The sequence below is a fragment of the Fibrisoma limi BUZ 3 genome (genome assembly GCF_000296815.2).
GTDB lineage: Bacteria > Bacteroidota > Bacteroidia > Cytophagales > Spirosomataceae > Fibrisoma > Fibrisoma limi.
Genome location: NZ_CAIT01000007.1, coordinates 402744 through 518086 on the forward strand (window position 1 = coordinate 402744; position 115343 = coordinate 518086).

General features: G+C 52.4%; 84 protein-coding genes and 3 pseudogenes (1 of these 87 only partly in view). 39 read left to right on the forward strand and 48 right to left on the reverse strand.

The genetic code is table 11. The features are described from left to right. The first annotated feature begins 18 nt into the window (after positions 1–18). On the forward strand, positions 19–1017 hold the full coding sequence (locus BN8_RS17915) for a type I glyceraldehyde-3-phosphate dehydrogenase (RefSeq protein WP_009283332.1): 999 nt from the start codon (positions 19–21) through the stop codon (positions 1015–1017). Between the two features lie 62 nt (positions 1018–1079). On the opposite strand, the gene BN8_RS17920 is transcribed toward BN8_RS17915, so the two are convergent. Further along, positions 1080–2486, reverse strand: coding sequence for an alpha/beta hydrolase family protein (locus BN8_RS17920; RefSeq protein ID WP_009283333.1), 1407 nt, complete (start codon positions 2484–2486; stop codon positions 1080–1082). Between the two features lie 477 nt (positions 2487–2963). On the opposite strand from BN8_RS17920, the gene BN8_RS17925 reads away from it, so the two are divergent. Beyond that, a complete protein-coding gene (locus BN8_RS17925; protein WP_009283334.1) occupies positions 2964–5822 on the forward strand; it encodes an outer membrane beta-barrel family protein in 2859 nt (952 codons plus the stop codon). A gap of 25 nt (positions 5823–5847) precedes the next feature. Then, positions 5848–6597 (forward strand): GLPGLI family protein, encoded by a 750-nt coding sequence (locus BN8_RS17930; RefSeq protein WP_009283335.1) that lies wholly within the window; start codon positions 5848–5850, stop codon positions 6595–6597. A gap of 367 nt (positions 6598–6964) precedes the next feature. On the opposite strand, the gene BN8_RS17935 is transcribed toward BN8_RS17930, so the two are convergent. The 4 genes from BN8_RS17935 to BN8_RS17950 form a co-directional block, all read right to left on the reverse strand. Continuing rightward, entirely contained in the window at positions 6965–9475 is a 2511-nt protein-coding gene (locus tag BN8_RS17935; RefSeq protein ID WP_009283336.1) for a glutaminase family protein, read from the reverse strand. A gap of 139 nt (positions 9476–9614) precedes the next feature. Beyond that, positions 9615–13064 carry a ThuA domain-containing protein gene (locus BN8_RS17940; protein ID WP_040006222.1) on the reverse strand — a complete coding sequence of 1150 codons (3450 nt, stop codon included), beginning with the start codon at positions 13062–13064 and terminating at the stop codon, positions 9615–9617. 159 nt (positions 13065–13223) lie between these two features. Continuing rightward, the gene (locus BN8_RS17945; protein ID WP_009283338.1) at positions 13224–14036 is read right to left on the reverse strand and encodes an META domain-containing protein; all 813 of its coding nucleotides are present in this window, start codon (positions 14034–14036) and stop codon (positions 13224–13226) included. Between the two features lie 49 nt (positions 14037–14085). Continuing rightward, the gene (locus tag BN8_RS17950) at positions 14086–14406 is read right to left on the reverse strand and encodes a DMT family transporter (protein WP_009283339.1); all 321 of its coding nucleotides are present in this window, start codon (positions 14404–14406) and stop codon (positions 14086–14088) included. Between the two features lie 179 nt (positions 14407–14585). Between BN8_RS17950 and BN8_RS17955 the strand changes: the two genes are divergently transcribed. Together BN8_RS17955 and BN8_RS32945 are read left to right on the forward strand one after the other, a co-directional pair. Next, positions 14586–15098, forward strand: a complete 513-nt coding sequence (locus BN8_RS17955) for a hypothetical protein (RefSeq protein ID WP_009283340.1) — start codon at positions 14586–14588, stop codon at positions 15096–15098. Between the two features lie 3 nt (positions 15099–15101). Beyond that, the gene (locus BN8_RS32945) at positions 15102–15311 is read left to right on the forward strand and encodes a hypothetical protein (RefSeq protein ID WP_009283341.1); all 210 of its coding nucleotides are present in this window, start codon (positions 15102–15104) and stop codon (positions 15309–15311) included. A gap of 115 nt (positions 15312–15426) precedes the next feature. Here the strand turns inward: BN8_RS32945 and BN8_RS17960 are convergent, their stop codons facing one another. Continuing rightward, the gene (locus BN8_RS17960) at positions 15427–16275 is read right to left on the reverse strand and encodes a ThuA domain-containing protein (protein WP_009283342.1); all 849 of its coding nucleotides are present in this window, start codon (positions 16273–16275) and stop codon (positions 15427–15429) included. Positions 16276–16828: 553 nt separating this feature from the next. Between BN8_RS17960 and BN8_RS17965 the strand changes: the two genes are divergently transcribed. The 4 genes from BN8_RS17965 (at position 16829) to BN8_RS17985 (ending at position 21136) form a co-directional block, all read left to right on the forward strand. Next, a complete protein-coding gene (locus tag BN8_RS17965; protein WP_040006223.1) occupies positions 16829–17314 on the forward strand; it encodes a hypothetical protein in 486 nt (161 codons plus the stop codon). Between the two features lie 324 nt (positions 17315–17638). Next, positions 17639–19027 (forward strand): hypothetical protein, encoded by a 1389-nt coding sequence (locus BN8_RS17970; protein WP_009283343.1) that lies wholly within the window; start codon positions 17639–17641, stop codon positions 19025–19027. A 1273-nt stretch (positions 19028–20300) separates the two neighbouring features. Next, complete coding sequence (locus BN8_RS17980) at positions 20301–20564, forward strand: hypothetical protein (protein WP_009283344.1); 264 nt, start codon at positions 20301–20303, stop codon at positions 20562–20564. Positions 20565–20701: 137 nt separating this feature from the next. Then, a complete protein-coding gene (locus tag BN8_RS17985; protein ID WP_040006225.1) occupies positions 20702–21136 on the forward strand; it encodes a VOC family protein in 435 nt (144 codons plus the stop codon). 289 nt (positions 21137–21425) lie between these two features. Here BN8_RS17985 and BN8_RS17990 read toward each other — a convergent pair whose 3' ends face one another. The 4 genes from BN8_RS17990 to BN8_RS18005 form a co-directional block, all read right to left on the reverse strand. Continuing rightward, positions 21426–22772: an MFS transporter gene (locus BN8_RS17990; protein ID WP_009283346.1), complete on the reverse strand. Its 1347-nt coding sequence runs from the start codon at positions 22770–22772 to the stop codon at positions 21426–21428. Between the two features lie 102 nt (positions 22773–22874). Further along, the gene (locus BN8_RS17995; RefSeq protein ID WP_009283347.1) at positions 22875–23660 is read right to left on the reverse strand and encodes an SDR family NAD(P)-dependent oxidoreductase; all 786 of its coding nucleotides are present in this window, start codon (positions 23658–23660) and stop codon (positions 22875–22877) included. 81 nt (positions 23661–23741) lie between these two features. Then, the gene (locus BN8_RS18000; RefSeq protein ID WP_009283348.1) at positions 23742–24848 is read right to left on the reverse strand and encodes a sugar phosphate isomerase/epimerase family protein; all 1107 of its coding nucleotides are present in this window, start codon (positions 24846–24848) and stop codon (positions 23742–23744) included. A 24-nt stretch (positions 24849–24872) separates the two neighbouring features. Then, on the reverse strand, positions 24873–27461 hold the full coding sequence (locus tag BN8_RS18005) for a PVC-type heme-binding CxxCH protein (protein WP_009283349.1): 2589 nt from the start codon (positions 27459–27461) through the stop codon (positions 24873–24875). Positions 27462–27735: 274 nt separating this feature from the next. Between BN8_RS18005 and BN8_RS18010 the strand changes: the two genes are divergently transcribed. The 6 genes from BN8_RS18010 (at position 27736) to BN8_RS18035 (ending at position 33113) form a co-directional block, all read left to right on the forward strand. Further along, positions 27736–28923, forward strand: coding sequence for an ATP-binding protein (locus tag BN8_RS18010; RefSeq protein ID WP_009283350.1), 1188 nt, complete (start codon positions 27736–27738; stop codon positions 28921–28923). A gap of 219 nt (positions 28924–29142) precedes the next feature. After that, complete coding sequence (locus BN8_RS18015) at positions 29143–29898, forward strand: SDR family NAD(P)-dependent oxidoreductase (RefSeq protein WP_009283352.1); 756 nt, start codon at positions 29143–29145, stop codon at positions 29896–29898. 28 nt (positions 29899–29926) lie between these two features. Beyond that, positions 29927–30907 (forward strand): helix-turn-helix domain-containing protein, encoded by a 981-nt coding sequence (locus BN8_RS31910; RefSeq protein WP_009283353.1) that lies wholly within the window; start codon positions 29927–29929, stop codon positions 30905–30907. A 72-nt stretch (positions 30908–30979) separates the two neighbouring features. Next, complete coding sequence (locus BN8_RS18025) at positions 30980–31963, forward strand: NAD-dependent epimerase/dehydratase family protein (protein WP_009283354.1); 984 nt, start codon at positions 30980–30982, stop codon at positions 31961–31963. A gap of 27 nt (positions 31964–31990) precedes the next feature. Beyond that, positions 31991–32443 (forward strand): DUF2147 domain-containing protein, encoded by a 453-nt coding sequence (locus tag BN8_RS18030; protein ID WP_009283355.1) that lies wholly within the window; start codon positions 31991–31993, stop codon positions 32441–32443. 139 nt (positions 32444–32582) lie between these two features. Continuing rightward, positions 32583–33113, forward strand: coding sequence for a hypothetical protein (locus BN8_RS18035; protein WP_040006307.1), 531 nt, complete (start codon positions 32583–32585; stop codon positions 33111–33113). Here BN8_RS18035 and BN8_RS18040 read toward each other — a convergent pair. Then, a complete protein-coding gene (locus BN8_RS18040) occupies positions 33106–33639 on the reverse strand; it encodes a DinB family protein (RefSeq protein WP_009283357.1) in 534 nt (177 codons plus the stop codon). The two genes, BN8_RS18035 and BN8_RS18040, sit on opposite strands and share 8 nt — an antisense overlap. A gap of 114 nt (positions 33640–33753) precedes the next feature. Between BN8_RS18040 and BN8_RS18045 the strand changes: the two genes are divergently transcribed. After that, the gene (locus BN8_RS18045; protein ID WP_009283358.1) at positions 33754–34740 is read left to right on the forward strand and encodes an alpha/beta fold hydrolase; all 987 of its coding nucleotides are present in this window, start codon (positions 33754–33756) and stop codon (positions 34738–34740) included. A gap of 191 nt (positions 34741–34931) precedes the next feature. Further along, positions 34932–35117: a hypothetical protein gene (locus BN8_RS18050; protein ID WP_040006226.1), complete on the forward strand. Its 186-nt coding sequence runs from the start codon at positions 34932–34934 to the stop codon at positions 35115–35117. A 136-nt stretch (positions 35118–35253) separates the two neighbouring features. Here BN8_RS18050 and BN8_RS18055 read toward each other — a convergent pair whose 3' ends face one another. From BN8_RS18055 to BN8_RS18070, 4 genes are all read right to left on the reverse strand, one after another. Then, positions 35254–36684 carry a TolC family protein gene (locus BN8_RS18055; protein WP_040006227.1) on the reverse strand — a complete coding sequence of 477 codons (1431 nt, stop codon included), beginning with the start codon at positions 36682–36684 and terminating at the stop codon, positions 35254–35256. Then, the gene (locus BN8_RS18060; protein WP_009283361.1) at positions 36677–39880 is read right to left on the reverse strand and encodes an efflux RND transporter permease subunit; all 3204 of its coding nucleotides are present in this window, start codon (positions 39878–39880) and stop codon (positions 36677–36679) included. Before BN8_RS18060 ends, BN8_RS18055 begins: the two co-directional genes overlap by 8 nt. A 25-nt stretch (positions 39881–39905) precedes the next feature. Next, positions 39906–40973 (reverse strand): efflux RND transporter periplasmic adaptor subunit, encoded by a 1068-nt coding sequence (locus BN8_RS18065; protein WP_229368109.1) that lies wholly within the window; start codon positions 40971–40973, stop codon positions 39906–39908. Between the two features lie 78 nt (positions 40974–41051). Beyond that, positions 41052–41354, reverse strand: coding sequence for a hypothetical protein (locus tag BN8_RS18070; RefSeq protein WP_040006229.1), 303 nt, complete (start codon positions 41352–41354; stop codon positions 41052–41054). 391 nt (positions 41355–41745) lie between these two features. On the opposite strand from BN8_RS18070, the gene BN8_RS18075 reads away from it, so the two are divergent. Beyond that, on the forward strand, positions 41746–43416 hold the full coding sequence (locus BN8_RS18075; RefSeq protein ID WP_009283364.1) for an amidase family protein: 1671 nt from the start codon (positions 41746–41748) through the stop codon (positions 43414–43416). Positions 43417–43528: 112 nt separating this feature from the next. Here BN8_RS18075 and BN8_RS18080 read toward each other — a convergent pair whose 3' ends face one another. The 4 genes from BN8_RS18080 to BN8_RS18095 form a co-directional block, all read right to left on the reverse strand. After that, positions 43529–44026 carry a hypothetical protein gene (locus BN8_RS18080; RefSeq protein ID WP_144051766.1) on the reverse strand — a complete coding sequence of 166 codons (498 nt, stop codon included), beginning with the start codon at positions 44024–44026 and terminating at the stop codon, positions 43529–43531. A 121-nt stretch (positions 44027–44147) separates the two neighbouring features. Further along, complete coding sequence (locus BN8_RS18085; RefSeq protein ID WP_009283365.1) at positions 44148–45503, reverse strand: HAMP domain-containing sensor histidine kinase; 1356 nt, start codon at positions 45501–45503, stop codon at positions 44148–44150. A 135-nt stretch (positions 45504–45638) separates the two neighbouring features. Next, positions 45639–46310 (reverse strand): response regulator, encoded by a 672-nt coding sequence (locus BN8_RS18090; RefSeq protein ID WP_009283366.1) that lies wholly within the window; start codon positions 46308–46310, stop codon positions 45639–45641. Between the two features lie 288 nt (positions 46311–46598). Further along, a complete protein-coding gene (locus tag BN8_RS18095; protein WP_009283367.1) occupies positions 46599–48269 on the reverse strand; it encodes an ArnT family glycosyltransferase in 1671 nt (556 codons plus the stop codon). Positions 48270–48871: 602 nt separating this feature from the next. Here BN8_RS18095 and BN8_RS18100 point away from each other — a divergent pair. After that, positions 48872–49750 (forward strand): MBL fold metallo-hydrolase, encoded by an 879-nt coding sequence (locus BN8_RS18100; protein WP_009283371.1) that lies wholly within the window; start codon positions 48872–48874, stop codon positions 49748–49750. Positions 49751–49775: 25 nt separating this feature from the next. On the opposite strand, the gene BN8_RS18105 is transcribed toward BN8_RS18100, so the two are convergent. The 3 genes from BN8_RS18105 to BN8_RS18115 all read right to left on the reverse strand — a co-directional run bounded on the left by BN8_RS18105 (position 49776) and on the right by BN8_RS18115 (position 54747). After that, positions 49776–52025 carry a sensor histidine kinase gene (locus tag BN8_RS18105; RefSeq protein ID WP_051041099.1) on the reverse strand — a complete coding sequence of 750 codons (2250 nt, stop codon included), beginning with the start codon at positions 52023–52025 and terminating at the stop codon, positions 49776–49778. A gap of 197 nt (positions 52026–52222) precedes the next feature. Then, positions 52223–53854: an ABC-F family ATP-binding cassette domain-containing protein gene (locus BN8_RS18110; protein WP_009283373.1), complete on the reverse strand. Its 1632-nt coding sequence runs from the start codon at positions 53852–53854 to the stop codon at positions 52223–52225. A 101-nt stretch (positions 53855–53955) separates the two neighbouring features. After that, positions 53956–54747, reverse strand: a complete 792-nt coding sequence (locus BN8_RS18115; RefSeq protein WP_009283374.1) for a LytR/AlgR family response regulator transcription factor — start codon at positions 54745–54747, stop codon at positions 53956–53958. Between the two features lie 756 nt (positions 54748–55503). Between BN8_RS18115 and BN8_RS18120 the strand changes: the two genes are divergently transcribed. After that, positions 55504–56667: a sensor histidine kinase gene (locus BN8_RS18120; RefSeq protein ID WP_040006231.1), complete on the forward strand. Its 1164-nt coding sequence runs from the start codon at positions 55504–55506 to the stop codon at positions 56665–56667. Beyond that, positions 56633–57040, forward strand: coding sequence for a response regulator (locus BN8_RS18125; protein WP_009283376.1), 408 nt, complete (start codon positions 56633–56635; stop codon positions 57038–57040). Before BN8_RS18120 ends, BN8_RS18125 begins: the two co-directional genes overlap by 35 nt. A 65-nt stretch (positions 57041–57105) precedes the next feature. Here BN8_RS18125 and alaS read toward each other — a convergent pair whose 3' ends face one another. Beyond that, a complete protein-coding gene (alaS, locus tag BN8_RS18130; RefSeq protein WP_009283377.1) occupies positions 57106–59763 on the reverse strand; it encodes an alanine--tRNA ligase in 2658 nt (885 codons plus the stop codon). Between the two features lie 26 nt (positions 59764–59789). Here alaS and BN8_RS18135 point away from each other — a divergent pair, with 26 nt between their 5' ends. Then, a complete protein-coding gene (locus BN8_RS18135; RefSeq protein ID WP_229368111.1) occupies positions 59790–60347 on the forward strand; it encodes a MerR family transcriptional regulator in 558 nt (185 codons plus the stop codon). On the opposite strand, the gene BN8_RS18140 is transcribed toward BN8_RS18135, so the two are convergent. Continuing rightward, complete coding sequence (locus BN8_RS18140) at positions 60262–60912, reverse strand: nitroreductase family protein (protein WP_009283378.1); 651 nt, start codon at positions 60910–60912, stop codon at positions 60262–60264. The genes BN8_RS18135 and BN8_RS18140 overlap by 86 nt on opposite strands. A gap of 84 nt (positions 60913–60996) precedes the next feature. On the opposite strand from BN8_RS18140, the gene BN8_RS18145 reads away from it, so the two are divergent. Then, positions 60997–61689: a glycosyltransferase family 2 protein gene (locus BN8_RS18145; RefSeq protein ID WP_009283379.1), complete on the forward strand. Its 693-nt coding sequence runs from the start codon at positions 60997–60999 to the stop codon at positions 61687–61689. A gap of 144 nt (positions 61690–61833) precedes the next feature. On the opposite strand, the gene BN8_RS18150 is transcribed toward BN8_RS18145, so the two are convergent. From BN8_RS18150 to BN8_RS18165, 4 genes are all read right to left on the reverse strand, one after another. Next, positions 61834–63642, reverse strand: coding sequence for a cytochrome-c peroxidase (locus BN8_RS18150; RefSeq protein ID WP_009283380.1), 1809 nt, complete (start codon positions 63640–63642; stop codon positions 61834–61836). A gap of 67 nt (positions 63643–63709) precedes the next feature. Continuing rightward, entirely contained in the window at positions 63710–65188 is a 1479-nt protein-coding gene (locus BN8_RS18155) for a hypothetical protein (RefSeq protein WP_009283381.1), read from the reverse strand. A gap of 114 nt (positions 65189–65302) precedes the next feature. Then, on the reverse strand, positions 65303–67126 hold the full coding sequence (locus tag BN8_RS18160; protein WP_040006314.1) for a cytochrome c peroxidase: 1824 nt from the start codon (positions 67124–67126) through the stop codon (positions 65303–65305). Between the two features lie 84 nt (positions 67127–67210). Continuing rightward, positions 67211–68680 carry a hypothetical protein gene (locus BN8_RS18165; RefSeq protein ID WP_009283383.1) on the reverse strand — a complete coding sequence of 490 codons (1470 nt, stop codon included), beginning with the start codon at positions 68678–68680 and terminating at the stop codon, positions 67211–67213. A 202-nt stretch (positions 68681–68882) separates the two neighbouring features. On the opposite strand from BN8_RS18165, the gene dprA reads away from it, so the two are divergent. Further along, positions 68883–69992 (forward strand): DNA-processing protein DprA, encoded by a 1110-nt coding sequence (gene dprA, locus BN8_RS18170; RefSeq protein ID WP_009283384.1) that lies wholly within the window; start codon positions 68883–68885, stop codon positions 69990–69992. On the opposite strand, the gene eutC is transcribed toward dprA, so the two are convergent. Continuing rightward, positions 69925–70725, reverse strand: coding sequence for an ethanolamine ammonia-lyase subunit EutC (gene eutC / locus BN8_RS18175; RefSeq protein WP_009283385.1), 801 nt, complete (start codon positions 70723–70725; stop codon positions 69925–69927). The two genes, dprA and eutC, sit on opposite strands and share 68 nt — an antisense overlap. 141 nt (positions 70726–70866) lie before the next feature. Here eutC and BN8_RS32950 point away from each other — a divergent pair, with 141 nt between their 5' ends. Then, the gene (locus BN8_RS32950; RefSeq protein ID WP_009283386.1) at positions 70867–71028 is read left to right on the forward strand and encodes a lmo0937 family membrane protein; all 162 of its coding nucleotides are present in this window, start codon (positions 70867–70869) and stop codon (positions 71026–71028) included. Positions 71029–71091: 63 nt separating this feature from the next. On the opposite strand, the gene BN8_RS18180 is transcribed toward BN8_RS32950, so the two are convergent. From BN8_RS18180 to fmt, 3 genes are all read right to left on the reverse strand, one after another. Further along, positions 71092–71583 (reverse strand): dihydrofolate reductase, encoded by a 492-nt coding sequence (locus BN8_RS18180; RefSeq protein WP_040006316.1) that lies wholly within the window; start codon positions 71581–71583, stop codon positions 71092–71094. A 5-nt stretch (positions 71584–71588) separates the two neighbouring features. Continuing rightward, a complete protein-coding gene (locus BN8_RS18185) occupies positions 71589–72593 on the reverse strand; it encodes a polysaccharide deacetylase family protein (protein WP_009283389.1) in 1005 nt (334 codons plus the stop codon). A gap of 99 nt (positions 72594–72692) precedes the next feature. Then, positions 72693–73628 (reverse strand): methionyl-tRNA formyltransferase, encoded by a 936-nt coding sequence (gene fmt, locus BN8_RS18190; protein ID WP_009283390.1) that lies wholly within the window; start codon positions 73626–73628, stop codon positions 72693–72695. A gap of 422 nt (positions 73629–74050) precedes the next feature. Here fmt and greA point away from each other — a divergent pair, with 422 nt between their 5' ends. The 3 genes from greA to BN8_RS18205 all read left to right on the forward strand — a co-directional run bounded on the left by greA (position 74051) and on the right by BN8_RS18205 (position 78856). Then, a complete protein-coding gene (gene greA, locus BN8_RS18195) occupies positions 74051–74524 on the forward strand; it encodes a transcription elongation factor GreA (protein WP_009283391.1) in 474 nt (157 codons plus the stop codon). A 77-nt stretch (positions 74525–74601) separates the two neighbouring features. After that, complete coding sequence (locus BN8_RS18200) at positions 74602–74991, forward strand: HIT family protein (RefSeq protein ID WP_009283392.1); 390 nt, start codon at positions 74602–74604, stop codon at positions 74989–74991. Positions 74992–75154: 163 nt separating this feature from the next. Then, positions 75155–78856 carry a M12 family metallo-peptidase gene (locus tag BN8_RS18205; protein ID WP_009283393.1) on the forward strand — a complete coding sequence of 1234 codons (3702 nt, stop codon included), beginning with the start codon at positions 75155–75157 and terminating at the stop codon, positions 78854–78856. Positions 78857–78872: 16 nt separating this feature from the next. On the opposite strand, the gene BN8_RS18210 is transcribed toward BN8_RS18205, so the two are convergent. The 3 genes from BN8_RS18210 to BN8_RS18220 form a co-directional block, all read right to left on the reverse strand. Then, positions 78873–79877 carry an NAD(P)H-dependent glycerol-3-phosphate dehydrogenase gene (locus BN8_RS18210; RefSeq protein WP_040006318.1) on the reverse strand — a complete coding sequence of 335 codons (1005 nt, stop codon included), beginning with the start codon at positions 79875–79877 and terminating at the stop codon, positions 78873–78875. Between the two features lie 394 nt (positions 79878–80271). Further along, positions 80272–81699, reverse strand: coding sequence for an efflux RND transporter periplasmic adaptor subunit (locus BN8_RS18215; RefSeq protein WP_009283395.1), 1428 nt, complete (start codon positions 81697–81699; stop codon positions 80272–80274). A 75-nt stretch (positions 81700–81774) separates the two neighbouring features. Continuing rightward, a complete protein-coding gene (locus BN8_RS18220; protein ID WP_040006233.1) occupies positions 81775–83247 on the reverse strand; it encodes a TolC family protein in 1473 nt (490 codons plus the stop codon). A gap of 83 nt (positions 83248–83330) precedes the next feature. On the opposite strand from BN8_RS18220, the gene BN8_RS18225 reads away from it, so the two are divergent. After that, the gene (locus tag BN8_RS18225; protein ID WP_009283397.1) at positions 83331–84122 is read left to right on the forward strand and encodes an aminotransferase class IV; all 792 of its coding nucleotides are present in this window, start codon (positions 83331–83333) and stop codon (positions 84120–84122) included. On the opposite strand, the gene BN8_RS18230 is transcribed toward BN8_RS18225, so the two are convergent. Then, positions 84112–84807, reverse strand: coding sequence for an ABC transporter ATP-binding protein (locus BN8_RS18230; protein ID WP_009283398.1), 696 nt, complete (start codon positions 84805–84807; stop codon positions 84112–84114). The genes BN8_RS18225 and BN8_RS18230 overlap by 11 nt on opposite strands. Positions 84808–85049: 242 nt before the next feature. Here BN8_RS18230 and BN8_RS18235 point away from each other — a divergent pair, with 242 nt between their 5' ends. From BN8_RS18235 to BN8_RS18245, 3 genes are all read left to right on the forward strand, one after another. Next, entirely contained in the window at positions 85050–85748 is a 699-nt protein-coding gene (locus BN8_RS18235; protein WP_009283399.1) for a head GIN domain-containing protein, read from the forward strand. Between the two features lie 104 nt (positions 85749–85852). Next, positions 85853–86980 (forward strand): 5-(carboxyamino)imidazole ribonucleotide synthase, encoded by a 1128-nt coding sequence (locus BN8_RS18240; RefSeq protein ID WP_083882517.1) that lies wholly within the window; start codon positions 85853–85855, stop codon positions 86978–86980. Between the two features lie 186 nt (positions 86981–87166). Next, a complete protein-coding gene (locus BN8_RS18245) occupies positions 87167–88381 on the forward strand; it encodes a S8 family peptidase (protein ID WP_009283401.1) in 1215 nt (404 codons plus the stop codon). Between the two features lie 51 nt (positions 88382–88432). Here BN8_RS18245 and BN8_RS18250 read toward each other — a convergent pair. From BN8_RS18250 to BN8_RS18260, 3 genes and pseudogenes are all read right to left on the reverse strand, one after another. Beyond that, a pseudogene (locus tag BN8_RS18250) lies at positions 88433–90152 on the reverse strand (GMC oxidoreductase). 30 nt (positions 90153–90182) lie between these two features. Beyond that, positions 90183–90722: a gluconate 2-dehydrogenase subunit 3 family protein gene (locus tag BN8_RS18255; RefSeq protein WP_009283403.1), complete on the reverse strand. Its 540-nt coding sequence runs from the start codon at positions 90720–90722 to the stop codon at positions 90183–90185. A gap of 174 nt (positions 90723–90896) precedes the next feature. Then, positions 90897–91793, reverse strand: coding sequence for an SDR family oxidoreductase (locus BN8_RS18260; protein WP_009283404.1), 897 nt, complete (start codon positions 91791–91793; stop codon positions 90897–90899). A 149-nt stretch (positions 91794–91942) separates the two neighbouring features. Between BN8_RS18260 and BN8_RS18265 the strand changes: the two genes are divergently transcribed. Continuing rightward, positions 91943–92773 carry a helix-turn-helix domain-containing protein gene (locus BN8_RS18265; protein ID WP_009283405.1) on the forward strand — a complete coding sequence of 277 codons (831 nt, stop codon included), beginning with the start codon at positions 91943–91945 and terminating at the stop codon, positions 92771–92773. A gap of 68 nt (positions 92774–92841) precedes the next feature. Here the strand turns inward: BN8_RS18265 and BN8_RS18270 are convergent, their stop codons facing one another. After that, the gene (locus tag BN8_RS18270; protein ID WP_009283406.1) at positions 92842–93693 is read right to left on the reverse strand and encodes a fumarylacetoacetate hydrolase family protein; all 852 of its coding nucleotides are present in this window, start codon (positions 93691–93693) and stop codon (positions 92842–92844) included. A 129-nt stretch (positions 93694–93822) separates the two neighbouring features. Here BN8_RS18270 and recO point away from each other — a divergent pair, with 129 nt between their 5' ends. After that, entirely contained in the window at positions 93823–94515 is a 693-nt protein-coding gene (recO, locus tag BN8_RS18275) for a DNA repair protein RecO (RefSeq protein ID WP_009283407.1), read from the forward strand. A 56-nt stretch (positions 94516–94571) separates the two neighbouring features. On the opposite strand, the gene BN8_RS31915 is transcribed toward recO, so the two are convergent. After that, complete coding sequence (locus BN8_RS31915) at positions 94572–98213, reverse strand: choice-of-anchor I family protein (protein WP_009283408.1); 3642 nt, start codon at positions 98211–98213, stop codon at positions 94572–94574. A gap of 173 nt (positions 98214–98386) precedes the next feature. Beyond that, positions 98387–99118 (reverse strand): LPS export ABC transporter ATP-binding protein, encoded by a 732-nt coding sequence (gene lptB / locus BN8_RS18285; protein ID WP_009283409.1) that lies wholly within the window; start codon positions 99116–99118, stop codon positions 98387–98389. A gap of 264 nt (positions 99119–99382) precedes the next feature. Between lptB and BN8_RS33650 the strand changes: the two genes are divergently transcribed. After that, positions 99383–99631, forward strand: coding sequence for a transposase (locus BN8_RS33650; protein WP_229368116.1), 249 nt, complete (start codon positions 99383–99385; stop codon positions 99629–99631). Positions 99632–100327: 696 nt separating this feature from the next. Here the strand turns inward: BN8_RS33650 and BN8_RS33655 are convergent. Continuing rightward, positions 100328–100567: pseudogene (locus BN8_RS33655) on the reverse strand (transposase); the annotation flags it as partial. 259 nt (positions 100568–100826) lie between these two features. Here BN8_RS33655 and BN8_RS33810 point away from each other — a divergent pair. Next, positions 100827–100976, forward strand: a pseudogene (locus BN8_RS33810) (hypothetical protein); the annotation flags it as partial. Here the strand turns inward: BN8_RS33810 and BN8_RS18300 are convergent. Both BN8_RS18300 and BN8_RS18305 read right to left on the reverse strand, forming a co-directional pair. Then, positions 100977–102173, reverse strand: a complete 1197-nt coding sequence (locus tag BN8_RS18300) for a hypothetical protein (protein ID WP_144051768.1) — start codon at positions 102171–102173, stop codon at positions 100977–100979. Between the two features lie 538 nt (positions 102174–102711). Next, entirely contained in the window at positions 102712–106674 is a 3963-nt protein-coding gene (locus tag BN8_RS18305) for a hybrid sensor histidine kinase/response regulator transcription factor (RefSeq protein WP_009283412.1), read from the reverse strand. A 661-nt stretch (positions 106675–107335) separates the two neighbouring features. Between BN8_RS18305 and BN8_RS18310 the strand changes: the two genes are divergently transcribed. Both BN8_RS18310 and BN8_RS18315 read left to right on the forward strand, forming a co-directional pair. Continuing rightward, a complete protein-coding gene (locus BN8_RS18310) occupies positions 107336–110374 on the forward strand; it encodes a cellulose binding domain-containing protein (protein WP_009283413.1) in 3039 nt (1012 codons plus the stop codon). 84 nt (positions 110375–110458) lie between these two features. After that, the gene (locus BN8_RS18315) at positions 110459–111661 is read left to right on the forward strand and encodes a DUF418 domain-containing protein (RefSeq protein WP_040006235.1); all 1203 of its coding nucleotides are present in this window, start codon (positions 110459–110461) and stop codon (positions 111659–111661) included. A gap of 216 nt (positions 111662–111877) precedes the next feature. Here BN8_RS18315 and BN8_RS18320 read toward each other — a convergent pair whose 3' ends face one another. Genes BN8_RS18320 through BN8_RS18330 form a run of 3 tightly spaced genes read right to left on the reverse strand, consistent with a single transcriptional unit; the run spans position 111878 to position 114478 of the window. Then, positions 111878–112168, reverse strand: coding sequence for a hypothetical protein (locus BN8_RS18320; protein ID WP_144051769.1), 291 nt, complete (start codon positions 112166–112168; stop codon positions 111878–111880). A 28-nt stretch (positions 112169–112196) separates the two neighbouring features. After that, on the reverse strand, positions 112197–113600 hold the full coding sequence (gene lpdA / locus BN8_RS18325) for a dihydrolipoyl dehydrogenase (RefSeq protein ID WP_009283415.1): 1404 nt from the start codon (positions 113598–113600) through the stop codon (positions 112197–112199). A 20-nt stretch (positions 113601–113620) separates the two neighbouring features. Continuing rightward, positions 113621–114478: an AraC family transcriptional regulator gene (locus tag BN8_RS18330; protein WP_009283416.1), complete on the reverse strand. Its 858-nt coding sequence runs from the start codon at positions 114476–114478 to the stop codon at positions 113621–113623. 321 nt (positions 114479–114799) lie between these two features. Here BN8_RS18330 and BN8_RS18335 point away from each other — a divergent pair, with 321 nt between their 5' ends. Beyond that, a protein-coding gene (locus BN8_RS18335; RefSeq protein ID WP_009283417.1) for a sigma 54-interacting transcriptional regulator crosses the window boundary here: on the forward strand, positions 114800–115343 show its 5' portion. Its footprint extends 1946 nt past the window's final position; the window shows 544 of its 2490 coding nt (coding positions 1–544); it begins with the start codon at positions 114800–114802; its stop codon lies beyond the right edge, outside the window.

Below are 115343 nucleotides of genomic sequence, written 5' to 3' on the forward strand. Positions count from 1 at the left end.
AAGCTAACTCATCTGCTCATGAGCAACATTGCCATCTTTGGTTTCGGTCGTATTGGCCGGACCTGCCTGCGCGTGGCCCTGCAGGACAATCTTTTCACCCCCGTTGCCATCGCCGACATTAAGGACGAAGCTAACCTCGCGGCTCTTTTTCAGGTCGACACCAACTACGGCCGCTTTCCGGAACTGACTACGGGTACAACAGGCCACCTGACCATCGGCGACCGCGACATTCCGTATTTCAACTCGGCTAAGGAGATTCCGGACTGGGGGGCAATGAACGTCGACCTGGTCATCGACTGTACAGGCCGGGCTACGACCCGCGCCGGGGCTCAGCTCCACCTCGACCGGGGTGCCAAACGCGTGCTGGTCAGCGCCCCAAGCAAGACCCTCGACGACTGCGACGCGGTATTGCTCAAGGGAATTAACCTCGATACGTTCGATCCGGACAACCACAAGATCATCAGCATGGCCAGTTGCACAACCAACGCGCTGGCGGCCGTGGTGAAAGTTATCATTGAAAACTTCGGGATTCGGTTTGGGTTGTTTTCGACGGTTCACGCGTACACGAACTCACAGTCGCTCACCGACCAGCCGATGAAGGACCGGCGCGACTCCTGGGCTGCGGCCGAAAACATCATCCCTTCGTCGTCGGGAGCGGCCAAAGCCCTGCGGTTCATCTGGAAAGACCTGCAAATCACGGGCAAGGCGTACCGCGTTCCGGTTCGGACGGGCAGTATTGCCGAGTTGAACCTGCTTACGGAAAAACCCTGCACGGTCGAGGAAGTGAACGACGCCTTCCGCAAAGCTGCGTCCGAAGAACCGCTGAAAGGCGTGATGGGCGTGCTGGAAGACGAATGGGCATCGTGCCGGATCGTGGCAGACCCGCATACGTCCATCGTTGACCTCCCGCTAACTGCCAAACAAGGCGAACTGCTGTCGGTAGCTGCCTGGTACGATAACGAATGGGGCTACGCTACCCGACTGGCCGAAGTAGCGGCTTATCTGGCGTCGAAATAGGATCGCATAAACCCCTCACCGAGCGTCGGCCCGGCCCAACGCTCGGTGAGGGGGAACACACGTTACTTCACCACCTCTTTCAGCCAGGTCGTCATGATCTCCAGCGCTTTGGGTGAGAAGGTTTCTTCAATCTGAGCATATTCAGTGCCTGCACCGGTTCTGGCCGTCTGAAACAGGTGATTCAAGCCCGGCATCATCACGATTTTGTATTGTTTATTACCGGCTCGCTTCAGGTTCATGTCAAAACTATTGAGGTTATCAGTTGCATCGACCTGGTAATCCTTTTCGCCGTTCATAGCCAGCACCGGGATGGTCAGCTTTGACAACGTTGGAGCCGGATCGTAGCGGAGAAAATGCCGGAACCAGGGCGTACTAAACTGCATCAGCATCGGTGTCAGCGCCTGTTCGTTATCCATACCCAGTGCCCGTACCCGGTCGTCGGGTTGCTGTTTTCGCCAGTTCCGGTACACCTGACGCAACGTATCGACGGGAATGACCTGATCAATCGGCTGCGCCACAATCCGGTCGATCAGCGTACCGAAAAACTGGTCGGAAGCGGCCAGTTCCTCCCCACTGACACCGGCCAGCCGCGCACCGGCCGACAGTTGTTTTTTCAGCAGATCCGCTCCTTTGACGCCAACCCCGGCCAGCGACACAATATAGGCCACATCCGGCGACTGAACGGCCACCAACGGCGCAATCATACCACCTTCGCTGTGTCCGATCAGGCCAATGCGTTTTTTGTCGATGTCGGGGCGAGTTTTCAGGTAGGCAATAGCAGCCAGTACGTCATTGGTAAAGTCGGCGGAGGTAGCCGCAGCAAAATTACCCGTTGTCTGCCCAAAGCCCCGGTCGTCGACCCGCAGCACGGCAAATCCATTCCGGGTGAGGTGATCGGCAATCACAAGAAACGGTTTGTGACCCAGCAACGTCTCATCGCGGTCCTGCGGCCCGGAGCCAGTAATCAGCACCACGGCGGGGAAGGTCTTCCCCGTAGCCGGGCGTGTCAGCGTGGCACCGTAGCGAATCGATTGGTCGGCATTCTGGAACGTAATACTGTCGCTGCGGTACGGAAACGGGGGCTTGGGTAGTTGGGGACGACTCATGGCCATAACCTGCTCTACCCGCTTCAGCGTGATGGGCTGGGGCGGCACTCCACGCTGCAGCCATACGCCGTCAAGGCCCTGTTTATCGGCCGTGAACTTCCCACGAAACGTACCACCTATCATAGCCGACGTAGCAACCACACTATCGGTCGTGATGCGCAGGTCGCTGACGGGAATGTTATTCGCTCCCTGATCGGGGCTTTCAAAGCGAGCTGTCGGGCGGTTAGTAAGCGAATCGGTCTGAATACGCAGCAGCAATCGAATGGGGCCTAACTGACCCTGCCACAAGCTTTTCTTTGGAAGCTCCTGGCCGTAGCTAATCGTCAGCAGGGTTAATAAAACGGCGGCAATAATGTAGCGCATGTATAAGGAAGGTTTACGTTGGAAAATACTGCATAAACGCTCCAACTGCCAAACCAATCCTCCTTTTTTGGGCAACTTTAGCCCCCTGCGGTAGCTGATTATCTATTAATCCTTGAAAAATGTCAAAAAAAAAGCCTTACAGTATGCAACGTTCGCGCCTGGGCAGGAGTCTTTTGTCTATTGAAAGTCACTCTATGAGAAAGTGTTTTCTTTTCTCCCCTATCTGTTTCAATAAAATTTTGGCATCCCCACATCATTGATCAATGAGTGGGGGTGCTATTTTATACACCTACGTTCAATTGCGCTATTGAATGGCCAATTAAAAACTGGTTCCTAATTCTTTTATATTTAATTTTCTTATACATTTACACCCATCAGGACAGCTATTTGTTAAATTACTATAAATTTAGTTGATCACGTAACTTCCTCTGTTTTAATTGTTACTTTTGACTAATTCAACACCACTTCCTTTCCCGTATGAAAAACTTTTTCTGTATTGTTCTCTTATGGACAATAGCTACGCTCACGTGGGCACAAACACCGGCCACACGGGTTACCGTACAAGGCCGGGTCGTTGATACGGCTTCCGCTCCTATCCCCTTCTCTACTGTATTCCTGTTGAACCCTAAAGACTCTTCCATGGTCAGCTTTGGCCGTGCGAATGACAACGGCGCGTTTACGATCAGGAACGTTAAACAAGGCACTTACCTGTTTAAAATCTCTTCCGTCGGCTTCTTCGATCACAACCAGCAATTGAAAACCTCCGACAAGACTGTTGAGGACCTGGGCACGATCAAGCTTAAGCCAATTACGAAAGAGCTTATTGAGGTAGTGGTCAAAACAGCCAAAGCGCCGTTAACCATTCGGGGCGATACGGTCGAATACAACGCCAGTTCGTTTAAAGTCCCGCCGGGTTCGACGGTCGAAGACCTGCTGCGAAAGCTGCCCGGCGTTCAGGTCGATCAGGACGGTAGTATCCGTGCGCAGGGGCAGGAAGTCAAGAAGGTGCTGGTTGACGGTAAAGCCTTTTTCGGCAACGACCCAAAAATGGCTACGAAGAACCTACAGGCCCAGGCCATCACCAAAGTGCAGGTCTTCAACGACAAAACCGAGCAGGCTAAACTGACGGGCGTGGAAGATGGGAAGAAAGAAAAAACACTGAACCTCGAACTGAAAGAAGAATACAAGAAAGGAGGGTTTGGAAAAGTCACCGCCGGTGCCGGACCAGCCAGCCGTGTGGATGGCAGCGACATCCCGATGCGCACTGAAATCAAAGGCAACTACAACAAGTTCGACGCCAAGCAGCAGTTTTCAATAATCGGGCTGGGGAATAATACGAACCAGACGGGGCTATCGTGGGACGATTACCAGGATTTCCGGGGCAGTAACTCGTTTAACTGGAACGATAATGCCGACTTCGGTTTCAGCGGCAGCAACCGGTTTATTTACTTCGGGAATGACGACGACGAAACCCTGGGAATTCCAATAGGTGGCAGCCAGGGCCGGGGTTTTACCAACAACGCAGCCGGTGGGTTGAACTATAACTACGATACCAAGAAAACCAAGCTGAGCACAAGCTACTACTACAGCCAGACCCAGTTGTCGTTGAACTCGCAGCGCAACCGCCGGACCCTGCTCGAAAACGGTGGTCAGTTCCGCACCGAAGAAGTTACAAACCAGTTTAATTTCAGCGGCAACCATCGCGTTAGCCTCCGTTTCGAAAAGCAGCTCGATTCGACCAATACGCTGGTTGTGCTGAACAACAGCCGCCTGAACAACGGCAATGCCAACCTGTTTACGCGGCAGGACCTCTACCGGAACAGCGTCGACATCTCGACCCGAAACACGACCAATACCGGCAATACCCTCCAGCAGTTCGGCTCCGCTACGTCGTTGATTTATCGGCACAAGTTCAAGAAAAAAGGGCGCAGCTTTGCCGCCAGCGGTACGTATCAGATCAATACGAACGATGCCGACCGGCTTCTGAATGCCCGAAATGAGTTTTTGCAGGCGACGAGCGCCAACGACGTACTGCGTATCATCAACCAGGAACAGGGTACCGTCAGCCAGCGCAGTCAGTACAAAGCCAGTTTGCTGTTTGTTGAGCCCTTTGCCAAGAAGTATTTCTGGGAGACCTTCTACAATTTTAACCTGCGTTACGATGAGGTTGACTACGACGTATTCAACGTAGGCGATGCTTCCCGGACGCGAAACGACTCCCTGAGCCGGTATTATAAAAACAACTATCTGTTCAATCGGATCGGTAGCAGTGTCCGCTATTCGTTTAAAGGCATGAACATCTCAGCAGGGGTGGCCGGACAGCAGTTTACCCTCGACGGACGGTTTGCAGCCGATCAGACGGCGGCTACGTTCAACCGGATCAACCGGTCGTTCACAAACGTAGTACCGAACATATCGCTGAACTACGACATGAAGAACAACCGCTACCTTTTTGCGGGCTATGATGTCGGCGTTCAGATGCCGTCGTCGCGGGATCTGCAACCGATTATCGACAACAGCAATCCGCTGTACGTTCGGGAGGGTAACCCGGATCTGCTGCCGCAACTGGGTCATAACCTGAACGGCGGCTTCAGCTACTTTAACCCGGGCAGTTTCACGAACCTGTTCTTCAACCTGTATGGTACGTATTACGTCAACCAGATTGTGTACAGCCAGACTATTGATCCACAGACATTAATCACCACCACCCGTCCGGAAAACATTTCCGGTGGCCGGAACCTTGGTTCGTACATTGGATTTGGTTTCCCGCTTAAAAAGACCAAAGCGACCCTGAACCTGAACACGAACTTCAACTTCGGTCGTAATCTGACCCGGATCAACGACGTACTGAACGAAACCAACAACCGGAACTACAACTTCCGGACCCGACTTGAGCTGACGCCTAAAGATTGGCTGACGTTCTACGCCAATGCCGACTGGGGTATCATCAACACGCGCTACTCGCTGAATACATCCCAGAACCAGCGGATTTATAACACCAACTACAACGGCGATCTGAACCTGAAGTTTCCGGGCGATTTCTATCTGAATACGAGCATGAACTACCGGATCTTCAAAAACGAACGGTTAGGCTTCAATCAGCAGGTACCGATCTGGAACGCGTCGGCGTATAAGATTCTGGGCAAAGCGAAAAAAGCCGAGATTCGCCTGACGGCCTTCGACCTGCTGAACCGCAACGTGATCGTGTCGCAATATGCGGGTCAGAACTACGTACAGGATGAGCGGACACGGACGCTGGCACGCTATTTTATGCTGAGCTTTACGTACAACATGCGTGGGGTTCAGGCGAAAATGCGGAAGAACGGGTATTTTTAAGTAACGAACCTTTACTCCTATCAAAATGAAACTATTCATCAAGCTTCTTTGCCTCTGCCTGATCATCAACGTATCGGCACTGGCGCAGAAAACCGAAGGCATCGTTTCGTACGACCGGAAGTCGTACTGGACCAAAATCATTGCCCGGCTGACATTTTTGAGCCAGGAACAGAAAGACCGGGCCGCTCAGACCTGGAAAAACGAGGATGAAGACAAAGAAAAAATGAAGCTCCTCTTCACCCCGACCGAGAGCGTTTATACGTACCTGAACGATCAGGGACAAACCGAGGATGGCAACTACTCCTGGCGAAACCGGGACCTGCTGTTGTACCGTAATTACGACAAGGAGCGAAAGACTGAAATCGAGGAAATGCTGGGTAAAACCTACATCGTTGACGATTCGCTCCGAACACCTACCTGGCGGATTCTGGACCAGATCAAAGAGGTAGCCGGGCACATCTGCATGAAGGCTGAAACCGAAGACCCCATCAAAAAACATAAAGTTACGGCCTGGTTTGCGCAGGACATTCCCGTATCGGCCGGGCCTGAGCGGTACTCCGGGTTGCCGGGCCTGATTCTGGAACTGGATATCAACGGCGGGGATGTTATTATCGAAGCCACCAAAGTGGAGTTTAAGCCCGTGGCTGCGGAGATAAAGCTGCCTAAACTAAAAGGTAAAAAGATTACGAGTGCGGATTACGACAAGATGATTCAGCAGCACATCGCCGAAAGCATCACTGCCCACCGAAATCCGTACTGGGCGATCCGGTATTGATCGTTTAAAAGGCCAACGCTAAGTTGAGAAGTGATGAAGTAGGTCTGACGGTACGTCTGACCGTTGGTAAGCAGTCTTCAGAAAACCAACGGTCAGACGTACCGTCAGACCGAATTACATTGATAAGAGGAAAATCCGGGGAACCGGTATTGATCGTTTACTTATAGCCTGACAATGCCGTAGGCATGGCTTGTTAATAGACGAGCGTTTCAATACGGAAAGCAAGTAGCGCCGAAGGTGCGACCTAACAGGGTCGCACCTTCGGCGCTTTTGACTAATTCGTTAGCTTAGTACTATTAACAGGCCATGCCTACGGCATTTTGGCAATCGCTACAATAGGCAATTGAGCCGTTTACACTAGTATGCACTACTTGCCTGCTTTGCCTGCGTTCATCTTCTCTTCCAGCAGTTTGATGAAATAACCGCCCACTACCGACCGCGCCTGGAAACCAACCTGCTTGCCGTTGGTCGTTTCGTGCCAGTCGCTGAGGGGAACGCGGGTCGGCGTCTGATCGGCGTAGCGGTACAGCGGTTGAATGAACGCGTTGAAATCCTGCTGCGTATCCGCCAGGGTCGCTGTCCAGATAATCCAGTCCGATTTAGTGTATGTTTTTCGGCTGTCCAGCGGCAGTCCATACGTCTGCTGCTTGGTCAGGTAGTATTTCACTTCTTTATCAGCTACCTCATCGGGGAAGACATTCAGCTTGAGCAGCTTGTCCCACACCAGGTTATACTTCTGGCTCCACGTACCTTTGTTCTCGAAGGTCAACGTATAGTGATCTCCGTCTCTGGCCAGGTCCATCCACTTCCGGGCCAGGTCGCGGGCGAGTTTCAGGTTTTCGGTCTCTTTGGCTTTGTCGCCCATCTTTCCGGCCAGGTAGCCGTAGCTGGCAATACCCATGATGGCCTTGATCGACAGGTTCGCGTTACGGGCGATGTGGCCGGCGAAATCGTCGGTACAGAGCTGGTTGGCCGGATCAAAACCGTCTTTCTTGAGGTAGTCAACCCAGGTCGTCAGTGCGTTCCAGTGCTGTTTAGCGTAGTTCGCATTACCCTCTACGTCGGCGATGGCCGCGGTCAGAATCAGCATGTTGCCGCACTCTTCAACCGGCATATCTTCGCCGTAGGTCTGCCCATTCGCCAGCGGATACGTCCCGACATCGTGGGCCGCGAAGGGTTTGGTCCATTTCCCACTTTCCGAATAGTAGAAAATCGGCTCCATCATGCCCTTCAGCAACGTCGGATTATAGAGCAGAAACAACGGTGCCGATGGATACGTCACGTCGACGGTACCGATGGAGCCATTGCTGAAATTTTCCTTCGACAAGAACAGGACTTCTCCTTTTGGTCCCTCAACGGTTTTGTGGGCGGCAATGGCCTGCCGATACGCCAGTTGACAAAGATCCGCGTAGGCCTTGCCCCCGGCCTTCTGCGCATCGCTGTACAGTTGCTGATCGAACTGACGGCACTGGCTCATCAGCCGACTATAGTCCCGCTCGGCTTCCGACAGCATGCGTTCGGTGGTCATCTTCGGGTCGCGACGCCACCAGCCGCGCAGGTTCTGGCCGAAATACTGTACAGCGTACACGTCGTCGTAGCCAATAATCGCGTGGGCAGTTTTAGGCGTTTGCCCTACCGAACCCAGTGACTGTGCTACGGCCATCGTCCGGCTGTCGGCAACGGCCGCCGACATTTTACCGTCCGCTACGGTCCCACTGGTCGCGAACGCCCCTAGCAGTGCGGCAGGCTCGCCAATGCCCGACTTTGCCGACGATGGAGCCGCCAGCAGCGCATAACCCCAGTCGATCCGAACATCGTCCCCTTTACGGCCTAGAACCGGCTGCTGCGGGTTGCCCAGCGACATGGCCGTCAGTCCGGTTGCGGTCAGCCGTTTGCCGACTACTTCCTGCATGGACGTATTGACAGCCAGCAGACCCGAAGCGGCTGTGAACACCTGTACATCGTGGGCCTTCCCGTCGGTGCTCTGGGCCGAATACGTAATGTACGAGGCCGGACGAGTCATTACGTTCAGGTCGTTCATCAACAAAGGCGTCGTGAACGTAACGGTCAGGGCAACGGGACCGGCTGCAAACTGATACTCGGTCTGGGTAGCGCGAACGCTGACGCTTTTCTGCTCGGCCAATGGAATTTCTGCTCCTATTTTCACGAGCTGTTCGTCCACCAGACCTACGTCGATAAACCCACCCCCCTGCGGGTTTTTGCAGTGAACAGCCAGCAGGTTTTCGCCGGTTTTCAGTGTCGCTTTTGCGGCCGGTTCGATGGTATAGGTTTTATAGCCCGAAATAAAACACGGACCGCAATCAAACGCTTTCACACCGTTGAGATACACCTCTACGTCGTCGTCGTGGCTCATGTACAGTTTCAGGTCCTCGAACTGATCGGTGCTGAGCGAAACCGTGCGCCGGTACCAGATGTCTTTGGTTTTCCACATTGTTTTGGGCGTCAGCGGATTGCTGCCTGCTCCGTCGCCGAAGGGAGCCTGACCGGTTTGCCAGTCGGCTGAGGGCGTAAAGCCGGGGCGCTCCCAGCCCTGGGCGGGTGCCTGGAAGGTAAACGTAGTCGGGTACCCACCCGACAGGGCCGTGGGCACAACGGTCTTCAGGGTGGTCATGGGGGCACCCATGAAGCGGTAGGCGCGGCCATCGACCCGAACCAGGCCGTCGAGCGGGTGCGGCTTGCCGGTCCAGTGGCGGGTAGGCGCATCGGTCAGTTTGTCGGTCGTGGCCCAGATACTGGTGTAGGGATCGATCGTTACGAGCGGATAGGCCGGCGGACGTTGAGCAACTGCCCAATAGGCTGAAAACAGCAGGGCTAAAGAAAACAGAGGTATACGAGCTACTTTATGAAGCATGAGCATAAGAGGGTAAGTAGTCAGAAAAGGCAGCTCAGGCGGGAATTTACCGACCCAATCAGGCTATCTATCAAGCAAACGGGCCGCCGGAAGCGATGCTGACATCATTCCGGCGACCCGTTTGCGGTATTGTTTTTCGACTGAACTACATGGGTTGATTCTGGAATTGAATCTTGTCCAGCGCGAACAATGGTTTCTGTTTAGCCTCAGGGTTGACAAAAACGAAATACAGTTTCTGTGTTCCCTGCGCCTGCTGACGGAACGGCACACTCACCGGCCCTGTAGCACCTTTCTTTACCTCGGCTTCTCCAAGTAGTGTACCATCCGGAGCGCCCAGACGAACCTCCAGTTTACCTCCGGTGTGGCGCTCTTCGTTGCAAATTGCGTTGGCCGTTATTCCCTGAATACCCGTCAGATCGAGGTCGTTGAAGGACACGTACCCACCCGAGGCCGTACCAATCACGATCTCATTCTTATCGTTGCCCGGCATTGTAACTTTCCGTACATCGCGGCTACCGTCGTATTCGCTGGCTTTCAGTTTCGGGCTCCGCAGCGCTACGGTCGTTGACCCCGTCAGCGGGCCAATTACTGAGCTGCCTTTGTCGGTGTAGCTGGCCGAGAAAATGTACGAACCTTCTTTTTCCTTCGCCTTTGCTACGTACGTACCCTTCACCGGCTGTTTGTCGATCTGCTTTTTATCAGCCAGCGACAAAATGTACCGCACCATTTCTTTCGCTTCGTCCTCCTTCAACTGCGGGTGAGCGCTCATGGCCTGTTCGCCCCAGACACCGCCACCGCCTTTGATTACCTTCTTGGACAGTTGATCAACCATCGTTGCCCGACGCTCTTTGGCGTATTTCTGCGCCACTGATACGTAAGCCGGTCCGATTGACTTCTGGTCGATGCTGTGGCAGGCTTTGCAGTCACTGAGTTCGATCAGGCGCCGGCCGGTCGAGAAGCCCGTGTTGACCTGGTGTCCCTGAGCCAGCATCGTCTTGTCGAAGCCTTCGAGGTAATCGACCGTCACGACTACGTCTTCCGGATTGATCTTACCAGCCGCCAGCGAACCGTCTTCCTTATCGGCTACCTTCACTTCGTACTCAACCGGCTTGTTGTCGAAGAAGAACGTCTTGTTGCCTTTCAGCGCCACCTCCACTTTCGGCGCGTCGTTACCAACCTTGATTTCCATCGACCGGGTCGATACGTTCCCCTGCGCGTCGGTCACTTTCAGCGTTGGGTTGTACACGCCCGGCTTGTTGAACGTAATGGTCGGATTTGCCTGGGTGCTCTTGGGCATACCCGGTCCGAAGGTCCACTCGTATTTGAGCGCATCGCCGTCGTAATCGATTGTGCCTTTGCTGTCAAACTTCACCGTGAGCGGAACTGCCCCCACAACTTTGTTGGCACTAGCAGCCGCAACCGGCGTGCGGTTACCGGCGTTGTAGGTGATGTGTACCAGGCGGGCGTCGTCGTTCTGCGCAAACCAGTTGGTACCGTATTCGAGCATGTACAACGAGCCGTCTTTCGCAAACTGCATATCCATCGGGTGATCGAACTTCGTGCCCGACATAAAGCGCTCCATCTTCACGAAGTCGCCGTCCTTGTTCATCGTTACGGGGTTGATCCAGCCACGCATCCACTCGTAGGCAAATAGCTTACCGTCGTAGTGCTTCGGGAACTTCACCGGCGAATCCTCATAATCGTCGTAGTAGTACACCTGACCGGCCATCGCGTTCCGACCTCCTTTACCGACAATCGGACCGAACTCCGGCGAATCGGCATACGGGTAGTAGATAAACGCTTTCTGCGCCGGGGGCAACTGCTTCAACCCGGTATTGAAAGCCGAATAGTTGATTGGCTTCTCCGGATCATTGAGCGGTCCCGACGTGCTGTCGGCGAAGTTGTACTGACGGTACGGCCGGTTATCGGCCACGAACAGTGGCCAGCCGAAGTAGCCTGCCTTACGAGCCTGGTTGATCTCGTCATGCCCACGCGGACCGCGCTTTTCGAGGTTTTCGCCGGCATCCGGACCTACTTCACCCCAGTAGAGGAAGCCGGTACGCTGGTCAACCGCAATCCGGTACGGGTTCCGGTTACCCATCACGTAAATTTCCGGACGGGCGTTGGCTGTTCCTTTCGGGAACAGGTTGCCCTCTGGAATGTCGTACCCACCTTCGGGACGTGGCTTGATCCGGAGGATTTTCCCCCGCAGATCGTTCGTGTTGCTGGACGACAGCAGGGCGTTAAACTTCTTGCGGCTCGGACGGTCGTCGCTCGGCGAGAAACCCTGCGAGAAGAACGGGTTGGTGTTATCGCCGGTCGACAGGTACAGATTTCCCTGACGGTCCCAGGCAATCGAGCCCCCCGTATGGCAGCAGTCGTCCCTGTCGTACGTCCGGTTTTCGGTTACGGTCAGCAGCAACTGCTCGGTATTGAGTTGCAGTTCGTCTTTGGCGTCGTCCCACTTCACCCGCACCAGCCGGTTGTTCGAATCGGGCTTAACCGCCGAATAGTACAGGTACACCCATTTGTTTTCACTGAATTTTGGGTCGATGTTCATCCCCATCAGGCCGTACTCCCGATCAAAGTGAACCGGTACGTTGGCAACTACCTTACTGGCCTTGGTTTTCGTGTTGTACATCTTTACGGCCCCTTTCCGCTCGGTGAACAGAATTTTACCGTTGTCGAGTACAACCAGTTCCGTAGGTTCGTCCAGCTTCTCCATCAGCACATGCTTCGTGAAGCGGTTCTCTTCCGGAAACGGCTGCGTTTTGGCCTGGCCGTATTTCAGGTCCGTTGCCATTACCGATTTTAGACCACCCAGGAGGTGCTTGAGGTAAACCGGATTAACGAACGTTTCGTCGGGGTGACCAAAGTTGGTATAGAACGCCTTACCACCGTCGTAGTCGTGATACCACGACATCGGGTGATCATCGCCCATCTTGCCGTCCTTATACGTTTTCTCGTCGATCTTGACCAGTACGTTTACGTCTTTGTTGAAGTTCTTGAAATCGTAGAACTCGTCTTTGATCTTCCACCGCTCCGGAAAACCGAACATCGACGTGTGCTTGTTATTCACGACGTAGGCTTCGCCCTCCTGTACGTTGGGGTTGCCCGGGTGACTGGCAAACTGCCCGCCGGCCAGCTTGTTGTACCACGGCCAGTCGTATTCGGTATCAGCAGCCGCGTGAATGCCGACATAGCCTCCACCCGCCTGAATGTACCGCTCGAAGGCCGCCTGCTGGGCATCATCCAGTACGTCGCCGGTGGTGCTCAGCCAGATCACCGCTCCGTATTTTCTGAGGTTATCTTCCGTAAACTTGGATGCATCTTCGGTGGTGTCGACGGCAAAGCCATTTTCCTGGCCAAGTTTCATGATCGCCCGCTTGCCTGCCGGGATGGATGAGTGACGAAAGCCTTTCGTTTTCGAAAAGACCAGCACCCGGTTCAGCGCCATCGGTTTGTCGGATGAAACGGCATTCGTTTTGGTCGCGGCCGAGCGCTTCGCCGTCGTTTGTGCCCAGGCCGGTAGCGTGGACATGGCCAACGCACCCGCCAGTAAGAGAGGACGGGTGAGAAGCTTATGTTGTTTCATGAGAGAGAGGGGTTATGCTTACAGGTTGCAAAGAAAAAACGTTGACTTATTTCGATGCGCGATTGGCGTTTATCAAGAAACAAATGTATAAAAAAAGCCAATGTATCAGTACGATAATTAGGTTAAAAAACCGATTTGCTCCTGAATATACTTTCCCCGCTAATCAACTTTTTTAAAGACCAGGACCGGCTGGCTATTACTGAGTAAAGTTAGTTGCCCGTCGGCCACCCGATACGCCATCGGCTGGTTGAGTGCTTTCAGGAATTCGCCCTCCAGTTGTCCGGCCTCACCCAGACACGCCATGCGGGTGGTTGCCAACGGTCCGAACTGAATTTGTCTCGAATCAGCCTGCACGCGGCCATTCAGGCGGTTGCAGCCCGTCGTGCCCGAAACGCGGCCTTCGGTAAGCATGATTTCCAGCCGGGGCAGCTCGTTACGGGGTCCACCCGGTTTGATGCTGCGCCCCTGCAACGTAGTCAGCACCCAGATGTCGTTCAGCAGGGCCATCTGCCGTAAAGAGACCCCGCACCCCGTATACGTTTTGCCCTTCAGGTTCACCTGTACGCGGTAATCCATTCGCTGCCCGGACATGGTGTCGACGCAGCTATCCGGCGCAAACAGGACCTTGAGCCGCCCGGATTCCACCTCGGCATCGAACGTAATGACGCCATCTGAATCGACGTTTCGTTGCGGCAGGGAGGCATTTATCGAGTCGCCGTTCATCGCCTTGAACCGCATAACGCCTTTGCCGGAGTTGACGGCCAGCGACCAGAACGGTTCGTTGCCCATCGCGATAAATTCATCACCAGCCCTGAGGTAACGGCTCCAGTCGGGAAACTGGCGTTCAGATTGCCCCGACGATTGCATAGCCTGAGTTGATGGCCTGGCCGCTGACGGTGTCGATGTAGACGGGTTGTTGGTGCGTTGGCAGGCTGCCGCCAACAGTAGAGCACCGAGAAGTAGTGTACGCATGGTTGTGTAGGAAGTGCATACTCCTACGACCAGTTAGCGCCTGAAAAGTTTAATGAGCCGACACCGCTTTCAGGCCGATCACCGAGCCGATGAGTAACGCGATGAAAAACAGCCGCCAGAAGTCCGCAGGCTCCCGGAAGAAAACCATTCCGACCAGCACCGTCCCTACGGCACCAATACCCGTCCAGACGGCGTAGGCCGTACCCAGTGGGATTGTTACTGAGGCTTTGTTGAGGAAGTAAAAACTGAGAACGGCGCACACCAGAAAACCACCCGCCCAGCCGAGGTGACGGAAATTATCGGACAACTTCAGGCAGGTCGTAAAACCGACTTCAAACAGCCCCGCGAGAATAAGGAGAAACCAGGCCATACACTTCCCCAACCGGAAAATTGGTCAGTTGGTTTTTCTCTGCAACAGAACCTAATTACCGTACTACACGCACTTTACAGAAATTAATGTAACTGATTCTATAGAATAAACATAAATACCTTGCAACGTTTTTCGCCCAAAACCGCTCTTAGCGATTAGTTAGTCCAAACTCAATCTGTATGAAACAACTATTACATTCGGCGTTATTACTTCTCCTGTTTAACACCGTAGGTCAGGCACAGGACATGTTCTTTAAGGAAGGCCAAGCAACGTACCAAACCAACGCCAGGGGGCACTGGATGGCTGGTGGGGGCCTTACTTTCATTGGGGTAACCGGAAAGGCAGGACGTTTTGTAGCCGATCACCTATGGGTAGGGGGCGAATTAGAACATCTGTCCTTCTTCGGAACCCGGTATGAGGCCGGTGTTTTTGCTCGATATTACAAAGGGAAGGGCATGCTCAACGGGATTTTAGGTACAGGGGTTACCTACGGACAATTTAAGGGGTGGACATTCGACGGTCCGCTGCCACCGGCCTACCGCAGTGTAAAACTGAATGCGCTGCTAGGGCTTGAACTCCGGCTAACTGAACGCGTTAGCTTTGAGGGTGTAGCCAAAATCGGCTGGCTAACTGCTGCACAATGTGTACAGTTCAGCCCGCAAGGCTCTTTAAACGTATACCTGGGGAGGTAAGTTATGCACCACGTCGGCCTGCTATGTTTGTGCTTATTGTCTACCAGCACCCAGCTTTGTGCGCAGCAATACGTGGGCGTTGGCATACGTAGCGGTTTCGCCAACTTCTTTCCGGCCAAATACAGTTCCGAAAACCTCGGGTACGCGTTACCCAATCCTGCCAGTCTGCCTGTTGCCTATAAAATGCGTGTTTGGGTAATGCGGGCATCCTAAACTGATGATTACATCTTTTCCTTAATAGCAACGGTCAGATTTAACGCTGGCTAAAGTTACCGGAATGAGTTACGATTATGGGCTTTTAGCAGTAAGTCCTTACGCATAAATCATACTATTTCGGGTCCAGGTTTTTCGCTAAATCCGCTTCCGACACAACGGACTCGACTCCGCCCGGCGGTACGTCGAGGTGGCAGATCCACCGGCAGGCGTTCAGGATCAGCTTTCGGAGGTTGTCGTTGGCCCAGTTGCGGTGGAAATGCAGGGCTGTATTGCCAAAACTACGTCCGCCGTCGGGTCGCTCGTACACCCACGACACCGTCTCGGGCCGCCCCGGAAACGCCCGACTCGCGGCCGTATTCCGTACCGAATCGGGAGGTGTTGCGGTCAGGATGGGTTTAACGTCCGGCCGGAAGCGCAGGAAGAAATAACACTCGTCGTAGACGCTGAACGGCTTAACACCCTGCGTAATCGGGTGCCTGGGTATGGTTTTGAAGTCAGACGTCCAGAAACCATGCGCCGAGTACGTATCTTCCTTAAAGCCGCCCAGGATGTTGAGCAGCGGATCGCCGTTACCGGCCGGTAATGTCACCCCATAATGCAGAGCCGCCACACCCGCCCCTCGTCGGGCGGCTTCCAGCAGTTGGCGTTTGCAATTGGGCGTAAGCACCAGGTGCGTCATCTTGCCGTCCATGAACAGTAGAATTCCATCGGCATTGGGCACCAGGGTCGAGTCGCTGGGCCAGCCGTTCAGGCAGACTGTTACGTCCAGATCAGGTGCCCTGGCAAACCATTGTTTGATGAGTATCGCCCCTGCGTTATACTCGTGTTCACCCGCCTTATGGCTGGGCGTTCCGGCAATAACCACCAGCTTCTTTTTGGGCGGTTGTGGTACTGATGCCTGACCGATCTGGGAGCCGACCAACAAGCAGCCAGTAAAGATGAGAAACAGCAGTCGGTTCATGTCTCGCTACGTTTGACAGAGGTTTACTAAGCAGGACTCGCTTAGCCCATTCTCTTACGTTAAAGCTACCAATGCGATTTTTCTAGCCATCTGGTTGCAAAAGATAACGCAGATCGGTATGCTTGTGCAATTGAGATCGTTACGCTCTTCGCTGTAGCAGAAGAAAAGCTTTGTCAACACACTTGAGCGCTGGTGTATGGCAGAATTCTACGGAACTATTGTAAATTGACTGTCAACGGTTTGGCATCAAGTAGTTCTGCAAAATCGCGCACTTTACATTGTTGGGTGCAGGTCTATAAAAGTACTTGATTGCCTAACGTCTCGGCGACAGGCCGCACGTCTCGACAGGGCAGCTTTAGGCTTGCCTTTCCAGGTTGCGGCTAACAGGACGAACATCTTGGGTAGTCAGCTCTGTAAGTCAGCCGGGTTACGTCTGACAACACAAATGTCTCGTTAGGACAAACTTAAAGAAATAGTATTACCTTTTTGAAATCATTAATTCACCTACCAATCAGGTTTGTAAAAAATAGCTAACAAACTCAAAATTTATAACATGACATTTAAGGATATTTTAGCTATTGTAATTTTGATTTCATTTGCTGCCTATTCTACATGGAAAGGCATGCAAACGGTGGCTTCAGTAGCAATTGCTGGATTCATACTTATAATTTACAAAAGCCAAATATTAATTTTAAGAAATCTAATTATGAATTTGGTTAAAAGCACAAAACAAGCAAAAATTGGTAGTTTTGAATTGCAAATTGGAGATAAAACTATTGAAAGTAGTAGATTCCAAAACTTTAGCACCTTAACACAGATTTTCTTAACTACTATGAGTACCGAAGAAATTGGAGTATTAGCAGAAATAGCAAAAACTGATAAGTTTGAGCCAAAAGAAGCATTAAAAATTAAGTTAAGAGCGCTTAGAGACAAAGGGCTGATTAATCACAACAACACTTCAATGGAAAATGCCAACGAAGTGTGGATAACAGAAACTGGTAGAAATCTAATAAATGAAATCTTGAACGTCACCAGATAGTTTTATAAAAAAGCAGAGAAAGCTTACCTGAGACAGGTTGCACGTCCAAAAGGCAGACGTTCAGCCCAACAAGGGAAAGGGTGTAAAGGTATCAAGTACGTTTGTTTAGGTGAGTAGTTCGCTGAGCCATCAGCCCTTTCGGGCGTTGGGTGGACAGTCCATGTAAGCGAGTATTAATTAAATTATGATTAGTTCATACAAATTATAGTTAAGTAATATTGCATACACGTATTTTATAAGTGATTGGAAGAGAGCATTAATTCAAGTGTTGTAATAAGAGATAACTGGATTAAAGATTTTAAATTTAGTACAACTGACTGAGTAATGAGCATTACGAAACTTCACATTAGAAAAGCTATTGATTCAGCAGAGATCAATTTACATCAATTATGGGGCCTACTGTGTGACTTAAAAAGCAATAAAATTCATGAGAATAATTTTGGAAACAGGCTCATTTCTTTTCAAGAGAACCTTGCATCAACAATTTTTGATCTACAAATAGTTAGAGATAAGATTATCAAAGAAGAAAAGTTACTTATTGATAATAAAAATAGATTTAATTATAATTGGTTTAAAGGAAAAATGAAACTTTTATCTAATTTTAAAAAGGCTATAGATTATGTAATAAATATTTCAAGAGCTTTTGGAGATAGTTATGCCTTTTTCTTTTATCAATTTGATTTAAAGCTCTTAGCGAAGCATTTGTCACATCAGCGGATTACAAACTATACAACAAGTATAGGGAGGAGAGGAGAGTTAGAATTGATTAAAAAAATTAAACATGTAGACGGAAATTTTCTTCTTTTTCACGATATAACTAACATACTTAGATATGGTGATTGTAGTTTTATCGATTTGAGAACAATGAAAATTGCTCAGATTGGAGAGTTAAAAACTTCAATTAAAGAGGAAAATGTTCTCAACCTTGAATTATTAATAGTCGACAGGGAGGTTCTAAAAAACAGAGGAAAGCCTTTACATAACCCTAATTCTAATAAAACTAGAAAAGACAGGCAATTGCTTGGGATTATAAACTTACTTATCAATGAAATTGATCCTAATAGCACAAATATTAGTTTAGATAACAAATCTTACTCTAAAGAGATAGAGCTTTTGTTGAAGAATGCTAGAACAAAAAGATATAATTTTGTTAAAGTAAGTGATGGTTTAGCTTTCGTATGTATAAAGTATAAAAAAACTACTCTTTATAATAGAATTTTCACAAAAAACAACTCAAAGGACGAGTTGGAAAGACATAAGCAAAGATTGTTTGATACTGCATTAAGCTTAATGAAACCACCACCTGCACATAATTCTCTAGTTATTGGGCAACTCCTCTATGAATCAGATTTAAGTAGCAAGAACTTATCAGGAACAATTCCACTATTTTGGCAACCCATAGATACTAATTTATTAAAGGATATATACTTTACTACTTGCATGGTTTCGTCTATATTTAATCCTATACATCTTATAGAAAAGGTTGAATCTATGGGATACAAAGTAGATAGTAAATACATAAATAATGGCCGGTATAAGGAAGAATTGCAGAAGAGTATTCAGCACTTTGACTCGTTCATTCCTCATGTAATCGATCACTTATTAACAGAAAATTTTGTTTTTGAAAGTTTAAGAGAATCCGAGAAATTTGCTAGTGAAAATAATTTAATATCAATGACAATCAAGCCACAGCGTCATGTGAATCCTGATTAAGGAGTATAATTCGTAAGCACCGCTAATAAATGTCTACTTACTATATTATTGAAGCTATAATGCCGTAGTTTAATTTTGATAAATGTTATGAACATATTACAGACGATATGCAACGATTCGAGAATGAGCAATCATTGCTAGTAAGTAACGTACTTGGTGACAGGTTAATGCCCCGTGGACCACACGTTAAAACTGGCGCATCACGTTTTGTTCGACAGGCCTATAACCGGTAGACAGAACGTGTAAAAGCGTTTCAGCCGACAGCGGAACGTACCGTGAGTAGGAGGCTTTTCCAGCCTCGGCCTCTCGTGACTTGTTCGGTTGTATGCTTGGTAGTGAGCTCTGCTTGGTCCACTTACCTCTGACAGGAAAGTGGCTGACTAGGCCATAGCGGTACCCAACACGAACAAGGGTGAAAAGGTCAAAGCGATGTACATTTCGTTCAGTAGCGTTGCGGCCGTCAGTCCTTGTTGGCGTTGGGTACGAGTTCAAAATGTGCTTGGGTAACTAACAGCGTCCCTGAGACAAGTTAAACGCCCCGATTAAAAAACTCGGCTTGTTAGGCAGATTGTGTTTCTGCGAGCGACGAACTAACCACTTTACCTATAGCATTAGTCATTCTATCATGAGCCGATATACTACCATAAGCCGAAAACTAATTGTCTGGGTTCGCAACATCATGTTGCTCTTCCTTGTGAGCCAGCTTGTTTATTTTGCTTACCAAAAGTTTTACCTTAAAACCGACGTTAGGTGGAGTTCATCTATTATTGCTCCCGTGGTGCCTCTCATTCTACTGCAACTTGCTCTTAACAAACAGTCTGGCAAGGCATAACGTTTTCCGCTCTGCGTGGGGTCGTCTCCAGCGACAGGATGCTCGCCCCCGAAGGCCGGGTTTTCAGCCCAACCGCACCGTGTTCAAGAGCGAACGAACCCAGAAGAACTATTAAATTGCCCTTTTGAACGATGCCTGATAATCAATGGGGTGTAATTTAACAGTACATACAAATGAGGGTGTAAAGATTGAAGCAGTTCGTGTTCAGTAAGTAGTGCCCTCATCCATCAACCCTCATGGTCGTTGGGTGAAATGTCAAAAAGTGTTTGTTTGCCAGTTTACCGGCTACAATGCGGACGTTTCGCTTAAGCAGAAGCGGTTGACAATTTACACATTTCGGAGCGTACAGGGCATATTTGCATTTTCAGATTGCAGGCGGCAGAGCGAATACCAGGCAAGGAACGTAACAACAGTCAGATTTTTCTTAACGTAAACCTCAGTATGCTTTCAAGTAAAGATTACTCTAAAATGACACTGGACGAATTAGTGGCCGAAGAGAAAAAACTGAAATCACAAAAAATCAAAATTCCGATTGCTTTGATCGCAGGCTTTTTAGTTGGTCTTGCTGTCTGGTCGGCTACACATAATGGTGGTTTTGTCCTTACTGTTGTTTTATTAGTTATTCCTTTTCTGATAGGTTCCCGCTATTCAAAAACGCTGAAAAGCCTCCAGGCTGAAATAAGCCGCAGGGACTCTGTTCGCTAGCTCGTGATATATCCACTGGCGTTGGGGGGAAAGTTCAAGCTATCCAAAAGCTGTTCATCAGCGTTTTAGCAACAGGCCAATCGCCCCGATTAGTAAGGTCTGACAGGGCTATGATTTCAAAAGTAAACTTAAGCAGTATGACACAGGTAACACTTAACCCCCATCTTTTCTTCGGTGGAAACTGTCGGGAAGCGATGGAGTTTTATAAGCGTATTTTTGGCGGAGATTTGGTTTTGGCTCCTTTTGGTGATGGTCCGCCCGATGCCCATAAAGACCCTAAAGCCAATAGTGAAGACGTGAAGTCAAAGATTATGTATGCCAAATTAAGTGGTGCGATTACTCTTTTGGCCAGTGACAATCCTCATAACACCGATACCAAAAATACGGGGCAGTTCAGTCTGTCTTTGGCAGGTTCTGACGAAACCACTTTAAGAGAATACTTTGAGAAACTTTCTGAAATGGGCGAGGTCACAGCACCGCTCATCAAGCAGTTTTGGGGTGATACGTTTGGCATGGTAACCGATCAATATGGCGTAAACTGGATGGTTACCATTACAACAAATAATCCCTGAAACTAACGTGGGCTATCAATGAAGCATAAACCAAAGGCTTATTAATCAATAATTTGAGCATTTGTTTTTTGTCATCCCGACGCCAGGAGGGATCTCCGGGCGAAGTTGGATTCCCTCCGGCACCCAAAGATCCCTCCTGGCGTCGGGATGACAAAAAAGCTCATTGAAAGCTACGGGATTATCTATAACTCACGTTAAAATTCAACACTCGCCAATCCAGGCACTGTTTCAAGCAGCCTGCAAGTTCATTAACCCTTGGTGCTGTTGGTCAACAACTCCTCCCCTATTCTTACACCGCCGACGGGGGCACACCTGCAACCAGATTTGCTTCGCGCTCGGCTTTGGTAATCACCCGCTCGATCTTCCCCACGATGAAAATATACGAGCAGGCACCAATTAAACTAACCGCGCCGATGAACAGCAGCGCGGGTTTGAAATCCCCGTCTTTAGCCAGGTAGCCGATCACGATCGGGACCACAATCGACGCCAGGTTACCCATGAAGTTGAACACCCCGCCCGTCAGGCCGATCAGGTTTTTGGGAGACAGCAGCGAGACAAATACCCACGAGATCAGGGCCAGGCCAGAGCCGAAGAACGCCAGGGCCATGAAGAAAATAATTTCGCCGGTGTCGTTGGTGTAATTCGCTCCGACAATGCTGACTGACAATAGCATCCCAAAGATGATCGGCGTCTTACGCGCTACGCCGACGGATGTTCCCCGCTTGACGAGCGCATCGGAAATAAAACCCGACAGCAACAAACCCGCACAGGCCGCTAAGAACGGAACCGACGCCAGGTAGCCAAACTTCTTCAGGTCAAATCCGCGGTACTTTTCGAGATAGGTTGGAAACCAGGTCAGGAAGAACCAGAGCGTGGCATTCACCGCAAACTGACCAATGTACACGCCCCAAAGCGTTCGACTGGAAAATACCTGTTTCAGATTGCTCCACTGCCATACGGAAACCTGCGCGTGACTCCGCTTTTTGCCGCTGACCAATCCGCCCCCTTTTTCGATGTAGTCAATCTCGGCTTCGTTTACCCCTGGGTGATCGAGTGGGTCGCGGTAGAAAAAATACCAGATAAGCCCCCACAGAATGCCAACCAGCCCCGTAATGACGAACAGTCCCTGCCAGCCTACACTGTCGCGCAGGATGATCAGCACCGGCGTCAGGAAAGCCAGCCCGATGAATTGCCCTGATACGTACAGGGAAATTGCCCCGGCCCGTTCGTGGTCGGGAAACCAGCTCGTCACAATGCGGTTGTTGATGGGGTATGAGGGTGCCTCAAAGGCCCCGGTTGCCATGCGCAGGCCAAAGAGCGAGAAGAAGCCCCGGGCAAAGCCCTGAAATACGGTAGCGATAGACCAGGTAATCAGGCAGAAAGCATAGAGGACGCGCGGCCCGTAGCGGTCAGCAATCAGTCCACCCGGAATTTGAAGAAACGCGTAACTCCAGCCAAAGGCAGACAGGATATAGCCCAGCTCCACCGGCGACAGTCCCAGATCGTCTTTGAGCGCCGTAGCGGCCACCGCCAGATTGGTGCGGTCGAGGTAGTTGATCACCACATTGACGAACACGAGGGCCACCATGGCGTAGCGAACGCGGGTTTGTCGGGCTTTGGGTGTTACCGGTTGCATGAGTAAGGGTTTTAGTGGGTTATGGTTCGTCGTTTATGGTTTGTGCCGGGCCGCCGGGCGGTTGCTTCAGCCAGTTTAACTACAAACCACAATCTAATTTCATCATCGCGCCGTCCAGCCGCCGTCGACAGTCAGCATGGAGCCGACCATGTACGTGGCGGCATCGCTGGCCAGGAAAATGGCCGCGCCCTGAATCTCGCGGAGTTCGCCCCAGCGGCCCAGCGCCGTAGCGCCTACCACGAATTTCTTACCTTCTTCTGTATCGGCAATCGGTACGTTCATGTCGGTCAGGAACGGCCCCGGGCAAATCGCGTTGACGGTGATGTTGAACGGTGCCAGTTCCAGCGCCAGAGCCCGGGTCATCTGCACTACGGCTCCTTTACTGGCAGTATAGGGGGTTCGGTTCGCCAGCCCCACCAGCCCCAGCGTACTGGCCAGATTGATGATGCTGCCTCTCCCCTGCTGCTTCATGTACGGCGTTACGGCCCGGCTGCACAGCCACGTACCGTTCACGTTCACCTGCATCACCTGGTTGAAGTCGCCGAGACTCAGTTCATCGATGGGACCGCGAATGTTGATACCCGCGCTGTTGATCAGCACATCAATACGGCCGAACGTATCCATCGCCACCTTGGCCATTGCTTCGGTCTGTTCCTGATTGGTGATGTCAGTCGGAACGGAGATTGCTTTGATGCCATATACCTGACTCAGCTCCTCGGCGGCCTGCGCCCCTTCGCCGGCGGTGCGGTTGACAATCATCAGGTTTGCCCCCGCCGACGCCAGACCAGCGGCCATGGCCAGTCCTAATCCTTTTGAGCCACCCGTAACGATGGCCGTTTTTCCACTTAGATCAAATTGCTTAATACCTGGAAGTAGCTCTTTATTCATGTTGAGTTGGGGGTTTGTGGTTCGTGGTTTGTAGGTGTTCCGCTCGGTTTAACTACAAACTATGAACCACAAACTAACTAGTCAGACAAGTCCTAATCTGTTTTTACTGTAGTCAAGGCAGGCGACGATGTTCTCTTCCTCAGCCGCCAGTTTTTTTTCGGTGTCGAGTTGCGCGACTCTCGGCAGGCCGGCTTTGTATTTGTGTTCCTTCACCATTCGCAGCGTTCGGGCCAGTTCCGTGCCGGGCAGTTCGCCGAACGTAGCCCAGTAGTCGTTCTTCAGACAGGGGATTTCCAGCGGGTCGCGGGTGATCATCTCCAGGCTGAACGTAACGGCCGGATTGTGCTTCTTGCAGAGCGCAATCATGGTCGGCAGGTCCAGTATACCCTGCCCCAGCGGCACTTCCGAGAGTAAGAAGCCGTCCGCGTATTCGTCCACCGCCATGTCTTTTACGTGGGTACTGACTACGTAGGGAACCAGCGTCTGCACCACCGCCATCGGGTCTTCGAGGAGGGCGATGCTGTTGCCAAAATCCAACGTTACGCCGATCCATTCGCTGTTGATCTGCTTCAGTACGTCGACCAATTCGGGAGCCCGCCAGTCTTTGTGGTTTTCGATGCCGAGCCGGACTTTGTGTTTACGTAGTACCGGTTCGGCCAGCCGCAGCGACACCAGCGCATTTTTCCGCATGTCCTGGAAGGCCTGGGCGGAGTGATACGTTTCATAGCGTCGGCCCGACGAACAAACCGTTCGGAGTATCTGCGCCCCCGCTTCACGGGCGTTGGCAACGTCCTGCTCAAACTTCGCGACATCACCAGCGTTTTTGGGCAGACCAATTGACCCTTCCAGGTAAAGCCCCAGTTTCTCCCGCTTGTCGCGAACCGATTTGGCGAAATCCGCTGACCAGCCATTGACGACAACCTGTATGCCACCCGCTCCAATCTGGCTACAATGGTTCAGCATATCGACGGCGTTGGCAAAACCGGGGTACTTCTGGCTGTTCGCTTTGGAGTTCCAGCGATTGCCATAGGAGTGCACCACAACGCCCATGCGGGTGTCTTTCAGGAACCGGGGCATATCGGGCAATGAAAGCAGCACGGCTCCGGCCGTAGCTTTGTGCAGAAAGTCGCGCCGGTCTATCCGGTTGCTGACCGGCCTTGATTCCGGCTCATGCCGTTGATTAGTCATGGGTTTAGGAAGTCAGACTGACTGTTACTTTGCCTCCTCGGCTCTGGCCTGAAGGATATACTTGTTCAATTCGGTGGCTGTCCAGGGCATCACCCGCCCCTGCGACGTTACGCGGGTCATACCGACGGTTCGCCGGCTAACGGGCCCTGCGTTATTGCCCCATTCGTTGCGGATATACATCAGAATCGCCGTCAGCGTTGCGTCGTCCATGGTTGAATGGGCAGGCATCACCGGCAATACCTCGGGCGCGTTGTACACCTTACCCGCTACGTCGACGGGGCCTTCCATGCCATGCAGCAGAATGAGCGCCAACCGTTTTTCGTCGCCCAGCACCCAGTCGGAACCGATGAGTGGCGGAGCGAAACGGTTTACTCCGGCTCCATCCGTACCGTGGCACCCCGAGCAGGTGCTCAGATAGTGTTGCCGCCCCAAGGCGAACAGCTTCTGTTCGTCGTCGTTCAACAGGCTCTTTCTGGTCGTACCGGCCCTGGCGGCTACGTGTCCGGGCCATTCAAAAACGGCAGCCAGCGAAGCCAGTCTTGCCGGATCGACTTTACCGGCCGAACGAGTCAGGATGGCGGGCGCAACAGCCAGCTTAACCGGCTTCATTTTTTTGTCACTGCCCCCGATGGAAAGGCCGGTCAGTACGGCTTTTTCCTGCCAGCCCAGCGTTTGTTTATTGGCATCGAGCCTGGTCAGGAGCGAACCCAGCTCGGCGGCATCCCGCTTGCGGATGATGGACGTAGCCAGCATCTCCACAAAAATCTCTTTATAGGGTTCCTGCTTTTGCCAGTCCGGTGCCGTCATCAGGCGCTGTAGAAAGGCGTATTCCTGATGCTGAAGACTACTCAACGCGGCATCACGGATCAGTGGCATGGAGCCGTAGCGCTCCACAATTCCGGCCAGCAATGGCTGTGCTGCGTTCGGTTCCAGTACCGCAGCGGCCAGGGCCATTTGTAGTACTTGCTCAATGGGTGCCTTATCCCATTCGGCGAGCAGTCGCTCGCCAAATTTCGCGCGAATAGATTTGTCGGTTTTGGCGAACGGTTCCAGCAGCCGAACGGCCGTTGTCCGGACAAGCGGACTTTTATCCGTCAGTAAAGTCAGCAGCAGGTCGGGATTGCTTAACGTCAGACCGTCCAGCGTCCATAAAGCGTGGAAACGCCCCAGTTCGCTCTCGCCTTTCTGGGCCACCGTCGCCAGGGCCGGGCCGATCTGGCGGTCGTTGCGCTCCACCAGGAGCCGCTGCGCCATATCGCGGTACCAGCCATCCGGGTGCGACAACGCCTGAATCAGTACCTCCGTCGATGCCTTCGACAGTTTTGGGGATTTCTGTGGTGTCCAGCTTTCCGGTACGACGCGCCAGATTCGGCCCCGGTTTACGGGCAGGACCAGATTCCGGGCTATTGTCTGCTCTTTCAGGTACGGCGTTACGTAAGCGCCGTGCTGAATCAGACCCCGGTACATGTCAGCTACGTAGAGCGCACCGTCCGGACCAGTGGCCATGTGCACGGGCCGGAACCGCTCGTCAGTCGACGCTAAAAACTCCTTGCCGGGATGCGGATCACGGGCCGCAACGAGCAGTCCCTGCTCTTCGACGACGTTCCGCTTGACCAGATTCCCGGCCGGTTCGCAAACGAAGATATTGCCGTAATACGCCTTCGGAAACGCGGCTCCCCGATACACCAGGGGTGAACAGGCGGCTGTGAACTCCAGCAAACGGCCGTCTTTATCCAACGTACCGGGAATATAGCCCCGGTTAACGGCTGGGTTGGGCCGTATCGGGTAAATCCGCCGGTCGAGGGTCAGGCCGTGGTCGATGCCGGTGGTTGGCGTATGGTTTTTGTTGCGCGAAAGGTAGTTAGGCGGCACCAGATCGGCGTGGAGCTGCGACCAGTTGTAGTTGTACACCAGCCGCCCCTTGTCGTCGTGGCTAATGCCCCACTGACCGCGAGCTTCGGTGCTGTCGCGTAACCAACGGGCCACGTCTGGCCGGGCCGCGTCCGGCTTGTTGTCCACCAAGCGATACCGCAGCCGCGACTTGGCATTGTAGTACCAGTTGTCCATGCTCCGCCAGAGGCCATTGCCGGAGTGTTCGGGCAGCCCGCTACCGGCGTAGGTCGGGTCGATCAGGGTTTTGGTATCGGCTTTACCGTCGCCGTTCAGGTCTTTGGTTTCCCACAGCTTCTTGTCTTCCACGACCAGCGCCCCACCGGGAATCAGGGCCAGTGCCCGGGGCATAATCAGGCTGTCGAGGTAGACTTTGCTGACGTCCATCCGGCCATCGCCGTTTGTATCTTCCAGCACCGACACGCGCCCAACAGGGAGTTCTTCGCCTTTACCCTCGATGTCCGGCATAAAGCCACGCATCTCAACGACCCAGAGCCGCCCGTCTTCATCGAACGTAATGACAACGGGGTCCTGCACCATAGGCTCGGCCGCTACCAGTTGAATTTTCATCCCTGGTTCGAGCTGAAACGTAGCTAGTTCTTCAGCAGGCGTTTTGGGTGGCGACGGATCTTCGCCCGCCAGTCGTCCAAATTTGGCTTTGAAGCTTAGTAGACACAGAAGGCCAGCGCCAAGTAAGCAAGTGCCCAAAGCAGGCTTAACCATACCAAACAAAGGCTTTTTTATAGTGGAGCGATCGACTCAGTTTCTATCAATTCGTTCTGTATAAAGTACACCGAGCCGTTTAAATACTACAAATGGTTCTAACTATTTTACAAGAAACGGTTGTTGAGCGGGGATGTTTACCCCCTTCAAAATCATTCATTGAGGCATTTTCTTGTTAAACAAAGACTATTGGTAAGCTGAAACTATACGGAACAATAAAAGAATGCCAAAATTGATACCGTAAATTTTAAGTATATATTTAAATTTGCGGTATATGTTTAATAGATTACTAGGGAAAGAAATCTTGGATTTGGTGGCAGAACGGCCTGCTGTAGCGCTTGTGGGACCACGTCAGGTAGGAAAGACTACGTTAGTTCAGTCATTGCAGGGTTCACTGCCTGACCAACCTATCTACTTAGACCTGGAATCGTTGGAAGACCTTAACCGCCTTCGGGATCCTGAACTGTACCTTTCCGAACGGCAGGACAAGCTGGTTATCCTCGACGAAATTCAACGAATGCCTCAGTTATTTCCGCTGTTGCGCTCGCTGATTGACCGCCATCGAGTAGCGGGCCGCTATCTACTCTTAGGCTCAGCGTCGCCCCAGTTGCTCCAGCAAAGTTCCGAATCACTGGCTGGACGGATTGCGTATGTGGAGTTGCAGCCTTTAACCTGGCTGGAGGTCAACCAGCAGATTACGTATCAACAACACTGGCTGCGGGGAGGCTACCCCGACATCCTGACAGCACCGAGTGACCGCTCAGCCAGCCGACGTATGAATGACTTCATACAAACGTACGTGGAGCGCGATTTGCCAAATTTAGGTCTGGGGGCGTCGCCATCGCGGGTACGCACCTTGTTGTCGATGTTGGTCGGCGTACATGGCAATCAGCTCAATATGTCGGAACTGGCCCGGTCGCTGGGCTTGAGCGTACCTACTATTCAGAGTTACCTGGACTTTCTGGAAAATGCATTTCTGATTCGTCGGCTGCTTCCCTATTTCGTCAATGTGGGCAAACGGCTGGTCAAAGCACCTAAACTCTATCTGCGTGACAGCGGTATGCTTCATACCCTGGCGGGTATCAATTCATTTGAGGAACTATCAGGCAGTCTTTACATCGGTAGCTCGTGGGAAGGCTACGTTATTCAACAGGTAATCGCCGGCTTGTCGTACGACACGCAGGCCTATTATTACCGCACAGCCGATGGCTCAGAGCTGGACTTATTACTGGTACGAGGAAACCGTCCTGTGGTTGGCCTTGAGATAAAATATACCAACGCCCCTACATTGAGCCGGGGGAATTACATCGCAAGCCGTGATGTGGGCAATGTTCCTTTGCTGGTGATCACTCCGTCAGCGCAGGATTTTCGTCCGGATGAACAGACACAGGTGTGCAGTTTAGCTACGGTTTGGCAGTACCTTAAGCCGCTTCATGTCTTAAACGAATGGTTTTCCGGTTGAAAATATAGACTGGCCAGCGCTTTTCTTTTACCAAAGCCCACATCGGGGCGGCTTGTCAATAGCCAGCGTAACACACCCGATTTTATAGCGCCGTAGGTGCGTCATTCTGATAGCTACGATCTTTCCTGAATCAACTGACCGATTCCGGCTAAAGTCCGAAAACAGTAAATACCACTTCGATTCGCTTTTTTATCCAGCTACTAATCGCATATTCACTTTATGTCGGATCGATTTACCAATCAGGTTGCTATTGTAACGGGGAGTGCCGACGGCATCGGAAAAGGAATTGCAAAGCGGCTCGCTACGGAAGGGGCTACCGTCGCCTTATTCGATATAAATGGCGATTTGCTCGAACGTACTGTTGCCGAGTTCAACGACCAGGGCCACACTGTAACGGGTCACGTAGTCGACATCTCGCAGGAAGGCCCGGTCGAAGCCGGTATTCAGACCGTCGTTGATACGTATAGCAAACTCGACATCATGGTAAACTCCGCCGGAATTGTTGGGCCGACGAGCACCAAAATCACGGACTTCTCGGTGGCTGATTATGACCGGATCTACAGCATCAACCTGCGCGGGGCTTTCCTGATGACCAAGTACGCTATCAAAGCGATGGAGCCGAACAACTACGGCCGGATTCTGCACCTGGCATCCATCGCCGGGAAAGAGGGAAATCCATTCATGGCGGGCTATTCATCCATGAAAGCGGGGCTTATCGGTTTGGTGAAAGGTATCGGCAAAGAATACGCCGAAACGGGCATTACGGTAAACGGCATAGCCCCAGCCGTAATCCGGACCGCGATGAACGAGAACACGGCCCCCGAGCAGTTGGCCTACATGACCGCCAAGATACCGATGAAGCGACTGGGAACCGTCGAGGAGGTAGCGGCCTTAGCCGCCTGGATCGTCTCGAACGAAGCCAGCTTTACAACAGGGTTTATTTTTGACCTGTCGGGCGGGAGAGCGACGTATTGAGGGGAGGTAAACAGTCGTATTTTTGCCTATGCACCTGACGCAGCAAATCAGCCCCGATCAGAACCTGTTGGACCTGTATAGTCAGCAACTTGGCGTTCCCGTTGTGGCCAATCGATTGGCCTATGCTGGTCCTCTCGGCAACTATTTGCTTCGTGGGCATTTCTTCCCCAACGCCCTGTCGTTGTATGTGTATGAATCGATAACCCGGCTGCCGCTGTCGATGGAAACGATTAACCCCACCGACAGCGGATTGTATTGCGTATTCATCAACTTGTCGGAAGAAGAACTACCCAAAAGTATTCAGGATACAACAGTCTGGCTGTCCAATCACTCGGCCGATGGTATCTTCTTTTATGGCCCCGGCGTACGAATCAGTCAGCAGATTCCGCAACATCGTCCTATCACCGCCGTCTGTATCACCTTTTCCGCTGATACGTTCGCTGATCTGTTACCCCAGCCGACAACGGCCCTGCCGGAACACGGCGGCTTTGCTTTTCTGGAAGTAGATTTAGATACGGACCGGCTACTCCGGCAACTGGCCGCGCCGGAGCCGGACGAGTCGCTGGCTACGTTGAAGAAATACCCGCTGGCCCTGGCGCTTGCCGTCCGGGTGTTTGAGAAAATGCAACAGCGCCAGTCGAACGAATCCGCCCAGGGTTTACTTCAACCCGATGTTGAGCGGCTCTTTGAGGTACGGGCGCATCTTCTGGCAAACCTTAACCGACCGGTCCCAATACTGGAATTAACCGAGTTAGCGGGCTTCAGCGAAGCGAAGCTACGCAAGTATTTTCCGCGCCTGTTCGGATGCAACATCCACCAGTTCTGGCAAACGGCCCGCATGGAACGCGCCAAAGAACTGCTGACCAGCCGCCGATACAGCGTTTCGGAAGTGGGATTTTTAGTTGGCTATACGAACCTCACCCACTTCACCAACGCCTACAAAAAGCACTTCGACCATAAGCCCAGCGACTACCTGCGTCAGGTCCGCAGCCGTAGCGTTTTGGGTTAAGCAAAGCCTGATTCCGGCTAATCGGTCCGCTCTTACTGCGCTTGCTTTGTAACAACTAATCCGTTGTTACACATGAAAACACAATGTTTTATTACAGGTGGTTCGGGCTTTGTCGGCCGCCATCTGATTCAGGTACTTGTTGAGCGTGGCTATGCCGTACGGGCACTGGCTCGCTCTGAGCAAACCGCTACGTTGCTTCGCCAACTGGGAGCCATTCCGATTCGGGGCGACCTTCACGATTCAGGTTCACTACGTACGGGTGTACAAGGTTGCGCAATCGTCTTTCATCTGGCAGCTTCCGTTGATTTCTGGGCCGACGAACAGACGTTGTGGCCAGACCACGTGACGGGCACTGATAACGTATTGCAAGCCGCTCACCGGGCGGGAGTTAACCGGTTTGTCTACCTGAGTGCCGCTTCAGTTGTCATGAATGGCCAGCCTATCCTGAACGCCGACGAGCAGGTTACCTCAAACCGCCTTATTGATGGCTACTCACGAACGAAACGGATTGCCGAAAAGCACGTACTGGACGCCAACACCACTACGTTCCGGACAGTAGCTATTCGCCCACCGCTCATCTGGGGACTTGGCGATACGTCGGCCTTACCCCAGATTGTTGAAGCAGCTCAGACCGGTCAACTGGCCTTCATCGGTGGCGGTAAACACCAGATTGTCACGGCCAATGTCCGTAACGTGTGTCACGCCCTGATCCTGGCGGCCGAGGGTGATGTTTCAGGAGACGCTTTTTTCGTGACCGACGGCGAGCCGCAGCAATTCAGACGTTTCATTACGGACGTATTGGCAACCCAGGGTGTCAAGGCCCCTGAACGGACGGTTCCCCTGAGCGTAGCCCGGTTTATGGCCAGTGTGCTGGCTGGCGTATGGCGGCTGTTTCGCCTGAAGGGAGCACCTCCTCTTTATCCGGGCATGGTAAATACGCTCGGCCTGCCGTTCGTCGTGTCCGATGCCAAAATCCGGCAGCAATTAGGCTATCGACCCGTTATCAGCGTAGCCGATGGCCTACGCGAGATGTATCCGCTTCAACCAGCCCACTGATTGTTCACGCTTAAACAATTGAACAGCATGAAAACCTATGAAATCTGGCCGTATTCTCTCGTCCTGGTAATGTTTGGCCTGTTACCAACCGCAGCTATAGCGCAGGCCGACAAACTGGTTGGCGTTTGGCTCAATCAGGATAAGGATGGGCGAATCGAGATTTATGAGCGAGCCAATCGATACTTCGGCAAAATCGTCTGGCTGAACGAGCCCAACGAACCCAACGGCCAGCCTAAACGGGATGAAAAAAACCCAGACACGTCTTTACGAAATCGCCAGCTCCTGAATTTGATTCTTCTCAAAAACCTCCATTACAAAGGGGAGAACCAATGGGATGATGGTAGCATTTACGACGCACGTAACGGCCAGACGTACCGTTGTAAAGCTACTTTACGTAACCCCTCAACGCTGGACCTTCGAGGCTACGTAGGCTTTTCGCTATTGGGCAGAACTACCACCTGGACGCGGGTATCATACTAAACTGTAGTCACTTTGTAATCAGCAACAACGCGCCGGTGCCGATACCATGTTTCAGTCGGTACTGGCGCGTCGGCGTAGAAGCGTTCACGTAACCAATAATATTCGCGGTGAGACATTGAATAAATACGAACTTTGCGGCATGAGAAACGTCTTTTTACCAGTTATCATGGCCGGTTTGCTGGCCGCTTGCGGAGGGGCCGATACTGCCCAAAAAGAAACTACGGCAGCAACCGACACAACGCAAACCGCAGTAGCACCACCTGCCCCCAAAAATTGCCAGTCCCTCATCGCAGCCGACAAACTGGGCAAGCCGGACGAATATCAGGAGTCGGGTAAGCCGATCAAGGTTGCGCTGACCATGAATCAGGATACCAGCACGCACGAAACCACCGGCGGCTGTTATTTCAACAACACCGTAACGGTGCAGGCCACCAAGAAGTCAGGAAGCCCGGTGTTTAAGCGGACGCTGCTGAAAGACGACCTGCTGTATTTTACCAAAAACGACGAGGCAATCGAGCGGTCAGTGCTTCAGAAAGTCACGTACAAACCAACGTTCAACGGGCTCAAGTACATCACCTTGACCATGCGGTTGCAGGAACCGGGCACCCGGAAAACCCAGGACTACACAATCTTCATGAACTACTTCGGGGAGATCATCAAAGTCAGATAGCCGGCAGGTAACGCTCACGGAACAGGCCAATGTGATGGGCTTCGTGACCGGGAATGATGTAGGCCAGGGCCCGAACGCTCATCGGACCACCGCTGGCTGTTCCGATCCGCCCCAGTGCCTCGGCGTCGAACGAGCCGAAGAGAGCCAGCGTAGCCGCCCGAACCGCGTCGTACTCCTGCCAGATACTCGCCAGCGACCGACGATCGGCACCGGACATGGGCACGTAGTCGTTTTGCTCGAAACCCGGCAGGGGTGTCTGATCACCCCGGCCAATACGCAGGGCGCGGTACGCAAAAATGCGTTCCGTATCGATCATGTGTACCAGCGACTCCTTGATACTCCATTTGCCCGGAGCGTACCGAAACAGGCCCTGTTCGTCAGTCAGGTTCGACAACATAGCTTTCAGTTCGTCGGGTTGCCGACGTAGCAGGATCAAGGGGTCCTCGTGGTCAGGTATCAGTGATACGTAGGTGTTGTAGTACGGATTATACTCCGAGGCCGCCGGACGGGCAATAGGCTGTGACATAGTATGCAGAAGCTAGTACGCAAAGATAAACGTCTGCTATCATTTGCGGCAGACCTGAGAAAGTAGAAACCGTTCTGGTGCGCTTTTGATGAATACCCCACAAATAACCGCCCCATGAAAGCCCTGTTCACCCTCATTGGTTTGCTGATTACGCTTGCTGCCGTTGCCCAGCAGCGGTTCGCCGATCTCGGCGACTTCCGGCTGGAGAACGGCCAGACCATTCGTAACTGCCGGCTTGGCTACCGGACTTTTGGCAAACTCAACGCGAACCGGTCGAATGCCGTGCTGGTACCGACCTGGTTTACCGGTACGTCGGACAACAAGAAGTTCGTTGCCGAACCGGGAAATATTGCCGACAGCACCCGGTATTTCACCATCGTTGTCGATGCGCTGGGCAATGGTGTATCCTCCTCACCGTCCAACAGCACAACACAACCGGGCGCGCAGTTTCCGCAGTTCAGCATCCGCGATATGGTCCGGTCGGAGTACGAGCTGGTTACGAAACACCTGGGTCTGTCGCACCTGCACACCGTCATGGGCATTTCGATGGGCGGCATGCAGTCGTTCGAATGGCTGGTTACGTACCCTGATTTCATTGACCACGTAGTACCCATTGTCGGAACGCCCAGGCAGAGCAGTTACGACAGGCTGTTCTGGGGTACCCAACTGAACATTCTGGAACGCGGCAACTACTCGCCCGATGCCATGAAAACCGTGGCCGCTCTGCATGAATTGAACCTGACAACGCCGGGCTATTTTTTCAGCCATCTGAAAGCCGAGGAAGAACCCGCCTTTCTGCAAAAGAAAGAGGCCGACTACGTTAACCGAAATCCCTACGACTGGGCTTCGCAGTTGCGGGCAATGATCGGCCACGACATCTACCACGGCCAGACCGTAGCCGAATTGAAAAACCGGATCAAAGCCAAACTCCTGATCGTGGTCGCTACCCAGGACCATATGGTCACGCCCGGCCCAGCCATCGAACTGGCCCGATCGCTACAGGTTCCGCTTATCGAACTCCCCAGCGACTGTGGCCACCTGGCTACCTCCTGCGACACATCCATTCTGAAAACAGAGGTCAGCAAGTTTCTGATGCAATAAGCCTTCTACAACCTGCCAATTCACCGCGTTGCTGCTACTGCTTGCCGTCTATGCCGGGGCGTTGGCTGGGGTTTGTATGGCCAACTTCTCCTGAACACACGAACATACGTTATGTTACTAAAATTTAATTTTAAAAAATTTATAGTCAAAATATATACATACTATATTTGTATAGTAAACAGTATCTCTCTATGAATTCAAACAACTACTTACTGCTTAAGGAGGAAAACGAAACGCTCGTTTCCTTTAAAAAACGCCTGCAAAACTTTGCCATTGCGAACCGGTTTGCCCGACCGGCTCACGCTGCGTATGTAGCGGATCGCATTATCCAGCTTAACCTGACCGATCAATTCAAATCGTATCAGCGAGGGTCCTGATCCTGCTGCCCTGATTTGCCTTAGTAGCTACACCATACTGCATACATAGCCAGTAAAGCGCAACGGCCTCCCCCATGTCAGGGCGAGGCCGTTGCGCTTTACTAGCCAGAATTATTAACAGAATGCCATCTGGCTGTTAATTCCAGCCGCCACCCAATGCCCGGTACGTATTGACCATAGCATTCAGTTGCTGCACCTTCGTTTCGACCAGGTCAAATCTTGATTCCAGCGCATCGCGTTGGGTCAACAACACCTCCATATAATCGGCTCTTGCTGATTTGAAAAGCGTATTGGAAATATTGGTTGACTGAATCAGGGCATCCACCTGCTTTGATTTTAGATCATAGCTCTTCTGCAGGTTGTTGATGTTGGCCAACTGATTCGCCACCTCGATGTAGGCGTTTAGAATAGTACGTTCGTAATTATAAACAGCCTGAATCTGCCTTGCGTTTGCGCTGTAATACAGCGCTTTTATCGCATTTCGGTTAACCAATGGCCGGGTTAAACCGCCAATCAATGAATACAGCAATGATTCGGGGTTTAACAAAAGAGCAGGATTGTAGGAATTGAAACCCACGGCTGCCGAGAGGTCCAGTGAAGGCAGGAAGTTCGCTCTGGCCACCTGCACATCCAGTTTGGCAGCTTCGAGATCCCGTTCGGCCCGTCGGATATCAGGCCGGTTTTGCAGCAACTGCGAGGGAATGCCGACCTGCATGGTTTCGGGCACCAGCGCATTGAAATCCTGCGAACTCCGTCCGACATGCTGTGGGAACCTGCCCACCAGGAAATTAATCCGGTTCTCGGTTTCAGTAATTCGTTGCTGAATGTCGTATTGAAGACTCTGGGTGCGAAGTACCTGGGCTTCAAACCGACGTACCGCCAGTTCCGTAACCTTGGCCGACTCCTTCTCGGTCCGAACGATGGCCAGGGCATTGTTCTGGATATCAATGTTTCTCTTGACTATATCCAGTTGGCTATCCAGTCCCAGCAACTCATAGTACGAGTTGGCGATCTCGGCCACCAGATTCGTGACCGTGAAATTTTTCCCTTCAATAGAAGACAGGTACCGGATGGCCGCAGCTCGTTTCGCATTGTGCAACTTATTCCATATATCCACCTGCCAGGAAACATTGGCGGCTAAAATGAAATCCGGCAACGGATTGGGGAATTCATGACCGGGCCTGATTTCCGTACTCTCTTCAATAGCGCCTGGCCGGGTGTACCGTCCCACCTTGTCAACGCCTGCGCCTGCTTCCAGATTAACGAACGGCAGGTATTCCCCGGTTCTGGCCCGTACTTCGTTTTGAGCGACCCTGATCTCCTGCAACGTAATGTTCAGTTCCTGGTTGTTGCTCAGCGCGGTATCAATCAGGGCAGTCAGGTAGGGGTCCGTAAAAAACTCCCGCCACTTGAGTTTGCCCGTATTGGTGGAGTCCTGCCCGTTGTTGTAACTAACAGGAACAGTCCTGTTCTCGGTTCTTGTAACCAATGCCGGGGTTCTGCATGACGTTATGAGTAACGTCATGCAGGTAATTCCCAGACACTTATAAAATAGGTCCTTATACATGATTAGTGCTTTCTTCTGATACAGGGAATGTGTCTAATTGATGAACCAGATTGTCGGTCAACGAATCATCCTCCTCACCTTTGATCATCTTCCGGCCATCGGCTAACTTGCCAAATATGTAGTAGAGTCCGGGGATGATAATGACCCCGAAAATGGTACCGAATAACATACCGCCCAGCGCCGAAGCACCAATGGTACGGTTACCGATCGCACCCGCGCCCGTGGCAATAATCAGCGGAATCAATCCGGCTACAAAAGCGAATGAAGTCATCAGGATTGGTCGGAAACGGACCTTGGCCCCTTCAATAGCTGCGTTCAGAATCGTTTCGCCCTGCTGGCGTTTCTGCACGGCAAATTCGACGATCAGTACGGCGTTTTTACCCAACAGACCTACCAGCATGATGAGCCCGATCTGGGCATAGATGTTGTTCTCCAGCCCCATCAGCTTGAGCATCAGGAACGAGCCGAATACCCCAACCGGCAGTGAGAAGACTACCGCCAGCGGAATGATGAAACTTTCGTACTGAGCAGCCAGCACCATGTACACGAAGGCCAATACAATCAGGAACACATACAGCGACTCGTTGCCCCGGATCGATTCGTCGTAGGAAAGACCTTCAAACGCGATGTCGTATCCTTTCGGTAACGTCTTGGCTGCCACTTCCCGAATGGCGGCAATCGCTTCGGCGGTGGTGTAACCTTTAGCCGGCTGCCCCTGGATGGCGGCCGAATTGTACAGATTGAACCGGGTAATTTCATTGGGTCCCTGCCCCTTCTTCAGCGTCATGAAGGATGAGTAGGGCACCATTTCGCCGGCATCGTTTTTAACAAAAAGCTTTAGAATATCGGATGGAAGCCGTCTGAAGCTGGGATCAGACTGCACGTACACTTTGAAGAACTGGTTGAATTTGATAAAACCCTGTTCGTAGGTACTACCGATCATGATATTGAGGTTATCCATGGCTTTACCGATGGATACGCCTTTCTGCATGGCCCGCTTGTTGTCGATCTCCAGTTCGTACTGAGGATAGTTGGCGGCAAAGAAGGTAAACAGGCCCGTGAGCTCTTTACGCTTGCCCAGGTTATCCATGAACTCCTTGTTGATCTTGTCGAACTCCCGATAATCGGTGTCGGTCGTTTTGTCCAGCAGGCGCATGGAAAACCCACCTGACGTACCAAAGCCCGGAATGGCTGGTGGTTCGAAGAATTCGATCGTAGCACCAAGGCCTCTCGATTTCTCTTCCAGTTCTTCCATGATTTCCTTTACGTTCTGATCGCGCTCTGACCAGGGTTTCAGGTTGATCAGACACGTACCGGCATTGGAGCCGCGACCTTCGGTCATGATCTCGTAACCGGCCAGCGAAGAGACCGATTCGATGCCTGGCACCTCTTCACAGAGTCGCTGAAGTCGACGGGAAACCTCGTTGGTTTTCTCCAGGGTCGAGCCCGGGGGCGTCTGGATGATCGCGTAAATCGTACTCTGGTCTTCGTTTGGAATAAATCCGGCCGGCAGCACCTGATTCTCGTAAGCAATCCCCAGACAGAATGCGGCCAGCACCCCGAACGTCACGACTCTGCGGTTGACGATCAATTTTAGCAGACCCACATACCGCCCGGTCATTTTATCAAAGCCCCGGTTGAAGCTGTCCAGCGCGCGGGTCAGTATGTTTTTCTTGCGAGCGTGCCCATGATGGTTTTTCAGCAGCATGGCACACAACACGGGCGTCAGCGTCAGGGCGATCAGGGCCGAAATCACAATGGAGCTGGCCATCGTAATGGAGAACTGACGATAGAACGTACCCACCGGACCGGTCATGAACGAAATGGGCAGGAACACCGATACCATCACCATCGTGATAGCGATAATGGCGCCACTGATCTCACCCAACACTTTTTTGACCGCCCCAAAGGGAGACAGATGCGGCTCTTCTTCCATTTTGGCGTGTACGGCTTCGACCACCACAATCGCGTCATCGACCACAATACCAATGGCCAGTACCAGCGCAAAGAGCGTAATCAGGTTGATGGAAAGTCCAAAAAACTGAATCACGAAAAACGCCCCAATCAGCGATACCGGAACCGCCAGAATCGGAATCAGGGTTGAGCGCCAATCGCCCAGGAATATGAACACCACAAAGGCTACCAGAAAAAACGCGTCGCGCAACGTATGAATAACCTGCTCGATGGAGGCATCCAGGAACTGAGATACGTCATAGCTGATCTTGTAGTCCATGCCCGGAGGGAAGGAGCCTTTCATTGCCTCGAGCTTAGCTTTTACCTCCTCAATTACATCGCTGGCATTACTACCATAGTTTTGCCGCAACACAATGGCGGCCGATGCGTGACCATCGAGGTTAGAGTAAATATCGAAGAATTCACTTCCTAATTCGACCCGGGCTATGTCCTTCAGGTGAATACTCTCCCCATCGGCATTGGCCCGGACAATGATATCTTCATACTCTTTTGGCTCGCTGTACCGTCCTTTATACGTAAGCACGTATTCCAGCGACTGGGCAGCAATACCGGAGCTTTGCCCGATCCGGCCGGGCCGGCCAATGATGCTTTGCTCCCCTAAGGCCTTCATGACTTCCTCTACGGAGATATTGTAGGCCCGCATGCGGTCAGGGTTAAGCCAGACCCGCATTGCATACCGTCGGCTACCCAGTATCTGCGCCCTGGCTACCCCTCTGGTCCGCTGGATCTCAGGGATCATTTTAACGGTAGCGTAGTTGAACAGAAATTTCTCGTCAATGCTCTTCGACTTGGAATAGAGGTTGACGTACATCAGCATACTGGGCTGAATGGGCGTGATGATAACCCCTTCCCGCTGAACGAGTTCAGGTAGGAGCGGCATCACCTGATCCACCCTGGTTTTTACCCGGATAACCGCATCATTCGGGTCCGTACCGGGTTCAAAAATGATCCGGAGGGTAGCTTCACCCGCACTGGTTGCATCCGTTGCGATATACCGCATATCCTGGACCCCGTTGATGGCCTGTTCCAGGGTAATCAGCGTGGACTTAACCAATACGTCAGCACTGGCACCGGGATAAGCAATGAATATGTTTACCGTGGTGGGGGCAATATCCGGGAATTGAGAAATAGGCAGCTTCTTGATAGCCAGTACGCCCACGAAGACGATCATGACCGATATCACAATCGCGAATACGGGTCTGCGTATGAATTTAGTGAACATGTCTTCCGCTTTCTAAAATGTCAGATTATTCGGCATACAGCTCCAAGTGCGCGATGACAGCCTCGGGCTTTTCGAATTTGTAGTGGATTTTTTCGTTTTCTTTTACCTGACGCAAGCCTTCGAGAAGGATCTTGTCATCTTTTCTAAGCCCGGATTGAACGACAAAAATGTGAGGCATCTCCGCGGCTATGTTAATCTCCCTCGACCGAATCACATTGTCTTTGTCCACCACATACACGTACTTCTTGTCTAGGACTTCGAAGGTGGCTTTCTGCGGGATAATCAGGGCGTTTTTAAGCGGTACGGTCATGCGAACATTACCTGTTTCGCCGTGGCGCAGGAGCCCTTTCGGATTCGGGAAGGTAGCCCGGAACGCAATGTTCCCGGTTTCGTTGTTGAAGTCAGCTTCAATCGTTTCCACGACGCCGGGGTGGCCAAATAGTTCGTTGTTCGCCATCACCAGGTTCACGCGCTTCATGTTGTCATTATGGTGGGTTTTAAAGTCGAGGTATTCGGCTTCCGGTACGTTGAAGTACACCCACATTTTGCTGTTGTCCGACAGCGTAGTCAGCAAATCGCCCTCATCAACGAGGCTGCCGAGCCGCACCTGAAAATGGTCCATGATGCCGCTGAAGGGAGCCCTGATCTGGGTGAACTGCAAATGCGTTTTAGCAAGCGCTACCTCAGCGTTTGCTTTATCGAACTTAGCCTTGGCCAGCGCCAGTTCATTTTTGGATACGATGTTGCTGTCGGCCAGTCGTTTCGTGTTCTGGTATTCAATACCCACATAGTTGGCTTCAGCCTCCGATTTTTGTAGCTCAGCATTGTACACTACGGGCATAATCTGAAACATGAGCTGCGCTTGTTTTACGTACTGACCTTCGTCTACAAAGATCTTTTGCAGGTAACCCTTTTCTAAAGCCCTCACTTCAATGTGCTGGATTGAACGGACCTGACACACGTAGTCTTTGGTAGCCGTTGTGTCTCTCTGCAAAGGGCTCGTAACCAAATAGCTGACTTCCTCCTCTTTCTTTTCTTCAGCCTGCGTTGAACAGCCTATGTTGGCCAACAGGGCACATACGCTTAGAATCATGGGGATTCTTTTCAGAAGAATCTTAAGTGACATGGTTGTATTTCGGGGGTTTTATGAAAGAATCTATTCGAATGAACATTAATGAACAGTAGCTGCTTTCTCCGGCGGAGCATTAGGAATATGCTCCAATTGACGAATCAGGCTGTCTTTCTGCATGTTGGCCCGCTTGCACTCGGAAAGCTGCTGCCAGGCCATATCATCCACCGCGTAAGCCGTATCGCCTACTTCATAGTCAATAATGCTTCGCTGATGGCTTTGCTCGTACAGCAGAAATCCGTTGAACAATAGCGAAAGAGCCAGTGCCAGCCCGAAGCCGTAGAGCAAAATCGAGCCGGCCGCCCCGGGCCGCCCCGGGCTGAAACGGGAAATACGACGTTGCATAGTCTGTGTCTTCATTATCTGACACAAAACAATCGCCTGACATTAGAACGGTATGAGAAGGAAATTAGAAGAAATTAGAAAGGTCCAAAGCCTATGCAGTTTTCTTAAAATAGTGGCTATTTTCCATTAACAAAGTGCAATTTTCACCTCAATGAATAGCTTTTTTTTCAATCAAATGTGGTCAGTATCCTACCAGAACTGACTGGCACAGGGCAAACTTTCTTAAACGAATCGTGGGAAGTCAGGCGAACTGGCTTGGAGATTTCTTTACCCCAAAAAACACCTGACAACAAAAAAGTGGGACTGTTTAGGGATAGGGTCTGGATTTAACCGGCGCGTTCTGTTAAATTCCGGCTTTTGACCGATCATAACTTGTTCATTACTCGCAGTGATGGAAGTACACCTGATGAAAAAAGCCATTGTTCTGCTCCTGATTACGTCAGTTTCATGCCAGGTAGCACAGAAAACGCAAAAAAATAATTTACCCCCCTGGACCCCTTACGACGAATCGGCCGAAATAGCCACCACGACCACTCATGAGTCGCAACGAATGCGGTTCAAGCTGATTCAGTCCAGAAACCTTGACAAAAACGGCCTCCTGCAACAGATTGCCGGTCAGTTGACGAATTTCACGGCAGCCGACTATCAGCGCCTGAAACCGCTGATTCTGGAGCAGGACATACCGACCTTACAGGCGCATATTCAGGCGGGTAAGCTCACCTACGAAAAGCTGACGCAGTGGTATTTGTACCGGATTGCTCTGTACGAAAACAACCGCGACCTGTTTCTCAACAACCTCATTGCCATCAATCCCGGCGCCGTAGCCGAAGCCCGCCAACGCGACAAAAACAAGTCGGCGGCTGCCCACCCAATTTTTGGAATGCCCATTATCCTGAAAGACAATATTAATCTGAGCGGGCTGCCCACCACCGCCGGGGCGCAGGCATTCAGTCAGAACACCGCCACCAAAAACGCTTTCATTGTGGAGCGATTGCGGGAGAAGGGAGCCGTCCCGCTGGCAAAGGCCAACCTGAGCGAGTGGGCTAACTTTATGTGTCTCGACTGCCCCAACGGCTACAGCGCCATGGGCGGGCAGACCCTGAACCCCTACGGCCGCAAACGGTTCGATACGGGCGGCTCAAGCTCAGGCAGCGGCTCAACCATAGCCGCCAACTATGCCGTTGCTGCGGTCGGTACCGAAACATCCGGCTCTATCCTGTCGCCGTCGAGTGCCAATTCGATTGTCGGGCTGAAGCCCACTACGGGTTTGTTAAGCCGGGGCGGCATCGTGCCTATTTCGAGCACCTTCGATACGCCCGGCCCCATGACACGCACAGTTGTCGACGCAGCCATTCTGCTGTCGGCTATGGCGGGCGAAGACCCCACAGATCCGGCCACAAAGAACAATCCAAAAGACAAACCGTACTGGCAGGACGTAAAATCGGGCAACCTGACCGGTCTTCGGTTCGGGGCTTTTAAACCGCTGCTGAAAGACTCGGTCTACGCCCTCAACGTCGAGAAAATCAGGGCGCAGGGAGGCACAGTGGTTGAGATTGAGCTGGAACAGGCTCCCAACGAAGGTTTCGGGACGCTGTTGAACGCCGACATGAATGCCGATCTGCCGGCCTACATCCGTAACTACGGGTCAGCGACGCTTTCTTACCGCTCTGTGGCCGACATTCTGGCGTATAACAAACAAGACTCGACTAACCGGATGCCTTACGGGCAAGGCCGGATTGCGGGCGTTATCAAAACCACAACAACCGCCGACGAGATGGCGCAGCTACGTGCCAACATTCGCAAAAGTGGAGTTAGCTACTTCGAAAAGCCTATGCAGCAGTACCGGTTAGACGCGGTTCTGTCCATTAATAACCGGAGCGCGGGCCAGGCTGCTGCCGCCAATTATCCGTGTCTGACCGTACCGATGGGCTACAAAACGAACGGCGAACCTATTGGTATGACGTTCATTGCACGGCCGTTTGAAGAAGACAAACTCCTGAGAATTGGCTACGCCTTCGAGCAGGCCACCAAAGCGCGCCGGATACCAGCCAACTACAATTAATCGGTCAGCGTATTTCGGCAATCTCTGGCTTACTACGACTCAACCATTACCGCAGCCAGCACGACACTTTGCCAAATACGAACGACAAACGGTAAAGCAGTTAGAACGTTCCTTAGCGATTATCAGAACCCATGATAATTTGTACTAAAGCACCTTCCACTCTAGTGACTCTCATCCGTGAGAACGAGGAGACTAGCGTGTGCATAACCAACGTTAGGCCACTGCTTGCTATGAAAGAGAAGACGAAACCAACCAGCGACTCCGCAGTTACACCAAAACGAATACTTCTTAGAGTAAAGAATACAATCACGGCCACTGGGAGTGTGTAAAGCAAGAACCTTGAAACGTTTTCCGACGAAATAGTCATCTGTAACCGTACCCCATCGGAGGTCTCTTCCAGATGGCCAGTCAGATCCAAGTAAACAATAGATCGACCATATTCGATGTATCGGACCCACAGATTGTTCCCATTGATACGGCCTGAACAAACAATCTTAGCCAGGAGGAGATTGCCCCGCTGGACCACCAGCGGGGAAGCAAATGCCGTGGAAAGACGCTGGCGGGCTGTCTCTAAGGGAACCGGCAGCAGCACTTCTCGGCGGATTTCCATTGGACTAACACGATTATTCAGTAACCAGATGTTTAGTCGTTGCCAGATTAAGAAGGGAAACACAACAACATGGCAATGGATTTCCTTGCTTATCATTAAGCCGATCTGAACTATGCGTGTCCTATGTCTGCCCCGGCAACCGTATAATCACAGTAGTGCCTTGGCCCACCTTAGACGCAATCTGCATAGTGCCCTGGTGCAGTTCAACGATTTTCTGCGTCACGGCCAGGCCAATCCCATAGCCGGGTACGCCTTCAACGTTACTGCCCCGGTACAGCGGGTCCAGTATGTGCGCTACGTCGGCTTCGGCAATGCCGCGCCCCTGGTCCGCGACGGTTACGGTAATCTGCTCATCCCTGGCTTCCAGTTGTACGGCAACCGCGTCGCCCGAATACTTACAGGCGTTATCCAGTACGTTTACGAAAGCAGTCGTCAGCAAGGTAGCATTGCCTTTCACCGTTAACGACTCTTCTTCATTCGTCACAAACTGAAGCGGCAGGTTCCGGTCCGGATACCTGATCTGCACCTGCTCGATGGCGGTAAGCAGGCAATCATCCACCTGAACGGCCGTCAGGGCAACGGCCCTATCCGTCACTTTAGCCAAACCGAGCAACCCGTTGGTCAGGGCAATTACTTTCTTCAGTTCTTCCACCGCTATCTCCATGCTTTCGCGCCAATCGACTGGATTCTGGTCATAGCGGAGGGAGGTTTCCAGCGTACCGAGGGTGTTGGTGAGCGGTGTACGTAATTCGTGAGAAGCGTGGGAAACAAAGCTCCGCTGCGAAACAAACGCATCTTCCAGCCGAAAGAGCATGCGGTTGAACGTCATGGCCAGTTGGGCGATTTCATCCCGGCGATTTCCTTCATTTACCCGTTTATGCAGGTCTACGGCGGTGATCTGCTCCACTTCATCCACAATTTGGGAAATAGGCTTCAGCACACGCCCGGAAAAGTACCAGCCGGCCACTACCGTCAGTGTAAAGCCCAGCAGATTGGCCAGCAGCAGGATTTGTTGCAGCGCCCCCAGCTTTGAAAAGCCGATCCGGTCATAGCCGGACGCGAATATGTAGAACAACTGCCCCCGGTCGCGGTACGGGATTACGATGGATTCGAGGTGGCCACTTCGAAACTCAATTAACGAGGCCGTATCGAGCAGGGGGATCTTTTCCTTATAATAATCCGACTCTTTAAGGGTACGGTTGGTAAATACCAGATTGTGTCGGTTGTCATAAATACTGATTTGCTCCTCCACGATCGTCAGCAGATCGGTACGTACCATGTTTTTAAAAAAATCGTCGTGCAGATGTCGCCGGGAAATCAATAACCGTCCGGCCACACGGGCTTTTGATTCCAGCCGACTAAAAAACTCCTCCTGCCGGTACAGCGAATAAAAATACCAGACCAGCAAGGACAGGGTAATCTGAATGGCCGTAGCCAGCAACGTGAAAATGATCGTCAGGCGATTGCGAATGAGCATTTGAACAATTTATTCGGGACAGAGCCGGCGCTAAAACAATTGGATTTCGGCCCATGCGGTACGTATTTCCAAGCCGTTTGGGAGGCTGGTGGAGCCAGGTTCAGGACCTTGCACAACCCACCACCGAAATGCTTGTTAGTCCTCACGAAGGACGTACCCCATGCCAACAATGGTATGCAACAGCTTGGTTGAAAAGTCTTTATCGATCTTCTTACGCAGGTAGCTGATGTATACATCGATAACGTTGGTATTGCTGTCAAAATTCAGGTTCCAGACCCGTTCGCTGATGTCTACGCGGGAGATGATTTTTCCCTTGTTGAGCATCAGGTATTCCATCAGTGAATACTCGCGGGTGGTCAGGTCGATACGTTTGCCGGCCCTCGTCACGGTTTTGGTATCCAGGTTCAGTTCCAGATCGGCCAGCCGGAGTATCTGTTTCTGTTTGGAGCCGCTCCGGCGTGTCAACGCCCGGACCCGCAGCAGTAATTCCTGGAACTCAAAAGGTTTGGTCAGGTAATCGTCGGCCCCGGCATTGAACCCGTCGGATTTATCCGACAAACTGTCCAGCGCCGTTAACATCAGTACGGATACAGTTTCATTTTCCGACCGAATCAGCCGGCACAACTCAAAGCCGTTTAGTTGAGGCAGATTGACATCCAGAATGATGATGTCATATACATCCTTGCGAAATAGCGACAGGCCGGTACGTCCATCATACCCTACTTCGACTTCGTATCCTTCGGCCAACATACCTTTACGGATAAAAGAAGCCAGCCGCTCTTCGTCTTCAACTAAAAGAATTTTCATGAAACGATATTGGTTGAGTAGAGTTCTGCGCTACCTGTTTTCAAACAATTAGTGGGTTGGCTCCAGAATCAACGAACGGTCGATATACCGCTGGATCTACTTCCGGACATTCTGCAAAACAGGCGAACATGGCCCAACGATTGGGTCGTTTAGGCAGTGGTATGAACGATACCTTTTCCGGCAACACGGTGTTTAATCAACCCACAGGTGGCTTTGCAAGCCTGTATGACAAAGATAGGCATCCACACGTTCTACCCCTACCTGTACCTATTGAATCATGCTGATCAGTCAGCGCGCATGGTACCTCCGCGCAACCTCGTAGATCACGACCGTATCAATTGGCGCAGCCGTCAAATGCCACGACGTTCCCGCATAGAATCTGGCGACGTGGCCGGTCGAAAAAAAGGTGAGTAACGTAGGGGGCGGCACGATTCGTTTAATCACCCTGACCGGAACGTTCGCCCTCAGCGTTTGACGGTCTACGCCAAGGGGTACGACTATAAAATCGCCCGTTTTCAATGGCGACAACCCCGCTTCATACTGCTGCATACCAGCCTGGGTAGCATACCACTGCCATCCCCAGTGTCCCAACGCCCACACCCGACGATCCGGCGGAAGTTGTTTACGAATCTGACGGGCCGTCTGGCGATAAAAATCCGCGTAATACCAATCCGATACCGCAAGAACTACGCCTAACCCCAAAGCGAATCCTAACGAAACAGCCGCAACGGTTGATGTAACTCTATTGAGCAACGGAGCAGCCAGAAACATCATGGGCGGCAGAATGAGCAGGATATGACGCGTTGCCATAAACGGCGAAAAGAGCACCACAAATACCGTCATGGCCACCATCCAGAGCAGCAAGATAAACGGCGATTCATTTGGAACAGACCCTTTGACTGCGGCCGTAATAACGTCTCTTCCCAGCCATAGCGTCAAGCCGATAAACGCGGCCCCATTCAGCAGGAAGAGTCCGTAGAGGAGATGGTGCGCCAACTGCTCAGGAATAATCTGGCTATAAGTCGCCAACACAAGACTCACTATACCAACCAATGGCAGGCTCACCCAGCGTATCGACGGCTTGCGTTGCCTGCTAATCAGACCAACGTAGAGCAACAGGGTAAACGGCGAAATAGCCCCCAGGCCAATAATCAGCATCTTCACCATCTCGACCAAACGGCCAAATGACCAGGGAGCCCGGGGCCGATCAAACAGGTGGACCGAACCGTACTCCTGAACGTTGGCATAGGCCCAAAGTGCCAACACCCCAATCGGTATCAACACGACAGGCAGATACGCATGTTTCTTTCTAAACAGCATTAGGGCCGGCAGCATAACCAGCAAAGGCAGGCTCGAGTATTTTATCAACAGCGCAATGCTCAACGTAGTGGCAGCGAGCAGATACCGCACCCCGTCGGGATGGATACGGGGCGTCAATAGAATATAAAAGAAGACAAGCAGCAAAGCTACCAGCGGCACATCAACCATCAGATTCTGACTGACCAGAAAAGCAGGCGAAAACGTAAAAAATGCGGTTAATAACCCGGCATTCTGAACACGGAGCAGCAGGGCAATCTGGTGAAAAAAGTAAATGGCAATGAACGAAAATAAAGCCTGCATCAGATGGAGACTTACTTCAGAATAACCGAATACGCTACCTACGGCGGCTACCAGATAAAAGTACAAGGGAGGCTGGTTAGCATGGTGCAGCGGCTCTTTTTGCTGATACCAGTTTACCTGACCCGACATTGGCCTGAGAGGATGCTGTTCAATCCATTGAGCCGCTTCCAGATGGAATGTATCATCAATGTGAAACGGTTTGAACAGGTTAACGGCGGTGGCAATACCGAAAAGCGTAAGGCAAACCCCCAGCGGATGCCTGTTCAACGTAGTTATCCAGTTACGACGCTGATAAAGCGGTTCAGCGGTATTGTGTGCTTTTACGGTGTCAGCGTACATACAACCGGTATGAACAGGCTGGTGGGAGCCGGTTAACGATATGATAAGCTTCCTTCATTCTCCTATTGACTATGAATCACTTACGCAGTATTTCTTTGTTTCAGAACGAGCAAGGACTATGCCGCATTTCGACTTTTTAGAGAAATAACCTATTCACTATCAATCGTTTATTTAGAACTACAGGCTATTTAACTATAAACGTATGAAAACAGCCTTATTAGACGGCATTTGAAAACAACAGACGTCGGGCAGTTTGTTCTTCTCAAAACGCCCTGCCCAACGCCTGATGAACGCTCGCCCGTCAACAGCATCAGTGTAGTGCTGCTTATCAGGCGGTTCCCATAGAGTGGGGTTACCGAAGCAAACCTAAGTAGTAACCATTTCTTTACCCGCTGTTTATTATTTGAACTGTGGCAAAGGCTGTGTGAAAAGTAATTTTTGCTGACCAATCCGTTTACCGCCACGGCTACCTCAGAGCCGCTATCGACAGACCTGACTACATTATTGCCAGCCACTCAAAAACTTCCCGAACGCTAGCTTGCAAACAACCAGCCAGGCATCGGGTTGGTAAAACAAATTGGCTTGTATCTGCTTTTGAGCAAATGACCCTAACAATTACCGGCTACTCAACGGCGCTGTTTGCCACCTGGTATTTCATCGAAGAACTTCGCCTGCTTTTCGACGCCGGGGATGGCGTAGCGGCTTCTTTACTACAAAAGTCCCGCAAGATTGACCACATCTTCCTCTCCCACGCCGACCGCGATCACGTAACGGGCTTGCTGCGGCTGAACGAATTAAACGCACGCGAGGGTCTTCCGCAGCTATTCTTCCCGGCTGATTCTATGTCCTTTCCGGCTTTGGAAGTGTTCAGTAAGCAGTTGGATGAACGGGTGAAGCAAACCCGTTGGACCCCTATCCGCGCCGATGAACAGATCGAGATCCAGAACGATACGTTTGTGGAGTCGGTCCGTAACAACCACGCCGTTCGGGCGCAGCCGCACGAGATAAAGAGCCTGGGCTATCAGGTCTATCAGGTAAGACACAAGCTGAAGCCGGATCTATTATCCCTGCCGGGCGAAACCCTCCGGCAGTTGGCGACCGACATTGGTAAAGAAAACATGACGTATGAAGTCCGCACGAACCTGCTGGCCTACTCCGGCGATACGCCCATCGAAAACTTCGACCGCTGGGATAATACCGGCATCCTGATTCACGAAGCTACGTTTCTGACCAACGAGGAATTTGCCGGGCTGGACACGAACCGCAACCGGCACAGTACGCTGGAGTCCGTGCTGCAAATCGTGGCCGACTTGCACATAGACACCCTGATTCTAGGCCATTTTTCGTCGCGGTATTCGCACGCGGAAATCGACGAAGCCATCCGGCGGTTCTGCAAACAGTTTGGGGTGAAGATTCCGGTGTACCGGCTGCTGCCCGGCCTGATACACCGGGATATTCTGAATGAAGAGCCGATTAATTAGGGGAAGGCTTTAAGCTAATCGTTCTTTACAAGGATTTCGTCTGTAGGTCATCCCCTTTTTCCGGTTGAGGAAGCTGAATAACAAACTCAGTCCCCCGACCTTCCTTACTATTGACCTCCAGAGAACCCTGATGCCCCTGGGTGACAATATCATAACTCAGCGACAACCCTAAGCCTGTGCCCTCTCCGGTGGGTTTAGTTGTGAAAAATGGCTGAAAGATCTTCGCCTTCACGGATTCCGCCATACCCGTCCCATTGTCAGCAATGCGGATTTCGACCGCTCGCTGCCCGCCTGGCTCTGACAGTTGTAATGTACTGACCCAAACGGTGGGCGTGTAGTCCGCGGGTGCTACTTTACGCTGCTCATTGACCGCATAAAACGCATTGGTTAACAAATTGAGCAATACCCGGCCTATCTCCGTTGGTACTACGTCCACCTTGCCTAACGTGGAATCAAAATTGGTTACTATCTGACACTGGAAAGCCTTGTCTTTGGCCCGCTGTCCCTGATAAGCTAGTCGCAGGTATTCGTCTGCCAGCGCGTTCAGGTCGGTGGCTTGGCGCTCACCGGGAGTGCTCCGGGAGTGTTCTAACATGCTTTTGACAATGCGACTGGCCCGACCGCCGTGCAGGGTAATTTTTTGTAGATTCTGTTCTAAATCACCCAGAATTTCCCCCGCGTATTCTTTGTCGGCTACCGGCAATTGCTGAAATGGGCCTTCTTTAAATTCTTCAATGAGTTCGGTGCTCACTTCAGAAAAGTTAGTCACGAAGTTCAATGGATTTTGAATCTCGTGAGCGATGCCTGCTGTGAGCTCTCCTAAACTAGCCAGCTTCTCTTTCTGAATAAGTTGAGCCTGCGTTTCTTTCAGCTCGTTCAGGGATTGACTCAGTTGGGCCGTGCGGATGCTTACCTGCTGTTCAAGGGTTTCGTTCTGAGTAGTTAGCAGATGCTGCTTCTCCTGTTCCTGAGCCAGCGTCTGAGCCGACAACGCTTCCACCTCCAGCAGCTTTTCGGCCAGTGAGTGGTTGGTTTGCGAAAACTGTTTAGCCAGAAACAGGGTCACACCAACCGGGGAGCTGAGCGTGCTCAGGTTATAAAACACATGAAGTAAAATGTGTCTGGTATACGGGTTCACGGGTAAGAGCGGAACGGCCAGATAAGCAATCAGAAAGACAATGAAACCGATCGCTCCCATGGTCAGAATCCAGTATTCGGGTCCCCGTTTACGGGCAGCTAACAACAATAGTCGGGTCGACTGGACATCCGTCAGCACCAGGGCTAAAAAAATGCTCAGCCCATCGGGCATGTTTACCTGCAGGGTAAACAGAACAACATAAACACTAAAGACCAGAAGGGCGGTATAAAAGAGAACGCCGATGCGCTTATCAAAGATGATGTAAACGGCACCCAGAAAGGCAAGATGCACCCCAAAGAAAAGCACCAATTGCCCAACGGCCCCGTACATCCGTAAAGGCACACTATGAACGTATTGATAGATAAGGGGTTGGTTCAAATAAGCCCAGGCGGCAAGAAGGCAATAGAGCCCAAACCAGGCATTAACTTTTTGGGCTGGATACCATTTATAAAACAGAAGGTGCAACAGAGATAGAATCAGAAACAAGCCCCCTTTGAAGTAGTCCAGAAATGTAGCATCAAAATTTCCGAAGCTATCCATCCGATACTGGTTGCGTTGGTCCGCCTGGTGGAGCTTAATAAGCAAAAATGGAATTGGCTGGGTCCAGAATTTGAAATAGGGAACCCCCTGCTGCCGCGCGAAACGTACCGCCAGCACCTGATGAGGCTCGGCGCCTAACTGGAAGTGGGTAGCTTGCCACAGGGCCTGATCGGCTCCTGAAGGATTGTAGGCTTCTACCAGGTCAGGATTGGCACTTACCCGGCCAAACTGGCCGATAAGTCGTCCGTTCAGGTAGATCTGCGAAGCGACCTGCTGATCAACGAGCATGCTGATCACCTGGCTGGTTAAGGCAGAATCTACCCGAAGATGCAGCCGCAACCAGCCAATGGACGTTTGCTGGATTTGAGCCAGTTCGGTGATGTTCCGGGTAGGGTCAATAGCTGGCCAGTGCCGATCATCTACATCCACCTTCGCCCAATTCGGGTCATCACCCGCCTGCCACCGCCATCCCTGATTCAGCACGATCCCTTGTACGGGTAAGCTGTCAACACGAACTACGGCCTGACCCAGTGCCTGCCCCCCGGTAATGTACAGGAGAACGACGAGCGACAGTAACTTTATGAACGAGGATATCAAGCGTCGAGGCAGGAATGAGGTCAACCACAAATGATGGCTTAATATACTTAACACAAGTCAATTACCTGCTGCCGGCTTTGAAATTCTATTGACGTGAAACAAACGGTAGTGATCCCATCAGCACAAGTATAGGCAGCAAAAAGCCGCGCTCGGACTCACCCGGCGCGGCTCTCTCAAAAATAGTAGTACCGTCTGTTCTACACCACTGCCGCGTACAGTTCCTCGCGCTGCTGCTTCACGCGGGCGTCGGCGAGGTAGTCGTCGTAGGTCATCAGCTTGTCGATGATGCCGTTCGGCGTGATTTCGATGATGCGGTTAGCAATCGTCTGCACAAACTGGTGGTCGTGCGAGGTAAAGAGTACCGGCCCTTTAAAGTCGATCAACCCCCGGTTTTCGGCTTCGATCGATTCGAGGTCGAGGTGGTTCGTTGGCTCGTCGAGTACCACGACGTTCGCACCCGACAGCATCATCCGCGACAGCATACAGCGCACTTTTTCACCTCCCGACAGCACCGTTGCTTTCTTCAGCGACTCTTCGCCCGAGAACAGCATACGACCCAGGAAACCGCGGATAAAACTCTCGTCTTTCTCCGCCGAATACTGCCGCAGCCAGTCAACCAGGTTCAGGTCGGTCTGGAAGTATTTATCGCGGCCCGCATCGTTGGGGAAGTACGCCTGTGTGATGGTAATGCCCCATTTAAATTCGCCTGAATTGGCTTTGCGCTCACCCGCCAGGATGTCGAACAGGGCGGTTACGGCCAGACCATCGCGGCTATAGAAGAAAATCTTGTCCTCGCGGTTCACCCGGAACGACAGATTCTCGAACAGCTTGGTGCCATCTTCGGCCGTGTAGCTCAGGTTTTCAACCGTCAGAATCTGGTCGCCTACTTCACGATCCGGCTTGAAGTTGATGTACGGGTATTTCCGCGACGACGGTTGAATGTCGTCAATCGTCAGCTTTTCGAGCAGTTTGGCGCGGCTGGTAGCCTGCTTTGACTTCGACGCGTTGGCCGAGAAGCGCCGGATAAACTCTTCCAGTTCCTTGCGCTTATCTTCTACTTTCTTGTTCTGATCCTGCCGTTGTTTCAGGGCCAGTTGGCTCGACTCGTACCAGAATGAATAGTTACCGGCAAACAGCTTCACTTTACTGAAGTCGATATCGACAATCTGCGTGCAGACCTGGTCGAGGAAGTGACGATCGTGGGATACCACAATCACCGTGTTAGTGAAGTTAGCCAGGAAGTTCTCCAGCCAGATGCTCGATTCCACGTCGAGGTTGTTGGTAGGCTCGTCGAGCAGCAGAATGTCGGGGTTTCCGAACAGGGCCTGTGCCAGCAACACGCGCACTTTCTCCGAACCGTTCAGATCCGACATCTGGGCGTAGTGCATGTCTTCCTTAATACCCAGACCGCTCAGCAGCGCAGCCGCGTCCGACTCGGCATCCCAGCCGTTCATTTCGGCAAATTCTGCTTCGAGTTCGGCCGCCCGTTCGCCGTCGGCATCCGTGAAGTCGGTCTTGGCGTAAAGCATATCCTTTTCCTGCATGATGTCGTACAGGCGCTGGTTGCCCATAATGACCGTTTGCAGCACCGGGTACTCGTCGTAGGCCGACTGGTTCTGCTTAAGCACCGACATCCGTTCGCCGGGCGTAATGGATACCGAGCCGGTTTGCGGCTCAATTTCACCCGACAGAATTTTCAGAAACGTAGACTTCCCGGCTCCGTTGGCGCCGATGACGCCATAGCAGTTGCCAGGAGTGAATTTAATATTGACATCGTCGAACAACACCCGCTTCCCATAGCGGAGTGAGACGTTTTGAACCGTAATCATTGAGTCGTTTTCCCTTGAATTTTAGCCACAAAGGTACGAAAATTTACTGCCATTGTCAGGACCGGCTACGCATTTTCGGTCTATTGGCGTATGTTTCGGGGTTACCGGAACTCAAACCCTTTCATAAACTCATCGCGGTAGCTACGGCCAACGGGGATGCAGTACGAACCGATATAAATTTCGTGTTCGCTGAATGAATCCACGTGCCGCAGGTTCACGGCGTAGGAACGATGCGTACGGACCACGTCGGGCGTCTGGAGCTTTTCCAGTACTTTGCCGAGCACCAGCCTCAGGGTGTATTTGGATTCTTTTGTGATGATGTCCGTATAGTTGCCTTCCGACTGCAGGTACAATACATCGTCGATCCGAAACTTCGTAAAGCGGTAATTCTGCTTGATAAACACGTACTCTTTCGTGTGCAGCATCAATTCGCCCTTCCCGATCTGCTCGGCCCCTTCCGGAAGGGTGTGACTACCGTTACCAGCCGACACCGTACCCAGGTCGTCGATACCCGGCGACAGGGCAAAATTCTGAATAGCCAGATCAATGGCACTTCGCAGGCTGAAATCGTTAAAAGGCTTGGTTATATAAGCCGAAGGCGAAACCGTTCGCGCCCGCTCAAACGTATCGTTGTCAGTCAGCCCGGTGAGAAAAATCAAGGGGCTCTGCTTGACTTGCCGCATCCGACGGGCCGTTTCGATGCCGTCCCATTCGCCCAGAATGTGAATATCGAGCAGCGCCAGATCAATCGGGTACTCCTGGTATAAGGCAAGTGCCCGCGGACCATTGTCGGCCACGGCAACGACCTGATACCCCATCTGTGACAATCGATGCGACAAGTCCATGCTGATAATGGCTTCGTCTTCGACGATTAATATATTGATCGGATCCATATACGTATACGGCACAAAGCGAATCCACCACCCGGCGAACTCCGACCTTGTGCGTTAGTTGGATAGAACAGTATGTTTCGAGTGCGTTGATCTACACCTACGGCACTATTCATGGGATTTGCTGATTCTGCGCCCCTACATATAATGTAATGACAGGTATGACGCAGCAATAGATTGGTGGGTACGGATCAGCTTTGCATCGGCAGCGGCTAGCGTATTGCCGAAAAATGTGTCTGCACAGGTCATCGAACCATGGTCGATTTCCTTTTCAGCACCCTAAAATGTGTAGATGGTGGTTATAGTACACCCATGCCTGACGGATGCACGTAAATAAACATACGAAGTTTACCGAAATACCGATTACTTCGTATGACCAACTGACGCAATTTGGGTGTATTCTCTGCTGCCATCGGCTTCAGCAATGCCGGAACAGATGATGCAACAACCCCTCAGGAAGACAGACAAACAGGATGAGAAATTGTCTGTACACGACCAGCGTTCAGCAAGCTGGGTGAAGAGGGTGGGCTGGACTGAAGGATGCGGATTAGTAGTTGTTTTTCCATGTAGCGAGTGTATACAAAGCGTATAAGGCAAACATACTAAAACTTTCATCATATCTCTTTCGGTAAACCTGCGGTTTCTGTTATTATTTGGTAGCTTTATACGTGCAAACTACCTGAAGATCTTGCCAAAGAAACCGCAATGGCTTCAGGAAAGACAGGCTGTACACTCTCTGTAATTGTTTGTTACCTCATCATGCAGCAAGTTATTGACTTCTTTCGTCGCCTGACCGACATGAGCGACTGGCCCCCGCGCTGGTTCTGCGGGACCTGGTCCGACTTTCACGGTTGGTTGTATATTATCTCGGATCTGACCATCTGGCTGGCTTACATGGCGATTCCGCTGATTTTGGTTCGGTTCGTTATCATAAAGAAAGGCGTACCGCTATCGGGTGTATTCTGGCTGTTTGGTGCGTTCATTCTCCTCTGTGGCCTGACACACCTCATTGATGCCATGATGTTCTGGCTACCGGCCTACCGAATTAACGCCCTGATCCGGTTCCTGACGGGTATCGTATCTGTGGCCACCGTGATTGCTCTGATTCGTTATTTCAACGAGGCCGTTGGCCTGCGGACCTCCCGGGAATACGACCGGGAACTGTCGTACCGGCAACTGGCCATGCAGGAACTGACTCGCTCCAACCAGGAACTCCAGCAGTTTGCCTACGTAGCCTCCCACGATCTGCAATCGCCGTTGAAAACCATTACCAGCTACCTGACGCTTTTTGAAGCCAAACACGGTGCCCAGCTCGACAGCGATGCCCGGCGGCTCATCACCGTATCGGCCACTGCGGCCGAACGGATGCGGCATCTTATCAGCGATTTGCTGGAATTTTCGCGGGTGGGCAGTGAGGTAGCCTTTACTCCGGTCGACCTGAATCGACTCGTCGACGAAATTACGGAAGAGCTACAGGCCGAAATTCAGGCAACCGGCGCAACGATTGATAAATCCGTACTGCCAACAGTTCTGGGGCATAGTAGTGACCTGAAACAACTCTTTCAGAACCTGATCACCAATGCCATTAAGTACCGCCGTCCTGGCGTGGCTCCTCAGATCAGAATCCAGGTCATGGATGAGCTTCATCAGTACCGGTTCGCCATCAGCGATAATGGTATCGGCATCGAACGGCAGTATTTCGACCGGGTATTTCAGATTTTTCAGCGGCTACACGGCCGCAACGAGTATTCCGGAACTGGAATCGGGCTTGCTACCTGTAAAAAGGTTATTGATATTTACGGCGGTCAAATCTGGCTCGATAGCGTCGTTGACAGTGGCACCACCGTTTACTTTACCATTCCTAAAGTCATAAAACACCTCCATCAGTATGCCAAGGCCGATTCGTTGCATTCTCTTAATTGACGACGACCCCGACGACAACTACATCCATCAGCTTATCATTGACGAAACCGAACTGTGCGAAACAGTACGTGTTGCAGAAAATGGCCAATTGGGACTGGCCTATTTAACCAAAACGGATCATCCGGACTACGTACGGCCGGATATTATTCTGCTGGATATAAATATGCCCGGCATGAATGGGTTTGAGTTTCTCGAACACTACCGGCAAATTGACCCAAGCCTGCAAAGTCGCGTGGTGCTGCTGATGCTGACCACCTCGCTCTTTCCGGCCGATACCACCCGGGCTCGCCAGTTCAGTGAAGTGAAAGGCTATCTGTCGAAGCCTTTATCGCAGGATATGCTTCAGACCATTGTGAATCAACACTTCAGTTGATGCGTTAGCTACCATAAAAAAGGCCGGCTGGACAACTCCAGCCGGCCTACCTATATACTTGACCGTTACTGCGCCAGGAGCTGTTTTCCCTGCGCCAGAGCCGCATCCAGTCCGGACGCATCAGAGCCACCGGCCGTAGCAAAAAACGGTTGTCCGCCCCCACCGCCTTTGATATTTTTGGCCAACTCCTTCACCACCTGCCCGGCGTTCATGTTTTTACCTTTGATCAGCTCGTCTGGTAGCATTACGGCCAGTTGGGGCTTGCCGTTGATGTCGGCGCCCAGCACCAGTGCCAGGTTATCGACCTTTGCTTTCAGATCGTAGGCCAGTTGCTTGAGCGCGTCGGCCGACGGTACGTCAACCTTTTCCACCAGGACGCTATGACCGTTGGTCGCTTCAACTTTATCCAGCAGTTGATTTTTCAACTGCTGCACCTTTTCGTTCTGGAGCGCTTCGACCTGTTTCTGCAGAGCGCTTCGTTCTTCCAGCAATCCCTGAACGGCTTTCACGAGGTCTTTCGGGGCTTTCATCAACTCCTTCAGTTCGTTGACGATGGCAAACTGCTCGTTCACCAGGGTTTCGGCTCCAAGGGCGGTTTTGGCTTCTACCCGCCGGACACCGGTTGATACCGACCCTTCTGACGTAAATTTAAACAGACCGATATGGCCGGTTGATGGTACGTGTGTGCCACCGCAGAGTTCGACGGAGTAGTCAGGATCGAACGTAATAACCCGAACAAAGTCGCCGTACTTCTCACCGAACAGGGCCATCGCACCCAGTTCTTTAGCTTCTTCGATCGGTACGTTCCGTTTTTCGTCGAGCCTGATGTCTTCGCGGATTTTCTCGTTGACGATCCGCTCCACTTCGGCCAGTTGTTCGTCGGTTACTTTCTGGAAGTGCGAGAAGTCGAACCGCAGGGCATCGGGGCCAACGTAGGAGCCTTTCTGTGCTACGTGCGTACCCAGCACCTCACGCAGGGCCGCATGAAGCAGGTGCGTAGCGGAGTGATTACTGCACGTCAGCTCGCGACGTTCGACATTGATGCTGGCATATACCTGATCCGCTTCTGTCAGTAAGTCGTCAATACCCCGTACGTCCTGCACAATGTGAATCGGCAGGTCGTTTTCTTTCTTCGTGTCCAGCACCGTTAACGTACCGATCGACTCACCACCCGCGAACAATTGCAGCGTACCCGTGTCGCCAATCTGTCCACCCGATTCGGCGTAAAACGGTGTTTTATCGAGCACGACCTGCACCTGCGTGCCTTGCTTATTCTGAATCTTGCGGTACTTTATGATCTGGGCGTAGGCTTCCGGCTGATCGTAGCCGACAAACTCCGTCCGCTCCGATTCCGCTAGTTCAACCCAGTCGCCCGCCGACGAAGCGGCATCTTTTCGGGACCGGGCTTTCTGCTCGGCCAGTGCCTGCTGGAAACCCTCTTCGTCTATCTTGAGGCCCTTTTCGCGGGCAATCAGCGCCGTGAGGTCAGCCGGGAAGCCGAACGTATCGTTCAGTTCGAACACCGTTTCGCCGGGGATGGTATCCTTGCCTTCGCTTGTCAACTGACCGATGATCTGATCCAGACGACCCAGCCCCGTTCCCAGCGTCCGCAGGAACGCAATCTCCTCCTCCCGAATCACCGTAGCAACGAAATCGCGCTGGGCGTTCAGCTCGGGGAATACGTCGGCAAACTGCATCGCCAATGTCGGCACGAGTTTGGTCATGAACGGCTCGGTCAGGTTCAGGTACGAGTAGCCGTAGCGAATGGCCCGGCGCAGAATCCGGCGAATTACGTAACCGGCCTTGGCGTTCGACGGCACCAGTCCATCGGCAATGGCGAACGATACGGCCCGAATGTGGTCGGCAATCACGCGCATGGCTACGGCCGTCATGCCGCCCTCGCCGTACGAACGACCGCTGAGTTCTTCAATGACGCCGATGGTGCCCCAGAATACGTCGGTGTCGTAGTTCGACAGTTTTCCCTGGATAGCCATGCATAACCGCTCGAAGCCCATGCCCGTATCGACATGGCGGGCAGGCAGCGGTTCCAGCGATCCGTCGGCCTTGCGGTTGAACTGCATGAACACGAGGTTCCAGATTTCGACAACCTGCGGGTGGTCGGCGTTGACGAGTTCCTTGCCGGGCTTCTGCTCAACCTCAGCCTGGGGGCGCAGGTCAACGTGAATTTCGGAACACGGACCACACGGCCCCGTGTCGCCCATCTCCCAGAAGTTATCTTTCTTATTGCCGTAGATGATACGGTCTTCGCCAACGATCGGCTTCCAGAGATCGAATGCTTCCTGATCGAACGGGACACCGTCGCGCTCATCGCCCTGAAACACCGATACGTAGAGCCGGTCTTTCGGCAATTTGTAAACCTCGGTCAGCAGTTCCCACGCCCAGGCAATGGCTTCCTTCTTGAAGTAATCACCAAACGACCAGTTGCCGAGCATCTCGAACATCGTGTGGTGGTACGTATCAAAACCGACATCCTCCAGGTCGTTGTGCTTACCCGACACCCGCAGGCATTTCTGCGTATCCGCGACGCGCTTCGACGGGGGCGTTCCGTTGCCCAAGAAGAAGTCTTTAAACTGCGCCATGCCCGAGTTGTTGAACATCAGCGTCGGGTCGTTTTTGGCAACCAGCGGAGCCGAAGGAACAATCAGGTGTTCTTTAGAACGGAAAAAGTCGAGAAAATGCCGGCGTATTTCGTGGGAAGTCATATTTTCGGTAAACTGTTAGGCAGTTTGTGGTTCGTACTAATCGGACGCAGGCAATCCCTGGTGAAACGAACTACGGACCACAAACCACAAACTACAAACAATCAGGCCGCAAATTTACGGCAAAACTTGCGTTTTTTCAGGAAGGTCAGGAAGTTTGTCGTATGGAGCAGCCGGGCAAACGATACTACAGCATACGGGAAGTAGCCGACATGTTCAGCACGAATACGTCCAAGCTACGCTTCTACGAAACGGAGTTCCCAACGCTCAAGCCTAAGAAAAATCGAGCTGGCGACCGCATCTATACGCAAGCCGACATCGACCACCTGAAGGAGATTTTCGAACTAATCGACGGTAAAGGTTTTACGTTGGCCGGAGCCCGCGACTACCTCAAAAGCCGCATATCCAGCCAGCGCGAGAACGCCCGGATTATTGCCCGGCTAAACGAAATCAAGGCGTTTTTGCAGCAGGTCCGCAACAGCCTCGACGCACCCGACGCCGTCAGTACCACACAATCACCTGATCAGCCGGCTTCCGCTGAATATCCGGCACCGTTGCATCCGGAGCCGGGTACCCCACCGGAATAAGCAGAAACGGTTTTTCGTTGGCCGGTCGCTCCAGCAGCTTCGTCAGAAAGTCCATCGGGCTGGGCGTATGGGTGAGGGCCACCAGCCCCGCGTCGTGAATAGCCGCCAGCAGAAACCCACAGGCCAGCCCTACCGATTCCATCACGTAATAATTGTTTCGCTTCTGATCGCCAACGGGTTCGTAGATTCGCCGAAACACCACGATCAGCCAGGGGGCCGTTTCGAGGAATGTTTTGCGCCAGTCCGTCCCGAGGGGTGCCAGGTCGGCCAGCCACTCCGGCGACATCCGCCCATTATAACTGCGGTACTCTTCAGCTTCGGCCGCTTCCCGAATCTGCTGCTTCAGGCCCGGATCGCCCACCACACAGAATGTCCATGGCTGCTTGTTCGCGCCCGACGGTGCCGTTGATGCGGCCATGATTAACTGCTCGATGACCTCGCGCGGCACCGGCCGATCCGAAAAGTCGCGCACCGTCCGCCGACGGTTGACGTGTTCGTAAAACGCCCGGCTTCGGCTCAGTAGTTCATCGTCGGTGGGAATAAACGGGGGCTGATAAGGCAACATACAGGGAACCGTTAACCTAAACTTTATACGTGGCGCAAAACTAACGGCCTTTCCGGATAGTTTTTTGCAAAACACTCAACGTATATGAAGACGGCACGAAACGTCGCGTGTCTGATCCCTTTTTACAACGAAGGGGAACGACTTTTCGACGTACTGAACGTAGTGACGCAGGTTTGTTCCATCACGCAGATTATCTGTATTGACGATGGTTCAGACGAGAACTGTTGTCCGGAAATTGAGGCCCGCTGGCCGCATATTGAGGTGATTCGACTGACCGAAAACCACGGGAAAGCCGGTGCCATCAAAGCCGGACTGTCTGCCGTACGCGAAGAACTGGTTTTACTCATGGACGCCGATCTCCAGGATATCAGCCCCGCTGAACTGGAGCAGGCTATTCAGGCCATCCGGAACCACGACGAAGTTGATATGGTGATCCTGCGCCGGGTCCATGCCGATTGGTTCGTTAAATTTAATCGGGGCGACATTCTGCTGTCTGGCGAACGGATTATCCGCAAACGGGACCTCGATGCTATCTTTCAACAGACGGTCGAGGGATTCCAGCTTGAAGTGGCCATTAACGAATACATGCAGCAGCACCGTAAAGTAGTACGGTGGTTTCCGTGGTCGGCAACGAACACCTACAAAATGGACAAGCGCGGGCCGGTAGAAGGGTTTCTGAAAGACGCCCAGATGTACGCCGACATTGTAACGTACGTCGGGCCGGTGGCCTATGCCCGGCAGATGGTGACCTTCGCGCGAAAACCGCTGCGGAGTTGATCGTTGATTGTGGAGTCAGGTTCAAAACCTGACTCCACCGTATTGTGAGGTCGGATGCTTACATCCGACCCGTGAGGTTTCTCAAAACCTCGCTGGTCAGGTTTGGAACCTGACCTCACTCCCGAGCTGATCTCACTTCTGGCCTCATAGTGCCTTCATAAACGCGACCAGCGCTTTTTTTTCAACGGGCGTCAGGTTCAGTTTGTCGTCCGGCAGGGTCTGATTCTCCAGGTTAAAACCCAGGCCGTTCCCTCCACCTTTGTTATAGAATTCAACCACCTCGTCGAGCGTCCGGTACACGCCGTTGTGCATATAGGGGGCTGTCTTTGCTACGTTGCGCAGGGTCGGGGTTTTGAATGCATACTTCAGTGCATCGATTTTCGTGTGTGCGTTACGTCCCAAATCCGGGTCGATTTCCGTTTCTGCGATGGTGGCCGGTACGCCAATCACCTCTGATTCGCTGTCGGTGTAGCCGGGTGGCACCGTACCGTTGAACAGGGGCATAAAATGGCAGATACCGCATTTGGCCTTGCCCATGAACAGGTTTAACCCGCGTACTTCCTCGGCCGACAACACCGTTTTCTGGCCCCGCATATAGCGATCGAAACGCGAGTCGAATGACAGCAGCGTCCGTTCGTAGCTCGCCAGCGCATTCTGAATTTGAAAAGGGTCAATCGGGCCGTTTTTGGTTGGAAACGCTTTTCTGAACAGAGCTACGTACGACGAATCGACCTGTAATTTTCTGGCTACCTCCTCCAGCGAACCGTCCATTTCACGGACGTTATGCACGACGTCGAACGACTGGTTTTCGAGCGACGACGCCCGCAGGTCGTAGAACTGCCCGGCCTGCAAAGCCGCGTTCAGCAAGGTGGGCGTATTGCGGCCGATGAGCCCCTGCCCCGTCAGGGTTTTGTTCTTTACCAGGCCGTCCGTAAAGGCTTTGTCGGGCTGGTGGCAGCTTATGCAGGCCCGTTGGTTATTGGCCGACAGCACCGGGTCGTAGAACAACCGCCGACCCAGTTCAATCTTGGCCGGATTCATCCGGGCATCGGCCGTAGCGGCATAGGCATCCGGATCAAAGGCGTTGGCTGCGAACAGCGTTTCGGCATTGGGGCGCAGCGGGCGACGGTCCTTGAACGGTTCAATACCCAGTGTTTTCTGATACGTCAGCAGTTGTTTCGACATCGGATTGGCGTAGGTCGTGATGAAGTGCGCCCGGTCGAAGCTGTCGAAATCGGGGTGTTGATTCAGATAGTCGGCCGCTTGTTGGAACTGGTTGTCCAGGGCCGCGTACTCCGGCAAGTCCGTTCCGAACTGGGTCAGGTATGTCCGCATCGACGTTAGCACCACGGCTGCTTCGGGCATGGCGGTCTGGCACAGGGGCGTATCAAAACCAGCCATCCCGAGCGAAATGATCCGGAATACTTCAAGCCGCAGAAGATCGAAGATGTGCGCATCGGTGAAGTCGGTAGCCACCCAGAGCGTCTGGTAGCGACTGACTTCACTGGACAGTTTTTTCACTTCCCGCACCAGATCAGCCCGGCGGGCCGGATCGAATGTCGGGTACAGATATTCTTCAATGACCTGTAAGCCCTCCGGCTCGAACAGTTTATTTTCTTCAACCTCTATTTCCGGCAAGGGAGGTCCGTTGACCAGCCGCGACCTAGCCGGGAAGAAGTATTCGGTGAAGGACTCAATTCGCTTATAAGCTACCCGGCAGGCCAGAAACGCCCGCCGGAGCGAATCGACCGACTGGCTGCGTTCGGTTAGAGGCAGCAGTTGATGCTTCGTCAGGTCGGCTAACTGCTGTATGTTCTGGCTAACCTGCTGCTTGATTTGCGCGACCGGCGACAAGAAGGGCCGATTAGCACGCATCAGTAGACTCAACACCAGTACCCAGACGACGGTGACACTCAGCAGCGTCAGCAGGAGTCGAATCGGATGTTTCTGCATGGTTGTCGAAAACAACGAACCCCTCGACCCGACGACCGAAAGGTGATACGACTACATATCGGTCAACCTAACGGGCTAGTCCTCGCACAATGATTGTCTGCCCTCCTTCGGTGTATGAGCCGGTTGCACCATCTGATATGCTGACCGCCTTGGTTACCGAACTGCCATCGGCGTTGCTGAATTTCATGTCGCGCCAGGTGTGAACGTGCAGGTTGACCAGAAACGTATTGGGTACGCCAATGATATCGGAGATGTCGAGCATGGCGCCATATTCCCAGGAGCCGAGATTAGGTACGTTTGTTGAATTGTATTTGGCGTTGAAAGTCGACTCCGCACGACGGTGATTCATTTCCAGTACGGGTTTATTCTGTCCCGAAGCCAGACTGTATTGCCAGATTCGGGCGTCGTGCTTATTACCCGGATAAAACGAATCTGAATCTTCCTGGATGTAAACGTAGTTCTCCGTCGCGCACAGGTTGTCGGGGTTGACAATGCTGTTACCCGGATCAACTTCGCCGTCAATCAGCGGGGTCAGTTTGCCCGCCAGCGGATTAGCCGCGTCCAGCGCCAGTTTATAAACGCGGCCCCACATTGTCTTACCGACGGCCGGCCCCTGCGCGATTCCGGTCACGGAGAAAAACACCTCCCGGCTATTAGGCCCGCCCCCTTTGCGGTAATCGACATCTTCGATTCGGGCAAACTGGATAGCTTTCTTCTCGACCGACTGCGCAGCAATCTGCCCACCCGTAGCTTGTTTAGGACTGTCCACTTCGACAAACTCAACGTCGTACGTCTGACCAACTTTCAGGTTTGTTTCGACGGGGTCCTGGTTCCGGGTGCGTAAGAAATATAGTTTGCCGTTTTGCAGGTCGCCTACCGTATTGGCTACATACGCCAGCAGTTGACCGTTGCCGTCGTCTTCCCCGATGATAATGACCGTTTTTCCGGCAAACGCATCTTTGGGCAGCGGTACGGCATTTTCCATCGAAGCCTTACCCAACGCCGGTAGTACACGATTCTGATTTTTTTTATCGGGCGTCCCGATCGGGCTGATAGCCTGCACCATCGATTCGGGACCACTTTCACCAGCCGTCAGGAACAGCGGCCCAAAACCGTGTATGTCGGGGGTGGCTAACGTAGCTGAACAAAGCCGCCACAGGCTGCCGTCATGATCCAGCAGGTATTCGCCTTTGACGGGCTTGAACGTACTGTCCAGCGTAATCCGTGAAACGGACCGTAGGTATTCGTGATTGGTAATAAAGAAGTAGCCCCGGCTATTTGGGTCTTTCATCAGCCCAGCCCCATCGGGTTGTCCGCCGTACACATACGTCGGTGAGCGCTCCAGCTTGTCGTCCGAACTAAGCAGGGCGTTCACCTGCAGCGTTTCAAAACCCGGCATCGTTTTGACCAGCACGGGCGTAACCGAATAATCGCCCAGTACAATGTTGTTCTGCTCAACAGCGGGACTTTCCTCACGGGTACAGGCAGTTATGCCCAACAACAGCAGGGCTAGGGCAGCCGATGCGGACTGGCTGAAAATGCGCATACGTACAAAGTTGAGATGGGTAACTATTTACAAATCTACTAAGTACTTTGCACTTTCATATGATGTCGTAAGTCCTACCGTTGGGTAGCTACGGGCAGAGACCTATAATTTCGCTTACAAAGCCTTCATGAACGCGACCAGCGCCTGCTTTTCGATGGCGGTCAGATTCAGTTTATCAAACGGTAGCGTCTGGTTCTCAAGATTGAAACCTAAGCCATTACCACCCCCTTTGTCGTAGAACTCAATCACGTCGTCCAACGTCCGGTATACGCCGTTGTGCATGTAGGGTGCCGTTGAAGCAGCGTGGCGAACAGTCGGCGTTTTGAAGGCGTAACGGTGCGGTTCGCGTTTGGTGAGCACAAATTTTCCTACGTCCGGATCAACCAGTTTGCCATCGGCGGTGGCCGGAGTACCGAGCACCTCGCTCTCGGTTTCCTGATAGGCCGGCGGAACCGTACCGTTGAACAAGGGGAAAAAGTGACAGGTCGCGCACTTGGCCTTTCCCATAAACAGATTGAACCCAAGCTTTTCCTCGGCCGTTAACGCTACCGGCTGATTGCGCAGATACCGGTCCACCCGCGAGTCGAGACTCACCAGCGACCGGACGTAGCTGGCCACGGCATTCTTCAGCGTCTGTTCCGTCACGCCTTCTTTGTAGGACTTTGCAAACAGCGCTTTGTACGTTGGGTTTTCCTGCAGTGCCTTTACAGCCTGGGGCAGTGACCCGTGCATCTCCTCGGTATTTTGGATTACGTCGCTGGCCTGATCCTCCAGAAAGACGACCCGTGAGTCGGCAAACTGTGCTGCCTGTAGAGCCGCATTGAGCAGTGTTGGTGCGTTTCGGGCAATACGTCGGCCACCAACGCCCACGGCCAGGCTCTTGTGTTCGCCGTCTGTAAACGCCTTGTCGGGCTGGTGGCAGGTCGCGCAGGTACGTCCCGGCTGACCCGACAGAATCGGGTCATAGAACAGCATTTTTCCCAGCGCCACCCGTTCGGGAGTTGACCGCTGGTCGTTGAAATTCACGAAGTAGTTCGGGTCGAATGCATTGACATCAATGAGCGTACGGGCCGTCGTTGACAGCAGGCGAGACTCCTTGAAAACCGGAATTTGCAGCGCCTGCTGGGCATCGACAATCAGTCCGCTCAACACGTTCGCTTCCTGTCTGATGAACGTAAGCCGATCGAAGTCATTGAAGCTGCGGGCGGTTTGCAGCGATTTTACGGCGCTGGCAAAAGCGTTGTCCAACCGCTGAGCAAGTTCAGGATTCCGGGTAGCCAGTCGATAATGAGTGAGTTGCTGTTGCAGACTGTTAAGCGCACTCACCGCTTCGGGCAGCGAGTGAAAAGCAACCGGCGAGTCGAAGCCGGTGATGCCGAGGGTAATGATCCGGAACACCTCCAGCCGCACAGCATCGAACACGTGGCTATCAGTGAGTTCATTGTTCTCGGAGATTTTTCGGAGCCGGTTCACGTTCGAACGGAGCAGGTCCGCCTGGTGTACCGCGTCGGCGTGGCTGGCGGTATCAAGCACCGGAAACACCAGTTCTTCCAGTACCTGAAATCCCTCCGGCTCGTTGACCCGCAGGTCGTCATCTACTTCCGGGATGTTCGGGCCGTTGAGCGCCCGGGTGGTTTCGGGGCTGTAGTACGTCGACAAAAATTCGATTCGTTTATAAGCCAGTCGCGCCTGTTGGAATGCCGACTGGACAACCGCTGTCGGTTGGCGCTGCCCGATGGCCCGTTGAAGCTGACTGACGGCGCTGTCCAGCTCAGTAATTTCCTGCATGAACTGTGTCTTCACAGCCTCAGCCGGTTTTGGTTGCGGCCTCAGCCAGAAATAAAGAGCCGTTAGCAGGGCTGCACCCAGAATAAGAAAGGCAATCGGCCGGAGCCGAAACCGAGATTTGGTATTGGTGTCTGTGGTTACTGGAATCATAGCGTTGATGAACAAATGAACCGGATATAAAAAGCCTGACCGGTACGGAGTCCAGTCAGGCATAGTTACTATACGTTCGTCGGCTTAGCGCGGCAGCCCTTCGACGATGACAATCTGGCTTGCCTGACGCTCGGCTTTACGTTTTGACCCGCCATCTACGCCAGCGTATTTGGCATCCGTCCAGGTGTGCGGCTGAATGCACAGCATGAACGTGTTCGGGCGACCAGTTACATCAGAAATATCAACCATGGCCCCGTATTCCCAATCGCCAAACTTCGACGTACCCCCTACGTTATATTTAGCCGCATCGGGAGCAGTCCGGCGATGATCCAGTTCCAGTACTTTGGTCAGGGCACCAGTCGTCAGGTTATACTGATAGACGTACGAATCGTGCTTTTCATCCCCGTATCCGTTCGGGTCTTCCTGCGTGTAGAGGTAGTTTTTGGTTACGCAGATGTTGTCAACATTCTGGAACTCCTTGGCGATACCGTTACGGTCGTCGCCATCCAGCACAACCTGAAGCTTACCTTTGAGAGGATCGTTCGGGTCCAGCATCAGCTTGTAAACTCGGCCATATTTAGTACGTGAGTAGTCGGCATTGGCTCCCGAAGTAGCCTGACCCGTTACGTTAAAATAAAGTTCGCGACCCACGTTATCTTTCCGGTAGTCAAGATCTTCAACACGACCAAACTTCATAGCTTTCAGTTCGTTAACCTTCGCGTTGATCTGCGCCCCCGACAGGGTTTTGTGGTTCTCGATCTTAACAAATTCGACATCGTGTACATCACCCGCTTTCATGTCCATCTCACGCTGGTTGTTGTCCTTGCGCTTCAGCATGTAGAGTGAGCCATTTTCCAGATCGCCAGGTTTATCAGAAACGTACAGGGCCACCTGACCACCGTTTGTGGCGGAATCATCGTCGCCAATGATGATAACCGTCTTGCCCGGATAAGCGGTCTTAGGCAGCGGCACAGCGTTTTCGGCACTCCAGCGACCCAGCGCTTCTACTTCGCGGGAGATAGCGGCCTGCTGTGGATCAGCGTCAACCCGCAAAGCGTGCGTACGCGACTCTTCGCCACTTTCACCACAAGTCATGAAATAAGGCCCGAACCCATGTTCGACCGGCGTAACGAGCGTCGCTGAACACAGACGCCACTGACCACCGTCAGAGTTCAGTACGTATTCTCCCTTAACCGGCTTGAAGGATTTGTCGAGCGTGATGCGCGACACGGAGAAATTATCCTCGTGGTTAACCATGATGGAGTAGGTACCGTCCGGATTCTGGAACAGACCTGCTCCGTCTGCCGAACCGCCGAAAACGAAATTAGGCGACTGTTCGAGTTTGTCGTCGCTGCTGATGAGTGAGTAGATTTTGATGGCGTCGGCGTTCAAACGTCCGCCCGCTCCCGCGATTGGCCGTACCAGCGCCGGCGTTACAGACGTGTTCTGAAGAGTAATGGCAGGGCTGTTCGGATCGCGGTGGTCAGTACAGGCCGACACCGCCAGCAACGTCAGTGCTGTAGTTGTTGAGAGTAAACGTTTGCTACGATACATAGCTAGAGTACGAGTATGAAAGTTTAGACAAAGTAACTCAGCACCCTTTACCTGAATATTACACCAATGTTACATGACTGCTAAGGTTAGTGAAGATTTATAACAAAAAATTCATATGCATCTGCTTGCACAAAATTACGCCATCCATAAAATCACTAAACTTGCACTGGCTTGTGTCTGAGCTGGCTTTACCCACCGATTTGTGACTGATTCTTTACACCCAATTGCCCTGACCCTCGCTCCCGGCGTAGGCAGTATTCTTGTTCGTCAGCTCGTTAGTTACTGCGGCTCAGCAGCCGATGTGTTCCATTCGTCGCCGGCCAAACTCCAGAAAATTCCCGGTATCGGCGAGGTAACAGCCCGCGCCGTTCTTAAGCCCGGCTTACAGACCGAAGCCGAGCAGGTACTCAAACGACTGGAGCAACTGAACGCCCGGGCTCTTTTCTACACGGACCCGGATTATCCGTCGCGCCTTAAACCACTCTACGATGCGCCCACCCTGCTGTATTACCGTGGTCATGGCAACCTGAACGCCACCCGAACCATCGGGCTGGTCGGTACACGGCAGGCTACTGACTACGGCCGGCGCATTACCGACGAGATCGTTCAGAGCCTGGTACCCTACGGAGTCAGTGTCATCAGCGGTCTGGCCTACGGCATTGATATTGCCGCCCACCGTGCCAGCCTGATCAACGGCCTGCCCACCATCGGAGTCATGGCCAGCGGACTGGATGTTATATACCCGGCCGTACACCAGAAAACGGCGCAGGAAATGCAGGAACAGGGGGGCCTGCTGACCGAGAGCGTTCCGGGTACTAAACCCGATGCGCACCTGTTTCCGGCCCGCAACCGCATCATCGCAGGTCTGAGCGACGCTATCGTTGTCGTTGAAGCTGCGGCCAAGGGAGGTGCCCTGATTACATCCGAATATGCCAACAATTACCATCGTGAGGTGTTTGCCGTACCGGGCCAACTGACGCAAACGTTTTCGCAGGGTTGCAACAAACTGATTCGGGAAAACAAAGCACAGATTTACACCAGCCCGCCCGACCTGATCGAAGCCCTCAACTGGGATCAGCCTGCGGTTAATGAGCCCCGCAAACAACAGGCCCCTTCCCTACCGCTCGACATTACAGAAGAGGAAAGTCAGGTTGTGGCACTGCTCCGGCAAAGTGCCGATCTGCACATTGATGAGCTAAGCTGGAAGAGTCAGATACCGATGGGCCGACTGGCCTCGGTGCTGCTCAATCTGGAGTTTCGGGGGTTTGTGCGCTCACTGCCCGGGAAGAAGTATCAGGTAGTGTATGCATAGGCATTTCGTCTTTAAGGTCCACTCCCGACAGGCGCCGGATGCTCATTTCGGTCAGCAGATACATTAGTTTCTGAACGGCAAAATCATATGGCAAGCCATCAGGCCGGATGTTCGATACACAGTTCCGCGACTCGTCGGTAAGGCCGGGACGGGGCCGGTAGGTCAGATACGCCCCGAGGCTATCGGGCGAGGATAACCCCGGCCGTTCACCAATCAGCACGACCACCAGGTCAGCCCCCAGGCCGTGGGCAATCTCATCGCCGATGGCAACGCGGCCCTGTTCCACTACGCATAGCGGCACCGTCGCCCAGCCGACTCGTTTGCTTTCGGCCACCAGCCCCGTCAGCACCGGCACGGCGTGGCGGTTCACGGCCGTAGCCGACAATCCATCGACCAGTACAATGCTCAGCGAAATCTCGGTGTACTGCCCGGCGTTGGCGCCAACCAACTCTGTCGACTGCGCATCGAGCCGCCGACCCAGATCCGGCCGTTGCAGGTATTGTCGCCGGTCGGGGGCCTGGCTGTGGAGCAGCAACGTACCTCCCTGAACCTGATTAAGCTGATCACGGAGTGTTACGGTATCGAGTTGCGAGTACACGGCATCACGGGCACAGGCATGATCAAGCTGAAAGTCGAGCATGGCCCGGGTAGGCAGGCTGTGTCCGGTGCGGCCCTGTGCAATACGGGCGGCCGTGTGAGTTCGTAGAAACGCCCAGGGATCGTTATGAATCATGCCGCATTTTAAATACACACACTCACCTTTTTGGTAGACAATTATAAAAATTCAATAAGATAATAAACCTTTTTAGAACATCCTGCCAACAAGATAGTTAGAGATGTCGAAACTGTACACTCAACGTTTCACAAAACAACAATGGGCAATTTACTATACACCATTGCAGTCATCCTGATTATCATTTGGCTGCTGGGTTTCCTGGGCTTCAATAGCTTTGGACTGGGAGGCCTCATTCACATTTTGTTGGTTATCGCGATCATCGCTATCGTACTTCGTCTGATTCAGGGCCGAAGTATCTGACGAATGGCAAACTCAACGAAAAAGCCGGCTCTATAAGGACCGGCTTTTTTCATGGTAATTCGTTCATTTCCGTTCATACTCCACAAAATCAAAGGCAACTTCGTGCCGGTCGTCGGCGGGATGATGCCGTCGGCTTACTTCCTGCCAGTCGGCCCGGTCAAATTCCGGGAAGTACGCGTCACCATCGTATGCTTTCTCGATTTCGGTAATGTAGAGGGTTGTGGCCATCGGCAGCGCCAGCCGGTAAATCTCCGCCCCACCGATGATAAAAATCTCCTGATTGTTAATTGATTTTGCAGTCGCAACGGCATCCTCCAGCGTATGCACGACCGTAACACCATCAGCCGTGAAGTTCCGGTCGCGGGTCAGCACAATGTTCGTTCGATTGCGCAGGGGCTTACCCAGGGCTTCGAGCGACTTTCGTCCCATGATGACCGGATGGTGGCTGGTTTTCCGCTTAAAATACGCAAAGTCGTCGGGCAGATGCCAGGGCAGATCGTTGTCACTCCCAATGGCCCCATTCTGCGCAACGGCCGCAATCATGCTAAGTTTCATGTACATTAACGGTTTGCCTGAATTTTTGCCCGGCGATCACTCAACTCACGCCAGGTCGTAACAAGGATACCTTCTCTCTCTACAAATGCTTTCAGCGCCGGGTCCATCATGGCCAGCATATCACCCCGGCGGGTTGGCCCCGAATCCGAAATGGATTGGAATGAAGGGCCTGCATCCGTGGCGTGCAGAATAATGTATGTAATACCCGGTCGGCAGCGCTTCAGCAAAGCAATGTATTGTTCTGTTTTGTGTTTGCGCAGGTTCTCGTCCGTTACAGGCACCCCCGCAGGCAGATTCCAGCCGTAGCTCGTACCGTCCAGATCGTCTACTACCGGCAGACCGGCGTTCCATAACTGCTGACCCAATTGCCGGATCAGTTGACGTTGTGCATCCGGCAGCTTGGCCGACTCGCCAATCAACGTAGCATGACCGCCCGGAAAAAGCACCGGGATACGTTCCTCTATGCCAACCTTGACGTACTGCTGCACAAATTTGGGCTGAAACAACGTACCCATATGCGAGTCGATATGCGTTGGCTGAATACCAAACTGCCGGAATCGGGCAATCTGCGCCCGGATCTCCGCTTCGACTTCGCTGGCCGATGCGTGTTCAACCACCTGAGCCACCGAATGCCAGAACGCCCCCTGCTCATCATACAAGCCGGGCGCTTTGTCGCGACCTACCAGCGGAGACCAGCGATAGCCGTTCCACTCTGAGGTTAGCACCAGATGCACACCCGCATCGATGCTGGGATGGTCTTTCAGATACGTCATATACTGCGGAACCCAGCCGCAGGGCATCATCACGCTGGTCGAGCTGGCAATGCCGCGCTCCATGGCATTGCGCGTACCCTGGTTCGACTCAAAGCTCATGCCGGCGTCATCGACGTGGAAAATGACTACTTTTTTACCCTTCGGAAAACCAAGCTTCTCGGCGTAGGTTTCTTCGGTCTGGGCATGGACGTAGAAAAAAGAGACTAGCAGCAGGGTTAGGAGGAATACTTGTTTCATGGGTTTGTCTTGGCCAAGCACGTGCCTGGCCCGTTTAGCAATAAGGAACTGACCAGACTAAGCAATAACAGAGCGCCGTAGCCGCCTGGCCAGTGCATATTAAAGCCGGTTGCCCCGCAAAAACTCCTCGGCGGTCATGCGTCGTTTGCCTTCGGCTTGCAACTGATCAAGGGAAAGCCAGCCATCGGCTACCCGAACTAATATGATCTTCCTGTTATCGGTATAGAGTTTACCCGGCTCAGCCGAACTATTGGCATCACCGGTTGGCTCGGTAGCCTTTGACACACCGTAAATTTTGAAAAATTTCTGGTTCAATATCGTCCAGGCCGACGGATACGGCGTCAGTCCCCGCACAAAGTTGCGAACAACCTCGGCTGGCTGATTCCAGTCAATTTCGGTGTTTTCGCGGGTGAGCTTGGGTGCCGGTTTGAGGTCCGTCGCGGTTGGCTGCGGAATCCGCGGATACGCTCCGGTTTCAATGGCGTTTACCGTTCTAAGAACCAGGTCGGCCCCCCGCTCCATAAGGCGGTCGTGGAGGGTGCCAGCCGTATCGTCGGGCTGAATGGGTTCGTGATCCTGAAAGATCATCTGCCCGGTATCAATCTCCTTCTCGATGAAGAAGGTTGTCGCGCCCGTTTCGGTTTCGCCGTTGATGATCGCCCAGTTAATCGGCGCAGCGCCACGATACTGAGGTAACAAGGATGCATGGAGGTTGAAGGTACCCACCGTTGGCATCGCCCATATCACCTCGGGCAGCATCCGGAATGCCACCACTACCTGCAAATCGGCCGCGTAGCCGCGTAGTTCCTCCAGGAATGCCGGATCGCGCAGCTTTTCGGGTTGCAGCACGGGAATACCGGCCGTTTCGGCGGCTTTTTTGACCGGCGACGACACCACCTGCAACCCCCGGCCTGACGGTCGATCAGGTGCCGTAATGACGGCCACTACGTTCTTACCCGCGTCGATGAGTCGCTGCAAACTGGCGACCGCGAACTCGGGCGTACCCATAAATATAATCCGAAGCGATTGAGTCATTTTTTATCAGGACGCTGGACATACGACGGTAGGCACTAGACAGTTACGCAAAGTGAATTAGTTTAACGCCCAGCCGGTCCGCCGGCACGGTTCCAACGTACAATGTCCAGTTAACCGTTTCCTATGTTTTTGCACTGTTAGCCCGTGGTGTATTGTCAACGCACGGAAGTATTATTATTTTTGTCCCAGACTTACGAACGGCCGGGCGCTCAAAACGTCCGGCTATCGTTTATGCGAAGATCGAACGATCCATATTACCGACTGGTCCGACGACGATTCTGACGTAGCTGCAAAGAAAACCCTTTTTGGTTGCAGAACGGACAGTGTGCCGTTCTTTTGTTTTTTACGGGCTTACGCGAAGCAACAGACGACCGGACGGTTCCTAAACCAGTGTGAAAAAATTGTAACGAGTAAGTAAACTCATGGGAAAGATTTCGTATTACACCGAAGAAGGACTCAATCGGCTCAAGACTGAGCTGAATGATCTGAAAACTAAAGGCCGGGCCGACATTGCCCGCCAGATTGCTGAAGCCCGCGACAAAGGTGATCTTAGCGAAAACGCTGAGTACGACGCTGCCAAAGACGCACAGGGGCTGCTGGAACTTAAAATTTCGAAACTGGAAGATATCGTCGCCAACGCCCGTATACTGGATGAGTCGACCATTGACGCGTCACAGGTGTCTGTCTTGTCGACCGTAAAGATCAAGAATACGAAAAACGGTGCCGTAATGACATACACGCTGGTATCGGAAGAAGAAGCCGATCTGAAAACCGGCAAGATATCGGTAGGCTCGCCAATCGGCAAAGGCCTGCTGGGCAAGAAAGTAGGCGACAAGGCCGAAATCAAAGTGCCGGCGGGCGTTATGGAATTCGTTGTGATTGAAATCGGCCGATAATTAAACTGGTTTGAAGTTTGTAGTAGTGAGCATCCCCCTTAACTTCAAACTCCGAACTACAAACTTCAAATTACAAAATGGCTTCCATCTTCTCCCGTATCGTTGCTGGTGAGATTCCGGCCCACAAGATTGCCGAGACCGACGATTATCTCGCTTTCCTGGACGTGATGCCCACCACCACCGGTCATACGCTAGTTATTCCCAAGCAGGAAATTGATTATCTTTTTGCACTGGACGACGACCTGTATACCGGCCTGATGGCCTTTGCCAAGAAGATCGCCCCGGCCATCGAAAAAGCTATTCCCTGCAAGCGAATCGGTGTAGCCGTAATTGGACTTGAAGTTCCCCATGCCCATGTGCACCTGATTCCGCTCAACAGCATGGCCGATATGAACTTCAACAATAAGATGAAACCAACACAGGAGGAACTGGCCCAAACGGCCGAAAAAATCAGATCATTTCTCTAAGTCAAGTCGATAAGCATTTACGCAAAAGGACGCTCCAGGGCGTCCTTTTGCGTTTTTCGGCGCTTTCCCTGTCGTTTTCTACCGAACGATAAATGCGCGGTTACGTCGTTGAAGTTCTCCTTACATTCGCTGCTGATTAGTTAACCTATCCACACTCGTTACTATGTCCCTTTTCTACCGATTGGCGGTACTGAGCCTGCTTTGTTTCGGTTGGCTCAACACCTCTGCCCAGACCCTCCTCCCCTGCGGAGTAAACGACCGCGTCCTGCCCGACAGCACCGTGCGGCTGATGGGTCGGCTCCCTCAGTTAATGGCTCAGCAACGTGCCCGCAAAACGGCCGGCGAACGAAACATCTGCCGGGTAGCCGTCGAAATCGACTCCGATACGTACCTTGAGTTTGACAAGGATACCAACCGGATCAAGAGTTTCTTTCTGGATAAGATCGAACAGACGTCACGGATTTACGAACGTGAGATCAATACGCAACTGGTCGTCGTTTTCTTTCACATCTGGAAAGACACTGAACCCGATCCATACAAGGGAAAGGGGAATTTATACGACCTGTTCCCTATTATGGATCGCGTCTGGACTACTCAATTTCGGCAGGTTCCGTACGACAAACGTATTTATTTCATCACAAAATCATCGTCGGGAGCGGGCGGGCTGGGCTCATTAGGCGGTGCCCAGATCATTTCGGCGAATCAGGCCGATCTGAACACCATTGCTCATGAATTTGGGCATACGTTCGGCTCTCCGCATACCCACAACTGCTCGTGGCCGGGTGGTCCTATCGACTTTTGCTCAACTGTCGAAGCTTCCTACAACGGCGATTGCTATACGGGCTCCCTGCAAAGCATTCCAGGTACGATCATGAGTTATTGCGGCTCGCTGCTGACATTCCATCCGCTGTGTCAGACGTTGATGACCGATCATGCCGTTAAGAATTTCCCGAAGATTACGTCCGCCCCTACTGTCCCGGTCCTGCGTACTCAGGAAACACTGTACGGTACGCCCTTCCTGACCTGGGCCAGCGCCCTGGCGGCCAACCGCTACGATATTGACGTTGCCACCGACGCCAATTTTGCCCAGAAGGTCGTCAGCGATACCGCCAGTGTTAACGGCTATCTGCTCAGCAAACTAGCTGTTGGAACTACTTATTACGTTAGAGTCCGGGCCAGTAATTCGTTTGGTACGTCGGCCTGGTCAGGAACCGGTCAGCTACAACTAGCGTCGACCAACGGAATTCCCGCTCCTATCCTGCTGTCTCCTACTCCTGACCAGCGGTTATCGCCCAACCAGGGTAACCGACAGTTTTCCGTGCAGCCGGTCGATGGAGCAACGGCCTACGAAATTCAGATTACAGATGGCAATGACGAACTATTCAAATATCCAACCAGCGATTCGAAACAGCAGTCAACCTTTTCGGTCAGCAATTACCGATTAGGTGTTGTGCGGTGGCGGGTTCGGGCTGTTGTTAATGGCCGCCCGGGCCCATGGTCGGCTGCTAGCCGCTACCTGGTGAATCCTGAGCCGTATTACCTCACACTTCCTTTTTATAATAATACCGGTGACTTAGCTCCGCTGACAATTCCATACTACTATTATGCCTCAACCGGTCGTGATAGCCGGGTTGTGGTTACGCTTGCTACGGACTCCTTATTTACCAAACCCGTGTACACCAAGTCGTTTACCGGCAGCTATACTTACACGGGTCTGATTGAAAAGCTTTCGCCTAACACGGCGTATTACCTGAGACTGGAAGAATACAACACAGGATTAGCGACACAACCATTGGGTTTATTAACCCGAATTGTACAACCGTTCCGGACAGGTTCAACGACGGTTTCGGACCGGTGGGCGTTTGTAGGAAGTTCAACCATTCCGGCCTGGCCACAGGGTGGAGCCTACGGGCCGATCAGTTCGGTTGGCAACTCCATCTGGTTCAGCAGTACGAATGGCCTGACCCGCATTACACAGGACAGCCTGAAGTTAACTATGTATGACCGCAACGGCACCAGCGGTAAGGTCGGCAACAGTTCCCTCGCGCATAGTGTTGACGGCTCGGGCAATGTCTGGGTAACCAACCGGGTGTCAATCAACATCTTCAAAGACGGTTTTCCGTTGGCCTTCAATCAGTTGGGTAAGCTATCGGAACAGGACGGCACCCTCACGGAACGAACCACCTTTTCGCCGGGCCAATACGGCATCAACCGCTTAAGTGCGAACCCCCGGCTGTTCATAAGCTATAACGGGCTACAGGAACTGAAAGGCGATAGCCTGGCCTATCTGTACGCAATCCCCTCAAATCGGAGCATAAGCAGGACATTAGTCCAGCCCGGAGCCGTCTGGTTTATCAGTAACAACCCAACTCAAAGTGTAGACGAGCTGATCCGGTTTGACCTCGTCACACGGACCACCCAGACGTTCAGCAATATCAACACCCCTCAACTGGGGAAATACCTGCTCGGTATGGCTGTCGATGGCCTGGGCAATATTTGGGTGTCGCAGTCGCACTCGACTTTTCCCTTCCCGGCGCTGGCTCGATTCAATGGACAGGCCTGGACAACGTTTACCAGCCCGGCCATCCCTATTTCGTACGCCCTGAATCTAACCAACGACCCGCAGGGCAATCTGTATGTGGTCAACAACTCATTGCCCCGCACCCTATACCGCTATAACGGCACTACGTGGCAGAAACTGGCCGACATGCCCTATTACATTAACCTGGGCGATATGACCGCCGATATCCATGGTAACGTGTGGTTTGGCGGGCCATTCCAGTTGCTCCGGTACACAGCCTGCGCCAACGCGCCGAAGCCTACGCTGACTGCGGCCAAACAGACTATTGATTACGGAGAAAGCGTAACCCTACAGGCCGCTGGCTGTACGGATGTTGTCTGGTCGTGGACCAGCGAAACCGAAACCGTCACGAATCGGCTGGTACGTGGCTCGAACCGGCTGGTCATTAAACCCGAAGCCAATACGACCTACCGAAGCAGTTGTTACACGGGTAGCTGCGCCGGTACGGACACAACGCTCACTATCACGGTTAACCCGCGGCTTTTGCTGTCCCGTCTGAATAAAAACACGTACTGCCCAGGCGATTCGCTGATTGCCACCTACAGCTTGCAGGGTAAAGCCGGCAATGGCAATCAGTATGCGGTGGTGGTGAAATCCGGCGGGCAAACGACCCGCTATACCGCTGCAACCCGCACGTCGACAGTATCGACCGTGCTGCCGGCTACACTGGCTCCGGGCCGCTACGTTGTGTACCTGGAAGCTACCCAGCCGGCTCTGCTTAGCCGTGATTCCATACAAATTACGGTGAACGCCCTGCCTACGGCCGAACTGAGCAGCAACAAGCCGACGTTCGTTCTGGGCGACAGCGCCCGGGTTTCCATTACGCTGACCGGCGCAGCCCCGTGGCGTTTCACCCGCTGGGACAGCCAGGCCATCCAGACCGCAACTTCGCCCTACACTACGGTATTAAGAGCCACGCAGCCAACCAACTACAGCCTGACGCTCACGAACCTTAGTGATGCCAACTGCGCCACCGGTACGGTTAAGAATTCGGTCGTTGTCAGTGCGCTGGCCCTGGCCAATGAACCGTTGTCCATCCAGGGCGTTTCAGTATTCCCAAATCCGACTACGGGTCGCCTGATCATTGAGCTGAGTAGTTCGGCGGCTCCGCTGTCGTCGTTGCAGCTACATGACAGCCAGGGTCGCGAAGTACGCCGAAATCCCTCAGACCTGCGGCTTCGGCGGGCTGAATGTGACATCAGTACGTTGCCCCCTGGTCAGTACATTCTCCGGATTGAAACCACCGATGGTAAGCAGGCCAGCTGGAAGGTGATGAAGCAGTAAACGAAGCGTGAAGCGGCTATGTCAACAGCCGCTTCACGCCTTCCATTTCCAGCGTCGGCGAAGCCCGTTCGTACAGAATGTTATAAACGGCTTCGGCAATCGGCATGCGTACCTGAAATTGCCGGTTAATTTCATGGATACTTTTTACGGCATAGTACCCCTCGGCAATCATGTTCATTTCCATCTGCGCCGACTGAATGGTGTAGCCCCGTCCAATCAGCGTCCCGAACGTACGGTTTCGGCTGAAGGGCGAGTAAGCCGTCACGAGCAGATCACCAAGGTAAGCTGAGCCGCTCAGATCGCGGTGTTTAGGATAAATAGCGTCGACGAAGCGCTTGATTTCCTGCATCGCGTTAGACACCAGCACGGCCTGGAAGTTGTCGCCATAGCCGAGTCCGTGGGTAATGCCGCAGGCCAGCGCGATGATATTTTTCATTACGGCGCTGTATTCGATACCGTAGATGTCGTCCACGCCGGTAGCCTGCACGAAGCGACAGTTCAGCATGGCGGCTACGTCGTCGGCGCAGGCCACATCCTGTGACGCAATGGTCAGGTACGATTGTTTTTCGAGGGCTACCTCTTCAGCGTGGCATGGCCCGGCAATCACAGCAATGCGACTGGCTGGTACGTTATATTGCTCCCGTACCCAGTCCGTCACCAGTTGGTTGGCCGATGGAATCATGCCCTTGATAGCGGAAATGACGTATTTGCCAGCAAAATGCTCAGGTTTGATCCCCGACAAGGCATCACTGACAAACGCAGCCGGCACCGCCAATACGATGTAGTCGCTATCGCGGAAGGCGTCTTTGATTCGGGTGCAGACCTTCACCTTGCGGGTGTTGATCTGTACATCGCTGAGGTAGCTGGGGTTATGACCAAACTTTTTGATGTGTTCTGCATCGGACTCCTTGCGAAGCCACCACTTGATGCTGACGTTGTTCTCGGAGAGAATTTTAATGAGCGCCGTGGCCCAACTCCCCCCGCCCACCATCGTCAGGCGGACAGGACTCTGTTGCTTCATGCGGTGAATTACGCCAAAAAGCGGGAAGTGGAAAAATGGGTAGAGTGTTTGGTGGCTGTAATTCTCTACTGCCTGACGTAAGATAGTCAGAATACGTAGCTGCAAAACGGATGGACTTTGCACGACTACGTCTTTGCTGAACTCCACGATGCGGGTCTCCAACTCACGGTTCAGCTCCACAAACGAATCGACCTAAAATCATCATTCGGCAGCATCCATGCGGCTTTATGGCGTTCTTTCTACTCCCGCAAATTTATCACAATCTCCCAAACGGTGCGTACGCAGGCGTCTATGAACGTTTGGGAAAACGGGTATAAAAAACCCTGCGATTGAGTTCGGCAGATTCATCCTAATCTGTCAACTACAATCGCAGGGTTTATATTTTCGTTACAACCTATTCCTCCGTCACCTCTTTCTTTTTCTGTTTGTTCGGGTCGCGCTTAACCACCAGATCTCCGTCTTTCAGCCGCTTGGATACCACCAGAAACGGCCCGGACACCACCTGCTCGCCGGCTTTCAGGCCAGACTTGATTTCAATGTTGTCGAAATCGCTGATGCCCGTTTTCACTTCGCGCTGCACAGCCTTGCCCCCCTGATTGACAAATACGATTTCGGTAATCTGTTGTTTCTTTTCGGCCGATGCCGGCGTCTGATTAGCAGGCTTAACTGCCGCATCATCATCATCCTCATTGGCACTGGCCTGCGTTGCAGCGTCCGCCCCGCTTGCCCCTCGGGTCGTTACGGCAGCGATAGGTACGGCCAGCACTCCATTTTTCCGATCTGTAATGATCTCGACGGATGCCGTCATACCCGGTTTAAACGGGTACCCCTTCTTATCTTTTTCGGCCAGCAGATCGCTGTAGGAATTATTGAGAATCTTAACCTTCACCTCAAACTCCGTAACGGCGTCCGTCGACAACGAGGCCGCGGCAGTGCCCGACGAACTGGCCAATCCATTGGCGGTATTGGCAATTTCGGTCACTATACCCTTGAACTTACGCCCGGCCATCGTGTACGAATCCACTTCAATGTCGGCCGTATCGCCCAGGTTGACGCGCACAATGTCATTTTCGTTCACATTGACGCGTACCTCCATGTTTTGCAGGTTAGCAATCCGCATTAACTCCGTACCGGCCATCTGCGACGTACCGACGACGCGCTCACCAAGTTCAATATTAAGCTTGGAAATAGTACCGGTAACGGGTGCATAGATGGTCGTTTTACGCAGGTTCTCACTGGCATCGCGAAGGCCCGCTTCGGCGCTCTGAATGTTGAACTTCGCGGCTCGTACATTAGCCCGGGCCGCTTCAACTTCCTGTTTGGCAACGTTGTAATTCGCTTCGGCGGTTTCGAAGTCGGCGGAGGAGATAACCTTATCGGCAAATAGTTTGCGGTTCCGCTCATAATCGGCTTTGGCCCGGATCAACCGCGCTTCCGACTGGGCTACCGACGCTTTCGACTGTTCGTACTGCGCCCGGCTCTGGTTAACCGTAGCCCGCGCCCGCGACAGCAGCGACTCGTAGTTGTCGGGGCGGATACGGCACAACAGTTGCCCGGCTTTGACCGGATCACCTTCGTTTACGTACAGACCGATGATCTCCCCCGAAACGTCAGGGCTGATTTTTACTTCTACTTCAGGCTGCACCCGACCGGATGCGCTCACTCGTTCGGTGATATTTGTTCGTTTGGCAACAGCAAAATCTACTTCGGTCGATTTAGGCTTCCCAATGATACCCGCCTGCTTGGCAGCCACTAGTCCCACAATCAGTACTACTACCACTCCGCCTAATATCCACCAGATGCGGTTCGACTTACGTTTCATAGGTTAGAGGAATTGGGCGAACAAGACCACGAAAGTAACGGGTTACCCCATCTCTCCCAACTCCTTGCTCACCCACTAAAATGATAACGGTTTGTTTTGGTAAAAATCTAAAATTTTGGTTCTAAATACATACTCGTATTTTGCCTGCACGAGACTGGCCCGCGCCCGATCGAGATTCGACTTGGCTACGTTATAGTCCGTTGCATTGATGGCTCCGGCGTTCAGCCGGCTCTCGGCCACCTGAAATGCGCGCTCCAGCGATGCCACCGATGCCTGAGTAGCGCGGTAGCGGTTGGCCGACGCCCTCATGTTCGTATAGGCCGTTTCGATATTCTGCCGCAGTTGCAGCCGTATGCTCTCAGCCTGCAATTGTGCGTTCAGTTGCTGAATTTTGGCAATACCCACCCGGTTTCTGGCCTGGAATCCATTGACAATAGGTACCCGAAGACTTAACGTTGCCGATCGGTTAAGGTTATTCGTCAACTGATCTAAGTAAGGTACCTGCGCCCGGGTTGACCGCGGAATCGGGCTCACAACGGGCAGCCGCTCGTTGTTTATAATCACAAACTGACCGCTGGGCTGAAGGCTGATGTTGGTCGTATCGACGGACGTTGTCCGCGTAGCCGTACTGGTAAACAGCGTATTCAGATTCCCATTGATCGCTAGTATCGGGTAAAAGTTGGCCCGAGCAGCCTGCACCCCGGCTACGGCACTTCTCACCCGCAGTTCAGCCCCCTGAACGTCGGGCATATTGTCCAGCGCAATTTCGTAAATCTGCTGCGGAGTTGCCTCATAAGGCGTAACCGATGGATCAGGCACGGCTACCGCCACCACATCGACTGGTTGCCCCAACGGCAAGTTCATAGCCTGCAACAACGCCAGTTTGGCCAGGTCGATCTGGTTCTGGGCATTCACAATGGCAACTTCGTCATTTGCCAATTGCGCCTGCACCTCATACAGACTCGCTTCGGGTACCGAGCCGGCGTTGACCAGTCGCTGCGTGCGATCCAGTTGCGCCTGGGTGGCTGCCGCCTGCTGTTGCGCTACAATGAGCTGCTCCTGCCCCGTCAACACATTAAGGTACTGCTGCACCACGTTCAGCGCCACCGTATTCTGCGTAGCCGCCAGTTCTTTCTGACTCGCCTGTAGGGCCAGATCGTTCTGCTTAACGGTGTTTCGCAAAAAGAACCCATTGAATAACGTAACGCCACCGCTTAGACCGTAGTTACTCGAATTGACGGTCGACTGTGGAATAACTGAGTTGGTAAACGGGTCAATCTGTCGACCACCGCCACTAAGCGACTGGTTGGCCTGAAACGTAGCCGTTGGTAACAGGTTATTCCGGGACTGCTTTAGTGTCAGGTCGGTATTCTCTACAGTCAGTTGACCCTGCCGCACCTGGATGTTGTTTTTCAGGGCAATGTCAACACACTGTTCCAGGCTTAGGCGATTTGGGGTATTGGGTGCAGGTTGTGCTACTGCCATCGTCAAACCGGCCCCAAGCAGCCAGGCAGTCATCCAACCTGATCGTTTCCACGCAACGAACATAATACGTCGTGTTTTGATGTTTCAATGTTACAAAGTAAACTTCGGTCAATCTACCGTTTTGGTACAAACGGTTAAAAAAAAGCATGTATCTGGTCTATAATTCGGATATAATTAATCAGCAGACCTTTAATCTCCTGCCCGATAATCGGGCGTTTCAGTACGGCGACGGGTTGTTTGAAACCATCCGGTACGAGTCCGGTCGGCTGTGGTTCTGGACCGACCACCTCGACCGGCTCACAAAAGGCATGGCTACGTTGCAGTTGTCTGTCCCTGCGGCCAGGCTCGATCAGTTGCATGAGCAAACCCTCGATCTGATTGCCCGTAACGGGCTGAACAGTCAGCCGGCGCGGATCAAAATTCAGGTCTGGCGTCGCCCCGGAGGACTTTATACGCCAACCAGCAACGGGTCCGAGTGGCTCATTACCGCCCAACCCGGACAACCGTTTGCGATTACGGGCAAATCCCACATCGGAATTTACGACGGAGTACGGCTTTCGAAATCGGTGGTTTCGGAATTTAAGACCCTCAACGCGCTTCCCTACGTACTGGCGGGTTTGCACCGGCAGGCTCACAAGCTGGATGATGTTATCCTGCTGAGTACCGACGGGTCCGCTGCGGAGTGCGTGGCGTCGAACCTATTCTGGTTTCGAAACGGAACGCTGGTTACCCCATCCCTGCAAACCGGCTGCGTGAATGGCATTGCCCGTCGGCAATTACTCCGTGCGTTTCCGGATGCCCAGGAAGGCCTGTTCCCCCCTCCCCTGACCGAACCGATTGACGTTCTTTTTGCGGCCAATGTGATGGGCATTCAGGTCTTCAACGGACAGTTTGACAGCATACAGATGGCGCAGATACAACGGATTTTTACGGATTAAGCACCGCTTTTTCGGGTTCGAGCCAGCCGTCTTTCAGTCTCAGGATTCGGTTGCCGTAGCCGGCGTTCACTTCGGAGTGTGTCACCTGAACGATTGTCACGCCATCTTTCTGGTTCAGTTCGCGGAACAGTTCCATAATGTCGCGGGCCTGATCTGAATGTAGGTTACCGGTCGGCTCGTCGGCGAAAATCACCTTCGGATTAGCCGCCAGCGCGCGGGCAATGCCTACCAGTTGCTGCTGCCCACCCGATAGCTGCGTCGGGAACAGGTCTTTCTTAGCCACCATGTTGAACCGGTCGAGGAGTTCGGCCACCCGGCTTTTCCGCTCCGACCCGCTCAGGCCCTTATACAGCAACGGCGTTTCGATGTTTTCGTACACCGTGAGTTCATCGATCAGGTGATACGCCTGGAACACAAAGCCGATCCGGGTACGGTGCAGTTCGGTCCGTTTCTTCTCCGACAGCTTCTGCACGGGTTCGTCCTGAAACAGGTATTCTCCTTCCGATGGCTCTTCGAGGAGCCCCAGAATGTGGAGCAGGGTTGATTTACCCGAGCCCGACGGGCCCATGATGGAAATAAATTCCCCCTCGGCAATATCCAGGTTGATGTTGCGAAGGACGTAGACCCGTCCAAATCCGGCCGGGTAAAATTTCGAGACGTTGCGAAGCGAGAGTAAAGTTGACATGCGCAGGTAGTTCGTGTATAGACTGTTTCGGTTAAGAGGACAGCAAATGAGCTGCCCAATCGTCGACAACCCTCGTGCCAGCCTTGTAAGTTACTATCTTACAATAATTTACAAAAGTATAAAAAATAGGGTCGTCCGCTGCCGGACAGCGCGTTGTTCAAAAGCGGACATTTTTTCGGCTGACAGTGCAACGTGACCTACTTTTTTAGCATCTTCCTGGCAATTACTTAATCCTCTATCGCATGAAATCAATCACACTCCTGTTTCTACTCCTTCCCGGTTTACTACATAGCGATGATACGTGGCGAAAAGACCGTCCTGTTCCGACTTTTACAGGCCTGCGGGTTAGTAGCGGCATTGATGTCTTTCTCAGCCAGGGCAACGCCGAGAAACTAACCTTCGACGTCAAGGGAGTTGAGGAAGACGAGGTTCGTTCGGAAGTCAGGAATGGCATTTTATTCTTAACCATAGACCGTAAGGGATCGATGCTCTTCAACTTTGGCCGCAACCGCTACGTAAAAGCCTACGTAACGGTCAAACAACTCACTGAGTTAAAAGCAGGCGGGGGGTCCGACGTCCTGAGCGAAGGGAGTCTTTCCTTTAGAAACCTGAACCTGGATGCATCGGGTGGCTCTGATGTTAAGCTGAACCTCAAAGCCGACGAACTGAACGTAGCGGCTTCGGGGGGTGCCGACGTGATTCTTCAGGGCTCCGTCCGCAAGCTAAATGCCGATGGTTCGGGCGGCTCTGAACTCGACGCCCGTAAACTAACCGCCGAAATCTGCAACGCCCGCTCAACCGGCGGCTCGGATGTGTACGTCAACGCGACCAAAGAAATTTCCATGCGGGCCACCGGCGGCAGCGACCTTTACTACTACGGTCCGGCAAAGGTTCTGGCCAAAAGTGAGTCAGGCGGTTCGGATATCACCCGGCGGGATTAATTTGTGGTTTGTAGTTGTAGTTTGTGGTTTGTAGTTAGAAGTTTGCAGCATGAAGTTAACGGCACCCTAACCGGTTAACTGCAAACTACAAACCACAAACTATTTTGACACCCACAATTGGCATTCTTGGCGGGGGCCAGCTCGGCCTCATGTTACTACAAGCCAGTATTGACTGGAATCTTCGCGTTCATGTTCTCGACGCCGATGCAGAAGCTCCCTGCCGACATCTCTGCACGCAGTTCACCCAAGGTTCGCTAACCGACTACGATACTGTTTACCAATTTGGCCAGGCCGTCGACGTACTGACCATCGAGATTGAACGGGTCAACGTAGATGCCCTTGAGGCCCTCGAACGGGAAGGCAAACGGGTGTTTCCGCAACCGTCGGTTATCCGGACCATTCAGGACAAGCGGCTGCAAAAGCAATTTTACCGCGACCACGGTCTCCCCACGGCCGATTTTATCCTGACCGAAAACCGCGCTGACGTTGCCAGCTCAGCCGATTTCCTGCCCGCCTTCCACAAACTGGGTCGCGATGGCTACGATGGTCGCGGGGTGCAGCGTATTGTCTCCATCAATGACGCCGACAAGGCATTTGACGCCCCGGGCGTACTGGAAAAAGCCGTTGATTTTGAGAAGGAACTAGCTGTCATTGTAGCCCGTAACGAACGGGGCGACGTCAGTACGTTCCCGACCGTCGAAATGGTGTTTCATCCTGAACTGAACCTGGTCGAATACCTGTTTGCACCAGCCGAAATTTCGGATGCAGTCAATGAGCAGGCGCAGGACATCGCCCGCCGAACCGCCGATGCGTTTGGCATTGTAGGCCTGCTGGCGGTCGAACTGTTTCTGGATAAAGAGGGCCACGTACTGATTAACGAAGTTGCTCCCCGCCCTCACAACAGCGGCCATCACACGATCCGGGCCAACGTAACGTCGCAGTTTGAACAGCACTGGCGGGCTATCCTGAACTATCCGCTCGGCGACACGACGTACTACCAGCCGGCGGCCATGGTAAATCTCCTGGGAGAAGCCGGTCATACGGGGCCTGCCCGTTACGAAGGCCTCGAAACGCTGCTGGCCCTACCGGGTGTATTCCCGTTTTTCTACGGAAAGGCTATAACGAAGCCGTTCCGTAAAATGGGACACGTTACGGTCATGGATAGCAATCTGGAACGGCTTCGCGAAAAAGTTGCCGTTGTTCGAGATAGTATACGCATAATTAGTGAGTGATTCGTTCAGCGCTCCGAGTCTGAATTTCCGTGATAAATCCCTGCCCAAAACGCTCTGACCCTTAGGCTATTTCTCACCAGATTACTTTAATGTATTAAATATCAATGAAAAGTATACTCCAGGGGATACTGACCGCTTGTCGACCAAGCTGTTCTTGCTAATTTTCCTATTCAATTTTTCCAAACGATGAATAGAAAATTACTTTCAAAAACAGTATCCTCACTTTTGGGTTGCGTAATCCTGATTACCAGTTGCCAATCTCCTGATTCCGTTACTGATCAGTCTCACCCTTTAGCAATTAAAGACCAGTACATCGTCACGCTTAAAGCACTTCCGTACGAAAACGCCCGACTGTCGGGAACGTACAATGATCGGGTTGCGATGATGGAACAACAGGCAACTCGTCTATTAAAACAATTCAAGTTTGACCCGGCGCTGGTTGAGCAGGTGTACACGTCAGTTATGACAGGCTTCTCAGCCCGGCTTACACCTGAGCAGGTCGAACAACTTCAGAAAAGCCCTTACGTATCAAGAATCGAGTCAGACCGGCTTATGGCGGTTACGGAGCCTAAACGTGTCGATGAAGCTGGGGCTCGCCCTTCGGCCAAGCAGGAAACGCCCTGGGGCATTGCAGCCGTTGGCGGCCCAACTAACTATACCGGTTCCAACGTAGCCTGGATTGTGGATACCGGCATTGACCTGGATCACCCTGACCTGAATGTTGACGCCAAACGTGGTAAGAATTTTGTAATAACCGGCCAAGGGTCTACGTCACTGGACGACAACCACGGGCATGGCACGCATATGGCCGGTATCATTGCCGCTAAAAATAACACGTACGGCGTTGTCGGTATTGCTGCGGGCGCGACTGTGATCCCGGTCAAAGTTGGTCATCGCTTTAACGATATTACGCTTTCTACGTTCATTGCCGGTATCGATTACGTAGCAGCCAACGCTAAAGCAGGCGATGTGGTGAATCTGAGTGTCGGTGCGCAGGACGCTCCTTCAGCGGATGAAGCCGTTTTGCGTTTAGCGCAGGCTGTCAATGTTTTCATTGCCATATCGGCGGGCAATACCTACGAAGTCACGGATGCTAATCGCTTTTCGCCAGGGCGGGTAAACGGCCCGACTATTTTTACCGCATCGGCTCACAACAGCAAAGGAGTTTTTGCCAAAATTTCCTGCTCAGGTAATCCCCCCATCGATTTTGCCGCCCCGGGCGTAAGCATTAAGTCGACGGTGAACAACGGTGGGTATACCTTCTTCTCGGAGGGAACCTCAATGTCAACGGCCCACCTGGCGGGTATTTTGCTGGCAACCGGCGGTAAAATTTACGGAAAAGGATTTGTTACCGGCGACCGGGATGGTAACCCGGACCCAAAAGCCTCGCGCATTCCTTAATCGGCAGAAAGCCCATCGCCCGGAATGGATCCGGGCGATAGGCTTTCTACACTATAAATTTCCTTTACGGAGTTCTTTCAACGCATAATTGGCTGCTCTCGCCGTAATGGCCATGAATGTCAGCGAGGGGTTTTGCGTCGACGTTGACGTCATACAGGCACCGTCTGTGACGAATACGTTCTTGCAGGTGTGGAACTGGTTCCACTTGTTCAGTAAGGACGTTTTCGGGTCTTTACCCATGCGGACGCCCCCCATTTCGTGAATGTCCAGCCCCGGGGCTTTGTCAGGTTTGTCGTGCGTCTGAATGTTGGTAAAACCGGCTACGGTCAGCATCTCGGTCATCTGCTCATGAAAATCCCGGATCATCTTCTCGTCGTTGTCGTCGTATCCAACCGAAATACGTAGCTGTGGAATGCCCCACGGATCGGTCAGATTCGGGTCCAAAGCAATGTAATTGCTTTTCTTTCGGAATTGTTTCGCCCATCATGTGCGACCCCACGCGCCAGTTGCCGTACTTGGGCTGCATCAGACTTGCTTTCAGATCTTCTCCAATGCCCGACGTATCGGCGCTGGTCATCCGGCTAGACCCAAACCCGGCGGCATATCCGCGCAGAAAATCGGTTTCCTGCTTGAATACGTTCCGGAACCGCGGAATGTAGCTGCTGTTCGGGCGGATGCCTTCGGTTGTTGTGTCCAGGAAGCCTTCGTATTCGGCCGAGATCGTAGTACGGAAATTATGGAACGCTACGTATTTACCCAGTAAGCCGTTGTCGTTGCCCAGCCCGTTCGGAAAGCGGTTCGACGTTGAGTTGAGCAGGATCAGGTTGCTGTTCAGGCAGGCGGCATTGACGAAGATGATTTTTGCGTAGTACTCCGTTACCGCTTTGGTGTGCGCATCGATCACCCGAACGCCCGATGCCTTCCCCTTCTTTTCGTCGTAGATAATCGAATGCACGACAGAATCCGGCCGGAGAGTCATTTTGCCGGTTTTAGCCGCCCACGGGAGTGTCGATGAGTTCGAACTGAAATACCCGCCGTACGGGCATCCCCGCTGACACAACGAGCGGTTCTGGCACTGCGCCCGCCCCTGCTGGTAATGAATGGGCTGCGGTTTGGTCAGGTGAGCGCACCGTCCGATGATGATGGGTCTCGTGCCGTTGTAATGCTTGGCCATCTGCTCCGTGAAGTGCTTCTCCACGCACGACTGTTCGTGGGGTGGCAGAAATTCTCCGTCGGGCAGTTGCGGCAGCCCGTCTTTGTTGCCCGAAATACCGGCGAACTTTTCCACGTGACTATACCAGGGGGCGATGTCCTTGTAGCCAATTGGCCACTCCACCGCAAAACCGTCGCGGGCGGGACCATCGAAGTCGTACTGCGACCAGCGCTGCGTTCCCCGCGCCCACATCAGCGATTTTCCGCCTACGTGGTAGCCCCGAATCCAGTCGAATGGTTTCTCCTGTACGTAGGGGTGCTCGGCGTCTTTGACAAAAAAATGGCTGGCATCCTCCCGGTTCGCATAGCAACGGCTGGCAATCGGGTTAGCATCCAGATATTCCTTGGACAGTTGTCCGCCGTGCGGAAACTCCCACGGCTGCATCATCGTAGTGGGGTAGTCAGTGATGTGTTTTACGTCACGGCCCCGTTCCAGTACAAGGGTCCGCAGTCCGCCTTCGGTTAATTCTTTAGCTGCCCAGCCACCACTGATGCCGGAACCAATTACGATAGCATCGAACGTACGCTCTTTAACTGAATCTATATTAAGAAAAGCCATGTGCTTATTGGAAGAGGATAAGACGGTTAATTAACGAGTGCCGTTCACGGCAATTTTCTGAACCGGCACGCAGCCGTGGTAATAGCCCGGAGCCATGACGTATTTCTGTACGTTCACGAGGTAGAACTCCGAGTTTGTATAGCCACGGATCGTCAGCCCTTTCACCATGTCGACGAATGGTTTACCAACGGGATCGGTAGATGCCGACAGCTTCGTCAGTACGTCCTTGCGCTGTGCGGCATCGCATTCCATGAACCCTTTGCTGTATGTCTGTTGTGCAGTGGCATCGGTCAGACCCAGCCCCTGCTGCAACGTCGTCAGCGCCGACTGACCGTAGCAATCCCGAATGATGCGCAACACGAACTGATGCACCCCGAGCGACTTAGCACCGGGGGTATCCGTCTGCGGAATAAACGTTTCGACTAATTCGCCCAGTAATGCTTCTTCGTTGAACGAAACAATCGAAACGTTTCCGATCGAATCAGGGGTCCAGTTGGAGGCCCAGGCGGGTAGGCTTATTAACCCGCCAACACCGATGGCCAAATTTTTAAGTACGGATCGTCGCTGCATAATCAGGTACTGGTAAGTATTACGCTTAATCTATTGAAAAGACAAGTAAGCTATTGTTTCTACTACTACGTATAGAACGCTGATTGTCATGATTTTTATGAGTTTATCATGATTAATCATAAGAATCATGACAATCAGCGTTCTAACTGATCTGTCAGCGATTACCCCACGTACTCAGAAAAAACTCGCGTAATCCCGAGCGAAATCAGCAAATGTTCGAGCCGCCTTACCGGTAACCTCTTGCACATCCGGCAACACAGCCGATGCTTCGTTTCGGCTGTAATGCGCGTAGTCTTCGAGCAGTCCATCGGTCTGCCAATCCGGAAATCCGGCCGCTGCCAGCGCCTGCCGCATAGCCGCCGGTGGCACATCCACAAACGCGACAGGCTTGCCAAGCGCATCGGCCAGTTGGTCGGCCATTTCGGCGTGCGTCAGGGCGTCCGGGCCAGTAATGGTATACGTTTTTCCATCATGATCCGGCTCAGTCAGGGTGGCTGCTGCTACGGAGGCAATGTCACGAACGTCAACGACACTGATCCGGGCAGTGCCGACGGCAGCAAAGAACTTACCCTGTTGCCTGATCGGCTCGCGGAAGCCTAACAGGCCCTGCATGAACAGATTCGGGCGCAGAAACGTAAAGTTCATGCCCGACTCCCGAATTGCATCCTCAACAACCGCATGGTAACGCAGAAACCGTACGGGCGAATTACGGTCGGCTGCATACTGCGATAGTTTGACAAGATGCTGAACCCCCGCCCGCTGGGCTTCAGCGACAAACCTGAGTTGCTGCGTTTCGGCCTGCTCCGACGAATTTGTTAGTACAAAAGCGCGCTCTATACCCGCCAGCGCTTTTGCCAACGTAGCCGGGTCGTTGAAGTCGCCCAGCACGACCTCAGCACCCGGCAGGGTTGACAGCCGATCGACATCGTTGGCCGATCGGACCATCGCCCGAAACGCAATGCCCCGGTCGGATAGCTGTTTGATTACTTCCGACCCAACGCTGCCTGTTGCTCCTGTGATAAGAATAGCGGGCACTGTAGATTCATGTTGTGAAATTGCTGCGGTATTCATACGTTTTGGCGTTTAAGGCTCCATCAGGACAGCGCCAGAACCTTCCTTGACCTGAGTGAGCAGAAATGAAGTTTATTTTGTTCTGACGCTACAAAGGTCCACTACCGCAGCCGGGTAAAATTGTAAGAAAACGAAACGGGACTCAGGCCATGAACAGCCAACTGATTGAAGCCGATGAACGACTGGCGACCGTGTTCAGTCATTATTACTGCGTTCAGCAGGGGCCTCAGGATGCACCGCTCCAGCAGCAATTAGTACCGAACTATGAGATGCTGCTGGTGTTTAATTTCGGCCCGGCAATTTCAGGCAGCCTGGGCGATGCGCCCTACGTCATTAGCCGGACAGCGGTGCTGGGTCCGTTGCAGAAAACGCTGACGTATGAACTACCCGCCGGAGCCGACCTGATTGTCGTGAACTTCACCCTGAACGGCTTTTACCGCCTGCTACGGGTACCCATGCAGGAACTGAAAACGCAGGACATCCACAACCCCGACGTACTGCTGAACAAACCCTGCTTTGAGGATATATGGAGTCAGTTGGCCCAGATGACCACGTTGGCAGATCGATTACAGTTGCTGAACGAATACGCCCTGACGTATGCCGCCCCGGCTGATTCAACCACAAACTCAATGATTGAAAGTATCCCGTATGTCAACAATACGGTCGTTGAACCAGTCAAACTATTGGCTACTCAACAGCAGGTTTCGGCCCGTATGATCCAGCTAACACTTCAGAAACAGTTGGGCTACTCGGCCAGGGAACTGGTGCGGTTCCTTCGTTTTAAGAAAGTGCTTACGTTTCTCTTCCAACAACCCACACCGTCCGTTGACTGGCTGTCGCTCGTGTCCGAATATGGTTACCACGATCAAAGCCACCTCATCAAAGATTTTCAGCAGTATATGGGCATTTCACCCCGACAGTTCATTAACCAACTGGCGCAGGGCGGCATGTGTATCAGTAAACCAGGAAAGTTTTATTGACCAGTAAAAAAGCGGAGCCGTTGTCGGCTCCGCTCCATGCTTATCGCTACGTAGAAACTTCTACTACCTCATCCTACCGGATTTTCAAGTGTTCCGATGCCATCAATCGTAATCCGAACGATGTCGCCCTTTTCCAGGGTAAAATTGTCGGGCGGCACAATCCCCGTACCCGTCATGAGGTAGCAACCATTCGGGAACGAGCATTCGCGATAGAGGAAGGACACCAGTTCGTCGTGTTTGCGCTTCATCTGATCAATGCCGATGCTGTTGTCGAAAACGGTTTCGTTGTTCCGTTTAATTTCGAGCCGGATTTGCGCATCGGCGGCTATGGGCTTTTCCGGTACGTACAGACAGGGACCTAAAGCCGCACTTCCGTCGTAGGTTTTGGCCTGGGGCAGATACAGCGGGTTTTCGCCTTCGATGCTTCGCGAACTCATGTCGTTGCCGCAGGTGTAGCCTACAATCTTACCGCTCGACGTAATAAACAGGGTCAGTTCCGGCTCCGGTACGTTCCAGGTTGAATCCTGCCGGATACGCACCTCATCGCCTGGGGCAACCACTCGTGTAGCCGTCGATTTAAAGAATAATTCAGGCCGGTCGGCGTCGTACACGCGGTCGTAGAAGTCGCCACCGCCTGCCTTCTTGGACTCCTCCATACGGGCATCGCGGCTGCGGAGGTACGTAACGCCCGACGCCCAGACTTCCTGCTGGCCGATGGGTGCCATCAGATCTGATTTGATCCAGTTCTGGTACTCGTCCGACGCTGCCGACGAAGGCACTTCCTGCGCCAGAAATTGATAGAGATTATCCTGATTGACTAAGTAATCCCAGTCATCGGAAGGGGCGCGGTGAAATTGGACGGGTCCATTAGTACGGTCATGTTCGACGACAATGCCGTGGCGGGTTTTGTAAAGTTTCATGCGAAGGTTCGGAAATTCGCCAATTATAAGGTAAACCCGCGAAAATTCCAGCCAATTTTGTTATATTAGTAACTATCCGATTAACAACCACCGAGTTTCTCCAGAGACATTCGGTGGCCAGACAACAGTATGCTGCAAAAGACCCGGGGCATTGCCCTTAGCTACCTGCGTTACCGCGAAACCTCCATCATAGCCCGCGTTTATACCGAAGAATTTGGTTTGCAGAGCTACATCGTCAACGGTGTCCGTTCGGCCAAAAGTAAGTCGAACAAAATCGCCATGTTTCAGCCCCTGACGCTGCTGGAAATGGTTGTCTATTACAAAGACGACCGCGATTTACACCGGCTGTCGGAGGCCAAAACGAGCTATCCGTTCCAAAGCATTCCGTTTGAAGTTGCCAAATCGAGTATGGCCATTTTCGTGACGGAAATGCTGACCAAGACATTGAAGGAAGAAGCCAGTAACCCGATGCTGTTCCGGTTTCTGATCGACTCGGTCCTGTTTCTGGAAGACGCCCGGACGAACTACGAAAACTTCCACCTGACGTTCCTGCTCAAACTATCGTTTTTTCTGGGTTTTGGTCCCGAAAGCGCCCGTGAGTTTGAGGACCAGTTGCACGAAAATTCGGTGCCTTTCCTGGCCGACGACGAACTGACCAACGCGCTCAACACCATGTTACGTCAGCCGCTGGGTACAGCCATCAAACTGAGCCGCTCCGGCCGGAATGAATTGCTGGATGCGCTGGTGTCGTACTACAAGATTCACATCGATTCGCTGGGCGAAGTTAAATCGCTGCCCGTGCTGCGTGAAGTGCTGGGATAACACAACGCCCCGGTCGTCTGGCCGGGGCGTTGTGTAACGCTATATGAAAGTTGTGTTTACTGCTTCACGACCCGAACCGTTTTGGTCTGTTTAGGTGTAGCCACTTTCAGCAACAGCACTCCCGTCGGCTGCCGACGTACGTCGAACACAGTCCACTCGGTCGCTGCTGCCTTATCGATGGTTTTCGTCTCGACAGCCCGGCCGTTAAGGTCCGTCAGCGAAACCGTCAACGTCTGACCGGCTGCACCCTGAATTTCGGCGATTACGTCTTCCTTAGCCGGGTTACCCAGAAGCCGTACGTTCAGGGATTCAACGGCTTCGGTAGCAGCCACGCGGGCGCTCTGGCGGCAGAAGGCCCCGAAGTCAAAGTCACGCATGACCACTACCCCACTCTGACGAGCCATCAGGGTTACGACCGTACCACTGTTGGGGTCATTGCGTTTCTCCTGTTCGATGACACCGTTCGGATTTGTTGACCAATCCTTGATTCCCACCGACCGGAACTCAATCGGGGTGCCGTCGCCACCCGTTGTACGGAATGTGATAGCACCAGTCTGGCAGTTATAAAGTGGCTCAATCAAAGCCAGCGGCTGCGATGGGTTACTACCGCCACAGAAGGCTCCAAAATCAAAATCCAGCATCACCACTACGCCATTCTGGCGGGCCATCAGCGTTACGACCGTACCGCTATTCGGATCATTACGCTTCGCGGCATCGATCACGCCGTTGGGGTTAGTTGACCAGTCCTGAATGCCAATCGCCCGGAACTCAATCGGCGTACCGTTTCCGCCCGTCGTCTTGAACGTAATCGCACCAGTCTGGCAGTTGTAGTCGGGCTGGATAAGTTTCAGCGGCTCCGATGGGTTACTACCGCCACAGAATGCTCCGAAATCAAAGTCACGCGTGACGACTACCCCGTTCTGACGAGCCATGAGTGTGATGACTGTACCACTGTTGGGGTCATTACGTTTCTCGGCCTCAATCACACCATTCGGATTTGTGCTGTATGGTTTTACGCCGATCGCCATGTACTCAACGGGTGAACCATCTCCTCCTTCGCTGCGGAACGTAATTTCACCCGTAGCGCAGTTATACAAAGGATCGATCAAAGCCAGCGGCTGCTGACTCTGAACACCATTGACCTGATATACCGAAATTGAATTACTTGTTTCGTTCGCGAGCAGCACAATCGGATTACCGTTGGGGCTATCGGTGGCTGAGATAAAGATTATGCCTTCCGGACCTCGATCGTCGGTGGCGTTATTAGGCGGTACACTCCGGTTCACCGTGTAGGTTACGAACTGCGGAGCCATTGGGTTCGTTACGTCGTAGACCATTACACCACCAATACGTTCCAGTGTGATGAACGCGTAGGTTTTCCCACCAATCTGAGCCGTAGTGATGCCTTCGGGTTCAGGACCCTTGTTGTCGCTGCGGTTTTTCACCGATACCGACGTACCATTGTCGGCGTTAAAGAGGTTCGGGAAGTTGTCGCGGGTGTAACGTTCAAAATCATCGCCACTATCCCACACCAGATTACCATTGGCATCCCATACCGTGAACGAGCGACCACCCAGTACGTGAATTTTATCGATGTCGCCGTCACCGTCCGTATCTCCTGTCTGGTTTGTCGCGTTCAGGCGTCCCAGAAGCAGGTTACTTTTCAGATCGGCCGCGTTCGGATAAGCCGTTGGGTCCAGATTCAATGAACCGATCCGGGTTTCTTCAACCAGTACGGGTTCGTACTCACGGGCATCACCCTCATTGGCCGTCACAAAATACGTCTGGCCATTGGCGGTGAATGATGCGATGGCATCCGGCATGTACATACCAAAAACCGGAACGGTCAACAGCAGTTGGTTCCCGCCCTGATCGGTCGGGTCGAGAGCGTTTTGCGCCAGACTGTGGTCTTTTACGCCGAGCGACTTAATGAACGGCTGGCCATCCTTTGTGGCAATGGTTTTGTTGACCAGGTCGATAACAATAATCGCGTTGTTCTCCTGCAAGGTTACGTACGCCAGCTTCGAATCGGGGGTGAACGTGATGTATTCCGGCTCCAGGTCTTCGGCTACGCTGCTGCCATCCGTTACGCCCCCTTTCTTACCAAACAGCCGAACGCCCATGCTGTGCAGCATAGCTTTCATACCGTTCAGTGGTGCAAAGCTGACCGTGGTGGCGTTGGCCTGCGACAGATTGGCAATGCCTCCACTGATGTCGACGATGGTCACCGATCCTTCCGGATCAATCTGGTAATCATTCGACGGTTCACCTTCGTTGGGCGTTACGACGTACTTCCCATCGGGCGAGAAGAAGACAGCGTCGGGCAGCGCACCGGCTGTTACTTCGTTCAGTTTCGTTCCATTGACGTCGAAGAAGACGATTTTACCGTTGTTCGTCTTCGGTATGCTCTCGATCGCGGCTGCTACGATACCGTCGCGGGCCGCTACGCTGTTGATGCTCCCGCCCAGCGCCGATACGTCGATGGACGTAATGGGCGTTGGTGCCGATGGATTGGCGAAGTTGACAATGTCAATTTTATTACCAACCGAGTTGGCAATGAACAGGCGCTTGCTGCCTTTGTCGAACGTAACAATTTCTGAAGAACCCGCCGTTGGGTTGCGGTAGCTGGTCAGCAGTTGAAGCTGAAAGCCGGGATTACTGCTGGTGGGGGCTGTTTTATCGTTATCCTTAATAAAAACGATCTGCGAGTTCGCTGAACCGATCTGCGCACTGACTGCATTCTGCAACCGCAGCACAATGTATTCATCCGCTTCCGCCGACGCATCATCTGTGATCGGTATCGTTACGGTCTGATTAGCCGCCGATGAAGCCGCGAAGGTCACCGTCTGGGGCACCGACAGGGTATAATCGCTGCCGTTCGTAGCCGATCCTGAAGATACAATAAGCTGCACCGATGCGCTCTGGCTGCCTGGATTGGTGATCGTGAGCGTTACGGTAGCCTGACCGGCATTTTCATTAACTACCTGGCTGGCGGCACTAAAGGCTACGGTCGGCAGTGGGCATGAGGCTCCAAACGTGAATGCCGTTGTGCTGAACGGAACGTCGGGTGCAGTGCCGTCGGCCGCCTGGTTACCACTGCTGTTTAGCTGGGTTTGCCAGTTAGCCGAATTATTAATAACTGACGGAAAGCAGCTCCGTGAAATTCCGGTTCGGGTACCGGTATAAGTACCGATGGCTACCTCACCGCTCAGCGCTACGGCCGTACTGCCGAGCGACAGGCCCGTCCCGCTGAGGGAGCCAAAGCTAGCAGAGCCATTCGTAGCAACAGCCGCCAGAAAGGTGGTAGGCGTATTATCGTCTGATCCAAGGAATGCAAAAACGCCATCCCCATCATTAGAAATGCCGGGGTTACCCACCTGGGTAGCCGATCCAACACTGGCCGTCGGTGCTGCGTTGTTTACATTAGTAAAGGTTACGACCGTACCAGCCGGAATGATAGCCCCACCCGTATTCCAGGTGATTCTTCCTTCGTCATTTAACGGGAAAGAAGAGCCGGTCCATTCAGAATCCCGGAAATAAATGGTAGTGTTGGCTGGAATTGCGTCCAGGACCACAAAGGCCAGATCGTCGCTCCCATCGCCATTGATACCTGTGAAAACAATACTGCCGGGCGCTAACTGAGCAAACGACAACAGCGGGCCGAGCACCAGCAATGCAAACAGGAAAAGTCTCTTCATACAAGGGTGATTGTTAGTAGATAATCAGATTAATAAGCGGTTAAAATTAGAAAACCGAATATTACCTGAACGTTAAGCTTACCAGAGGCCTACACCCTTGAATATCAAACCTTTATAACACAACAAGCCCGACATTGTACAATGTCGGGCTTGTTCTTTATGACTATGTTACGTCAGATTTTTCGCTTCAGTTCAAAATGCTGCCCGAGGTATAGCCGCCGAACCTGTTCGTCGTTCGCCAGGTCCTCAGCGGTACCCTGTTTCAGGATTTTTCCTTCGAACAGCAGATACGCGCGGTCGGTGATCGAAAGGGTCTCATTCACGTTGTGGTCGGTGATCAGAATCCCGATGTTCCGGTGCTTGAGTTTGGCCACAATGCTCTGGATGTCCTCTACCGCAATGGGGTCAACGCCCGCAAATGGTTCGTCGAGCAGAATAAACTTGGGATCTACCGCCAGCGCCCGGGCAATCTCCGTCCGCCGACGCTCCCCCCCCGACAACACTTTTCCTTTATTCTTGCGAACGTGCGTCAGGCTGAACTCATTCAGCAGTTCTTCAACCTTGTCGCGTTGCTGCTTCCGGGGCAAATCGCTCATTTCCAGTACCGCCAATATATTTTCTTCAACGGACAGGTCGCGGAAGACCGAGGCTTCCTGAGCCAGATACCCTAACCCCAGCCGCGCCCGCTTATACATTGGCAGGTCCGTAACATCAGTATTATCGATGTAGACTTTACCGCTGTTGGGTTTCACCAGCCCTACGGCCATATAGAAGGATGTGGTCTTACCTGCGCCGTTCGGCCCGAGCAATCCCACAATTTCGCCCTGTTCGACCTGGTACGAAACGTTGTTATTAACCAGCCGTGAGCCGTATTTCTTGATTAAATTTTCCGTTCTTAAAATCATGGTTGAGCCATGTAACTGTTCTCCTGCTTTTAAACCCTACGAAGGCAGGTCAGGTTCGAGCCGGTTTGTTTAACCGTGTGTTGCTCGCCACCGCGAAGATACGATCCACTCCGGTAAGCCCATCACCTGCCGCCAAAAGGAGTTATAGCCTCAACTTAAAGCGAAGCCGGAAAATTGCTACCCAAGCAACCTTTTAACTATTTTTAGGAGAACCGGGCTAAGAGCGTGTTAGGGAATTAAGAAAAGTTGAGAGTCGTACCATCTTTGTGGTCGCCAAACTACAGAGTCATAACCAAACAGTGGAAGCCACTGACCGACCCTCAATGGGACGCAATTTCACCTTTTTTCCACCTCAAACGCAAGCGTAAACACGATTTACGGCAGATGATCAACATCATTTTATGGCTGCTACGAACCGGCCGGTTCGCCGGTGCGATATCAATGGCGAAATTACCTCAAGAGTGGCCCAATTGGCAAGCCGTCTACTACTATCGCACCGGCGACCCGGTTTGACTAATGGAAGCAGGACGGCACTCTGGAACAAATTAATCGTCACCTCAACAAAGAGGATCGAAAACAAGTCGGCAGAGAGGCAGAGCCTTCCGTACTTAGCATTGACAGCCAGAGCCGGTCCGCCGGTGCGGTTAAGCTGGCACCTTTGGCTAGTGAATACCGAGGGTTAGATGCCTATAAACGTGTCAACAGACGCAAACGATAGTTCGTTGTTGATACGGAAGGTCGGCTTTAGTTGGCTTGCGTGCACCGGGCCGACCAAGCTGATGATGGGGCGGCTGCAACTTTGGTGACCGAGATTGCCCTGCTTAATGAGCGCTTAGAAAAGATCTATGGTGACCAGGCTTATAATGGTATTTTCGCCAGAGCTTTAGAACAATGGAGCCGGTTCGCCGGTGCGATCAATTTTGAAAAGGCGTCACGCCCCCAGTCAGCTCGAGGATTCGTACCTGTGGTGAAACAGTGGGTGGTAGAGCGGAGCACTGCCTGGACGAATCGCACGGGCGACCCCGTTCTTCCGTCGACTTGTCAAAGATTACGGAGTATACGCTATCTTCTTCGGTGGCTTGGTTGTATTTAGCCAACATTCAACTGATGCTACAACGGATCAAGCCCCAGCACCAAACTTAATTTCCCAACACGTTCTAAAGATTTTTATTCCCCCGTTGTTGCTTGAATCATAGGAATCGGTCCGATCCACCGATAATAAATGTTGGCATTGAGTCCTGCCCGTCGACAAATCTCGGCTACTGACTGTTCGCCTTGTAGACCTTCCAGCACAATGCGAATCTTCTCTTCAGCGGAGTATTGCCGTCGGGTTTGTCGTTGAATGTCTTTGATAATGGATAAGATCGGCTTGCGCTCGGAGGTAGTAGTTGAAGCAGACTGGGCCGTTTTGGAATGGTTAGGCGGAGATTTTTTGGCTGAATTGAACATAACCAAGGTGATTTAAGAGAAACCATTTAGGAAATTGTCTCTTCCCATTTTCACCCCTTTTGTCCACTTTCATTTGACGACGTACACATGTTGCATGCCCCCGTACTTGACTTACAAGCAGCAGGTGATACGGTTGTTGATTTCATCGATGCCAATGAACGGATCAACAAACAATCGGGCTGTTGTGTCCAGACTATTATATTTGCAATCGAACCGATATAAGGACGAAAGCGCCGTTTGGGCCGTATGAGAAAGCCAGCAGCGGGTAGAAGCAATGTCGTTGATTCATCAGCAATTATACCAACCTGATCATGTTACCCGAGTACCCGATACAATGGGTAAGCTGTCACGGAACGACCCAAAGGCGGTCTTCAATTCAGAGACCGCCTTTGGGTCAATACTTGTTTGATCATTTGAGTTTGACGACCCAATAGTCCATTATCCCTTTGGGCCGCTCACTTTTGTCACTGATTCCTCCGGGTTGGGATTGAGAAGAACCGGCGGCAATAATTCCGCCATCGGCGGTTATCAGTATATCGCCTAATATATCTGTAGCAGTACCGCCCAGGGTTTTATCCTGCCATTGATAGCTTCCGTTCGCTTCCAGTTTTGCAATCCAGTAATCGCTACCACCTCCTTTAGGCATTTCAATTTTTTCATCACCGGGAAAAGAAGGCGAATCGCCACCTAACCAGATACCCCCGTCGGTTGTTACGGCCAGCGACTTAAAGGTATCGTCGCCCGGGCTCCCAACCGTCTTATCCCACAGTTTGTTGCCATTGGCATCAATCTTTACTACCCAGTAATCGTTCTGACCGGCAGCACCTCGTAACTCTTCTGTCTTGTCAGCCCCGGCGGGCGAGGACGAGCTACCGCCCAGTACAAACCCACCATCGGGCGTAGCGGCCGCCTTGGCTAACTTATCGTCCTGCGTTCCTCCGAATGTCTTCTCCCACTGCTTGTTGCCATTGGCATCAATCTTGACTACCCAGTAGTCATAACCTCCTTTAGCGGCAGCCGTTTTATTACCTACCGCCCCCTGAGAAGAAGAGTAGCCTGCCAGCAGATAACCCCCATCGGTTGCTTTGACGACTGATTCCAAATAATCATTTCCTCCGTTGCCCAGGGTTATATCCCACTGCTTCTTGCCGTTGCCGTCCACCTTGACAATCCAGTAGTCGTAGCTGCCGTTACAACTGTTCATTGATTTGTCGCTACTGGCTGGCTGGGGTTGGAAAGAGCCTATTCCACCCAGCGGGTTTCCGATTACCGGCGTAACTTTATCTGCCAACGAGGCCGAGATGCCCCCTACCAGAAAGCCCCCGTCGTTTGTTGCCACCATCGAGGTCAGGTGGTCTTCATTAGTTCCCCCGAGTACTTTATCCCATATCCTGTTGCCATAGCGGTCCACTTTGACAATCCAGTAATCATAACCTCCTTTGGAATTTTGGCTTTTAGACAGATCGGCTGCCGGCGAATTAGACGATCCGCCTAGCAACATGGTCCCGTCCGACAGCGGCACGATGGATGCTAACCGGTCTTCACCTGCACCGCCCATAGCACGGTTATAATATTTATTAGTACCATCGGCGGTTACTTTAACCACCCAGTAATCATTCCCTCCATAGGCCTCTAACTTATCATTAGAGCTGGCAGAAGCCGGTGAATTAGAGGAACCACCAAAAATATATCCTCCAGAAGTATGAGGGTTGTTTACGGCAACAGTCAATAGATCAATGCCGGATCCACCTAGTGTTATATCCCATGCCTTAGGAGGGGCCGGTATGCGCGCACTTGAGTGCTTAACGGTTGATGTTGAAGAGTCAACGTTCTCAATCTCAGTAGGCTTACAATTCCACATTAGGAAAGTAGCGGCAACAACGGCATACGTAACTTGCTTTTTCATTGTGTTTTTATTAGTTAAAAATGAATTGATTTGGGTGTAAAAAAAGGAAGGCCTGACAGGCTGACCCGCCTGATAGCGGCTGTCATTGACGAGGCAAAATTGGGGTACAGAGGCCCCAACGAGGTAGCAAAATGCGGACAATTGACTAACAAAATGCGGCCAATTTTGCCAAGACAGCCCTGCCAGCCCGACTTTTTAGTACCTTACCGGAAAAAAACAAGATGAAAACTATAAGCGATTAAGCGCCCTTATGAGCCAGCAGATACGCTGAGGGGGAGAGGGAAAACTGGTCCTTAAAACATTTGGAGAAGTAAGACAGGCCGTCGAAGCCCACTTTTTCAGCCGCTTCCGAGACCGTAGCGCCTTGCTGAAGCAGTGCAGCCGCTTTCCGGAGTCGGTACGAACGCATCAGTTCCGACACGTTCATACCCGTCAGGGCCACCAATTTACGGTGTAGCGTTCGGGGACTCACCGCCAGCGCATCGGCCAGTTGGTCGGCCATAAAATCGGAATTGGCCAGCCGTTGGTCCAGCACTGCGTAGAGCTGAAGCAAGAATGGATCTTCGAAGGATAACTGGGTCGGCGCAACTTCGGCCGGGGGTACATCGGGCTGACGAGCCTGCTGCTGCCAGTGCAGGCGCAACTGCTGCTGATGCCGCAGCAGGTTGGCAAGCCTGAGGTGTAATTCCTGCACCTGAAAGGGCTTGGTCAAATAGTCATTCGCGCCTACAGTTAAGCCCTGGATGCGCGAATCAGCCATTGTTCTGGCCGTGAGCAGAATGACAGCGATATGGGCTGTCAGGGGCGTGGTTTTGATGCGTTCGACCAGCGTAAAGCCATCCACCAATGGCATCATTACATCCGAGATGACCAGTTCGGGCAGTTCCTGAAGACAAAGCTGCCAGCCCTCCTGCCCATTGACTGCCGTCAACACCCGGTATTGGCCAGCTAATTCCCCGGCCATGAACTCCCGCAGATCCTCGTTATCATCCACCACCAGAATCAACGGGGCCGTGGTTGAGGCCACCGGAAGTTGCCGAGTTGACGCCAAATCGGTTTTTAATCCATCGGTTGGTAAGGCTTTGACGTCGGCCGGCGTTCCAGCGGCTGGCTTGAGGGGAAGCATGACGGTGAAAATCGACCCCTGCCCAAGCTGGCTCGCTACGGTCACCTGCCCCCCCAGCAGATGGGTAAACTCGGCCACCAGAAACAGGCCGATGCCCGTGCCTCCCCCCATACTGACGGGAGAATCCTGACCTTGGTAGAAGCGGTCAAATATATGTGGGAGTTGCTGGTCCGAAATGCCCACACCCGTGTCCGCTACCCGCAGTTGAAGCTGCGCCGGGCTATCTCCGGACGGTTCCCCCCGAAGTGTTACCTGAATCGAACCGCCTTCGGGGGTAAACTTTACCGCATTCGAGACCAGATTGTAGCCAATGGTTTCCAGTTTGGGGGCATCGAAAAGGTAATCGGTTGGGAGACCCGTCGCTTCGTAAGTCAACTGAATACCTTTTCGTTCGGTTCTCAACCGGAAGGAATCCACCAGTTCAGAAAAGAAAGTGGTCAGATTCCCCCTTGATTCGGTCACCGCCAGTTGGCCCGCTTCCAGTTTGGCAATATCCAGTAGCTGATTGATTAACCGTAACAAGCGTTTGGCATTCCGGTGCATGAGATCGTATTGCTGCCGGAGCGCAGGAGGGCTTGATTGGCCCAGTAACCGCTCCAGTGGATTGATGATCAGCGTCAGGGGCGTTCTGAACTCATGGGTGATATTCGTAAAAAACCGCGTCTGCCAGTCGGCGTTTTCCTTGATCAGCTTCGCTTCCTGTTCGTTGAGGATCATCTCCTGCCGAAGCCGTTCCTGGTTGATACGGTATTGAATAAAGGCCCGAATCAGTCCTACTACCAGCAGGGTATACAAGCCATAGGCCCAGCCTGTCCGCCACCAGGGCGGAGCAATCACCACCTGAATCGTTTTGATGAAAGGGCTCCAGCGCCCATTGGCATCGGCCGCATTGACCCGGAACGTATACGCGCCCGGCGCTAACTGGGTGTACTGAGCTACGTTTTGCCCACCGGCATATACCCAAGCCTCGTCAACGCCGGTGAGCTGGTAGCGATACTGTAGGCTGGTCGGTTTATTGTATTGCAAACCGGCATATTCAAACGTTAGAAAATTTTGTGTATACGTTAGATAGAGCGTCGCTGTGGCGTTGAGGGGAAGCGTCAGGGGTGAACCGGGCCAGCCCGGTTCGACGGGCACATTGGCAATCCGCAGCGTCGTAAGCACCGTGGGCACCGGCTGGGGCGTCGCTTCTTTCAGGGCCAGCGGATCGAACACCGTCAAGCCCGTTAAGCCGCCAAAAGCCAGTCGGCCATCGGGTAATTGAGTCCCCAGGAAAGGTTTGTACTCGATATCCAATAGGCCATCGGCGGTGGTGAAATGCCGCATCCGCCCACTGCGTGGCTCCAGCCGACTGATGCCGCTCAGGGTGCTAAACCAGAGCTGGCCCCGGCGGTCGGTCAGCAGGGTGTTGATGGTGGCACTCGGAAGGCCCTCTTTTTCAGTCCAGGCTCGGCAGTGCATGGTGCGCGTATCCAGACGGCAGAGGCCTTCCTGAGTGCCTACCCAGAGTACCGATGTGTCCTGGGGATCGGCCGCTAAGCACCAGATATGATCGGAAATCAGGGTGGTCGAGTCCGTCGGCTGGTAACGCAGGTGCCGTACGATACGCCGGGCCTGGGGGTCATACGCATATAGACCATTAAACTCCGAGCCGATCCATATCCAGTTGCCCAGCGGCTGAATATCGCTGACCTGATCATTGGGCAGCGTAAACACGTTCAGCACCCGACCTGACGTGTCGGCTTTAATCAGGCCCTGAAAAATATCAACCATCCAGATGGTGCCCCCCGGCAGGACCCGCAGGCCATTACCTTCATTAAAGATGAAACGTTGCTGCCCTTGCTGGATCGACAACAGCGGCCGCAGGCTTCGCCCCATTTGGTTGGTACGAAACAGATGGTATGCAGCGTCAAACCGGGCCGATAGATAAGCGGTCGCCCCGCCAAACCGCAGGCGATAGGGTATGTTATAGGATTGAGCCCAGTCGGGCGTTGGCAGGCCTAGTTCAAGGTTGAGGATATCGGCCACAAAGTTAGTGTGATAGGGGTAGTTCCTCACCGGCAGCGAGCGCAGGTCAAGTTGCTGGACGCCATCGCCATTGGTACCGATCCACAACACGCCCGAGCGGTCTAGCAGCAGGGCGTGAAAGTAGTTGTGGTAATCTACGTGAGGGGCCGTCCAGAGGGGCGTAATGTGGTCATCCGGCGTCATCCGGTAGACGGTCATAGCGTGGGTAAAGTAGACATTCCCATCGACGCCCGCGTGAATAAGCCCCACCTTGGTATCCGTAGTACTGGGGATGGAAATTGATCGAAACCTATTGGTGTGGGGCGAAAAGGCAACTAGTTGGCTGACTCCCCCAACAAGGATGTCTCCGTTGGCCCGTCGGGCCAGGGGCGTATCATAGAAGTTACGGATCGTGCCGTGCTCGACGATGGCGGGATGGGGCCACTGGCGAAACTGGCGGGTTGCTGTATTAAACGCAAACAATCCTCCCGGATAAGGAGCGTATAGCTTGGCCGGGGCGTCCAATAAGAATGTATTGCCAATGGAAACATCCTTGGGAAGACGGATGGTGGGTAGGGGATAAATTGAAACCTGATCCTGCTTGGTCTGAAAGTGAATGAGTTGCGTGCCATTTCGTCCCCAGAACTGATCTCCGTTGACGGTCAGCCTGCCCTGCGCTACCCCTATGCGCGCCTGATCCAGTCGCTTTGGGGTAAGTAAATCACTAAACTGTTCGGTGATGGGATTCAGCAATTGAAAGCGCCCATTTTCCAGATGGATCAGGATCGTTGAATCCGAGACGAGTTGCAGCGACAAGATGATGTTACCGGCTATCGATCGGTTGCTACGGGGTTGATGGCGAAAAATTTTGAAGCGTCGGCCATCGTAGCGGGCTAATCCATTACGGGTGGCGATCCAGACAAAACCGGCTTTATCCTGGACAATACCAGAGACGTAAAATTCAGGCAAGCCCTGTTGAAGACTAAGGGTGCGGCTCACAAAAGGCTGGGCTGCCAGTTCATAAGTTGCCAGCAAGAGCAGAAACAAAAACCAGCGGCTTAATACCACGTGGGAAGAAGTTTAGGGTTGAGGGCAATTAAAATTAGGGGAAGCATGGTAAAAACCCAAACGACTACCCCAGGTATTGGCAAAAGGTAACATCTGGCACGCTCCATACTGGGGCGACATTGCAGTGGCCGGTACAGCCGCTGGAACTAGCGGGGCACCGTACTTGGCGGTGCGGCCCATCTCGAAACTGTTTTTACCGTTCAGTATGTTGTGCGTTTATCACTTGTCTTCTTACTTCCCCAAATGTTTTAAGGACCAGTTTTCCCTCTCCCCCTCAGCGTATCTGCTGGCTCATAAGGGCGCTTAATCGCTTATAGCTTTCATCTTGTTTTTTCCCGGTAAGGTACTAAAAAGTCGGGCTGACAGGGCCGTCTTGGCAAAATTGGCCGCATTTTGTTAGTCAGTTGTCCGCATTTTGCTACCTCGTTGGGGCCTCTGTACCCCAATTTTGCCTCGTCAATGACAGCCGCTATCAGGCGGGTCAGCCTGTCAGGCCTTCCTTTTTTCAACTACTCATTCATTCATTTTTTAATCAAATTTTTAGAATCACGATCATGAAAAAGCACAGTATGTATGCCCTTCTGGCAACCTCATTGCTGGTCTGGAATTGTAAACCCGATCAACTCAACACATCCTTCTTCTTATTTAACGCAATCAGACGATGAAACGTAATCTACATTATTTAACCAAAAATCACTCAGGTCCTCTGACTCGCCTGGTCTGGACCGTTAGCCTACTGCTGATGACTGGAAGTTTGGTGAAGGCTCAACTACCCAAACAGTGGGATAAGACCCTGGGGGGCTCCGGGAGTGAGACAGCCTCTTTGGTAGTGGCTACGACCGATGGGGGTTACCTGCTGGCTGGCTATTCAAATTCGCTGGTTGATGGCGATAAAACTGCCCCCAATGCGGGTGATTATGATGCCTGGTTGGTCAAAGTGGATGTCAATGGCAACAAACAATGGGATCATACCTACGGTGGCTCCGGCTATGATCGCTTAAGTTCGGTGTTAGCCACTGCCGATGGTGGCTTTTTACTCGGAGGGGGCTCTAGTTCCACGGCAGAAGGCGACTGGGATTACTGGCTGGTCAAAGTGGATGCCACGGGCACCAAACAGTGGGAGCATACCTTCGGTGGCCCCGGAACAGATGAGATCACCTCAATGGTGGCCGCAACCGATGGGAGTTACTTGCTGGCAGGTGTCTCAGAATCCCCAGCCGGTCGGGATAAAACCGCCCCCAACATGGGGTTTGTTGATTATTGGATCGTTAAAGTAGATGTCAATGGCAACAAACAGTGGGATAAAGCCTTTGGTAGTTCCATATGGGATGCGTTGTCTTCGGTAATAGCCACGGCCGATGGCGGCTATCTACTGGCAGGTCACTCGAATTCACCGGTCGGTGGCGACAAAACAGAAGCTAAAGGCAACTATGATTACTGGATTGTTAAAGTAGATGCCATGGGCAACAAACAGTGGGATAAAGCCTTCGGCAGTTCCAAGCGGGAAGGGTTAGCCTCAGCAATCGCGACGAGCGATGGGGGTTACCTGTTGGCAGGTCATTCGGATTCGCCGGATGGGGGCGATAAAACCGCCCCCAATATAAGGAATTACGATTACTGGTTGGTCAAAGTGAATGCAGACGGCAGTAAACAGTGGGATAAAACCTTCGGTGGATCCGGGGTGGATAGAATATCCTCAGCAATCGCGACGAGCGATGGGGGTTACCTGTTGGCAGGCTATTCAAATTCGCCGAATGATGGCGATAAAATCGCCCCCAATAAAGGGGATATTGATTACTGGCTGGTCAAAGTGGATGCCAACGGTAGCAAACAATGGGAGCAGACATTGGGGAGCTCCGGAGCTGACCAATACCCTTCAATGATCGCTACGGGCGCTGGGAATTATTTGTTGTTAGGTAGTTCGAATTCACCGGCTGGTCAGGATAAAACGGACCCAAACAACGGTGATTTTGATTACTGGCTGGTCAAACTTGGTTGTGTTTCTCCAGTCGTTGAGATCACCCCTTCAACCGGCCAACTCAGTTGTACCACTCCCACGGTGACCCTGACCGCCACCTCCATTCCGGGCGCCAGTTATGCTTTCAGTACTGGGGCTGCTCAGGTCAACGGTGGCAACACCGCTATGGTCACCCAGGCCGGTACGTATTCCGTAACAGTCACTACATCGAGCGGCTGTTCGGCTACGGCCAGTGTAACAGTAATGGGTAGCACGACGCCCCCTACGGCCAGCCTAACTGTCAGTGGAGTCATTAGCTGCGTTAATCCAACGGTGACGCTGACAGCGCCTGTTACTGCAGGAGCTAACTATGTCTTCAGTACTGGGGCTACTCAGATCAATGGTGGCAACACGGCTACCGTTACCCAAGCCGGTACGTATTCCGTAGTGGTCACTTCGTTCAACGGTTGTTCGGCTACGGCTTCGATGACCGTTAGTGGCAGTTGTAGCCCACCCGCACTCGGGATCAGCGTGCTGCACCTGGATAACGACAACAAACAACTCACCAACAACAGTATCCGGCCCTATTTACAACTGGCCAACGAAGGGGCTACTTCTATTGCTTACCAGGATATTACGCTGCGCTACTGGCTGACCGTGGAGGAATTCTCTCCGCTGAATACCAATTTGGTCATCGACTGGGCCCAGCTGGGCACGGGTAAGATCAAAATGAAGTACGTCGAACTGCCTCAGCCTCGTCAGGGAGCCATAGGTTATATTGAGTACAGCTTCGACAGTTCGGCGGGTAGCCTAGCTGGGGGCGCCAACTCGGGACCCATCCAATCCCGCATCGGCAAGAACGACTGGACGGCCTTCAACGAAGCCGATGACTATTCGTATGCGGGCACGATCAACTACACAAAAAACAACCGCATAACTGCTTACCTGGCTGGCCAACTCGTCTGGGGCACCGAACCGACGCTGGTAGACCCAGTACAAAGCCTGAAAGTGTATGCCGAAAGCAAGAGCAGTGCTACCACCAACAGCATCAGTACGTATGTGCAACTGCGTAACGAAGGCAATGTATCCGTTTCCTACCCGAAGCTAACCGTACGCTACTGGCTGACGGCCGAGGGAACGTCACCCCTGAACGTCTATCTGGATTATGCCCAGTTAGGTGTCAGTAACCTAAAAGGCAAGCTGGTCAGGCTGACTACGCCAGTGCCGGGCGCCGATAGTTACCTGGAGCTAAGTTTCCTGCCCACGTTAGGTAATCTGTATCCCCTGAGCGGCACCGGTAATATCCAATACCGAATTGCCAAGTCGGATTGGAGCAACTTCAACCAAAGTAATGACCATTCCTACCAACCCAGTGGTCCAATGGCTCCCAACCCCAAAATGACGGTGTATCTGGATGGAGCACTGGTGTATGGCACCGAACCTTCGGCACCCAATGCGCGTATGGCCTCCGCCGAAGCGTCCTCCGAGCTGAAGGTAGTGGTATTGGGGAATCCCATCCTGGGCAATGAGGTAGAACTGGAAGTGGGGGGCGCGGATGGCCAGCCTATACGGCTGCTGCTGACCGACCTCCAGGGGCATATCCTGGCGGAAAAACAGGTCATGGGCCGAGAAGCTTTTGAACGGCATCAGCTTTCGGTAGCTGGTCAGTCGGCAGGCATAAAGCTTTTACGGGTCAGTACACCTACGCAGTGGCAGACGGTCAAACTACTGAAAGTTAACTAAGGATCTGAATATCGACGGGTAGAACTGCCAGTGTTTTACCCGTTGTGGTCGTGCCACGCTTAAATTTATAAAATGCCCACAGAAATGAGAACAGATTCCGATCGGCTGCTTCCTCTTGACTGTGTGCGGGGGCTGGCCCTTCTGGGCATGCTGGTGATGAACAACCAGCTCTATTCGGTAGTCGCCTTCCTTCACCCAGAGCAGGTCTATCCAATCCAGGGAGATCAGGCGGGCAGCTACGCGCTGATCCAATTTTTTCTTCACTTGTTTGTCGACGGCCCGTTTGTAAACCTCTTCAGCTTCGGGTTTGGCATAAGCGTTTACCTGATGAGTGAACACGTGAAGCGGGAGGGGCTGGATATGGATCGGATTCTCAAACGTGGGCTATGGGTGCTTTTTGGGTTTGGCTTAGTTCACGGCGTTGTGTGCGGGTTGGGCGATCTTCTTCACGTGTATGCCCTGCTGGGCTTTAGCCTGCTCTATTTCCGAAGCCAATCGGTTGCATTGCTGCTGAGTTGGATAGTTGGCTTGATACTGTTCGTGCTGCTGGTTCAGACGCTGCTGGCCATCGTCTTTCCAGCTGGCCCACCGGTGCTGGCTATCCGTCAGGCCAGGCTTGAAGGTATGGTGAGGCAATTGGCCCAAACCTGGCAGCATACATCGATCAGGGCGATCATGAGGCTACAACCTTGGGGGTTGGTCATGGGCCATCGGCTGGCCCGGGAGCCGGGTCTGAATTCGTATGCCCAGCAGGAAATCATGTTACTGCTGGGCCTGGTGGTAGGCAAGTGGCGATCGCTGCATCGCCTGGCCGAGCTACGGGTTCAATTATCATTACTGCTTTTGCTGGTCTTTCCCATCAGCCTGATTCTAAAAGGGCTTGCTTGCCTGCCGATTGTGGGCGTGCACCTGCTGGATCAGCGGGCTTTTGACGCGTTGTTGTTCTCTCTGGCCGACTTTCTGGGCACCCTGTTGTTGACCGGAATTTATTTGCTTGAACTAGGACTTAATCTACCTCCCCTGCCCACCCGTTTTTGGGCCTGGATCGGGAACGTTGGTCGCATGTGGTTGACCAATTATCTACTGCAAACGCTGTTGTATATGCTGTTTTTTTATGACTATGCAGGTGGGCTTTTGGGACGGTTGACGCTGTTGGAATCGCTGCTGTCGGTGGTGTGCATCTATGGGTTTCAGGTTTGGGTCAGCACCTGGTGGCTGAGTAGTCACCCAAGGGGCCCCATGGAGACGCTCTGGCGGAATTTAGTTTACGACATGGGCTCGGATTAATCCAGCCCTTCCTGCAGAAAGCACTGCAGTTAATCTGAAGAGCATTCATTATCAGCGGTATAATAATGATTTATATAGAAAAAAGCCGTATGTCCACGGATTGGTGCTGGCAATTGAGTAGGGACCCAGCGATTTCGGAAATGATCTGACCCACCTTGGCGGGGTTAAGGGCTAGACAGTTTTTATAAGCACAATTCTTCATCTAATTATACAGATTCAGGGCGCAAACCACTCAAAATGAGGTTCAACTTCACTTCGATAACAGAAGAGGATGTTGCCAGCTAAACTAATTGTGGTATCAACCTGAGCCCTGAGCGTTTGTAGATCCATTGCACAATCAAAGAAGACAATTTCCTCGCTTTCCGGCTCCAAAATCTGGGCCAGGTAAAAACCACTTGCCGAGCGGTGGCGAGAAAGATGTGCATAAAGACAAAAGATGTGTTCTAATTCATCCATCTCCAAAACGACGAAATAAACATCGGTGTAGTTATATAGAGCAGACTCCATTGGTCCTTTTGGCTCAGTATACATAACTTTAAATATTAATAGCTCCCTGGCCGGAGGCCTGTAAATAAGCTTCTTTGAGCGCTTCTGAATAGGTCGGGTGAGCGTACGAGATCCGGCCTATTTCATAGTCAGTGACTTCGTACTCCATAGCCACTACCACTTGGGCGATTACATCAGCAGCACGAGGGCCAATGATATGGACACCTAAAATTTCACCATACGTAGGATCGGTAAGTACCTTAACAAAACCATCAACATCCATAGAGGCCCGCGCCCTGGCGCTTGCTGAATACGGAAATTTCCCTACCCTGTAAGGCAGATCAGACGCTTTCAGTCGCTCCTCTGTACTGCCTACAGAAGCAACTTCGGGCCATGTATAGACAACATTAGGAATAAGCTCGTATTTTATATGAGGCTTTTGGCCATTGATAACCTCGGCCACAAAGGTGCCTTCTTCCTCAGCCTTATGTGCCAACATTGGCCCTTCGATTACATCACCTATTGCATAAATCGTTGGCACAGCGGTTTGTAGTTGCTTGTTGACCGAAATCCTCCCATTTCTACTCACCTCGATACCCACAGCTTCCAGGTTTAGGCCGTCGGTAAACGCTTTCCTACCAACAGCCACAACGCAATAGTCGGCTCGTATCTGATGATCAACTCCTTCACTATTAATAAAGCTGACGACTGCTTCGCCATTAAGATTAGTTACTTCTCTTACGCGGCTGTTGAGTTGGATTGTAATGGAAAGTTTACGTAACGATCGGGCCAGTGCCGCACCTAATTCCCGGTCCATAGCCGGAATTAATGAATCTGCATATTCAATAATAGTGACTGTAGTACCGAGCCGGGCGTAAACGGACGCCAATTCTACACCAATAACCCCACCTCCAATTATGATCATCGACTTCGGGAATTCGGTTAATGAAAGCACCTCGGTAGAAGTAATGACCCGTTGTTTGTCGACGACTACTCCTGGAAGGGATGACGGTTTTGAACCGGTAGCGATGATGCAGTAGGTTGTTTCTAAAATTGTTTCACTGTCATCTTTCCTGATTCGAATATGGAATGGGTCAATAAAGCTGCCTGTTCCCTGATGCACGTCAATTTTATTTTTCTTCATCAAGAAGTTTAGCCCATTGGTATTCTGTTTAACAACGTCCACTTTCCGTTTCATAAACTGGACAAAGTCCAGGCTGATACCACCTGTCCGGATACCATGCGTATTGAACTGTTGTTGTGCTTTATGAAAATGTTCGGAACTGTCGAGCAGGGCCTTTGCCGGAATACAACCTACGTTGGTACAGGTTCCGCCTAATGTCGCGTATTTCTCAATTATGGCAACCCGATAGTTAAGTTGTGCGGCTCGTATAGCGGCCGTATAGCCGCCTGGTCCTGAGCCAATAACAACAATGTCATAAGTGTTCTCCATAAACTGTCGTTTCAGGGTGATCAATTAGCGGTCAAGGGAAAACTGGTTGTGTCGCGACGGTAACCCAGGGGGGCTTGACGATAATATCGTTTGAAAAGTTTATTCAAGTGGCAGATATCCGTGAAACCAAACTCATCGGCGATTTGACTGATTGTCTGGGTACTCAAACGAAGTCGCTTTTCAACCAGCCCCAGTTTATACTGCATAATGTATTGCTGCAACGAGGTACCTACCTGCTGTTTGAACAGGACACTAAGGTGGCCCGGCGAATAATGAAAAATATCCCCTAACTGCTCTATCCGCAGCTGATCCGGTTCGGTAATGTACTGGCAGATGTGGGCTATAATGCCCTGGACCAGATCGTTTGACGCTTTCGGGAGGGGTAATTCTTTTAATTGAACAGGCGTCAGTTGGCGTTCGATGAGATTGAGCAAAGCGCCCATTAGGGAAGCCATCACCGATGAATGTTGGTTTTGCTCCGTCAGAATGATTGCTAATAACAAATTTAGATTCTGATGATCACCTGGATTGGTAATCAAACTACCCGTCAAACCTTGCATCGTATGCAGGCTGACGCTACGCATGCGTTGCCAAACGGTTTTGTGTATGTTAATCAGGCCTTCCAGATAAGCGTCAGTAAACGTTATGAGGCACAACTGACTTTTTTGTTCAATTGAAAAAAGATGATTGTCCGAAGGACCCAACAGAAAAACATCGCCCGCAGAATACGAAAATCGGTTTCCGTTGATCGTATGAAAACCAACCCCTTGTCGAATGATAATTAACTCATAAAAGTCGTGCGTGTGAATAGGAACGGTCCATTGGGTCATTTCCAGCTGTTGAATCAGCAGTGGGTCGAATTGAACAAGGCGTTTCATGAGAAGAGGAGTTAGATGTCAGGAGCCTGTTTATGGTAGCATCTTTTGCCAATAAGATGCCATCCGAAGTGTTTCAGGAACAATCAGAATACAAACTATCTAAAAGTGAGACGCTTATCTTACTATAGGCTACTTTTAAACTTTTCCCTGAGCTACATTATTACAGATTTTCTCCAATATGTTGGAGGATGATTTTGGAGTTCTGAAATGGGTAGGAATGTGCTTAATTTTGAGAGAGCCCTGGTTGACAGAACCTTTACACTAATAGTCAATCAGAATGCTTCCTGACTGGTACCTCGTTTGAGGTAATAGCTTCCAGACATGCTGAATAATCACCCCAGAACTTTAGAAGCGATGGTTGCCATGAAAGAGCAGGTGCTATCACCTTCCTTATTAATTGTCGAAGACGAATTTATGATTGCCAACGATCTGCGGTGGATGCTGGAAAAGGCTGGCTACAGAGTAATAGGTCAGGCCGAATCAGTGTCTGAAGCAATGACAGCAATCAATGACCAGCAACCAGATATTGTTCTTTTGGACATTTTTCTGGATGGCGATCAGACTGGCATCGATCTGGCTTACTGGCTCCGTGAGCGAGATATTCCTTTTGTCTATCTCTCGGCGAACCTGACGGACAATGTGCTATCTGAGGCCAAACAAACCCAGCCGTTCGGTTTTTTAAACAAGCCGTTTAGGGAAAAAGACGTTTTAACAACCCTGGAAATTGCCCGCTTCCGGCACGCCCACGGTGAAGAAGCGAAACTTCGACAACAAAAGGCCCTGCAAATTGCCGTCAACAATGCCATCGTAACCATTCAGGACCGGGAACGGCTTTGCTGGGCTATTGCTGACCAGATAAACACCC

What these genes read in the sequence shown, in the direction of transcription:
- BN8_RS18220 (WP_040006233.1), bottom strand. Translation starts at nt 83,247, where the DNA reads ATGTTCGTTGCGTGGAAACGATCAGGTTGGATGACTGCCTGGCTGCTT.
- BN8_RS17940 (WP_040006222.1), bottom strand. Translation starts at nt 13,064, where the DNA reads ATGAAACAACATAAGCTTCTCACCCGTCCTCTCTTACTGGCGGGTGCG.
- BN8_RS18090 (WP_009283366.1), bottom strand. Translation starts at nt 46,310, where the DNA reads ATGAAAATTCTTTTAGTTGAAGACGAAGAGCGGCTGGCTTCTTTTATC.
- BN8_RS18035 (WP_040006307.1), top strand. Translation starts at nt 32,583, where the DNA reads ATGAGAAACGTCTTTTTACCAGTTATCATGGCCGGTTTGCTGGCCGCT.
- BN8_RS18005 (WP_009283349.1), bottom strand. Translation starts at nt 27,461, where the DNA reads ATGGTTAAGCCTGCTTTGGGCACTTGCTTACTTGGCGCTGGCCTTCTG.
- BN8_RS18225 (WP_009283397.1), top strand. Translation starts at nt 83,331, where the DNA reads ATGTATCTGGTCTATAATTCGGATATAATTAATCAGCAGACCTTTAAT.
- greA (WP_009283391.1), top strand. Translation starts at nt 74,051, where the DNA reads ATGGGAAAGATTTCGTATTACACCGAAGAAGGACTCAATCGGCTCAAG.
- recO (WP_009283407.1), top strand. Translation starts at nt 93,823, where the DNA reads ATGCTGCAAAAGACCCGGGGCATTGCCCTTAGCTACCTGCGTTACCGC.
- BN8_RS18025 (WP_009283354.1), top strand. Translation starts at nt 30,980, where the DNA reads ATGAAAACACAATGTTTTATTACAGGTGGTTCGGGCTTTGTCGGCCGC.
- BN8_RS18330 (WP_009283416.1), bottom strand. Translation starts at nt 114,478, where the DNA reads ATGAAACGCCTTGTTCAATTCGACCCACTGCTGATTCAACAGCTGGAA.
- BN8_RS18140 (WP_009283378.1), bottom strand. Translation starts at nt 60,912, where the DNA reads ATGTTGCCTTATCAGCCCCCGTTTATTCCCACCGACGATGAACTACTG.
- BN8_RS18255 (WP_009283403.1), bottom strand. Translation starts at nt 90,722, where the DNA reads ATGCAGCGACGATCCGTACTTAAAAATTTGGCCATCGGTGTTGGCGGG.
- BN8_RS17950 (WP_009283339.1), bottom strand. Translation starts at nt 14,406, where the DNA reads ATGGCCTGGTTTCTCCTTATTCTCGCGGGGCTGTTTGAAGTCGGTTTT.
- BN8_RS17965 (WP_040006223.1), top strand. Translation starts at nt 16,829, where the DNA reads ATGACATTTAAGGATATTTTAGCTATTGTAATTTTGATTTCATTTGCT.
- BN8_RS18015 (WP_009283352.1), top strand. Translation starts at nt 29,143, where the DNA reads ATGTCGGATCGATTTACCAATCAGGTTGCTATTGTAACGGGGAGTGCC.
- BN8_RS18125 (WP_009283376.1), top strand. Translation starts at nt 56,633, where the DNA reads ATGCCAAGGCCGATTCGTTGCATTCTCTTAATTGACGACGACCCCGAC.
- BN8_RS18270 (WP_009283406.1), bottom strand. Translation starts at nt 93,693, where the DNA reads ATGAAACTTTACAAAACCCGCCACGGCATTGTCGTCGAACATGACCGT.
- BN8_RS18230 (WP_009283398.1), bottom strand. Translation starts at nt 84,807, where the DNA reads ATGTCAACTTTACTCTCGCTTCGCAACGTCTCGAAATTTTACCCGGCC.
- BN8_RS17915 (WP_009283332.1), top strand. Translation starts at nt 19, where the DNA reads ATGAGCAACATTGCCATCTTTGGTTTCGGTCGTATTGGCCGGACCTGC.
- BN8_RS18180 (WP_040006316.1), bottom strand. Translation starts at nt 71,583, where the DNA reads ATGAAACTTAGCATGATTGCGGCCGTTGCGCAGAATGGGGCCATTGGG.
- BN8_RS17970 (WP_009283343.1), top strand. Translation starts at nt 17,639, where the DNA reads ATGAGCATTACGAAACTTCACATTAGAAAAGCTATTGATTCAGCAGAG.
- BN8_RS18165 (WP_009283383.1), bottom strand. Translation starts at nt 68,680, where the DNA reads ATGTATCGTAGCAAACGTTTACTCTCAACAACTACAGCACTGACGTTG.
- BN8_RS31915 (WP_009283408.1), bottom strand. Translation starts at nt 98,213, where the DNA reads ATGAAGAGACTTTTCCTGTTTGCATTGCTGGTGCTCGGCCCGCTGTTG.
- BN8_RS18200 (WP_009283392.1), top strand. Translation starts at nt 74,602, where the DNA reads ATGGCTTCCATCTTCTCCCGTATCGTTGCTGGTGAGATTCCGGCCCAC.
- BN8_RS18310 (WP_009283413.1), top strand. Translation starts at nt 107,336, where the DNA reads ATGAAACGTAATCTACATTATTTAACCAAAAATCACTCAGGTCCTCTG.
- BN8_RS18050 (WP_040006226.1), top strand. Translation starts at nt 34,932, where the DNA reads ATGAATTCAAACAACTACTTACTGCTTAAGGAGGAAAACGAAACGCTC.
- BN8_RS18030 (WP_009283355.1), top strand. Translation starts at nt 31,991, where the DNA reads ATGAAAACCTATGAAATCTGGCCGTATTCTCTCGTCCTGGTAATGTTT.
- BN8_RS18265 (WP_009283405.1), top strand. Translation starts at nt 91,943, where the DNA reads ATGAACAGCCAACTGATTGAAGCCGATGAACGACTGGCGACCGTGTTC.
- BN8_RS18150 (WP_009283380.1), bottom strand. Translation starts at nt 63,642, where the DNA reads ATGCAGAAACATCCGATTCGACTCCTGCTGACGCTGCTGAGTGTCACC.
- BN8_RS18065 (WP_229368109.1), bottom strand. Translation starts at nt 40,973, where the DNA reads ATGATTCTAAGCGTATGTGCCCTGTTGGCCAACATAGGCTGTTCAACG.
- BN8_RS18060 (WP_009283361.1), bottom strand. Translation starts at nt 39,880, where the DNA reads ATGTTCACTAAATTCATACGCAGACCCGTATTCGCGATTGTGATATCG.
- BN8_RS17925 (WP_009283334.1), top strand. Translation starts at nt 2,964, where the DNA reads ATGAAAAACTTTTTCTGTATTGTTCTCTTATGGACAATAGCTACGCTC.
- BN8_RS18070 (WP_040006229.1), bottom strand. Translation starts at nt 41,354, where the DNA reads ATGCAACGTCGTATTTCCCGTTTCAGCCCGGGGCGGCCCGGGGCGGCC.
- BN8_RS18120 (WP_040006231.1), top strand. Translation starts at nt 55,504, where the DNA reads ATGCAGCAAGTTATTGACTTCTTTCGTCGCCTGACCGACATGAGCGAC.
- BN8_RS17980 (WP_009283344.1), top strand. Translation starts at nt 20,301, where the DNA reads ATGCTTTCAAGTAAAGATTACTCTAAAATGACACTGGACGAATTAGTG.
- BN8_RS18075 (WP_009283364.1), top strand. Translation starts at nt 41,746, where the DNA reads ATGGAAGTACACCTGATGAAAAAAGCCATTGTTCTGCTCCTGATTACG.
- BN8_RS18040 (WP_009283357.1), bottom strand. Translation starts at nt 33,639, where the DNA reads ATGTCACAGCCTATTGCCCGTCCGGCGGCCTCGGAGTATAATCCGTAC.
- eutC (WP_009283385.1), bottom strand. Translation starts at nt 70,725, where the DNA reads ATGATTCATAACGATCCCTGGGCGTTTCTACGAACTCACACGGCCGCC.
- BN8_RS32950 (WP_009283386.1), top strand. Translation starts at nt 70,867, where the DNA reads ATGGGCAATTTACTATACACCATTGCAGTCATCCTGATTATCATTTGG.
- BN8_RS18085 (WP_009283365.1), bottom strand. Translation starts at nt 45,503, where the DNA reads ATGCTCATTCGCAATCGCCTGACGATCATTTTCACGTTGCTGGCTACG.
- BN8_RS18210 (WP_040006318.1), bottom strand. Translation starts at nt 79,877, where the DNA reads ATGAAGCAACAGAGTCCTGTCCGCCTGACGATGGTGGGCGGGGGGAGT.
- BN8_RS18155 (WP_009283381.1), bottom strand. Translation starts at nt 65,188, where the DNA reads ATGCGCATTTTCAGCCAGTCCGCATCGGCTGCCCTAGCCCTGCTGTTG.
- lptB (WP_009283409.1), bottom strand. Translation starts at nt 99,118, where the DNA reads ATGATTTTAAGAACGGAAAATTTAATCAAGAAATACGGCTCACGGCTG.
- BN8_RS18000 (WP_009283348.1), bottom strand. Translation starts at nt 24,848, where the DNA reads ATGACTAATCAACGGCATGAGCCGGAATCAAGGCCGGTCAGCAACCGG.
- BN8_RS17955 (WP_009283340.1), top strand. Translation starts at nt 14,586, where the DNA reads ATGAAACAACTATTACATTCGGCGTTATTACTTCTCCTGTTTAACACC.
- BN8_RS18260 (WP_009283404.1), bottom strand. Translation starts at nt 91,793, where the DNA reads ATGAATACCGCAGCAATTTCACAACATGAATCTACAGTGCCCGCTATT.
- fmt (WP_009283390.1), bottom strand. Translation starts at nt 73,628, where the DNA reads ATGACTCAATCGCTTCGGATTATATTTATGGGTACGCCCGAGTTCGCG.
- BN8_RS17930 (WP_009283335.1), top strand. Translation starts at nt 5,848, where the DNA reads ATGAAACTATTCATCAAGCTTCTTTGCCTCTGCCTGATCATCAACGTA.
- BN8_RS31910 (WP_009283353.1), top strand. Translation starts at nt 29,927, where the DNA reads ATGCACCTGACGCAGCAAATCAGCCCCGATCAGAACCTGTTGGACCTG.
- BN8_RS18010 (WP_009283350.1), top strand. Translation starts at nt 27,736, where the DNA reads ATGTTTAATAGATTACTAGGGAAAGAAATCTTGGATTTGGTGGCAGAA.
- BN8_RS17985 (WP_040006225.1), top strand. Translation starts at nt 20,702, where the DNA reads ATGACACAGGTAACACTTAACCCCCATCTTTTCTTCGGTGGAAACTGT.
- BN8_RS18045 (WP_009283358.1), top strand. Translation starts at nt 33,754, where the DNA reads ATGAAAGCCCTGTTCACCCTCATTGGTTTGCTGATTACGCTTGCTGCC.
- BN8_RS18160 (WP_040006314.1), bottom strand. Translation starts at nt 67,126, where the DNA reads ATGATTCCAGTAACCACAGACACCAATACCAAATCTCGGTTTCGGCTC.
- lpdA (WP_009283415.1), bottom strand. Translation starts at nt 113,600, where the DNA reads ATGGAGAACACTTATGACATTGTTGTTATTGGCTCAGGACCAGGCGGC.
- BN8_RS17990 (WP_009283346.1), bottom strand. Translation starts at nt 22,772, where the DNA reads ATGCAACCGGTAACACCCAAAGCCCGACAAACCCGCGTTCGCTACGCC.
- BN8_RS17920 (WP_009283333.1), bottom strand. Translation starts at nt 2,486, where the DNA reads ATGCGCTACATTATTGCCGCCGTTTTATTAACCCTGCTGACGATTAGC.
- BN8_RS18320 (WP_144051769.1), bottom strand. Translation starts at nt 112,168, where the DNA reads ATGGAGTCTGCTCTATATAACTACACCGATGTTTATTTCGTCGTTTTG.
- BN8_RS18110 (WP_009283373.1), bottom strand. Translation starts at nt 53,854, where the DNA reads ATGATTACGGTTCAAAACGTCTCACTCCGCTATGGGAAGCGGGTGTTG.
- BN8_RS18235 (WP_009283399.1), top strand. Translation starts at nt 85,050, where the DNA reads ATGAAATCAATCACACTCCTGTTTCTACTCCTTCCCGGTTTACTACAT.
- BN8_RS18145 (WP_009283379.1), top strand. Translation starts at nt 60,997, where the DNA reads ATGAAGACGGCACGAAACGTCGCGTGTCTGATCCCTTTTTACAACGAA.
- BN8_RS17935 (WP_009283336.1), bottom strand. Translation starts at nt 9,475, where the DNA reads ATGCTCATGCTTCATAAAGTAGCTCGTATACCTCTGTTTTCTTTAGCC.
- BN8_RS18100 (WP_009283371.1), top strand. Translation starts at nt 48,872, where the DNA reads ATGACCCTAACAATTACCGGCTACTCAACGGCGCTGTTTGCCACCTGG.
- BN8_RS18185 (WP_009283389.1), bottom strand. Translation starts at nt 72,593, where the DNA reads ATGAAACAAGTATTCCTCCTAACCCTGCTGCTAGTCTCTTTTTTCTAC.
- BN8_RS18095 (WP_009283367.1), bottom strand. Translation starts at nt 48,269, where the DNA reads ATGTACGCTGACACCGTAAAAGCACACAATACCGCTGAACCGCTTTAT.
- BN8_RS18205 (WP_009283393.1), top strand. Translation starts at nt 75,155, where the DNA reads ATGTCCCTTTTCTACCGATTGGCGGTACTGAGCCTGCTTTGTTTCGGT.
- BN8_RS17995 (WP_009283347.1), bottom strand. Translation starts at nt 23,660, where the DNA reads ATGAATAAAGAGCTACTTCCAGGTATTAAGCAATTTGATCTAAGTGGA.
- BN8_RS18245 (WP_009283401.1), top strand. Translation starts at nt 87,167, where the DNA reads ATGAATAGAAAATTACTTTCAAAAACAGTATCCTCACTTTTGGGTTGC.
- BN8_RS18215 (WP_009283395.1), bottom strand. Translation starts at nt 81,699, where the DNA reads ATGAAACGTAAGTCGAACCGCATCTGGTGGATATTAGGCGGAGTGGTA.
- BN8_RS18055 (WP_040006227.1), bottom strand. Translation starts at nt 36,684, where the DNA reads ATGTATAAGGACCTATTTTATAAGTGTCTGGGAATTACCTGCATGACG.
- BN8_RS32945 (WP_009283341.1), top strand. Translation starts at nt 15,102, where the DNA reads ATGCACCACGTCGGCCTGCTATGTTTGTGCTTATTGTCTACCAGCACC.
- BN8_RS18080 (WP_144051766.1), bottom strand. Translation starts at nt 44,026, where the DNA reads ATGGAAATCCGCCGAGAAGTGCTGCTGCCGGTTCCCTTAGAGACAGCC.
- alaS (WP_009283377.1), bottom strand. Translation starts at nt 59,763, where the DNA reads ATGACTTCCCACGAAATACGCCGGCATTTTCTCGACTTTTTCCGTTCT.
- BN8_RS18315 (WP_040006235.1), top strand. Translation starts at nt 110,459, where the DNA reads ATGAGAACAGATTCCGATCGGCTGCTTCCTCTTGACTGTGTGCGGGGG.
- BN8_RS17945 (WP_009283338.1), bottom strand. Translation starts at nt 14,036, where the DNA reads ATGCGTACACTACTTCTCGGTGCTCTACTGTTGGCGGCAGCCTGCCAA.
- BN8_RS17960 (WP_009283342.1), bottom strand. Translation starts at nt 16,275, where the DNA reads ATGAACCGACTGCTGTTTCTCATCTTTACTGGCTGCTTGTTGGTCGGC.
- BN8_RS18115 (WP_009283374.1), bottom strand. Translation starts at nt 54,747, where the DNA reads ATGGATCCGATCAATATATTAATCGTCGAAGACGAAGCCATTATCAGC.